The sequence below is a fragment of the Paraburkholderia sp. SIMBA_027 genome (assembly GCF_046535315.1).
Taxonomy (GTDB): domain Bacteria; phylum Pseudomonadota; class Gammaproteobacteria; order Burkholderiales; family Burkholderiaceae; genus Paraburkholderia; species Paraburkholderia tropica.
Genome location: NZ_JAWRWY010000014.1, coordinates 170580 through 266304, shown reverse-complemented (window position 1 = coordinate 266304; position 95725 = coordinate 170580). Strand labels below are relative to the sequence as shown.

90 protein-coding genes, 1 tRNA gene, 1 pseudogene and 1 riboswitch (1 of these 93 running past the window's edge) are annotated in these 95725 nt (G+C 62.5%); of the genes and pseudogenes, 52 read left to right on the top strand and 40 right to left on the bottom strand.

Translation table 11 applies throughout. The features are described 5' to 3' along the window. Positions 1–109, top strand: a pseudogene (locus SB764_RS26515) (electron transfer flavoprotein subunit alpha/FixB family protein); the annotation flags it as partial. 64 nt (positions 110–173) lie between these two features. On the opposite strand, the gene SB764_RS26510 reads toward SB764_RS26515, so the two are convergent. After that, positions 174–965: an SDR family NAD(P)-dependent oxidoreductase gene (locus SB764_RS26510; RefSeq protein ID WP_074985542.1), complete on the bottom strand. Its 792-nt coding sequence runs from the start codon at positions 963–965 to the stop codon at positions 174–176. 310 nt (positions 966–1275) lie between these two features. Between SB764_RS26510 and SB764_RS26505 the strand changes: the two genes are divergently transcribed. The 9 genes from SB764_RS26505 (at position 1276) to SB764_RS26465 (ending at position 13724) form a co-directional block, all read left to right on the top strand. Continuing rightward, positions 1276–2238 (top strand): substrate-binding domain-containing protein, encoded by a 963-nt coding sequence (locus SB764_RS26505; protein ID WP_065059828.1) that lies wholly within the window; start codon positions 1276–1278, stop codon positions 2236–2238. 55 nt (positions 2239–2293) lie between these two features. Further along, positions 2294–3097 carry an aldo/keto reductase gene (locus SB764_RS26500; protein WP_234775390.1) on the top strand — a complete coding sequence of 268 codons (804 nt, stop codon included), beginning with the start codon at positions 2294–2296 and terminating at the stop codon, positions 3095–3097. A gap of 232 nt (positions 3098–3329) precedes the next feature. Beyond that, entirely contained in the window at positions 3330–4382 is a 1053-nt protein-coding gene (locus SB764_RS26495; RefSeq protein WP_065059826.1) for a sugar ABC transporter substrate-binding protein, read from the top strand. A gap of 90 nt (positions 4383–4472) precedes the next feature. Further along, positions 4473–5504: an ABC transporter permease gene (locus SB764_RS26490; RefSeq protein WP_410865556.1), complete on the top strand. Its 1032-nt coding sequence runs from the start codon at positions 4473–4475 to the stop codon at positions 5502–5504. A 9-nt stretch (positions 5505–5513) separates the two neighbouring features. Then, on the top strand, positions 5514–7052 hold the full coding sequence (locus SB764_RS26485; RefSeq protein WP_410865554.1) for a sugar ABC transporter ATP-binding protein: 1539 nt from the start codon (positions 5514–5516) through the stop codon (positions 7050–7052). A gap of 27 nt (positions 7053–7079) precedes the next feature. Further along, positions 7080–8075: an ABC transporter permease gene (locus SB764_RS26480; RefSeq protein WP_074985536.1), complete on the top strand. Its 996-nt coding sequence runs from the start codon at positions 7080–7082 to the stop codon at positions 8073–8075. Positions 8076–8116: 41 nt separating this feature from the next. Next, a complete protein-coding gene (locus SB764_RS26475) occupies positions 8117–9145 on the top strand; it encodes an aldo/keto reductase (RefSeq protein WP_322005590.1) in 1029 nt (342 codons plus the stop codon). A gap of 372 nt (positions 9146–9517) precedes the next feature. Then, positions 9518–11062 carry a methyl-accepting chemotaxis protein gene (locus tag SB764_RS26470; RefSeq protein WP_161495590.1) on the top strand — a complete coding sequence of 515 codons (1545 nt, stop codon included), beginning with the start codon at positions 9518–9520 and terminating at the stop codon, positions 11060–11062. A gap of 259 nt (positions 11063–11321) precedes the next feature. Then, positions 11322–13724 carry a TonB-dependent siderophore receptor gene (locus tag SB764_RS26465; RefSeq protein ID WP_410865551.1) on the top strand — a complete coding sequence of 801 codons (2403 nt, stop codon included), beginning with the start codon at positions 11322–11324 and terminating at the stop codon, positions 13722–13724. 140 nt (positions 13725–13864) lie between these two features. Here the strand turns inward: SB764_RS26465 and SB764_RS26460 are convergent, their stop codons facing one another. From SB764_RS26460 to SB764_RS26440, 5 genes are all read right to left on the bottom strand, one after another. After that, positions 13865–14866, bottom strand: coding sequence for a proline dehydrogenase family protein (locus SB764_RS26460; protein ID WP_311732605.1), 1002 nt, complete (start codon positions 14864–14866; stop codon positions 13865–13867). Positions 14867–15124: 258 nt separating this feature from the next. Next, a complete protein-coding gene (locus SB764_RS26455; protein WP_410865548.1) occupies positions 15125–15673 on the bottom strand; it encodes an NADPH-dependent FMN reductase in 549 nt (182 codons plus the stop codon). Between the two features lie 103 nt (positions 15674–15776). Beyond that, positions 15777–16550, bottom strand: coding sequence for an ABC transporter ATP-binding protein (locus SB764_RS26450; protein WP_156773735.1), 774 nt, complete (start codon positions 16548–16550; stop codon positions 15777–15779). Positions 16551–16594: 44 nt separating this feature from the next. Continuing rightward, complete coding sequence (locus tag SB764_RS26445; protein WP_375790432.1) at positions 16595–17449, bottom strand: ABC transporter permease; 855 nt, start codon at positions 17447–17449, stop codon at positions 16595–16597. A gap of 59 nt (positions 17450–17508) precedes the next feature. Further along, positions 17509–18936 carry an ABC transporter substrate-binding protein gene (locus SB764_RS26440; RefSeq protein ID WP_410865546.1) on the bottom strand — a complete coding sequence of 476 codons (1428 nt, stop codon included), beginning with the start codon at positions 18934–18936 and terminating at the stop codon, positions 17509–17511. Positions 18937–19443: 507 nt separating this feature from the next. Here SB764_RS26440 and SB764_RS26435 point away from each other — a divergent pair. The 3 genes from SB764_RS26435 to SB764_RS26425 all read left to right on the top strand — a co-directional run bounded on the left by SB764_RS26435 (position 19444) and on the right by SB764_RS26425 (position 22124). After that, positions 19444–20652, top strand: coding sequence for an alpha/beta hydrolase family protein (locus tag SB764_RS26435; RefSeq protein WP_065059817.1), 1209 nt, complete (start codon positions 19444–19446; stop codon positions 20650–20652). 146 nt (positions 20653–20798) lie between these two features. Continuing rightward, complete coding sequence (locus SB764_RS26430) at positions 20799–21170, top strand: translation initiation factor Sui1 (protein WP_074985577.1); 372 nt, start codon at positions 20799–20801, stop codon at positions 21168–21170. A gap of 309 nt (positions 21171–21479) precedes the next feature. Further along, a complete protein-coding gene (locus SB764_RS26425) occupies positions 21480–22124 on the top strand; it encodes a hypothetical protein (RefSeq protein WP_074985524.1) in 645 nt (214 codons plus the stop codon). Positions 22125–22170: 46 nt separating this feature from the next. Here the strand turns inward: SB764_RS26425 and SB764_RS26420 are convergent, their stop codons facing one another. The 3 genes from SB764_RS26420 to SB764_RS26410 all read right to left on the bottom strand — a co-directional run bounded on the left by SB764_RS26420 (position 22171) and on the right by SB764_RS26410 (position 24758). Next, the gene (locus SB764_RS26420; protein WP_065059814.1) at positions 22171–22485 is read right to left on the bottom strand and encodes a helicase; all 315 of its coding nucleotides are present in this window, start codon (positions 22483–22485) and stop codon (positions 22171–22173) included. 350 nt (positions 22486–22835) lie between these two features. Continuing rightward, a complete protein-coding gene (locus tag SB764_RS26415; RefSeq protein ID WP_065059813.1) occupies positions 22836–23612 on the bottom strand; it encodes an IclR family transcriptional regulator in 777 nt (258 codons plus the stop codon). 24 nt (positions 23613–23636) lie between these two features. After that, positions 23637–24758 (bottom strand): FAD-dependent monooxygenase, encoded by a 1122-nt coding sequence (locus SB764_RS26410; RefSeq protein WP_065059812.1) that lies wholly within the window; start codon positions 24756–24758, stop codon positions 23637–23639. A gap of 293 nt (positions 24759–25051) precedes the next feature. Between SB764_RS26410 and SB764_RS26405 the strand changes: the two genes are divergently transcribed. The 3 genes from SB764_RS26405 to SB764_RS26395 all read left to right on the top strand — a co-directional run bounded on the left by SB764_RS26405 (position 25052) and on the right by SB764_RS26395 (position 28923). Continuing rightward, positions 25052–26377: an aromatic ring-hydroxylating dioxygenase subunit alpha gene (locus SB764_RS26405; protein WP_321867303.1), complete on the top strand. Its 1326-nt coding sequence runs from the start codon at positions 25052–25054 to the stop codon at positions 26375–26377. 34 nt (positions 26378–26411) lie between these two features. Beyond that, positions 26412–27416: a PDR/VanB family oxidoreductase gene (locus SB764_RS26400; protein ID WP_408592025.1), complete on the top strand. Its 1005-nt coding sequence runs from the start codon at positions 26412–26414 to the stop codon at positions 27414–27416. A 94-nt stretch (positions 27417–27510) separates the two neighbouring features. After that, positions 27511–28923 carry an MFS transporter gene (locus SB764_RS26395; RefSeq protein WP_176081028.1) on the top strand — a complete coding sequence of 471 codons (1413 nt, stop codon included), beginning with the start codon at positions 27511–27513 and terminating at the stop codon, positions 28921–28923. 107 nt (positions 28924–29030) lie between these two features. Here the strand turns inward: SB764_RS26395 and SB764_RS26390 are convergent, their stop codons facing one another. The 7 genes from SB764_RS26390 to SB764_RS26360 form a co-directional block, all read right to left on the bottom strand. After that, positions 29031–29246 (bottom strand): hypothetical protein, encoded by a 216-nt coding sequence (locus tag SB764_RS26390; RefSeq protein ID WP_231957541.1) that lies wholly within the window; start codon positions 29244–29246, stop codon positions 29031–29033. Between the two features lie 129 nt (positions 29247–29375). Continuing rightward, on the bottom strand, positions 29376–29648 hold the full coding sequence (locus SB764_RS26385; RefSeq protein ID WP_410865542.1) for a hypothetical protein: 273 nt from the start codon (positions 29646–29648) through the stop codon (positions 29376–29378). A gap of 153 nt (positions 29649–29801) precedes the next feature. Further along, positions 29802–30560: an amino acid ABC transporter ATP-binding protein gene (locus tag SB764_RS26380; RefSeq protein WP_074985508.1), complete on the bottom strand. Its 759-nt coding sequence runs from the start codon at positions 30558–30560 to the stop codon at positions 29802–29804. Next, entirely contained in the window at positions 30560–31237 is a 678-nt protein-coding gene (locus tag SB764_RS26375; RefSeq protein WP_065059807.1) for an amino acid ABC transporter permease, read from the bottom strand. The genes SB764_RS26380 and SB764_RS26375 overlap by 1 nt, the downstream gene beginning before the upstream one ends. Before the next feature lie 13 nt (positions 31238–31250). Continuing rightward, on the bottom strand, positions 31251–32030 hold the full coding sequence (locus tag SB764_RS26370) for an amino acid ABC transporter substrate-binding protein (RefSeq protein ID WP_065059806.1): 780 nt from the start codon (positions 32028–32030) through the stop codon (positions 31251–31253). A 212-nt stretch (positions 32031–32242) separates the two neighbouring features. Next, positions 32243–35062 carry a Tat pathway signal sequence domain protein gene (locus SB764_RS26365; RefSeq protein ID WP_410865539.1) on the bottom strand — a complete coding sequence of 940 codons (2820 nt, stop codon included), beginning with the start codon at positions 35060–35062 and terminating at the stop codon, positions 32243–32245. Between the two features lie 7 nt (positions 35063–35069). Beyond that, the gene (locus SB764_RS26360) at positions 35070–37691 is read right to left on the bottom strand and encodes a TonB-dependent receptor domain-containing protein (protein WP_183039854.1); all 2622 of its coding nucleotides are present in this window, start codon (positions 37689–37691) and stop codon (positions 35070–35072) included. Positions 37692–37990: 299 nt separating this feature from the next. Here SB764_RS26360 and SB764_RS26355 point away from each other — a divergent pair, with 299 nt between their 5' ends. The 4 genes from SB764_RS26355 to SB764_RS26340 all read left to right on the top strand — a co-directional run bounded on the left by SB764_RS26355 (position 37991) and on the right by SB764_RS26340 (position 42461). Next, a complete protein-coding gene (locus SB764_RS26355) occupies positions 37991–38542 on the top strand; it encodes a sigma-70 family RNA polymerase sigma factor (protein ID WP_410865537.1) in 552 nt (183 codons plus the stop codon). Positions 38543–38556: 14 nt separating this feature from the next. Beyond that, positions 38557–39513, top strand: a complete 957-nt coding sequence (locus SB764_RS26350; RefSeq protein WP_410865535.1) for a FecR family protein — start codon at positions 38557–38559, stop codon at positions 39511–39513. A 108-nt stretch (positions 39514–39621) separates the two neighbouring features. Continuing rightward, positions 39622–40368 (top strand): DUF6250 domain-containing protein, encoded by a 747-nt coding sequence (locus tag SB764_RS26345; RefSeq protein WP_176081033.1) that lies wholly within the window; start codon positions 39622–39624, stop codon positions 40366–40368. 32 nt (positions 40369–40400) lie between these two features. Next, positions 40401–42461 (top strand): polysaccharide lyase family protein, encoded by a 2061-nt coding sequence (locus SB764_RS26340; RefSeq protein ID WP_410865533.1) that lies wholly within the window; start codon positions 40401–40403, stop codon positions 42459–42461. Here SB764_RS26340 and SB764_RS26335 read toward each other — a convergent pair. Beyond that, a complete protein-coding gene (locus SB764_RS26335; RefSeq protein ID WP_410865531.1) occupies positions 42458–43357 on the bottom strand; it encodes a LysR substrate-binding domain-containing protein in 900 nt (299 codons plus the stop codon). The genes SB764_RS26340 and SB764_RS26335 overlap by 4 nt on opposite strands. 215 nt (positions 43358–43572) lie before the next feature. Between SB764_RS26335 and SB764_RS26330 the strand changes: the two genes are divergently transcribed. The 4 genes from SB764_RS26330 (at position 43573) to SB764_RS26315 (ending at position 48104) form a co-directional block, all read left to right on the top strand. Further along, positions 43573–44778 carry a branched-chain amino acid ABC transporter substrate-binding protein gene (locus SB764_RS26330; RefSeq protein ID WP_110327784.1) on the top strand — a complete coding sequence of 402 codons (1206 nt, stop codon included), beginning with the start codon at positions 43573–43575 and terminating at the stop codon, positions 44776–44778. 21 nt (positions 44779–44799) lie between these two features. Next, complete coding sequence (locus tag SB764_RS26325; RefSeq protein WP_080180738.1) at positions 44800–45348, top strand: L-2-amino-thiazoline-4-carboxylic acid hydrolase; 549 nt, start codon at positions 44800–44802, stop codon at positions 45346–45348. Beyond that, positions 45341–46597, top strand: coding sequence for a Zn-dependent hydrolase (locus SB764_RS26320; protein WP_065059799.1), 1257 nt, complete (start codon positions 45341–45343; stop codon positions 46595–46597). The genes SB764_RS26325 and SB764_RS26320 overlap by 8 nt, the downstream gene beginning before the upstream one ends. A gap of 169 nt (positions 46598–46766) precedes the next feature. Then, complete coding sequence (locus tag SB764_RS26315) at positions 46767–48104, top strand: LLM class flavin-dependent oxidoreductase (protein WP_065059798.1); 1338 nt, start codon at positions 46767–46769, stop codon at positions 48102–48104. A gap of 40 nt (positions 48105–48144) precedes the next feature. On the opposite strand, the gene SB764_RS26310 is transcribed toward SB764_RS26315, so the two are convergent. From SB764_RS26310 to SB764_RS26290, 5 genes are all read right to left on the bottom strand, one after another. Then, on the bottom strand, positions 48145–49386 hold the full coding sequence (locus SB764_RS26310; protein WP_410865528.1) for an acyl-CoA dehydrogenase family protein: 1242 nt from the start codon (positions 49384–49386) through the stop codon (positions 48145–48147). Positions 49387–49430: 44 nt separating this feature from the next. Next, entirely contained in the window at positions 49431–50456 is a 1026-nt protein-coding gene (locus SB764_RS26305) for an NrtA/SsuA/CpmA family ABC transporter substrate-binding protein (protein WP_321867290.1), read from the bottom strand. A gap of 46 nt (positions 50457–50502) precedes the next feature. Then, entirely contained in the window at positions 50503–51270 is a 768-nt protein-coding gene (locus SB764_RS26300; protein WP_410865526.1) for an ABC transporter ATP-binding protein, read from the bottom strand. Then, positions 51267–52106, bottom strand: a complete 840-nt coding sequence (locus tag SB764_RS26295) for an ABC transporter permease subunit (RefSeq protein ID WP_065059856.1) — start codon at positions 52104–52106, stop codon at positions 51267–51269. Before SB764_RS26295 ends, SB764_RS26300 begins: the two co-directional genes overlap by 4 nt. 392 nt (positions 52107–52498) lie before the next feature. Continuing rightward, a complete protein-coding gene (locus SB764_RS26290) occupies positions 52499–53338 on the bottom strand; it encodes a MetQ/NlpA family ABC transporter substrate-binding protein (protein ID WP_074985487.1) in 840 nt (279 codons plus the stop codon). Between the two features lie 258 nt (positions 53339–53596). Here SB764_RS26290 and SB764_RS26285 point away from each other — a divergent pair, with 258 nt between their 5' ends. Together SB764_RS26285 and SB764_RS26280 are read left to right on the top strand one after the other, a co-directional pair. Next, on the top strand, positions 53597–54940 hold the full coding sequence (locus SB764_RS26285) for an LLM class flavin-dependent oxidoreductase (RefSeq protein WP_410865524.1): 1344 nt from the start codon (positions 53597–53599) through the stop codon (positions 54938–54940). Between the two features lie 117 nt (positions 54941–55057). Beyond that, positions 55058–55261, top strand: a complete 204-nt coding sequence (locus SB764_RS26280; RefSeq protein WP_065059792.1) for a hypothetical protein — start codon at positions 55058–55060, stop codon at positions 55259–55261. A gap of 66 nt (positions 55262–55327) precedes the next feature. Here the strand turns inward: SB764_RS26280 and SB764_RS26275 are convergent, their stop codons facing one another. Continuing rightward, positions 55328–56200, bottom strand: a complete 873-nt coding sequence (locus SB764_RS26275; RefSeq protein ID WP_321942988.1) for a CmcJ/NvfI family oxidoreductase — start codon at positions 56198–56200, stop codon at positions 55328–55330. 108 nt (positions 56201–56308) lie between these two features. Further along, on the bottom strand, positions 56309–57076 hold the full coding sequence (locus SB764_RS26270; RefSeq protein WP_074985481.1) for a DeoR/GlpR family DNA-binding transcription regulator: 768 nt from the start codon (positions 57074–57076) through the stop codon (positions 56309–56311). Between the two features lie 182 nt (positions 57077–57258). On the opposite strand from SB764_RS26270, the gene SB764_RS26265 reads away from it, so the two are divergent. From SB764_RS26265 to SB764_RS26225, 9 genes are all read left to right on the top strand, one after another. Further along, positions 57259–58113, top strand: a complete 855-nt coding sequence (locus SB764_RS26265; protein ID WP_074985479.1) for a transketolase — start codon at positions 57259–57261, stop codon at positions 58111–58113. Then, complete coding sequence (locus tag SB764_RS26260; RefSeq protein ID WP_065059788.1) at positions 58106–59047, top strand: transketolase family protein; 942 nt, start codon at positions 58106–58108, stop codon at positions 59045–59047. Before SB764_RS26265 ends, SB764_RS26260 begins: the two co-directional genes overlap by 8 nt. A 70-nt stretch (positions 59048–59117) precedes the next feature. Next, complete coding sequence (locus SB764_RS26255; RefSeq protein WP_322007565.1) at positions 59118–59915, top strand: GolD/DthD family dehydrogenase; 798 nt, start codon at positions 59118–59120, stop codon at positions 59913–59915. Between the two features lie 76 nt (positions 59916–59991). Next, positions 59992–60939: a D-ribose ABC transporter substrate-binding protein gene (locus SB764_RS26250; protein WP_080180739.1), complete on the top strand. Its 948-nt coding sequence runs from the start codon at positions 59992–59994 to the stop codon at positions 60937–60939. A gap of 66 nt (positions 60940–61005) precedes the next feature. Beyond that, on the top strand, positions 61006–61677 hold the full coding sequence (locus tag SB764_RS26245; protein WP_410865520.1) for a DUF2291 family protein: 672 nt from the start codon (positions 61006–61008) through the stop codon (positions 61675–61677). Next, complete coding sequence (locus tag SB764_RS26240; protein ID WP_343666196.1) at positions 61674–63230, top strand: sugar ABC transporter ATP-binding protein; 1557 nt, start codon at positions 61674–61676, stop codon at positions 63228–63230. Before SB764_RS26245 ends, SB764_RS26240 begins: the two co-directional genes overlap by 4 nt. A 19-nt stretch (positions 63231–63249) precedes the next feature. Beyond that, positions 63250–64332, top strand: coding sequence for an ABC transporter permease (locus SB764_RS26235; protein ID WP_110327772.1), 1083 nt, complete (start codon positions 63250–63252; stop codon positions 64330–64332). Positions 64333–64351: 19 nt separating this feature from the next. Beyond that, positions 64352–65821, top strand: coding sequence for an FGGY family carbohydrate kinase (locus tag SB764_RS26230; RefSeq protein WP_110327771.1), 1470 nt, complete (start codon positions 64352–64354; stop codon positions 65819–65821). 25 nt (positions 65822–65846) lie between these two features. After that, on the top strand, positions 65847–66641 hold the full coding sequence (locus SB764_RS26225) for a glucose 1-dehydrogenase (protein WP_065059783.1): 795 nt from the start codon (positions 65847–65849) through the stop codon (positions 66639–66641). A gap of 61 nt (positions 66642–66702) precedes the next feature. Here the strand turns inward: SB764_RS26225 and SB764_RS26220 are convergent, their stop codons facing one another. Further along, the gene (locus SB764_RS26220; RefSeq protein WP_065059782.1) at positions 66703–67200 is read right to left on the bottom strand and encodes a 6,7-dimethyl-8-ribityllumazine synthase; all 498 of its coding nucleotides are present in this window, start codon (positions 67198–67200) and stop codon (positions 66703–66705) included. A gap of 75 nt (positions 67201–67275) precedes the next feature. Beyond that, positions 67276–67424, bottom strand: a riboswitch (FMN riboswitch). 269 nt (positions 67425–67693) lie between these two features. On the opposite strand from SB764_RS26220, the gene SB764_RS26215 reads away from it, so the two are divergent. Next, entirely contained in the window at positions 67694–68179 is a 486-nt protein-coding gene (locus SB764_RS26215) for a hypothetical protein (protein ID WP_110327769.1), read from the top strand. Between the two features lie 138 nt (positions 68180–68317). Here the strand turns inward: SB764_RS26215 and SB764_RS26210 are convergent, their stop codons facing one another. Both SB764_RS26210 and SB764_RS26205 read right to left on the bottom strand, forming a co-directional pair. Further along, positions 68318–68479, bottom strand: a complete 162-nt coding sequence (locus tag SB764_RS26210) for a hypothetical protein (protein ID WP_181441005.1) — start codon at positions 68477–68479, stop codon at positions 68318–68320. Between the two features lie 15 nt (positions 68480–68494). Further along, positions 68495–68773, bottom strand: a complete 279-nt coding sequence (locus tag SB764_RS26205; protein ID WP_410865517.1) for a hypothetical protein — start codon at positions 68771–68773, stop codon at positions 68495–68497. 104 nt (positions 68774–68877) lie between these two features. Between SB764_RS26205 and SB764_RS26200 the strand changes: the two genes are divergently transcribed. Continuing rightward, a complete protein-coding gene (locus tag SB764_RS26200) occupies positions 68878–69153 on the top strand; it encodes a hypothetical protein (protein WP_234775393.1) in 276 nt (91 codons plus the stop codon). A gap of 165 nt (positions 69154–69318) precedes the next feature. Here the strand turns inward: SB764_RS26200 and SB764_RS26195 are convergent, their stop codons facing one another. The 4 genes from SB764_RS26195 to SB764_RS26180 are packed head-to-tail and all read right to left on the bottom strand — an operon-like array spanning position 69319 to position 73262. Further along, positions 69319–70032: an energy transducer TonB gene (locus SB764_RS26195; RefSeq protein ID WP_410865515.1), complete on the bottom strand. Its 714-nt coding sequence runs from the start codon at positions 70030–70032 to the stop codon at positions 69319–69321. Continuing rightward, entirely contained in the window at positions 70019–70423 is a 405-nt protein-coding gene (locus SB764_RS26190) for an ExbD/TolR family protein (RefSeq protein WP_065059777.1), read from the bottom strand. Before SB764_RS26190 ends, SB764_RS26195 begins: the two co-directional genes overlap by 14 nt. Beyond that, the gene (locus tag SB764_RS26185) at positions 70420–71082 is read right to left on the bottom strand and encodes a MotA/TolQ/ExbB proton channel family protein (protein ID WP_410865513.1); all 663 of its coding nucleotides are present in this window, start codon (positions 71080–71082) and stop codon (positions 70420–70422) included. The genes SB764_RS26190 and SB764_RS26185 overlap by 4 nt, the downstream gene beginning before the upstream one ends. A 23-nt stretch (positions 71083–71105) precedes the next feature. Continuing rightward, complete coding sequence (locus SB764_RS26180; RefSeq protein ID WP_410865511.1) at positions 71106–73262, bottom strand: TonB-dependent receptor; 2157 nt, start codon at positions 73260–73262, stop codon at positions 71106–71108. Positions 73263–73651: 389 nt separating this feature from the next. Here SB764_RS26180 and SB764_RS26175 point away from each other — a divergent pair, with 389 nt between their 5' ends. Beyond that, a complete protein-coding gene (locus SB764_RS26175; RefSeq protein ID WP_183039841.1) occupies positions 73652–73951 on the top strand; it encodes a hypothetical protein in 300 nt (99 codons plus the stop codon). Positions 73952–74158: 207 nt separating this feature from the next. Then, the gene (locus SB764_RS26170; RefSeq protein ID WP_065059773.1) at positions 74159–74968 is read left to right on the top strand and encodes a transporter substrate-binding domain-containing protein; all 810 of its coding nucleotides are present in this window, start codon (positions 74159–74161) and stop codon (positions 74966–74968) included. A gap of 31 nt (positions 74969–74999) precedes the next feature. Here SB764_RS26170 and SB764_RS26165 read toward each other — a convergent pair whose 3' ends face one another. Both SB764_RS26165 and SB764_RS26160 read right to left on the bottom strand, forming a co-directional pair. Continuing rightward, complete coding sequence (locus SB764_RS26165; protein WP_065059772.1) at positions 75000–75317, bottom strand: DUF4148 domain-containing protein; 318 nt, start codon at positions 75315–75317, stop codon at positions 75000–75002. Between the two features lie 163 nt (positions 75318–75480). Next, entirely contained in the window at positions 75481–76869 is a 1389-nt protein-coding gene (locus SB764_RS26160; protein WP_410865508.1) for a uracil-xanthine permease family protein, read from the bottom strand. Positions 76870–76986: 117 nt separating this feature from the next. On the opposite strand from SB764_RS26160, the gene SB764_RS26155 reads away from it, so the two are divergent. From SB764_RS26155 to SB764_RS26110, 10 genes are all read left to right on the top strand, one after another. Further along, positions 76987–77622 carry a DUF4232 domain-containing protein gene (locus tag SB764_RS26155; RefSeq protein ID WP_146229994.1) on the top strand — a complete coding sequence of 212 codons (636 nt, stop codon included), beginning with the start codon at positions 76987–76989 and terminating at the stop codon, positions 77620–77622. Positions 77623–77741: 119 nt separating this feature from the next. Beyond that, a tRNA-Leu gene (locus SB764_RS26150) sits at positions 77742–77826 on the top strand. 27 nt (positions 77827–77853) lie between these two features. After that, positions 77854–78189, top strand: coding sequence for a hypothetical protein (locus SB764_RS26145; protein WP_410865506.1), 336 nt, complete (start codon positions 77854–77856; stop codon positions 78187–78189). Positions 78190–78249: 60 nt separating this feature from the next. Next, positions 78250–78618, top strand: a complete 369-nt coding sequence (locus tag SB764_RS26140) for a DUF2946 domain-containing protein (RefSeq protein WP_183039836.1) — start codon at positions 78250–78252, stop codon at positions 78616–78618. Between the two features lie 145 nt (positions 78619–78763). Then, the gene (locus SB764_RS26135; protein WP_410865504.1) at positions 78764–80818 is read left to right on the top strand and encodes a TonB-dependent copper receptor; all 2055 of its coding nucleotides are present in this window, start codon (positions 78764–78766) and stop codon (positions 80816–80818) included. A 431-nt stretch (positions 80819–81249) separates the two neighbouring features. Next, the gene (locus tag SB764_RS26130; RefSeq protein WP_410865502.1) at positions 81250–82500 is read left to right on the top strand and encodes an MFS transporter; all 1251 of its coding nucleotides are present in this window, start codon (positions 81250–81252) and stop codon (positions 82498–82500) included. Between the two features lie 244 nt (positions 82501–82744). Then, on the top strand, positions 82745–83404 hold the full coding sequence (locus SB764_RS26125) for a glutathione S-transferase family protein (RefSeq protein ID WP_065059766.1): 660 nt from the start codon (positions 82745–82747) through the stop codon (positions 83402–83404). Between the two features lie 193 nt (positions 83405–83597). Next, entirely contained in the window at positions 83598–83930 is a 333-nt protein-coding gene (locus SB764_RS26120; RefSeq protein ID WP_065059853.1) for a helix-turn-helix transcriptional regulator, read from the top strand. Then, the gene (locus tag SB764_RS26115) at positions 83927–85159 is read left to right on the top strand and encodes a type II toxin-antitoxin system HipA family toxin (protein ID WP_176081051.1); all 1233 of its coding nucleotides are present in this window, start codon (positions 83927–83929) and stop codon (positions 85157–85159) included. The genes SB764_RS26120 and SB764_RS26115 overlap by 4 nt, the downstream gene beginning before the upstream one ends. 82 nt (positions 85160–85241) lie before the next feature. Beyond that, a complete protein-coding gene (locus SB764_RS26110; RefSeq protein WP_065059764.1) occupies positions 85242–86747 on the top strand; it encodes an MFS transporter in 1506 nt (501 codons plus the stop codon). Positions 86748–86773: 26 nt separating this feature from the next. On the opposite strand, the gene SB764_RS26105 is transcribed toward SB764_RS26110, so the two are convergent. The 6 genes from SB764_RS26105 to SB764_RS26080 all read right to left on the bottom strand — a co-directional run bounded on the left by SB764_RS26105 (position 86774) and on the right by SB764_RS26080 (position 91485). Then, positions 86774–87784 carry a D-cysteine desulfhydrase family protein gene (locus SB764_RS26105; protein ID WP_410865499.1) on the bottom strand — a complete coding sequence of 337 codons (1011 nt, stop codon included), beginning with the start codon at positions 87782–87784 and terminating at the stop codon, positions 86774–86776. Between the two features lie 37 nt (positions 87785–87821). Next, the gene (locus SB764_RS26100) at positions 87822–88271 is read right to left on the bottom strand and encodes a hypothetical protein (RefSeq protein ID WP_065059852.1); all 450 of its coding nucleotides are present in this window, start codon (positions 88269–88271) and stop codon (positions 87822–87824) included. 124 nt (positions 88272–88395) lie between these two features. After that, positions 88396–89067: a hypothetical protein gene (locus SB764_RS26095; protein ID WP_410865496.1), complete on the bottom strand. Its 672-nt coding sequence runs from the start codon at positions 89065–89067 to the stop codon at positions 88396–88398. Between the two features lie 43 nt (positions 89068–89110). Then, a complete protein-coding gene (locus SB764_RS26090; protein WP_183715953.1) occupies positions 89111–90421 on the bottom strand; it encodes a chloride channel protein in 1311 nt (436 codons plus the stop codon). A 299-nt stretch (positions 90422–90720) separates the two neighbouring features. After that, positions 90721–91140, bottom strand: coding sequence for a MarR family winged helix-turn-helix transcriptional regulator (locus tag SB764_RS26085; protein ID WP_065059760.1), 420 nt, complete (start codon positions 91138–91140; stop codon positions 90721–90723). An 18-nt stretch (positions 91141–91158) separates the two neighbouring features. Next, positions 91159–91485, bottom strand: a complete 327-nt coding sequence (locus SB764_RS26080; protein ID WP_065059851.1) for a hypothetical protein — start codon at positions 91483–91485, stop codon at positions 91159–91161. A gap of 316 nt (positions 91486–91801) precedes the next feature. On the opposite strand from SB764_RS26080, the gene SB764_RS26075 reads away from it, so the two are divergent. The 3 genes from SB764_RS26075 (at position 91802) to SB764_RS26065 (ending at position 94474) form a co-directional block, all read left to right on the top strand. Beyond that, positions 91802–92158, top strand: a complete 357-nt coding sequence (locus tag SB764_RS26075) for a DUF4148 domain-containing protein (RefSeq protein WP_082991882.1) — start codon at positions 91802–91804, stop codon at positions 92156–92158. A 163-nt stretch (positions 92159–92321) separates the two neighbouring features. Then, positions 92322–92999, top strand: a complete 678-nt coding sequence (locus SB764_RS26070) for a heavy metal response regulator transcription factor (RefSeq protein ID WP_110327715.1) — start codon at positions 92322–92324, stop codon at positions 92997–92999. Continuing rightward, on the top strand, positions 92999–94474 hold the full coding sequence (locus tag SB764_RS26065; RefSeq protein ID WP_410865493.1) for a heavy metal sensor histidine kinase: 1476 nt from the start codon (positions 92999–93001) through the stop codon (positions 94472–94474). The genes SB764_RS26070 and SB764_RS26065 overlap by 1 nt, the downstream gene beginning before the upstream one ends. Positions 94475–94490: 16 nt before the next feature. On the opposite strand, the gene SB764_RS26060 is transcribed toward SB764_RS26065, so the two are convergent. Then, positions 94491–95725, bottom strand: partial view of an efflux transporter outer membrane subunit gene (locus tag SB764_RS26060; RefSeq protein WP_410865491.1) — the 3' portion only. It continues 205 nt past the right edge of the window; 1235 of the gene's 1440 nt are visible here — the last part of the coding sequence; the start codon falls outside the window, past its right edge — the gene reads right to left on this strand; the stop codon is at positions 94491–94493.

The following is a 95725-nucleotide window of genomic DNA, read 5'->3' as shown; positions in this document are numbered from 1 at the left end:
GATCGTCGCGATCAACAAGGACGAGGAAGCGCCGATTTTCACCGTAGCCGACTACGGTCTCGTCGGCGATCTGTTCAGCGTGGTGCCGGAACTCGTTGCGTTGACCTGAGCGCCATCACGCGTAATCTTCAGCGGCCCTGCTTCTCGACAGCAGGGCCGCACCGCTTGCGCACCTACACGGTTCGCAACATTCCCCCGTCCACGAAATACGTGGACCCCACGCTGTAACTCGCGCGCTCCGAGCACAGAAACACGACGAAATCGGCCAGTTCCTCGGGCGAAGCAAAGCGCTGAATGGGCGCGTGCTCGTTCGCGACCTGCTGCAGATAGCCTTCCCAGTCGCCGCCCGTTTCGCTGCTCAGTTGTTTGGCCGTCTTGATCCAGTCCGGCGTGAGCACGAGCCCTGGATTGATGGTGTTGACGCGAATATTGTCGCTCACCACTTCGTTCGCGAGCGTCTTCGAAAACATCATCAGCGCGGCTTTCGTGACGTTGTAAATGGGCTCGTAGCCCAAAGGCTGCGTGGCGCAGATCGAAGCGTTGTGCAGGATCGCGCCGCCGCCGCGCTGCTTCATCAGCGGCACAAGCCCGCGCGCGAGGCGCACGGCGGCCATCACGTGCAGTTCCCAGTACGCTTGCCATTTGTCGTCGGGCGCGGTCATGATCGTTTCGTTGCTGCCCGTGCCCGCGTTGTTGAACAGAATGTCCGCACCGCCGAAGGCGTCAGTCGTGGCGTCGACGAGTTGCGTCACGCCTTCGACCGTCGCGATATCGCACGCAACCGGTACGGCCTGAATGCCGTGCCGTTCGGCGAGCGATTGCGCCGCGGTTTCCAGACGTTCGCGCTGACGCGCGGCGAGCACGAGATGTGTCCCCTCGGCCGCGAAACGGTCCGCGACCGCAAGACCAATGCCGACACTCGCGCCGGTAATGACCGCGACCTTTCCACGCAGTTTCAAATCCATCGCTCGCTCCTGAATGCTGTGAATGGGTGTGATTGGCGTGCTTCGCCATGCCCGCATTTTGCTATCGCTCTATGCAGAACAGCGCACTATTGCGACGCTTATTAAACATTATCATTTGTAATGATGTTTGAGTTCGGTAGCGTTTGATTTCACGTATACACCTATGTAACGATAGCAATACTATCGTTATTCTGCGCTTGCACAGTCGTCGAAAATTCGCGCCAGCGTGCGTGCGGAAGGCGTTAAATGTTGTCGTGACGATGTGAATCGCAATCCAGCCAAGCAAAACAAATAAACAGGAAAGTGCGTCATGAGACTACGAAATGTGTTGATGGCCGCGCTCGTTTGCGCAGTGTGCGCCGGTCATGCTTTTGCTGCCGACAAACTCAAGGTCGGCATTTCCATGAAGGTGTTGAACGCGCCGTATTTCTCGGCGGCCATGCAAGCCGCGAAAGCGCGTGTGGTGGAACTCGGCGGCGAGCCGATCGTTACCGATGCGCAGGGCACGATGCAGAAGCAGATCGCCGATGTCGAAGACCTCGTGACGCGCGGCGTGAAAGTGCTGATCATCGATCCGGCCGATCCCGAAGGGCTGGTGAGCGCCGTGAACGCAGCGACGGCAGCAGGTGTGAAAGTGATCGTGATGGATGCCGATCTCGATCCGAAGGCGAATTACCTCACGCTCGTGCAATCGTCGAATCGGCAAAACGGTGCGCTGGTCGGCCGCTGGGTTGTCGATACGTTCGGCGACAAGCCGCTGAAGATCGCGCTCGTGTCGGGCGACAAGGGCAATCCGGTGGGCAAGGCGCGCCGCGATGGCGTACTCGAAGGCATTGTCGAAGCGCAGCTCGAAAAACTCGGCAAGGCGAATCTGCAGATCGTGGGGCAAGGCTGGGGCAACTGGACCGACGAAGGCGGCCTGAAGGCGATGGAAGATCTGCTGGTCGCGAACAAGGACATCAACCTCGTGCTCGGCGAAAACGACAGCATGGTGCTGGGCGCGCGTCGTGCGATCGAGAGCGCGAATCGTCAGGGCATCACGCTCGTGGCGGCCGCCGATGGTCAGAAGGAAGCGCTCGCGCTCATCAAGCAGGGCAAGTATGGCGCGACCGCGCTCAACGATCCGGCGCTGATCGCGCGCACGGCCGTCGACCTCGGATTCAAGGCCGCGAATGGCCAGGCGCGTGATCTGCCGAAGATGACTTATACGCCGCCTGCGGTGATCGATCGCGGCAATATCGACAAGTTCTACAACCCGAAGGCCGTGTTTTAAAGCGGTGCTTCGATTCAACTGCAACGCAGTTTCCATCGAACTGGAGTCAAGCTTGATGTCAGTTATTCCCGCGCTGGGTCTCGGCACATTCCGCGTCGCCCCGGACATCACCACGCAATCGGTGCGCACCGCGCTCGAACTGGGCTATCGCCATATCGACACGGCGGTCCACTACGAGAATGAAGCGGCTGTGGGCGCCGGCATTCGCGAGAGCGGTGTGAATCGCGACGAGATTTGCGTGACGACCAAGGTGTGGTTCGACAGCCTGCGCCATCGCGCGGTACTCGACAGCCTGGAAGCGAGCCGCGAGCGGCTCGGTGTCGGTGTGATCGATGTGGCGCTGGTGCATTGGCCGTCGGTCGACGGCGTGCCGGTCGCTGAGACGATCGGTGCGATGCGCGAAGCCGTGGACGCAGGTTTGATCCGCCATTACGGCGTGTCGAATTTCACCGGGCCGCTGCTCGACGAAGCCGTTGGGGTGCCAGGCGGCGATGCAATCGTGACGAATCAGATCGAGGTGAATCCGTTCTTCGCGAATCGCGCTGACGTGGACGCGACGCATCGGCACGGCCTCAAGGTGACGGCATATATGCCGCTGGGCGAGGGCCGCGTGCAGCGCGATCCTGTGATCGCCGCGATTGCCGAACGTCATGGCGTGGATGCGCCGCAAATCGCCTGTGCGTGGCTGCTCGCGCGCGGCATGCTGGTGATTACCGCGTCGCGCAGCGTCGAGCATCAGCGTGCGAATCTGCGTGCGCTGGACGTGCGTTTGAGCGATGACGAACTCGCCAGCATCGACGCGCTCGATTGCGGCGCGCGCAACGCGAATCCGCCGTTTGCGCCGTGGAATCGTACATGAGTTGCGTATGAGTCGCACACATCGCCATGCGCGCCAAAAAATTTTCGTTTTTTAACTGGCATCTTAGATACGCGAAAAGCATGGCGTGAAGCAAGCCGAACCGGATAGAGACGGTTCGGTTGTCGAATCAAGAGTGAGATTCATGCAGAACACAATGTTAGGTATCCGTATCAGTTGAAGCGGGCCAGGAATAATGAGGCATCCGCTTCTCAATCCAGAGAGGAGACAGCAATTGAACAGCACGACTCGTCTGCTTGCCGCGTCGCTGGTGGCGTCGGCCATTGGCGTTGGCATTTCGTCGCCGGTATGGGCGGCTTCCGACAAGACCACGCTCGTTGTCATGATTCGCGGGCTCGACAATCCGTATCACGCCGACTATGCGGCGGGCGCGAAGGCGCTCGGCAAGAAGCTGGGTTTGCCCGTCGATGTGCTGAGCAGCGAGGGCAACAGCCAGAAGCAGTTTTCCGATCTGAAGGCGGAGATTGCGAAGACCGGCGGCAACATGGTTGTCAACGTCGATCCGAACGAGGCGCCCGACGTGGTGCCGATCGCGAAGATGCTGGAAAGTGCGGGCGTTTACTGGGTGAGCTGGTGGAACAAGCCGGACGACATCAAGGTGCAGGACTATCCGCACTGGGTCGCGCATATCAGTTTCGACGCTGTGGGGCAGGGTTATTTCAATGCGAAAACCCTGTTCAAAAACATGCCGACGCCGAACAAAGGTTCGATCATCGCGATTCAGGGCATGTTGTCGAATAACGCGGCCATTGGGCGCTTCCAGGGCCTGCAAAAGGCGCTCAAAGAAACGCCTGGCGTGAAGCTCGTGCAGTGGGAAGCCGCCGATTGGGACACCAACAAGGCCTACGAAATCACCAAGCAATTGCTGGCGGCGCATCCCGATACCGCGGGCGTGTGGTCCGCCAACGACAACATGGCGCTCGGCGCGGTGGCCGCGCTCAAGGAGGCGGGCCTCGCAGGCAAGGTCAAGGTGAGCGGCACGGACGGCGTGCCCGATGCGTTCGATGCGATCAAGGACGGCACGATGTCCTCGACCGAATACGACGACGCGCGTTATCAGGCGCAACTTGGTTTGTCGATGGCGCTTGCGGCCAAACAGGGCGCGCTCGATGTGAAGGCCACACCCGCCAAATACCGCGCGTTTCTGATTCCGGGTATCGAAGTCGATCGCTCGAACGTGGAGAAAGTCGTGAAGGACACGGTCAGCAAGATGCCGGATTACGACCTGAAGAACTTCTACGCACGCTGGGTCGCGCCGATCAAATAACACCGCGTAGCAGGTATTCAAGCAAGCTTCGGCGCGGGCGTGCGAAACCGGCGCGCTCGCGGCCGGAACCATCAGGAGGGACGGCAGTTCATGGAACCTGTGGAAAGCATGGGCGACGCGAATTTCTCGCGCCAGCCCGCACACACCGCGTGGATGCAGGGCGCGCCCCGCTGGCTGCGTCGCAGTGGCGTCGGCGCGCAACTGCTCTCGCTTGCGCTGATCGTGGCCGTGTTCGCCATCGGCACGCGCGGCGCGAGTCTCTCGTGGGACAACGTGCAGGTCGTGCTGAGTCTCGCGGCGATTCCCGCGATTCTCGCCGTGGGTCTGCATCTGACCATCGTGATTGGCGGGATTGATCTTTCGCTGCAAGGCACGGTTGCGTTGTGCGCCGTTTTCGTCGGCGTGCTCAGCAAGAATCGCTACAACGATCACGATGTCGGGCTCTGGATTCTGCCGATCTGTCTCGCCATCGGCGGCGCGGCGGGCATGCTGACCGGCGTGCTGCACACGAAACTCAGAATCCCTTCGTTCATTACGACATTGGGCGTGAGCTGGGTGCTCTATGGCGTAGCCGTCTACGTGAACAAGGCGATGCTGATTACGCTGCTCGATAACCGCATTCAAAACTTTATCAACGACAAGCCGCTCGGCGTTGCGAATGTCGTGCTGGTGGCGCTGACAATTGTGATCGCCGTGCAGTTTTTCGAGGATCGCACGCGCACCGGGCGCTATCTCTACGCCATCGGCGGCGACGAAGCGCTCGCGCGTCAGGCGGGCGTGAACGTGCCGCGTATGAAAGTGGTCGCGTTCGCGATCGCCGGGTGTCTCTACGGCCTGGGCGCGCTGCTGCTCGTGAGCCGGATGGGCAGCGCGACCGCGCGCACGGGTCTCAATCTGCTGTTTCCGGTGATCACGGCGGTGGCGGTGGGCGGCGTGTCGCTCACGGGCGGCCTTGGGGGGGCGAAGAATGCGCTGCTCGGCACGCTCGTGCTTGCCGTGCTCAATAACGGCATGGTGCTGATGGCCGTGAATCCGTATGCGCAAACGGCCGTCAACGGCATCGTGTTGATCATTGCCGTGGCGCTCACGCTCGACCGCCGCAAGCTCGGCTTCATTAAATAAGGCCGCACTATGGAAACGCTTATCGAACAGGATACCGGCGTGGTGCTCTCGCTCGAAGGTATCACGCGCCGATTTCCCGGCGTGATTGCGCTCGACGATGTTGCGCTGACCGTGCGCAAGAACGAGATTCTGGGCCTCGTCGGCGAAAACGGCGCGGGCAAGTCGGTGCTCACGAAGATCATGACCGGCATTTATCAGCCCGACGAAGGCCGCTTGATGCTGGACGGCAAAAAGGTCGTCATGAAGGGCACCGCGGATGCGATCCGAAAAGGCATTGGCGTGGTGTTTCAGGAAGGCTCGCTGATTCCGAATCTCTCGGTCACGGAGAATCTGTTTCTATGCCACGAAGCGCGCTTTCGCCGCTTTGGCGTGCTGTCGCGGCGCGAGATGGCCGCCGAGGCGCGGCGCGTGCTGGAACCGATGAACCTCGATATCGACGTGGATCTCCCGGTTGCCTCGATCTCACCCGCGGCGCGGCAGATGGTGGAAATCGCGCGCATGGTCTGGCTCTGCGAGCAATATGGCGCCTCGAATCCGATTGTGATTCTCGACGAACCGACCACCGTGCTCAACGACGGCGAGCGCGACACGCTATTCGAGATTCTCAATCGCCTGAAAAGCCGCGCGTCGATGATACTCATCTCGCACCGGCTTCAGGAAGTGCTGGAAAACTGCGATCGCATTGTCGTGCTCAAGGACGGCCGCAACGTGACGGAGATGCCCACGTCCGGCCTCGATATCGCCAATGTCGAAAAGCTGCTCGTGGGTCACGATTTCGCCGGCGACCGCTTTCGCGAAAGCGAGCAGCGCGCGCCGGGCGAGAAGGTGACGTTCCGCGTCGATCAACTCGCGAAACAGGGGGAGTTCGCGCCGCTGAGTTTCGAGGTGCGCGAAGGCGAGATCGTCAGTCTCGTCGGTCTGGTCGGTTCGGGGAAAGAGGCGCTGTGCCGCTGTATTGCCGGATTGGAGCGCTACGACGCGGGCACGCTCGCGATCGAAGGCAAGACGCCTGTGAACGGTTCGTCGCGCTCGGCCGTGCTGCATGGCGTGGGACACGTGCCCATCGAACGGCGAGAGGAAGGGCTCGCGCTGAATATGAGCGTGGCCGACAACATCAACTATCTCGTGCTCGACAAGCTCAAGGTCGGCGGAATGATCAGCACGCGCAGAGAGCACGAGCACGCGAAGCAATGGGTCGCGGAATGCCTCGTCAAGACGCCTTCGATTCATGCAGCCTGTGCGGGATTGAGCGGCGGCAATCAGCAGAAAATCATTCTGTCGAAATGGCTGAGTTCGGATGTGCGTCTGCTGATTCTCGATCACCCGACGCGCGGTATCGACATCAAGGCCAAGGACGAGGTCTATCGGCTCATTCGCAAGTTCGCGAATGCGGGCATTGCCATGATCATCATGTGCGACACGCTGGAGGAGGATATCGGGCTGGCCAACCGTCTGCTGATCATGCGCGAGCGGCGTTTGATCGGCGAACTGGAGGCGTCGGCGCATGCCAAGCCGACGCCGCAGGATCTGATCAAACTGATCGTCTGAACGAAGCTCTCGACAAGGAACCGCAAATTGGACGCACCTTCTTTTGACGGCGCCCGGCGCGCCGCTTCGCGTACCGGCATCAAGCATTTGACGAGCCGGTTGAAGCCGATCCATCTGACGCTCGCGTTGATCGTGGTCGTGGGCGCATTCATGGCAATCGGCAACGACCAGTTTCTCTCGCTGTACAACATCAATACGATTCTGGATTTTGGCGCCATTCTGCTGATTGCCGCGCTCGGGCAAATGTTCGTGATTCTGATTGGCGGAATTGATCTCTCGGTGGGCGGGACGATTTCGCTGGTTTCGGTGGTGTTTATTACGCTCGTGCATCGCATCGGTTATTGGGCGTATCCGTGCTGTCTCGCGCTCGGTCTGGCGCTCGGGTATATCAACGGCGTGATTCTCACGCGCGTGAAAATTCCGTCGTTCATCGCCACGCTCGGCACGGGCGGCATCATCACGAGTCTCGCATATCTGGTGTCGCCACGGCCCGTTAGCGCCGCGCCCGGTGATTATTCGATGCTCGATATTGTCAACGGCAACGTGTTTTCGATCAGCAACGTGTTCATCATCGGCGCGCTGGTTTTTTGCGCCGTTGCTGTGTTTCTGCGCTTCACGCGCACGGGCCGCAATATCTATTTCGTGGGCAGCAATATCCGCATGGCGTGGATGTCCGGCACCGATATCGCACAGTCGCGTAACGTGCCGTTCATGATTTCCGGCGTGTGCGCGGCGCTCGTCGGCATCATTATTTCCTCGGTGCGATTCGGTGGCGATCCGGTCGTGGGCACCTCGTACGTACTCAACTCGATCGCGGCCGTGGTGGTGGGCGGCACGGCGCTCACGGGCGGCGCGGGCGGCGTGCTCAACGTGCTGTTCGGCACGCTGTTTCTCAGCATGCTCGACAACGGCATGAACGTGATTGGCGTCGACCAGTATTTTCAGCAGGCGATTTACGGCGCCATGATTATTTTCGGCGTGGCGGTCACGTTCGACCGCAAGAAAACGCCGATCATCAAATGACGTTTGCCTTTCCTTCAGCGAGACACACCCCTATGAATGCAATGGCAACGAGAACCGTGTCGGCCAATGGGCTGGCCGTGACCACCCTGGGCCTCGGCGGCACCGGGCTGGGCAATATGTATCGCGCGACCGATCCCGAAGTGGCGACCGCGACCGTTCATGCCGCTTTCGCACGCGGCATGCGTTATTTCGACACCGCGCCGGTCTACGGTTACGGTCTCGCCGAAACGCGTCTAGGCGAAGCGATTAAAACGCTGCCGCGCAACGAGATCGTGATTTCGTCGAAAGTCGGTTATAGCCTCGTGCCGATTTCCGAGCGCGAGAAGTCGCCCGCTTTATGGGCGGACGCACCGGCACTCAGGCCGGAATTCGATTATTCGCGCGACGCGGTGCTGCGCTCGATCGAGCAGAGTTTGCAGCGGCTGGGTGTGGATCGCATCGATATGATCGCGATTCACGATCCCGACGAATCGATCGTATTCGGTCCCGGTGAAGATCCTTATGCGCGCAGTCATTTTCGCGAGGCCATGGACGGCGCGTATGTCGTGCTCGACGAATTGCGCTCGCAAGGTGTGATTGGCGCGGTGGGCGTCGGCATCAATCAATGGCAGATGCTTTCGGATTTCGTGGTGGCGGGGCACTTCGATTATTTTCTGCTCGCCGGGCGCTATACGCTGCTCGAGCAGGAGCCGTTGCGCACGCTGCTGCCGCTGTGCGAGCAGCGCAATACGAAGCTCATCATTGGCGGACCGTATAACTCAGGCATTCTCGCATCGGGGCCGGTGCAGAGCGCCACGTTCAATACGCGGCCCGCGCCGCCGTTCGTGATCGATCGCGTGCGCCGGCTCCAGCAGGTGTGTCAGCGTCATGGCGTGCCGCTGGCCGCGGCGGCGCTGCAATTCCCGCTCGGCCATCCGCTTGTGTCGAGCGTGATTCCCGGCGCGCGCAGCGTGGCCGAACTCGAAGAAAACGTTGCGTTCATGCAGCATCCGATTCCCGCTGCATTGTGGGCCGATCTCAAGGAAGAAGGGCTGATGGAGGCGAAAGCGCCGGTGCCCGCGAGCACGTAGCCGTGGCGTGACGCACGTCTTGATTCCACATTGAATGATTCTGTCGTCAGCGCCGTTTTGCACCGCAATGGGCACGGCGCTGTTGTAAACCTGAATGCGTCGATCGGCGTAATCGTCGGTTCGCATGCTCTGAAAGTGACGCACGCGAAAGTGTTCAATCGGGCGAACGATCGTTTCTCCCGCGTTTCCTTCCATCCCCCATTTCCCCGCAACGCCGTCTAAACCGCCGCTGCCGCCTCTTTAACACCGCCGCAACAGCTTCTTAAAACCGCTTGTCGGCGAATTATTGTTGGTATACCGTATTACGAATTTTGACCGTGCCGATGAGCCGACGCTCGCGGCCGGGTTTCGATTCCCCACCTGAACACGAAGATGCAGAACCTTTCGATCGGCAAGAAGTTGACCTCGGCGTTCTGCGTCGTCATTGCGTTTTTCCTCGTCAGCTCGGCCGTGTGCTGGTACGGCCTCGACGCCATCGACCAGAAGCAGCAGCAAAACGCCGTCTCCGTGCAGGCGCAGCGGCTCGTGAAAGACGCGAGCGCCGATTACCTGAACATCATCTGGGCGCTGCTCGCCTATAACCTCGACGGTCAGCCTGGCCACATGAAGTGGAAGGTCGATCACATCGGCGATTTCCGTACGCGCATGGCCGCGATCAAGGCGCTCGATCCCGCCGATACGGCGCGCAATCAGCTCATCGATACCGCCGTCGCGCAGTACGACGCGTGGGAAGCGAAGGTCGTCGATCCGATGCTCGCGATGCGCACGCAGGTGAACGAGGGCAGCGCCACGCTCGCGCAACTGAGCGCGCTGACCGAGAGCTTCGGCAGCTATCTGGGCACGGGCGACATGATTGCCGCCGTCGATGCGCTCGACAAGGCCGAGAGCCAGCGCATCGAGGCGCGTACCGCGGAACTCGCGTCGCTGCGCCACACGATCTATCTGAGCGTGGCGCTGGCCGCCGCGTTCGCGGTGGTGTGCGCGGGGCTGGCCGGGCGCTGGCTCGTGACGGCGATCCGCGATCCGCTGTCGCGCGCCGTCGATACCGCGCAGGCGATTGCCGCCGGACGTCTCGACAGCCGCATCGAACGCAATCGCACCGACGAGACCGGGCGCCTGCTCGCGGCGATGGATGCGATGCAGACGTCGTTGCAGACCATCGTCGGGTCGGTCACGCAGGGCGTGGAAGCCGTGAAGGTCGGCGCCGCGCAGATCGCGGCGGGCAACACGGACCTGTCGTCGCGCACCGAGCAGCAGGCGGCGGCGCTCGAACAAACGTCGGCGACCACGCATGAACTGACCGAAGCCGTGCGTCAGAACGCCGACAATGCGCGTCACGCGTGCGATGTCATCGTGCGTGCGATGAACGCGGTGAATGCGGGCAATACGCTGTCGAGCGATCTGATCGAGACGATGAACGAGGCGTCGGGCAGCGCGGAAAAGATCGCGACGATTACGGCGATCATCGAAGGCATCGCGTTTCAGACCAACATTCTCGCGCTCAACGCGGCGGTCGAAGCGGCGCGCGCTGGCACGGAAGGGCGCGGCTTTGCGGTGGTCGCCTCGGAAGTGCGCTCGCTCGCGCAGCGTTCGTCGACGGCGGCGAGAGAGATCAAGGAATTGATCGAACAATCGACGATGTCGATCTCGGGCAGCGTGACGCGCGCGCACGACGTCGGCGCAACGATGACGCGTTTGCGCGCCGATATCGCCACCGCGAAGGACGTGTTCGAGACGATCGCGCAGGCTTCGAACGAGCAGAGCCGTGGGCTCGAACAGGTCAATCAGGCCATCGCGCAGATGGACCAGGTCACGCAGCAGAACGCCGCGCTGGTGGAAGAGGCGGCGGCCGCCGCGCATGCGCTCGATGAGCAGGCCGTGCGTTTGCAAGGCGCGGTGGCGGTGTTTGCGGTGTAAGGCGCAGTTTGCCTTGATGGCGGCGAACGTGCGGCGGCCGAATCGAAAGCGCACGCCGCCGATTCATTGAGCACGCGTCATCGGCGCTCCATCGATTGCCCGTCCGGCCCGCCGGGCGGGCGTCGTGCGCTATCGAGCCTGGCATCGGGCAACCTCGCCGGACGTTAAAAAATTTTCAGAATCGATGTCAGGGTTTGGTGAAGTCGTGCGTCTTCTTCGGTAATGGTTCTTATTTCGTTACCCGTTGGAGATGTCTTTCATGATGTGCCCCCGTTTTCCGCTCGCCACGCTGGCGGCCGCCGTCATCCTGGCCGTCGCCGTGCTCGAGGCACCTGCCGCGCGCGCCCAAACCCCCACCGCCGCGGCGCCCGAGGCGCTTGCCGACTTCTCGATTCCGGCTCAGCCGCTGGGCGACGCGCTCAAGGAAGTGGCACGTCAGGCCAACGTGCAGGTGCTGGTCAAATCCTCGCTGGTGGCGGGCAAAACCTCGCCCGCCGTGAAGGGGCGCATGACGGCGAACCAGGCGCTCGGGAGCGTGCTCAAGGGCAGCGGTCTGTCCGCCGACGTTCGCGACGGCACGGCGACCGTCGCCCCCGCGCCGGCCGCGCCGGTCAGCGAAACGGACAACACGCTGCCGGCGGTGGTGGTCTCGGCGGGCCCCGACGAGCAGCGGCCGACCGAGCAGACCCACTCGTACACGATCAAGACGACGACGGCGGGCAGCAAGATCGCGTTATCGCCTAAAGAAACGCCGCAATCGGTGTCCGTGCTCACGCGCCAGGAAATGAACGATTTCCAGATCAATAGCGTGAACGACGCGCTGCGCCACATCACGGGTGTGACCGTCGAGCCGTACGATTCGTACGCGACCGATTTCACGTCGCGCGGTTTTCAGATCACCAATCTGCAATTCGACGGCATTGGCATTCCGCTCGTCTATACGTCACAATATGGCGATATCGACATGGCGTTTTACGACCGCGTCGAAGTGCTGCGCGGCGCCGACGGCCTGAACGCTGAAACCGGCAACCCTTCCGCGACGGTGAATTTCATCCGCAAGCGCCCGACTTATGATTTCCAGGCATCGGCGGGTATTTCATATGGATCGTGGGACAAGAAGCGCGTTGACGTCGATATTTCCGGGCCGCTGAACAAGGCGGGCACGGTGGCGGGCCGACTGGTCGCGTTTCACGAGGACGGCAATTCGTACACCGACCGTCTTAAGCCGAGCAAGGATGGCATTTACGGCGTGGTCGAAGCGAACCTGACGCCGAGCACGCTCGCAACCGCGGGCTTCAGCTATGAGTACAACCGCCTGGGCGGCGCAAGCTGGGGCGGCTTGCCGCTGCTCGATGCATCGGGAAACGCGCTCAATTACGACGTGCACGCGAGCATGGCGCCGAAATGGGCGTTCTTCAATACGCAGGAGCAGCGCGCTTTTGCGGAGTTGAAGCAACAGATCGGCTCGCGATGGACGTGGAAAACATCGGCCAACTGGAGCGACATTTATAACAACGCGCGATTCTTTTATCCCTACGGTTCGCTCGAATCGGATGGATCGGGCGTCAATTCGTATACGTCGAATTACGAGTCGTCGAATCGGCAGATCGTGCTCGATTCGAGCCTGAGCGGCAAATTCGATCTGTTCGGACGCACGCATGAACTGACTTTCGGCGCCAACTTCTCGCGCTCGGAATTTACGAATCCGTCTTCCGAAGGCGAGGGCGATGGCGTGCCGGTCAGCTATGCCGATCTGCTCGCGGGATCGTATCCGGAACCGACATCGTGGGGCGAAAACGCGACGCGCGTGCATTATCTCGACGTGCGCCGCTCGCTTTATGCATCGTCGCGATGGAGCCTGACCGATCGCGCGCATCTGCTGCTCGGCATCAACTATACGCAGGCGGCCAGCAGCGGCGATTCCGCCGGCACCAGCTATAACCAGCAGTCGTCCGGATCGGCGCCGTATATCGGCCTGACTTACGATCTGACGCGCGACATTACCGCGTACGCCAGCTTCACCAAGATTTTCAATCCGCAGTATCAGCTCAACGCGAATAATCAATTGCTCGGGCCGGCGCGCGGCCGCAGCGCGGAAGCCGGGATCAAAGGCGCATTCTTCGACAACCGTCTGAATACCTCGTTGACGGTGTATCGCATTCATCAGTCGAATATCGCCACGGAAGCGGGATTCAACGCGGACACGGGGCAATACTATTACTCGGGCGGCGACGCAACGTCCGAAGGTATCGAAGCGGAAGTTTCCGGGCAAATCACGAACGACTGGAACGTCAGCGCGGGTGCAACAATCCTGCGTGTCACCGACGACAACGGCCAGGCGACACAACTGTTCGTGCCGCGCAAATCCGCGCATTTGTCGACGACTTATCGTCTCCCGTACTTCGATCACAAGCTGACGGTGGGCACGAGCGTGCGTTGGCAGAGCGCCACGAGCTATGTCGACGAAGGTGTGGGCATGGCGCGTCAGGGCGCTTACACGGTGCTGGATTTCACGGCCCGTTACGACGTGAACAAGCACTTCACGATTACCGGCACGCTGAATAACGCGCTCGACAAGAAATACTGGTCGACGATGGAATACAGCTATAGCACCTACGCTGCGCCGCTTAATGGCAGCGTCAATCTTACCTGGCGCTATTGAGTGCTGAATGGCTGGCGGGCGGCGTACGTTGGTTGACGTGCGCCGCTGTTTTGGTAATACGCGCCAGTTGCGCGAAAGCCGTCAATCGAATCGGGACCGACTATTGAGTCGGTCCTTGTCGATAACGGCTTCCGTCACCCTTAGCGAGCCCGCTCGCCCGATATCATCGCGGCGAGAATATAACCTGCGATACGCGGATTCTCCTTGATTCGCCTTGTGCTATAGCCGTACCAGTCGCGGCCGTAGGGTACATAAACCCGCACGTTGAATCCCTGCGCGAGCAACGCGTCGCGCTGCGATTCACATACGCCCAGCAACATCTGAAACTCGAATCGCGAGCGGGCGATCTGTTCGCGTTGCAACCAGCCGGTTAGCGCATCGATCAAATGCGCATCGTGTGTTGCAATGCCCACGAACGATCCGGCCTGAATGGCATTCGAGACGTGCCGAACAAAATGCGGATTGATCGCGGCGCGGTCGCTCGATGCGCCATCAACGAGATGCGCGGCCGCCTCTGCATAAATGCCCTTGCAAATACGCATGCGGCTTTTGCGCGCCTGAAGCGCAATGATGTCGTCGCTCGTGCGTTTTAAATACGCCTGCAACGCGATTCCGACTGGAAAGCCGCTCGCTTCGAGCGTCGCGAAAGCGTCGAGCGTTCTCTGCGTGCAATGGATGTCCTCCATATCGATGCACGCACGAATGCCTTTCGACGCTGCTGCGCGCAATATGCGGGAAACGCGCGACATGCACGCGGCGTCGTCGAGCAACAATCCGAGTGCGGTGAGCTTGATGGATAGCTCGGTGGTTTCATTACCGGTGCCGAGCGCCTCGATGAGCTGGAGATAGCTGCGGGCCATCGACTCTGCTTCATCGGCCGTGGAGGCCGTTTCGCCCAGCACGTCGATGGTGGTGAGAAAGCCTGCCGTGTGGAGCGCGTGAATACGCGTGTGAGCTTCGTCGAGCGTTTCGCCGGCAATATAGCGGCGGGAAATCCTGCGGATGAGCGAACGCGGAACGAGCGGGATGGCGTGCGCCGCCATCGTATTGAGAATACGCATGTTGTGGTCTCGTGAAAACGCAACCGCATGAATCGCGATCCGGAAGATCGGTTCATGCGATATCGCCGGACTGTCTTTCACGACAGGTCCGGGGCGAATGCCCAAGCCGATGCAGTGACTGCATCGATAGGGGCTTTCAGTGCGCTTTCGCGGGAGGCCAGGCAGCTGCGTACATTTTCGCGTTTCGCGTGGAGTGTAGGTGTTTCCGGTTTGCTGGGCGTGGGTTTAACGCCCGTCTGGTTACGTCTTTGTAGCAGCGCGAATCGTAGCACGAACGGGTAATTTCTATGGGCCGATGTGTGAATCTCTGCCGCTTGTTCTATGAATGGCAATCGCGTTTCACACCGCCTCCGCAGCCTGCCTCGAACGAACAAACGCAACGACATCGGCGAGAAATGCAGCGATTGCCGTTTCATTTTCGGGCAAGCGCAGCACGGTCAACATTTCCGACGGCGACTTGCCAACCAGCGGAACGCGCAGAAAAGCCGAGTCGATAAAACCATCGCTGACCGTAGAGAGAACGAGCCGTAGCGACGCCAGCATGTCATTGCCGCGGTGCGACGCATGAGCAAGCGCGATCGGCTTCCCGATCACTTCGAATCGGGACACCATCCAGTCGATTGCGTTCTTGAGTCCGCCGGGAATCGCCCTGACGTATTCGGGGCTTGAAATAATGATTGCGTCGGCGTCCGCTACGAGGTCAATGAATCGGGCTACTGGCGCGGGCAATTCCGCGCGCTCCGAGTCGGGAGAAAAAACGGGTAGCGTGTCGAGCGATGCGAAGACCGATAACGTTATGCCTGCCGGCAAATGGTCCTGCATCGCTACAAGGAGCGCGGTATTCGTGGACTCGCGGCGCGCGCTCCCCGAGATGGCCAACAATTTCATGTCGATTTCCTGTCTGGACACATATTGTCCCATTGCGGAAATCTTAACGGAAAGTCGACGGTCTGGATGCGGATGCAGGCCGCCACCCGAACGCGCGCGCAGCCTAGTTCGTTGCTTCGCGCAGCAAGGCGAGCAAACGGCGTTTGGTATCGACGAAACCCGCTTCCGTTGTGCTTTCGTCGTTACGCGGCCTCGCGAGCGGCACGGCGATATCGGCGACGAGGCGCGCGGGGCGTTGAGACAGCATCAGGATGCGGTCGCCGAGAAATAGCGCTTCGTCGATATCGTGCGTGACGAACACGACGGTCGTGCGAATCTTCGCCCAGATGTCGAGCAGCAACGTTTGCATCATGCGGCGCGTTTGCGCATCGAGCGCGCCGAACGGCTCGTCCATCAGCAGAATGCGTGGGCGGTTGATTAACACGCGCGCAATCTCCACGCGCTGCTGCATGCCGCCCGACAACTGCGCGGGATAGTGCGACTCAAAGCCGGAAAGGCCGACCAGGGCGAGCAGTTCGGCGGCTTCGCGTCGCCGCTCGCGCGCGCCGACGCCCTTCATTTTCAGCCCAAAAGCCACATTGTCGATCACGCGTTTCCACGGAAACAGCGTGTGCTGCTGGAACACAAGGCCGCGATCCGGATGTGGACGGTCGACCGCGAGATGATCGACCGCGACTTCGCCGCGCGTGGCCGCAATGTGCCCCGCAATCGCACCGAGCAGCGTGGATTTTCCGCAACCGGAGGGGCCGAGTATGCAAACGAATTCGCCGGGTGCGATGTCGACATCGAGTGAATCGAGCGCGGCAATACGCGCATGCGGCGCCCCGACTTCTACGGTCAATGCGCGCACCTCGATACGCCCGGCTGCGTGTGCCACTGACGTCCTGACGAGAGTTTCAGGTTGAATGGCGGATACGGTGCTCACCGGCGTGCTCCATTGCGTCGATACCACGGTGTCAACGCCGCGCCCATGCGCTTGATGAGCATGCTGCTGCCCATCCCGAGCACGCCGATCAGCGCCATGCCGACGACGATATCGGCGTAATTTTGCAATGTATAGGATTCCCAGGTGTAGTAACCGATTCCATATTGACCCGCGATCATCTCCGCAGTCACGAGGCAGAACCAGGCGGTGCCCATACCAATAGAAAGACCGGTGAAAATCGAAGGCGCAGCGCCCGGCAATATGACTTCGGTATAGAGCGACAGCGAGTTCGTACCCAAACCGCGTGCCGTAGCGATAAGCCGCTGATCCACGGCTTCCACGCCATGAATGGTGTTCAGCAGAATCGGAAACAGCGCGCCGATGAACGTCACGAACATCATGCTGATTTCCGAAGACGGAAACATCAGAATGGCGAGGGGAATCCACGCGACGGCAGGAATGGGACGCAGCATTTCGAGCGGCGGCATCAGAAGATCTTCAAGCAGCGCATACCGGCCAATCGCGAGTCCGAGTCCGACACCCACCACGGCCGCCGCGCAGAAACCGGCCAGCACGCGCGTGATGCTCGCGGCCAGATGCATGGGCAATTTCGGCGAGTGGAGCAAGGTCCACAGCGCGGGAATGGCGTCGGCGGGTGAGGGCACATTCGCGAAGGTGACGAAGCCCAGCGAAAGATGGATGTGCACGGCCGCTTGCCAGAGCGCGACGAATAGCAGGATCGCGGCCACGCGTCGCGTATAGCGGCGCGTCGGCACGCCGCGTACCGTAGCGGGGTCCTTCTGCGCGGAGTCGGTGGCGACCGGGCGTTGTCGGCCCGTGAGGTCGAGCATGGCGGACATGCGGATTCCTCGTAAATGAAAATGTTCGACGGGGACGGAAACCGAAGCGATCAGCGGGAAGCAATGGCTTGCTGCGCGCCGGAGACGGCCGCGGTGTAATCGACGACCGCGCCCGACGTTTGCTGCGCGTAGGTATCGGCGCCCGACTTCTGCAGAAAGGCGGTAACTCCGCCGCGCGCATCGCGCACATACCACGCATCGGACGCAAAGAGCTTTTGTCCGCTGTCGTGATCCTGTACGTAGACCGCGCGGGGCTTGCTGCCGGATTGTTCGAGCTTGGCAAGCGCGGCGAACGCTTCCGCGGCGCTGGCGTAATTGCGCACGTGCGCTTCATTGCCGAGCCAGATTTGCGCGACTGCGTGGAAGTCGCGAATGGGTTTGCCGGTAATCGCGTCGTTTGCAACCAGCGGCTGACGCGCGTAGTTCTTCAACGCGGCGTCATAGTCGAGTCCCGAATCCTTGAACGCCTGGCGAATGTAGCGGTCGTCGATAAACGTGTTGGCGTCGAGATTGACGTCCGTTTTCTTGAGCAGCCTCAGCGTGTCGATCGCCGTGGCCACGGCCTGGCGATATTCGGGCTTCCATGTCAGATCGCGAGTCTGCAGGCCGAGCGGACCGTGATAGAGATAATCGACCGGCGCATCGATGCCCGTCTTTTTTTCGATCAAGACGCTGTATTTCTCGGGGTCTTCTCCGATCAGGCGATTTGCCTCAATGGTGGCGCGCAGATACGCGACCACGACCTCGGGGTATTTCTGCGCGTAGGCGGCGTCGACGAGCGCGCCGTGAAAAGTCGGCGTATGGCTTTGTGCGCCATCGTAGATTTTGCGCGCGATGCCGCGATACGGGAACAGGTCGGCGAACGGCACGAAGTCGGCATGGGCGTCGATCTTGCCGGCCTTCAGCGCGCTGCCGGCCACTTCCGGCGCTTGCGTGATGATGTTCACGTCAGTATCGGGATTCCAGCCTTGCGCCTTGATTGCGCGAAGGAGCATGCCGTGCGCGGTCGATGCAAACGGCACGGAGATTGTCTTGCCTTTCAGGTCGGCGAGCGAGTGCACCGGAGAATTGACGGGCACGACGATGCCGTTGCCGCTGCCATCCGTGCTGCCTTCGAGCACGGTGATGAAAATGCTTTTACGGCCTGCCTTTTCGAACGCCGCGCCGTTGAGCGAGCCCGGAAAATCCGCCATCGCGCCGAAGTCGAGCTTGCCTGCCACCATTTCATTTGTGAGCGGCGCGCCGGAGGTGAAGTCTTTCCATTCCACGTCGTATTTCACGCTCGCGTATTTACCGGTGTGCGGCAGATATTTGTCGAGCAGATGCAATTCACGGATCAGCAGACCGCCGGTCGCGCAATTAATGGTGGTGTCCTGCGTGCCGATTGCAACGCGAATGGTCTCGGCGTGGGCTGTCACGGCAGTGGAGAGCAGCAGCGGCGCGGCGAGAAGACGAATGAGCCGTTGGCGTGTTTTCATGGCTGATCGGGCAAGTAGTGTGGGTGGTGGCGTGTGGAAATATTCTTGGCTCCTCGTCGGGAGCGCAGGTGGGCGTCCGTGAGACGATCACCGGTCGGCTGGCGCGCGGCATCCGATTCGTCGGCAACATGCATCGCTTGTCATAACAAGATGTGAGGCAGACTACTTTGACTTTTATCCGCGACAAACCAACTAATTCAGATATCTATTTCGCGCGATATCGGTGAATGATGTTGTGTTGTGAAATGCGATGTTGTGGCGGCAGTGGGGCGGCAATGCGGAAAGGCTGGCGCGGGCAGTGCAGATTGGTGTGTGCGGGAGAGGCTGAGGCGTTGGACGTGCGTGGCGTCGTTTAAGGGTTTGCTAACCTTGGCTTTTTGGGTGGCGATTCGTGTCGGCGGAGAGTGCTGTGCGGGAGGGGGAGTCGACCAAACGCTGTCAGTCGACACCTCGTGCCAAACCGTTGACAATCACCCCATCGGCGATGCCAACCCACGGGAGTGAAACATGTCTGCGATCTTCAAAGACGAACTTCACGAACAACTCGGAACCTGGCCGCTCGCCTACATTCCTTACGGCGGCGCTGACTATGGCGAGGTCGAGGCAATCGCCCGGACGATTGGAGACGGAGACGACGCCCTCTTTTATGACGCCTGGAGCGCAGCCGCTGATCGCATGATGGTCGACGGTCGACAAGCTGAAACCCAAGGCCATCGGGCTAGTGCGAGAGAGTGTTTTCTAAGGGCCGCGTGCTTTTATGGCAAATCTTTTCATCCCTTGTTCGGACAACCAGTCGATCCCCGTGTGAGGTTGGGTTCTCAAAAGCAAATCGCGGCATTCGAGCGCGCGCTCGCATTAAGCGAGCCGGCCATTGTGCGCCAGCATATTCCCTTTGAAGGGACCTCGCTGCTCGCTTATGTCATCCCCGCGCAGGGATGCGCCAACGAAGTTCGACCGCTCCTGATCTTCAACAACGGATACGACGGCACGATTACCGACCTTTTCTTTGCATCTGCGGTCGCCGCATCCCGGCGCGGCTACCATTCATTGATCTTCGATGGTCCCGGGCAAGGTACGACCTTGATCGATCACGGCATCACGCTCAGGCCGGATTGGGAGAACGTGATCAGTTCGGTGATGGACTTCGCATTAACGCTGTCGAATGTCGATCCGCTCAAGATCGTGTTGTGCGGTTGGAGTCTGGGCGGCTACCTTGCGCCGCGTGCGGCGTCTGGCGAGCGTCGTCTTGCGGCCTGTGTCGCGGACCCCGCGCTAGCTTCCGTGGCGGATGGATTCCGCACGTATGTGATGAAGTTGGGCGCGACACCTGACGAGGCAGCAAACCTCGGCGATTTGCCGGAGGCGCTCATGGAACGCCTCACCCACATCGTGGCAAACGACAGGAAATTGACCTGGAGTATCGCGAAGCGCGGTTACTGGGTGAATGGCGCCGGGGCACTGCGCGACTATCTCGCATCGGTTGAACACTACACGATGGATGGGCGTATCGGAGACATTCACTGTCCGACTCTGTTCACCATGGCCGAACACGATACCCTCGCCGCTGGAACGCAAAATTTTTTCGATGCACTACGCTGCCCCAAAACCCTGATTCGATTTAGCAGCAATCAGGGAGCTGGCGAGCATTGCGAGATGCGCAATCGTTCACTCGTCAATCGGCGTGTACTGGATTGGATAGACGAAGTGCTGGCTTAGCGCGATGGTGTCGCGGGTGACCGCTTTCGCGTCACTGCAATGTCTCCTTTGTGTCGAACTCCGACATCAAACGAATCAGAACGCACCCAGGAGCAACAACCGCAACCTGCTAAACTAGCTGATTGCTGGCCTTTATGTCTTTGTGCATGTCTATCGTCAAGAGCAGTTCGAAGGGTGGCCTCGTTTACTCAACAGACGGCGGACGCATGTGTCCCGAGTGCCGCCACGCGGTCACGGAGTGTATATGCAAGGCGATTGCCCGGACACAACCACCAGGGGACGGCGTCGCGCGGGTCGTTCGCGAGACCAAAGGCCGGGGCGGGAAGAGCGTGACGGTCGTGAGAGGATTGGCGCTCGACCCCGTTGCCCTTGCCTCGCTGGGCAAACAATTGCGCACCGTCTGCGGTTCGGGTGGAACGGTCAAAGATGGCGTGATTGAAGTACAGGGCGATCACTGTGACCGTATTATCGAAGAGCTCAAAAAGTCCGGTCATCGGGTGAAGCGCGCCGGTGGCTAATTCCGTCGATTGACGCAGGCGAAAAGCGTAATCGACCAAGCTCGGCGCTAACTCGCCAACCGCGTCGATTCACGAACGTCATCGCGTAATCGAGCGCTACCCGTCACTTTCATCCGATCCACCATGGATCGATCACACCACGCTTTGGGTGCATCGATGACGACCCGAGCCGCGCCAGACACTTCGAACTAGCGAACTAGCGCACCAGCGAATCGCCCCAGACACGATCACCCGACCGCTCAAACAGGTGCGAATTCGGTCGTCAGGGGCGGCCATTCGCGAGACATCAATCATGCAGGAGAGAGGCAAATGAAGAAAGGAAAGACGAAACTCACGCGTCTTGATGCTGAACGACTTTTCGAGGGACTTCCCGCCTCGAGCGCACGCGTGTCGAGCCGGCCCGAGAACCCATTCGATACAGCGGTGTTCACCAAGAGCAAACGCGTCGACGACGAAGCCAGACTCTGGAAAGACAACCTCATCACGTTCCCACTGGCGATCACATTGCCTGCGGGATATGCCTCGGTATCCGCCTTGCGCGAGGCGATGGTACGCGCATGGCGCGTGAGGTGGGTGCGGGAGGAGGGAAAGCTCGTGGTCGCCGAATTTCCCGAGGGTTGGACTGCCGTTCGTCCGCAGACTGGCCCCATTGAGTTGCGCGACTCGGCCGGCGTAGTCCGCGCCCTTTTTGGATGGGCCGAAGACGCCGAACTCCGGATTCTGCCGAGGTATCAGGTCGAGTCGCAGACGAACAGTTCGAGTGGACTGGGCAGCCTGCTTGTCAGAGATAGAGAAAACGGCCAGATTCTCGAGAGATCGTCAATCTGGTCCGCTAAAACGGGCACCCATCATCCGGATTGGGGCAAGCTGTCACTGTGGCTCGGTTCACGTTACCCGCAACATGGCGATCCGCTGCGCTACTGGAGCGATTGCGAGGCAAACATCAAAAATTAGCCGATTTTGCGGATTGCGTCACGGCCAGATTCGCTCGTGTCGTTTTCTATGCGTCTTTCAGCCAGGGCATTTCCACAGGTGACACCACCAATTGCCGGGACTCACGCTCCAGCTCAAAAATGAACCCGACCAGGATCATGGAGTCGGCATAGGGAATCGGAAATACGTGAGGATTTTCTGCGGCGCGTAGCGGGCGCGTGGGCGTGTCCGCCGTTGTTGCGGCGTTTTCGCGGACGCTTTCCAGTTCGTCGGCCATCGATTGCCCACTGAGTTTCATAACGCGGCTACGCAGGTCGATGAAGGGTTCGATGCGCGCCCCGTCTTCATTGTATTCGGGCACTTCATAGATAAACCAGGACACTTTTCTCTCCCAGAAAAAGGCAGCTATTTTAACAGCGGGCGTGCCAGGCGACTCGACGCTGCTGCCTCGATCACTCGCAGCAAGTGATGGCAATGAAAACGGCCAACTGCGAGTAACGGCGTCGTCGGCGGAGTACGGCCATGGACACGCGGTCGTAGCTGGCGCGCTTATTCTTGAGCCGTTATGACGAGATCACGACGGCATGCCGACATTTCAATTTTCCGTCCAGGCCTCGGGTTTCGCAGCAAACATTCATTTCTACGGCGATCGGGAAACGATCTCAGCCATTCAGCGCCGTTACTAGCTCGCACGTCCCCCGAAATCACCAATCTCACCGATCGCTTTCACCCTCAAAACACCGACCCCGCAAGCGCATTCGCCGCCGCCTTCACGCTGTTCTCAACCTTCGCCCGCAAGCCCGTATCGGCCAAAAACGCCGTATTCGGCCCGGCAACGCTCAGCGCCGCGAGCACGTCGCCGCGCGTGTCGCGCACGGCGACCGCGCAGGAATCGATACCCGCCTCCAGCCCGGAAAAACTCCACGCATAGCCTTTCTCGCGCACGGTATCGAGCGTGCGCTCGAGCGCGTTCCAATCGGGCGGCGCGTCGATCCCCGGCTGATTCGCGTAACGCGCGCGCAGCGCTTCACCGTCGGCTGATGCAAGCATGGCCAGCCCCGGCGTCGCGCGATGCGCGGGCAGACGGCTACCCACGCGAATGCGCGTCACGAGCGGCGTATCAGGCGTTTCGCAAATCAGATAGACGATCTCCGCACCTTCGAGCACGGCGAGAAACGCCGACAGCCCGGTCTGTTCGACGAGCCCTGGCAGAATCTGGCGCGCGCGCGCCGTGAGATCGGACGCGCCGAGCGCGCTTGCGGCGAGCGTCAGAAACGGCAGGCCGAGCCGATGCGAGCCGCCCGCCGGCCGCTCCTGAATCAGCTCCGCCGCCTTGAGCGACTCGATGAGCCGCATCACCGTGACCCGGTTCACGCCGATCTGCCGCGCGACGTCGCTGAGGTTGGCCGTCGAGCCGCCTTCCGCGATGTAGCGCAGCAGGCGAAACGCCCGCTCGACGGGAGAACTGGCCGCCTCGGCGGATGAGGGGGAAGACGTATCCGTACGCATCTGATCCTGTTGAAAAGCGTGCCGTTATTGCAGCGGCACCGTCCACGCATCGTAGCCATAGACCCAGTCGGCGTTGCCGCCGCTCTTGAGCCAGTTGTTGCCGCGCGAGCCAATCTGCACGCGCGCCGTGCGCTCCTGGCGCGCACGTGCATAGCGTGCGAGCGCGTCGTCGAGTCCGGCGGGCGCGACGTCGGTCAGCGCGCGCGAAAGCACCACGGCATCCTCGATCGCCATGCCCGCACCTTGCGCCATGAACGGCATCATCGGATGGCAGGCGTCGCCGAGCAGCGTCATGCGCGCGCCGCTCCATTGCGGCAACGGATCGCGAATATACAACGCCGACGCGAGCACCGTGTCGCAAGCGTCGAGCAGCGCGCGCGCTTCCGGGTGAAACGCGGCATAGGCGCGGCGCAGCGCGTCGGGGTCGCCGGGCAGCGTCCACGATTCGTTGGTCCAGTCGCTTTGCGACGTGGTCGCGAAAATGAACACATCGCGGCCACGGTTGAGCGGGAACGTGACGATCTGCAGGTCGTCGCTCGGTCCCCACCATTTCACGAACGCGCCCGTGTCGATGCCGCTCAGGCGCTCGACGGGCACGACCGCGCGGTACGAGACGATGCCCGTGAACTGCGGATGCTCCGCGCCGAACAGATGGCGGCGCACGCCCGAGTGAATGCCGTCCGCGCCGATCACGAGGTCGAACGCGTGCGTCGTGCCGTCCGCGAGCGTGATCGTGGCCGCATCGGTCTCCTGCGCGAACGAGACCGTGCGCTGGCCGAGGTGCAGCACGCCCGGCGCGAGCGCGGCTTCGAGTGCGCTCATCACGTCGGCGCGATGCATCGTCAGCTGCGGCGCGCCGTACTGGCGTTCCGCTTCGTCCGACATGGCGAGGCGCGAGGTTTCCTCGCCGGTGTCCCACATGCGGCTGATGCGGGCGTTGGGCCGCGCGGCCGTCTCGCGCAGTTGTTCGCCGACGCCCAGCCCGTCGAGCGCGCGGACCGCGTTCGGCGTGAGATTGATGTCCGCACCCACGCGCCCGAAGCGCTCCGCCTGCTCGAACACCGTCACGCGATGTCCCGCGCGGTGCAGCGCGATCGCCGCGGCCAGTCCGCCAATTCCGCCGCCCACCACTCCAATTTTCAGCATGTCTGTCTCGTCCGTCCGGTTGCTCGATAGGTCTTCACATGTTCAAAAATGAACACATAGAACATAAATGAACCGACATTCTGCGGCGGAAGATTTTTGACATCAAGCAAAAAATGCAGCGATCGACGCGATGGGATGGGGTCAGGGCACGCGATCACGTTTGAGACGATCGGCGACTTTTTTGGATTTTGAGGAAGTTGTAAGCGCGCATGCCGTCGCCAAAAATGCACTCATCGACGGCCATGCACCGCAGGCGCATGACGCCGCGTTTCCAACGAGTGAGGACACAAGACATGTTGAGCGCTGAAAAAAACCGGTTGCTGACCGAGGTGGGCCCGGGCACCCCGATGGGAGACTATCTGCGCCGTTACTGGCATCCGGTGGCGGGCGTCGCGGAATTCGACGACAAGGCGGTGCGTCCCATTCGCCTGTTCGGCGAGGACCTCGTGCTGTTCAAGGATCTGAGCGGCACGTTCGGGCTGGTGCAGCGTCGCTGTCCGCATCGCAACGCCGACCTCGCGTTCGGTTTCGTCGAGCAGTGCGGGCTGCGCTGCGCGTATCACGGCTGGGAGTTCGATGCGAGTGGGCAATGCACGCATCAGCCTTTCGAGGAGATCGTCGACGTCGATGCGCGCCTGCGCCAGAAGACGAAAATCACGGCGTACGAAGTGCGCGCGAAGGCGGGCATGATCTGGGCGTACATGGGCGCCGCGCCCGCGCCCGAACTGCCCGACTGGGAGCCGTTCAACTACGCGAACGGTTTCGCCCAGGTCGTGATGGCCGAGATTCCGTGCAACTGGTTTCAGTGCCAGGAAAACTCGATCGATCCGATCCATTTCGAGTGGACGCACAACAACTGGACCTCGCGTCAGCAGGACAGTCACGCCGAACACGTGCCCACGCATCTGCGCACGCAGTACGAGGAGTTCGAGCATGGCTTCATCTACAAGCGTCTGCGCGCGCATGAAAACGAAGCGAACCCGATGTGGACCACGGGCCGCGTGACGCTCTGGCCGAACGGTTTCTATCTCGGGCATCACTTCGAATGGCGCGTGCCGATCGACGACCAGAACACGCTCAGCATTCTCTGGGTGCTCAACAAGGTGCCGAAGGAGCGCGAGCCCTACGTGCAGGAGCACATTCCCGCGTGGTACGGGCCGCTGCGCGACGAGCAGGGCGAGTGGATCACCTCGCACGTCGCGAATCAGGACTTCGCCGCGTGGGTCGGGCAGGGCGCGATTACCGACCGCACGAAGGAAACGCTCGGGGCGAGCGATCGCGGCATCGTGATGCTGCGCCGGCGCTTCTTCGAGGAACTCGAAGCGGTGGCGGCGGGCAACGCGCCGAAGGGGCTCATCACCGATCCGCAGGCGAACCACAACGTGTTCCTGCCTTCGGCGTGCCGCGACGAGATGATGAACGGGCTGCCGCGCGAGGCGCTGGCGGCGCATCCGCTGCTGGGTGCGTATCTGCGCGATTTCATCGGCCAGTATGGTCAGCCGGAAGCCGTGCGCGAGGCGTATGAAGCCGCGATCGGGCAGAAGGTCGAGCGCGCGCAATTTTTCTCTGTGCATGGCGTGCGTGCTGAAGCGAACGAGAACGACGAAGCCGCCGCTTGACGCCAACCGAAGGATTTTCCGGAAGCCTCGTCACATGATGAACGACTCCACTCACGGCCCGAATGTCGGCTCGCAGGCCCGTTTGCAAGCCCGCTTGCAGGCGCGCGTGCGCACGCTGCGCCACGAGGCGCAGCGCATTGCGAGCATCGAACTGGTGCCCGTGGAAGGCGACGTGTTTCCGCCTTTCACGCCCGGCGCGCATCTCGATGTGCATCTGCCCAACGGCCTCACGCGCAGCTATTCGCTCGTCAACGCGCCTGAAGAACGCGGCCGCTATGTGATCGGCGTGCTGCACGACGCAAAGAGCCGCGGCGGTTCGCGCTGGCTGCACGAGGAGCTGCGCTGCGGCGCGACGTTGTCGATCGGCGCGCCGCGCAACCACTTCGCGCTCGACGAAGCGGCGTCGTCGACGCTGCTGGTCGCGGGCGGCATCGGCGTGACACCGATGCTGTGCATGTATCGCAAGCTGCGCGAGCGCGGGCAGACGGTGCAGTTCGTCTATTGCGCGCGCAGCCGCGGCCAGGCCGCGTTTCTCGACGAACTGGCCGCGCTGGGCGGCGACGTGCTGCTGCATTTCGACGACGAACACGACGGCCTGCCGTTCGATCTGGCCGCGTGTCTCGCGCGTCAGCCGAAGGACGTGCATGCGTACTGCTGCGGCCCGGGTGTGATGCTCGATGCGTTCCAGGCAGCGTGTGCCGACGCGGGCATCGCGAACGTGCATATCGAACGCTTCGCGGCGAGCGCGCCGGTCGAGAGCACGCAGCGCACCGGCTACACGGTGGAACTCGCGCGCAGCGGCCGGACGCTGTTCGTGCCCGCGGGCAAGCCCTTGCTCGACGTTCTGCTCGACGCCGCCGTCGATGTCGAATACAGCTGCCGCGAAGGGCTGTGCGGCGCGTGTCAGACGCGCGTGCTCGGCGGCTGCGTCGATCATCGTGACAGCGTGCTGACGCAATCCGAACGCGCCGCGAACGACGCCATGATGATCTGCGTGTCCGGTGCGCAAAGCGGCACGCTGGTGCTCGATCTTGCCTGACGTCGTCTGACTGTTCATCTATCGCGCGCTGACCCGCGCGATTTTCCCGCTGTTTTCCGATGTTTTCCCCACAAACGTTTCCTTCGAGGACACGATGGAACTGACACGTCTTGCGAACGAGTACGAGACGATCGACGACGCGCGCGTCGCCGGTCGGCATGAAGCCGCGCTGATCTCCGCGCGCATCGAGCGTCTGCCGTTCACGCGCTGGCATACGCGCGTGCTCGGCATGATCGGGCTCGTGCATATGACCGATGCCTTCGACGCGCTGACCATCGCGTTCGTGATGCCGGTGCTGATGGGCCTCTGGCATCTCACGCCGACCGAGGCGGGTTTGCTGGTGTCGAGCGGCTATGTCGGGCAGACGATCGGCGCGCTGCTGTTCAGCGCCGCCGCCGAGCGTTTCGGGCGTCTGCGCGTGTTGCGCTGGCTGCTCGTGCTGCTGGCGCTCGGCAGCGTGGCGTCGGCTTATGCGCCGGGTTACGCGGTGTTTATCGCGCTGCGTCTGTTTCAGGGCATCGGGCTCGGCGGCGAATCGCCGGTGTCGGCCACGTATATGAACGAAGTGTGCCCCGCGCGCATTCGCGGCCGCGTGATCTTCGTGCTGCAATCCACGTTCGCACTCGGCAATCTGGTGGCGGCCATCGCGGCGCTCTGGCTGATTCCGGCTTACGGCTGGCAGATCATGTTTCTCGTCGGCGGCTTGCCGATCGTGCTGGCGGCGATTCTGCCGCGCGTCGCGCCCGAGTCGCCGCGCTGGCTCGCGATCAACGGACGCGCCGACGCCGCGCGCCGCATCGTAGACGAGATGGAGCGCACGGCGCCCGCCGCGCGGCTCGCCGACGCAAGCACGCCCGAAGTCGTCGCGCACGGCACGCAGGAACAGAAGGAATCGTTCCGTGCGTTGTTCGCGCGCGGCTTCGCGCGGCGCACGCTGGTGGTCTGGCTGATGGCGGGTTGCGGTAGCCTGACGACTTATGGGATTCTGGTCTGGCTACCGTCGCTCTATCGCACCGTCTATCACCTGCCGCTGGAAGTGGCGCTGCGCTACGGGATGGTGAGCATGATCGCGACGCTGTTGGGCACGTTCATGGGCACCTTTGCGATCGACTGGCTCGGCCGCAGAAAGACGTTCGCGATTGCGTTTCTCGGCGCGGCGTTGCCGATGTGCTGGCTCGCGCTGAGCGGCACGCGGGTGCCCGCCGGCCAGGTGCTCGTGCTGGCCTCGATGAGCGTGGCGATGATCGCGATCGTGCAATGCGGCATCTACGTCTATGCGCCCGAGGTGTATCCCACGCGTATTCGCGCGACCGGCGCGGGCGCGGCTTCGGCGATTACGCGGATTGCGTCGGTGATTGGTCCGCTCGTGATCGGCACGTTGCTGACGTATCTGCGTGTCGAAGCGGTGTTCGGTTATTTCGCGCTCGTTTCGCTGCTTGGCGCGATCGTGATCGGCGCATTCGCGATTGAGACGCGCGGGCGCAAGCTCGACGAGATCGCAGCGTGAAATGAGGCGCGCTGAATGCGCGTGTGATGCATTCGCTTTCAGCGCGCCTTTATCGCCAAGGTCAGTTTGAATGACCGCGGCGACGGCGATAAACCGCCGCAGGCAGATTACTGATCCTTCGCGTCCTTCACGCGCGCATCGGCTTTTTCCTTGTCGGCGTCGGCTTGCGCGTCGGTCTTTTTCTTGTCGGCCTTGGCCTGGGCGACAGCGGCCTTCTTGTCGGCCTTCGCCTGCTCCTTCTCGGCCTTCTTGTCGGCGTGCGTGGGCGGCGCGGCGTTCGGATCGTTGTTCGTCTGCGCGGCTGCGCCGGTGGCGATCGTCATGGCGCCGGCCGCCGAAAGAGCGAGTAGGGCGGCAGCGAGGCCGCGTGCGGGTTTGCAGATCGTCGGCATAGGTTTCTCCGTTTAGTGTTGAATGTCAACGGAGAGCCAGCAAATGCCGTGCCGCGCGTGTTAGAGACTGGAAGGTGCGCCGGGCGTCTGTTCCGAAGCGTGCTGATATGCCTGCAACGTATGGAGCGTCGTGCGCCTGGACAGGTGATACATCTCGCGCAACGAGACCTGTTGATAGCGGGCCGCATCCTGAATGCCATTGGCCGACGACGCGCGCGTATCGCGATAGCCGCCCGAAATTTCGAATGGCGCGCTGATGCGATAACTCGCCAGCGCCATAGGTATTGAACACGGCGGTATCGGTGAAAAGCGAATGTCCGCCTGGTCGATCAAGGGCATTCGGATAATTCATGCCGGGCAGCCGCTTTTCAGGCTGCCCGCCACGCGCCAAAGCCGTATTGCACGCTGCCGCGTAAGCCCGAAATCGTCGGCGAGGTTGCGGTCGCGGTCGCGTAGAAAGCGCGATTTAGTGCCTAAAAAAGGCACTCAAACGATAGGCGCGGCTTGCGTAAGCGTAGAAATGAATCGCGCGGTGCGCGCGTCGCGCGGGCGCGAGAACAGTTCGCTCGATGGACCGGCTTCCACCACCGTGCCGTCCTTGAGAAAGATCGCATCGTGCGCGACCGACGCGGCGAGCCGCAAATCGTGTGTCGCCATCAACATGGTCGTGCCTTCGTTCGCGAGCTGGCGGAGCACGTCCACGACTTCGGCGGACAGTTCGGGATCGAGCGCGGAAGTCGGTTCATCGCAGAGCAGCACTTGCGGCGACGGCGCGAGCGCGCGTGCAATCGCCACGCGCTGTTGCTGGCCGCCCGAGAGCGTGCTGGGCCATGCTTCGGCTTTGGCGGCGAGGCCCACTTTGTCGAGCAGCGCGGCGGCCCGTTCGCGCGCACGTACGCGATCCCATTGCGGCAGAATCACGAGCCCCGCCATCACGTTCTCGATTACGCTCAGATGCGGGAACAACTGGAAGTTCTGGAACACCATGCCGGTATGGCGGCGCACTTTCGCAATCTCCGCCTGCGCAATGCGCCGTCCTGGCGAGAACGTGATCTGCGCATCGCCAACACGCAGCGTGCCGCTGTCCGGCACTTCGAGCAGATTCACGCAGCGTAGCAGGGTGCTTTTGCCGCTGCCGGACGGGCCGATCAGCGCAGTCACGCTGCCCGCCTTGAGTGTCAGTGCAATATCGATCAGCACGCGATGCTCGCCGAACGATTTGCCGATGCTGTCGAATTCGATCATCAGCGGCCCGGCGAAAAGAGCGCGTGGCGACCGAAGCGCGCTTCGAGCCGGAACTGCGCGCGCGACAGCACGGAACTGAACGCCAGATAAATCAACGCGGCCTCGCTATACAGAATGAGCGGTTCGTAGGTCACGGCCGCAATGCGCTGCGCGGCCTGAAAAATCTCGGGCACCGTGAGCACGGCGGCCAGCGATGTGTCTTTCACGAGCGCGATAAAAGCGTTCGACAACGCGGGCAACGCCACGCGAATCGCTTGCGGCAGAATCACGCGACGCAGCGCCTGCGCGCGCGTCATGTTCAGCGAATACGCGGCTTCCCATTGTCCACGCGGAATCGATTCGATCACGCCGCGAATCACTTCGGCGTTATACGCGCCCACGTTCAGCGAAAAGCCGATGATCGCCGCCGTCAACGGATCGAGCACGATGCCCACGTTGGGCAGGCCGTAAAAGATCACGAATAGCTGCACGAGCAGCGGCGAGCCGCGAAACAGCCAGATATAAAAGCGCGCGGCGGCGCTGGCCCAGCGCGGACCGAACAGTCGCACGAGCGCTACCCAGAACGCGAGCGCGACGCCGATCGCGAACGATGCGAGCGTGAGCGGCACAGTGAACACGAGCCCCGCGTAAAGCAGCGGCCAGAGCGATTGCGCCATTAAATGCAGCCATGCCGGCATCGTTCAGCCCGCCTTATTGCGAGACGTCTTTGCCGAAATACTTCTGCGAAATCTTCGCGTAGGTGCCGTCGGCCTTGATGTCGGCGAGCGCCTTGTCGATGGCCGCGACCAGCGCCGGATTACCCTTGCGCAGCAGCACGGCCGACTGATCGCCGGCGCTCGACGTGTCGGTGGCCACGATCTTCAGCTTGGCGTCGGGCTTGTGCTTGCGGAAATCGAGGTACGACAGCGAGTCGTTGACCGTGGCGTCCACGCGGCCCGAGGTCAGCAGATCGATCGACTCGTTGAAGCCTTGCACCGGCACGACATCGGCGCCGTGCGACGCGGCGAGCTTGCCGAAATTGCTGGTGAGCGTATTCGCCGACTTCTTGCCTTTCAGATCGTCGAAGGAATGAATCGTGGTGTTGTCGTCGCGCACGATCAGCACCGCATGCGTGGCGATATACGGCGTCGAAAAGTCGTATTTCACCTTGCGCGCGTCGGTGATCGACACCTCGTTGATGACGGCGTCGTACCGATTCACGTCGAGACCGGCGATCAGTCCGTCCCACTTTCCTTCGACGAATTCCGGCTTGACGCCCAGACGTTGCGCGATGGCGCTGGCGATGTCGACATCGAAACCCGTGAGCTTGCCCGTTTCGTCGTGATACGTGAACGGCGCGTAAGTGCCTTCGGTGCCGACGCGGAACACGCCGGACGACTTCACCTGGGCCAGTTCGTCGGCGGCGAACGCGGGCGCGGCGGCGACCGCCGAAAGGAGTGTGGCGAGCAAGACGGAGCGGATAGCTTTCATGGTGGTAACTCGCGTGTGAATGCTGCTGAATAGTGGGCTCGATGCGTGAGCCGCACGATTCTACTGACCGCGCGTTCGACCACAAAAGCGATGATGCGCTATTCATATGCCCGGGCGGAATATCACGCTACGGGGCGTTTTCGCGCGCTCGCAATCGTTAGAAGGAAAAACGAATTCCTTATTCGATTGCGATGCGCGCGCCTTCGATGGGCTTACACGTCGTCGGGGACGAGCGCGAGCAGGCCGATCGCACCGAGTCCCCATTGCGCGGTGGAGTTGGTCGAAACGCGCGGCGCTTCGTCCACGTCGTAGAGCACGGTCGGCACGCGCACGCGCTCGATCACGAAGTCCTCGAACGTGCTGCCCGCGTGACCGGCGAGGAACTGTGTCCACGCGCGATGCGCCAGTGCGCGGTCGCCGGTTTCGCTCGCCGCGTAGGCGAGCAGTCGCGCATGGCCCTGATTCAGATTCAGCTTGCCGAGCGGTTGCCCGAGCGCCGCGCGCTGAGCGTCGGCGCTCGCGGAATAAAGCGTGCAGTATTGCAGCCAGGCCGTGCGGAACGCTGGCACATCGAGCACGCGCAACAGCTCGCCGCAGATTTCGGGCAGACCGAACACGGCGCTCAGATGCGAGACCGACAACGCGCCGCTCGCGTCGCGCGCGAACGCGCCCGTGCGCAGATCCATCACGCCGTAGCCCGTGAAGAATCCATGCGGCTGCGCGGCGATGGTCGTCATGCTGGCGACGAGTTTGTCGCGCCAGGCAGGATCACCCGTGCGTTCCCATTCGGTGAGCCAGGCTGCCGCCACCGCGCCCCAATCCGTGCCGAACGAAACGGTGGCGTGATGCGCGCGATCGTCGGGCGGAAACGGCTCGCCGATCTTGCGGCCCGGCAGCACGTCGCGCAGCCGCTCGACCGCGTTGATCTGCGCGCGCATGAGGTCGCCGATGCGCTCGTCCGCGCTCACGTAATAGTAGAAGCGGTGATTCGCAACCGTGGACACGCGCAGTTGCTTCGCGCTGTCGCCCCAATGCTGGACGTCGTGACGCGAGCCGAGCGGACTGAACGGCCCGATGTGATGAACGTCGACTTCGCTGCCGTGGCGCGTCATGGCTTCGGCGGTGCGGAAGGCGTCGGCGCGGCCCGAGTGCAGCCAGTAGTGCCAGAGCCAGATGCCGCTGCTCAGCTCGCCGTTGTCCCACGCGAAGCCGCCGACGTCGTAGCGCCAGACGTGACGCGTGGCGTCGTAGGTGTGCATCACGTCGCCGAAATCCCAGAAGCCGTACCACTTGCGCTGCTCGATCTGGCCGCGATAGAAGTCGTAGTTCCAGTCGAGCGCGCGTTGCGTGCGCGCGATCACGGGCGCAGCGGCGACGCGCGACGCGCGTGGACGCCAGTACGGATCGAACGCTTCGGCGCGATGCATCCACGCACGCGAAGGTAGCAGACGCGGCGGCGTTTCGATGCGCCGCGCGATGTCGATCAGTTCGGCATTGGTCGGCGTGCGCGGCAGCAACTGCAGTTCGATTTCGCTCGTGCGCGCCACGCCATACGGCGTCATGAAACCCGGCTCGTAATCCTCGTAGGTGATGTCGAGAGCGTCGCGTTGCAGCGCGTAACTCGTTTCGCCCATGCCGTCGTGATACGGGCGCAGATCCATGCCGGGCGCGTCGGGCGCCCATAGCCAGAGCGTGACGGTGGCGCGTTCGCTGTGCGCGCCGCGAATGTCGAGTTGCGCCGGATAGCTCTGCCAGAAGTGGCGGATGCCGAACGCCACGCTGCCTGAAAGCGCGCCGAGGCAAGCCGTGCCCGCCGCGCGCGTGCCGCTCGCTGCGCGAATCCAGCCGCAGCCGCTTTGTGTGCGTTTGTCAATCGTGAAGCCGTCGGCGTTCGGCTGGAGCAGCGTGTAGTCGCCCCAGGCGGGCACGAAGCGCAAATCCCTCGCGGATACAGGGCCGAGCGCGGAAGCGGGCGGCGTGACCTCGCCCGCGAATTGTGCGGCTTCCACGCTCGCGCCGGGGCTGCGGCGCAGGCCGGTGAGCGTGCGCACGGCCTCGGCGAAGACGCCGCCGTTGTCGCCCGTGAAGCGCACAAAGCGTTCGTGTGGCTCGCCGTCGAGCGGCATATCGAAACGCAGGCCCACGCCGCGAATGAAGCTTCGCTGTGGATCGGCGTCGTAGACGAGGCTGTGCACGATGCGCACGGCGTCCGAGCCGCGATAGAAGTAAAGCCGCAGCACGAAGGGCAGCAACGTGGCGTTGCTGCCTTCCTGCGCGTGCGTGCCGGTGAGCTTGACGACGGCGCGCGCCGGGCCGTTTTGTTCGAGCGTGGCATGCTCGATGCGGCCCGTGTAGCGTTCGCGTGCGGTCGCTTGAGCTTCGTCGTCGTGCTGTGCGGTAGGCGCTTCGTCGGTGAGCACAAGGAGGCGGCCGTCGCGCAGCGTCGCCTGGCCGTTGCGGCTCAACGTGTCGAACACGCGCGCGCCATTGAGTGGCAGCGTGGCCTGCAATACGCCCGTATCGATGCGGATGAGGTCGCCGTCGAGATGCGCGATGGCGGGCGCATTGTTCGTTTCGTCGGCGCGCGCCGCACGAGGTTCGACGATGAAGTCTCGAGGCGTTTCGCCGCCATTTTGCAGCGCTGCGAGCGCTTGTGGTGCGAGCGTATGCGCCGACCATTTCAGCGAGCCATCGGGCCAGTAAGCCAGCGGCCACGATTGCAGCGCGACGCGCCCGGACGCAGACGTTGGCGTCGCTGCCGCGTGCGCGAGGCGCAAGTCGAACGCACTGTGCGCATCGACCGCGCCGCGCGGCCACGGCACGCCCCACGTCGCGCCGATGAACGATTCGGGCGTGGCGCGCAGCGAGCCGTCGAGCCAATGCACGCGCGCTTCGTTCGCGTTGGCATCGTCGATGCTGTCGGCGTAGGAAGCAGAATGCGCGCGCGCCGCCGTGGACGCATCGGCGAGCGTTCCGCCTACGGCCAGCGAAGCGAGTTTGAAGAAGGTTCGGCGATCGAATCCGTTGCTCATCGCGGCCTCAGAACTGATAGGTCAGCGTGCCGCCGATCGTGCGCGGTTCGCCGATCCAGCCGAGCACCGACCCGTAATCGCTTTCCACGAGCCGCTGATAGTAGGTTTTGTTGAACAGATTGTTGACCCAGAGCGAGGCGGTCCAGCTGCCGCGACTGAATTTGCCGCCCGTGCCCGCCGAAAGCGAGACGAGGCCATAGCCCGGAATGCGCGTGAACGCCGAGTCGTCGACGGTGCCGTACATCCACGTGCGATACGAATAGCGCGCGCTCACGAACGAAGTGAGGCCGTTGAGTGTGTGCCACGTGTAGCGCGCCGTCGCATTGAACGTGAGCTTCGGCGCGTTGAAGACCTGATTGCCCGTGAGGTCGCAGATCGCGGTGGAACCGGACGGTCCGAGCGTGACTTCGGGCGGGCAGATCGCGTGGTGATAGTTGAGGTAGCGCGCGTCGTTATAGACCGCGGATGTCTGCAGCAGCAGATGATCGTCGGGCGTGTATTGCAGTGAGAATTCCGCGCCGCGCGAGCGGAACGTCCCCGCGTTCACGAGGTAGGTCGATTGCGTGCTGGGGTCGTAGCTCTGCGTCTGGAACGCGTTCACGTAGGTCAGGAACACGTCGGCTTTCGCGCTCAGCGAGCCGTCGAGCAACGTGCCCTTGATGCCCAGTTCCGCGCTCTTGGTGCGTTCGGGTGCGATCACAAGTGAGCTGTCGCCGGCCTTCGATGCCGCGCCCGCCGAGACGTTCAGGCCGCCCGCTTTCTCGCCGTACGAGAGCGCGAGATAGCTGCTCAGATCGCGTGTGAGCAGATACTTGAACGCGAGCGTGGCCGAGGGCAGCGTGTTGTATTGAACAAGGTAACCGGAGTTGAACGGCGCCTTGTTATAGCGGATGAACTGGCCGCCTTTCTTGTCGTAGGTGAGGCGCACGCCCGCCGTGATGTCGAAGCGCGGCGTCACGTGGAAGGTGCCCTGACCGAAGCCCGACCACACTTCGTCGTGCAGCGTGCCGTAGCGAATGATGTCGAGCCCGTCGTAAGCCGTGCTGCCGTAATAGAGGCCCGGCAGCTTGCTGTCGGCGTAACGCGTGAAGGCTTGCGTCGCTTCGTTCTCGCCCATGTAGGTCGCGCCCACGGCCCAGTCGAAGTATTGTCCGTGCGGCGAATCGAGGCGGAAATCCTGCGACCACGAACGGTCGAGAAACTGCGTGCCGCTGTTCGCGTAGACGGGCACGCTCAGGCTGTCGGCCACCGAAGGCACGTAATTGAAGTAGCGATACGAACTCACGGACCGCAGGTTGTAGCCGTTGTCGAAGCGATAGTTCGCCTCGGCCGAACCGCCGCCCTGCACGAGATGCATGCTGTTTTCGTCGTCGAGCGCGACGTTGTGATCGTCGCCGCCATACACCACGCGATTGCCGATCAACGACGAATGCGTGAGAAAGCTGTTCACGCCATTCACCGAATTCGACGAATACGTCACCGGCGTGGGCGAGTCGTTCTCGTTGCTGTAATCGGCGCTCAGACGCAGGCTGAACTGATTGTTGGGCTTGAAAAGCAGCTGGCCGCGCACGCTGTTGCTCGAATTGCCGTTGAGCGTGTGGCCGTTCGTGATGTTGTTGACGTCGCCGTTGGTGCTGTTGTGCACGAAGTCGATGCGGCCCGAGAGCATGTCAGCGATTGGCCCCGAGAGCATGGTGTGATTGAGCACCGTGCCGCGCGAGGCGAACGAGAGGCTTTCGGAGCCGGTCAGCGTGGAACTCGGCAGCGGCGTGTGGATGTCGATCACGCCGCCCGTCGAGTTCGCGCCGAACAGCGTGCCTTGCGCGCCGCTTAGCACGTCGACGTAATCGACGTCGGCGAGTGCGCCCGCGAGCATGCCGGGACGCGGCAGGTACACGTTGTCGAGATACACGGCCACGCTGCTCGGCATGCCGATGTTCTGCTCGCCGCTCGTCTGGCCGCCGCCGTCGCCCACGCCGCGGATCGTGATCTGCGTGTCGGACGGATCGGTGGTCTGCACGTTCAGGCCGGGCACGAGCTGCTGAAGATCCGCGAGCGAGGTGATGTGCTGCTGTTGCAGTTCGCGGCCGGTCACGCGGTAGCTCGACGTCGGCGTGCGCTGCGGGTCGTCGCGTCGCGCGCGCGTGGCGCTCACGGTCACGGTGCCCAGTTGCGTGGTGGTGGTCGTGTCGGCGGTGGCGGGCGGGGGAACCGGCCGCTGCGGCCGGTCAGCTTTTGGGCGCGCGTCCTCCGTCGCGGTGGCGGCCGGCGCGGCGCGGCGCACGGCGAGCGCGTGGCTGTCCGTGGTCACGACTTCGAGACCGGTGCCCTTGAGCGCCTGTGCGATCGCGCCTTGCGCTGTGAGCGCGCCGCTCACGGGCGCGGCCTGCACGTGTTCGACGAGATGCGGGTCGTAGCTGAGCGGCACGCCGCTTTGCGCCGCGATGGACAGCAGCGTGCGGTTGAGCGGTTGCGCCGCGAGATGGAAAGTGTGCGTCGAGGCGTCCTGTGCGAGCGCGGCGCCGGCTGCAAGAAAGAGCGCGGCCGAAAGCGCGATTGAGAGCGTGTTGCGGGCGCTGGCCGGACGGCGCGCGCTGCGGCGCGATGCCGGGGTACGGGGTCGTTTCACGTTAAGCCTGTCGTTATGTCGATGATCGAAGCGTTCGGGATGCGCGGCATGCCGATGCGCGGGTGAACGATGGCCATGTGCAACGAGCATCGAAAAGCGTCAGCGAAACAGTGCAGTCGGGCAGGATTTTTTTGTGTGGCGCTCCGAATCATTTATGCAATGCGCAGCACCGTGCGCGTCATATCGATTCGAGAATCCGTGCTTTGGACGGCTGCGCCCGCAACTTTAGAATCGCCGCTCCAGCCTCAGCCCAACTTGCCTGCTCACGCGTTGCGCGCAATGCGTTCAGTCCGACCGTCATGGCGATCCGATCCCAAAGCCTGTCCGCCGGCCGCGCCGCCGACGCCGAGGCGCTCACCAATCCGGCGCGCGAGCGTTTCCTGTCCGACGAATTCCGCCGCAGCTACGGCTGGCTCACGGGCTGTATGCACCGTCTCGTCGGATCGAGCAGCGACGCCGAGGATCTCGCCGCGAGCGCGTTCACCGAGCTGGCCGCGCATCCGGACGTCAGCGCGATCCGGCAGCCGCGCGCCTTGCTCACGACAATCGCGCGCCGGCTGACGTTCGAGCATTGGCGTCGACGCGATATCGAACGCGCCTATCTCGCGCGGCTCGCGCTCGCACCCGAACCGGTTGCGCCCGCGCCCGAGGTCGCGCTCGAAGCCGTGCAGGAGATCCTGCTGATCGACGCGGCCTTGCAGCAGCTTTCCGCACGCGCGCGAGAGGCGTTCATCCTGAGTCAGTTCGAAGACATGAAATACGCCGATATCGCGGTGCGGCTCGGCGTGTCCGCGAGCATGGTGCGCAAATACGTCGCGCAGGCGCTCGTGCTGTGTTGCGAGGCGGCATGAGCACGGCGCGCGTCATGAGGGGCACCGAGGCGGCCAGCGCGCGGGGCGCTGTCGAATGGGAAGTGCGCCTGCGTGAAGGCGAACTCGATGCGCGTGAACTCGCCGCATTCGAAGCGTGGCAGCGCGACGAAGCGAACGGCCGCGCGTGGGCCGCGCTGCAGACGCGGCTCGCGCGCATGCGGCCCGGCGGCGCGGCTGAACGCGCGGCGGCGGCCGAGGCGTTGCGGGTGCCGTCGGCGCAGCGCCGCAAGCTGCTGCGCGCGGGATTTGGCGGCGTGGCGCTGGCGCTTGCGGGCGTGGCGCTGCGCGAGGGCGTGCATCGGCTCGGTCTCGACGCGGACTGGCAGAGCGCGATCGGCGAACGGCGCACCGTGAGTCTCGCCGACGGCTCGCAAATGACGATCGACGCGGGCAGCCGGGTTTATCGCGTCGATCGTAGCGATCGCAGCGTGGGGTCTGGCGACCGCGTGCTGCGCGTCTCGGCGGGGCAGGTGCTCGTGCATATGCGGGCGTCGCATGCGGGACTTCTGCGCAGCATCGAAACCGAACATGGCGTCGTGCAGACCGAAGGCGGCACGATCAACGTGGGGCGCATCTATCGGCATAGCGTGGTCGCGGTGGGCAAGGGCGAGGCCGTGGTCCTGCAGCCGGGACGCCCGGCGCTGCGCGTGGCGGCGGGTGAGAGCGTCGCGTTCTCGTCCGATGGCGCGCGACGTCTCGCGCAGTCGTTCGATCTGGTGAGCGCTTGGACGCGCGGCATCTTCGTCGCCGACAACGTCTCGCTCGACGCACTCGTGGATGTCTTCAACCGCTACGAGCCGGGCGTGATCCGCGTGACGGGCGAAGCCGGCGAGGCGCGCGTGAGCGGCGTGTTCCTGCTCGGCGACATTCCGCGCGCGCTTACGCAGGTCGCGGAAAGCGCGCCGGTCCAGCTCACGCGCGTCGGTCCGTATCTGAGCGTGTTCAGCTAGATTTTTTCGCGTACGCGCTGACGCTTTGCGCGTCTCGTTGCACAAGGTGGGCAGAAGCCGCTCGCGCGGCTGTTCCCCTAACCGATGCAACGTGACGGAGTCCCCGCCGTGCGCAGACCTTCTTTCGCCGTGCGCGTGCTGCCAGCCTTGCTGGCGCTGCTCGCCGCGTTTCCGTTGCACGCCGCGCCGCGCGCGATCCTGCGCGAAGACTTTGCGTCGTTCGACGCGCGTCGCTGGATTGTGGAGGCCGAGCCTGATTCCAAGACTGTGCCATCGACGAAAGCGAGTATTGACTCGCATTCGTCACGCAAATCGTCGCCGGTTTACACCGATCACCACGCGCTGGTGCTCGACAGCGCGCGCGGCCTGACCGTCTGGCTCGACCGGCGGCTCACGGGCCACTACGAAATCACCTATACGCGCACCGTGCTCGATGCGGGCGGGCCGCATGACCGCGTCTCCGATCTGAACCAGTTCTGGCTGGCCAGCGCGCGCGGCTCGAACGGTCGCGTCGCGCCGTTCGGCGGTTCGGGTCGCTTCGAGGATTACGACGCGCTCGATCTGTTCTACGCGGGCATCGGCGGCAACGGCAATACCACGACGCGCTTTCGCCGCTACGACGGCACAAGCGCGCGTCCGCTGCTCGCGCAATACACGACGCCGCCCTGGCTGCTGCGCGCGAATCATCCGTACCGCGTGCGCATCGTCGTCGACAGGCGCGGCACGCGTTTCTATCTCGACGGCAAGCCGTATTTCGCGGCCTCGCCGCCGCTGCCCGACGCGGGCTGGTTCGGTTTTCGCTCGACGGCCTCGCGCCAGACCATCCGCGACTTCTCCATTCGCGCGCTGCCTTGAAGGCGTCGCGCGTTGCCACTGCATTTCACTGTATGACGCCGATGATGACCTTCCCGCATTCCCTCCGCCCGCGCCGTGCGGGCCTTTCCTCTTTGCTGTTCGCCGCGCTCGCGCTGTTCGCCGCAACGGCGCATGCCGACGACGCCCCCGTAACGGTTAGCGAAGACGCCGGCACGATCACGCTCGACAACGGCATCGTGGAGATCCGCGTCGAGCGCGACGACGGCTATCTCGCCGCGATCCGTCAACACGACGCCACGGGCTGGCACGACCTCGGCGTGACCGCGCAGCGCGCGGCCTACGAAGCGCATGGCGACGACTTCGAAAACGACCCGGAAAAAGCCATGTACTGGGATGCGAACGCCGACGTTGCGGTCGTGCCGCCGGGCTACAAGGAAGACAAGAAAGGCTATTTCCGCATGCGGCCCGGCGAGGCGCAGGTGAGCGTGGTGGCGAACACGCCCGAGCGCGCCGAAGTCAGCGTGCGTTCGCGCCCGACGCCCGTGTTTCCGTTCGATATCGACGTGCGTTACACGCTATTGCGCGGCCATAGCGGTTTCTACGCGCAGGCCGAGGTGCATCACGGCGCGGATCAACCTGCGGCGACCTTCTATCAAAACCGCTTCGTCGTGAAGACGGTGATGGACGGCACTTTCGATCACTGGGCCGTGGGCGACAGCAAATTCGTGCCGATTCCGCAAGGCGCGATCAGCCGCGAACTGAGCGACGCGACCTTCCAGCTCGACGACGGCACGATCAAGACCAAGTACATGAACTCGGTGTTCTGGTCGCAGGTGCCGGTGTACGGTTACGTAGGCGCGCAGCGCGGCCTCTGGATGATCGAGGCGAGCCCCGAGTACCACAACGGCGGCCCGGTCAAGCAGGGCCAGACACTGCACGACAACGTGCTGCTGCGGGTGCTGCAGTCGGTGCACTTCGGTGCGTCGGCGGTCGTGCTCAATGACGGCGAGGACTGGCGCAAGGTCTACGGTCCGTTCCTCGTCTATGCCAATCGCGCCGACGGTCCCGCAGCGCTCTGGGCCGACGCCGAACGCCAACACGCGCGCGAAGTCGCCGCGTGGCCGTACACGTGGGTCGATACGCCGGCGTATCGGCAGACGCGCGGCGAAGTGAGTGGTAGCGTGAGTCTGGCGAATGACGCATCGAAGCTCGCATCCAGGCCCGCATCAAAGCCCGTGACGCACGCGTGGGCGATCCTGTCCGACCCCGGCGTGCCCTGGAGCGCGCAGAACAAAGGCTACGCGTTCTGGAGCGCACTCGACGACGCGGGTCATTTCGATCTGCACAACGCGATTCCCGGCGTCTACGACCTGCATGTGAGCGGCGCGGATCAACCCGAAGACCTCGTCGTGCACAACGTGCGCGTGGGCGCGGACCAGCATCTCGATCTCGGTGCGATAACGTGGCCCGTGGAGGAGCCGGGCGTGCGCCTCTGGCAGATCGGCCGCTTCGATCGCTCGGCCGCGGAGTTCCGCAACGGCGACGACGCGCGCAACTATCAGATGTTCCGCCGCTATCCGAAGCAGTTTCCGCACGATGTCGATTTCGTGATCGGCAAGAGCGATCCCGCGCGCGACTGGAATTACGCGCAGTGGACCGTCTACGCGGAACGTCCGGACTGGCGCATTCATTTCGATCTCGACCGCGCGCAATCGGGCAAGGCCACGTTGACGATCGGCTTTGCATCCGCGCAGCCCGAGCAGGGCAAGACGCTGACCGATCTGCGCGTGGCCGTGAACGGCACCGAGGTCGCGCAGATCCGTCTGCCCAAGACGGGCACGGCGGGTTATCGCGGCAGTGCGCAGGATTCGCCGTACAACGTGCGCGCGATCGTGTTCGACGCGGCGTTGCTGAAGGCGGGCGAGAACACGGTGAGCCTCTATCATGCCGACGGCGTGCCCTATGCGCGCTTCACGCTCGCGGGCACCGACCAGCGCGTGCCGGCCAACACCACGCCGGGCCAGGTGATGTACGACGCGCTGCGGCTCGACGTGGACACGTATGCGGACAAAAACGCGGACAAGAACGCGGACAAGAACGCGGACAAAAACGCCGCCGCATCCAACCCCTAAGCGCTCTGCCGCGACGCCAGCAGCCAGTTCGCGAGCCGTTGCGCGCCGTCGGGCAATTCGGCGTCGGCGCGCCAGCAGAGATAGTAATGGCGGCCGTCGTCGAGTCCGTGGTCGAACAGCTTGCGCAGCGCGCCCGATGCCAGTTCGCGCGAGATCAGCGGCGCGCGCAGCAAGGCCGCGCCGAGGTCGGCGAGCGCGGCGCTCAAGGTGAGCTGGCCGTCTTCGAACAGCGGGCCTTCGACGCGCGTCATGTGGCGCGCGCCCGCGCTTTGCAGCCAGTTGACCCAGGTGCTGCGGTCTTCGTCGTGCACGAGCGGCACGCCGGCGAGATCGGCGGGCTTGCGCAGCGGCCCGTAACGCTGCAGGAAGCGCGGCGTGCAGACCGGCACCACCGCGCCCGACATGAGCGGCGTGCTCGTATAACCGACCCAGTCGCCCGTGCCGAAGCGAATCGAAAGATCGGCCGCGTCGCTGCGGTAATTGCGGTGATTCGCGTAGAGCACGGTCACATCCACGTCTTCATTCGCCGACAGGAAGTCGTGCAGGCGCGGAATGAACCAGCCCATGCCGAACAGCGGAATCAGACTGATCGTGATCTGCCGGCGCGACGACCGTTCGCGCACGAAGCCCGTCGCGCTGCGCAGCACCGAAAACGCCGCGCTGATCGAGCGGTAATAATCGCGGCCTTCGTCGGTGAGCACGAGCGAGCGGCCGCTGCGCACGGTGAGCGGCGTCTGCACGAACGATTCGAGCAACTGAAGCTGATGGCTCACGGCCGAGGGCGTGATGTCGAGCTCCTGCGCCGCCGTGCTCACCGAGCCGTGGCGCGCGAAAGCCTCGAAGGCGCGCACCGCGCGCAGCGGCGGATCGTCGGAGAGTTGCTGAATTTTTTTCATGTGTCGAATTATATCGAACGCACGATGCGTCGGGCATTCCTTATTTTGTATCGATAAATCAGTGATTTAAGTGCAAACTGAGCAGGCTGACATAACGATAGAACGAAAGGTCATTTAAGCGTGTGTGGGCCAAACCTTAATCTTTTTCAACTTTCGGAGCTCGCGTAACAGACGCCGGCTTCCTGACTCAACGTATAAGACCCGCCCACACGCTCATGAAAAAGAACGCTTTGTTGTTGCCGCTCGCCGCGCTCGCGGTCTCCGCTTTCGCGCCCGGCGCGCACGCCCAGGACGAACAGGTCGTGCTGATCGGCCTGGCTGCGCCGCTCACCGGCGCATCGGCGCGGATCGGCAAGGATCTGGAAAACGGCGCACAGCTCGCCATCGACGATGCCAACGCGAAGCATCCCACGCTCGGCGGCAAGCCCGTGGTCTACAAGCTCGTGAGCGCCGACGATCAGTCCGATCCGCGTACGGCCGTGACGGTCGCGCAGCAACTCGTCGAGCGTCATGTGGTGGGCGTGGTCGGCCACTGGAACACCGGTTGCAGCGTGCCGGCCGCGCGCGTCTATCACGACGCCGGCATCGCGCAGATCGCGCCGGCTTCCACGGGCCATCAGTACACGCTGCAAGGCTTCGACACCTCGTTCCGCATCATGGGCCACGACGACGACAGCGGCGCCTACACCGGCGCTTACGCCGTGAAGACGCTCAAGGCGCAGCGCATCGCCGTGATCGACGATCAGACCGCGTTTGGCGCTGGCCTCGCGAATCAGTTCATCAAGGGCGTGCAGGCCAACGGCGGCACCGTGGTCGATCATCAATATGTGACCGACAAGACCATCGACTTCAGCGGCGTGCTCACGGAAATCAAGGGCAAGCGCGCGGATCTGGTGTTCCTCGGCGGCATCGACGTGGAAGCCGCGCCGCTCGTGCGCCGCATGCGTCAGCTGCATATTCAGGCGCCGCTGCTGGGCGCGGGCGGGTTCGTCAGCCAGACCTTCCTGAAGCTCGCCGGTCCGGCGGGCGAGGGCGTGACCGCGCTGGAGCCGGGCCGTCCGCTCGACCGCATGCCGGGCGGTCCCGCCTTCGACGCGCAGTACCGCGCGCGCTGGCATGCGCCGATCGAACTGCACGCGCCGTTCGCCTATGACGCGGCCGCGACGTTGATCGCAGCCACGCAGCAGGTGAATTCCGCCGATCCGAAGCAGATCGTCGCCGCGCTGCATTCGATTCGCCGCGAAGGCGTGACCGGCACGATCGCCTTCGACGCGCAAGGCAATCTCAAGGATCCGGCGTACACGATCTATCAGGTGCGCGACGGTAAGTGGGTTGTGGTCGATGTGCTGGGCGGCGGGTCGTCGGCGCAGGCTGCGAAGCCCGCAGTTGCGAAGACCGCCGCAAAGACCGCGGCGCGCTGAGCGGAGCGAGGAGAACACAGCATGACGCAAACTCATCACGAAGGCCGCGCGGAAGAAGTTAGCTCGCAGGAAGTCAACGTCAACGGCGTGACGCTCGGCATTCTCGAGCGCCGCCGTATCGAAGCGGAAATCATCAAGCCGATCTACGAGATCATGAAGCGCGAGTTCGGCGTGGAGCGCGCGCAGGCCGTGATCGGCGAAGCGGTGCGCGGCGCGGCGGTGAACGCAGGTCGCGAATTCGCGGCGCGCGAGCCGAATGGTGCGAGCATCGCGTCGTTCGTGGCCTTGCAGGTGCTCTGGGAAAAGGACGATGCGCTCGATGTCGAAACGCTGCGCGCCGACGACGAAGCCTACGACTACGACGTGAAGCGTTGCAGCTACGCGGAGATGTATCACGCGATGGGGCTCGGCGAAATCGGCCATCTGCTCAGTTGCGCGCGCGACAGCGAGTTCATCGCGGGCTACGAGCCGGGCGTCGAGCTCACGCGCACGAGCACCATCATGCAGGGCGGCAAGCGCTGCGATTTCCGTTATCGCGTGCGCGATGCGCAAGGTGGTACGCATGGCTGAGATCGGCACGCTTGAAACGCGCGCCGCGTTGCGCGTGAACGGCCCGCGTTTGTGGGACTCGCTCGAACGCATGGCGCGGATCGGCGCAACGCCTAAAGGCGGCGTCTGCCGTCTCGCGCTGACCGAACTCGACCGCGAAAGCCGCGATCTGTTCGTGCAGTGGGCGCGCGAAGCGGGGTGCGAAATTCGCATCGACCGCATCGGCAATATCTTCGCGCGGCGCGCGGGCCGCGATGCGAACGCCTCGCCCGTGCTGACCGGTTCGCACGCCGATACCCAGCCGACCGGTGGCCGTTACGACGGCATCTACGGCGTGCTCGGCGGGCTCGAAGTGCTGCGCGCGCTCAACGACGCGAACGTGCAAACGGAACGGCCCATCGAAGTGGTCGTGTGGACCAACGAGGAAGGTTCGCGCTTCGCGCCCGCGATGATCGCGTCGGGCGTCTACGCGGGCGTATATCCGCTCGATTACGGGCTTTCGCGCAGCGATGCGTCGGGCACGACGATCGGCGAGGCGCTTGCGCATATCGGTTATGCGGGCGACGCGCCCGTGGGCGGCACGCCGGTGCACGCGGCGTACGAACTGCACATCGAGCAGGGCGCGATTCTCGAACGCAGCGGCAAGACCATCGGCGTCGTCACGGCGGGGCAAGGACAGCGCTGGTACGAGATCGAACTCGACGGCGTGGATGCGCATGCAGGCACCACGCCGATGGATCTGCGCCGCGATGCGCTCGTGGGCGCGGCGCGCATCATCACCTTCGTGTCGGCGCTCGGACGCAGCTATGCGCCGTTCGGACGCGCCACGGTCGGCATGATCGAGGCGAAGCCGAACTCGCGCAACACGGTGCCGGGACGCTGCTTTTTCACGGTGGAATTTCGTCATCCCGAATCGGCGACGCTCGCTGAAATGGACGCGAAGCTGCGCGAGGAACTTGCGCGCGTCGCGCACGAGGAGCAGCTTGGGCATCGCATCGAGCAGATCTTCGATTACGCGCCCGTGCCGTTCGCGCCGGAATGCGTGGAGACGGTGCGTCGTGCGGCACAAGCGCTCGATCTTTCGCATGCGGATATCGTCTCCGGCGCGGGCCACGATGCGTGCTATCTCGCGCGCGTTGCGCCCACGGGCATGATCTTCGTGCCCTGTATCGACGGCCTGAGCCACAACGAAGCCGAAGCGATCACGCCCGAATGGGCTGAAGCAGGCGCGAATGTGTTGCTGCATTCGATACTCGCGAGCGCGGGTTAATCTTCTTCGTCATTCGATCTGCTTTTGCAGACGAAAACACGCGGGGCAATTTACGCCGGATGGATTGCTTATTCCACTGCGTAATTCAAGGGGTTTCCAGGCGAATCGGCGCTCAGCGCGTTGCGCCGATTCGCGCTAAGGTGTGCCTTTTCGTTTCCGCGAGAACGTCATGGCCCACAGTCGTCAATTGCGTCAATTGCATCTGGGCGCCTTCATGCGCCCCGTCAGCCTGCATACCGGCGCGTGGCGTTTTCCGGGCGCATGGCCCGATGCGAATTTCAATTTCGCACATCTGAAACGTCTTGCGCAAACGCTCGAAACCGCGCGCTTCGACGCGTTTTTCATGGCCGATCATCTCGCCGTGCTGAACATGCCGGTGAGCGCGCTCAAGCGCGGCCACACCGCGACCTCGTTCGAACCGTTCACGCTGCTTTCCGCGCTGGCGGCTGTAACGTCGAAGATCGGCCTCGTCGCCACCGCATCGACGACCTTCGACGCGCCTTACCACGTCGCGCGCCGTTTCGCCTCGCTCGATCATCTGAGCGGCGGACGCGCGGGCTGGAATCTCGTCACCACTTCGAATCCCGATGCCGCCTTGAATTTCGGCCTCGACGAACATGTGGAGCACGACGAGCGCTATCGTCGCGCGCGCGAGTTCTTCGACATCGTGACCGGCCTTTGGGATAGCTGGGACGACGACGCTTTCATACGCGACGTCGCGAGCGGCGAGTATTTCGATCCCGAGAAAATGCACGTGCTCGATCACAAAGGCGAGCACTACTCGGTGCGCGGGCCGCTCAATATCGCGCGGCCGCCGCAAGGTTGGCCCGTGATCGTGCAGGCGGGATCGTCCGAAGCCGGTCGCGAACTCGCGGCGCAAACCGCCGAGGCTGTGTTCACGGCGCAGCCGGATCTGGAGACGGGCAAGCGGTTTTATGCGGACGTGAAAGGGCGTCTCGCGCGCTACGGCCGCGAGCGCGATCATCTGAAGATCCTGCCGGGCGCGTTCGTGGTGGTCGGCGAAACGCTCGACGAGGCGCGCGAGAAGCGCGCGCTGCTCGATACGTTCGTGCATGCGGAAAGCGGGATTGCGTCCTTGTCGATCGCGCTGGGTCACGATGTCTCGCGCTTCGATCTCGATGGCCCGCTGCCGGACATTCCCGAAAGCAATGCGAGCCGCTCGGCGCGTCAGCGCGTGGTGGACTGGGCGCGGGAGGAGAACCTGACCGTGCGTCAGCTGGCGCAGCGCGTGGGCGGCTATTCGGGACTGGAGATGGTCGGCACGCCCGAGTCGATCGCCGACGAGATGGAGCAATGGCTCGTGCAGGAAGGCAGTGACGGCTTCAACGTGATGTTTCCGTTCCTGCCTGCGGGCGTGGACGATTTCGCGTTGAAGGTCGTTCCCGAATTGCAGCGTCGCGGTATTTTCCGGCGCGAATACACGGGGAAAACGTTGCGCGATCACCTCGGTCTGCCGCGCCCCGCAAACCGTTTTTTCTCGCGTTGAATGACTGCGGAGCGGGGCGCGCGGTTTCGTCAGAACTTCGTCAGAAAAACGCGCCCGTTGGCGGTAGTTGACCGTTCAGCAGATTCTGGCCGAGCAGCCGCTCCTTGTAGAGACGCGGATTGTGCGAAGCGATCACCTTGATATTGCGCCAGTGCCGGTCGAGCGCGGCGACGCTCGACACGGCCGAGCCTGAACCGAGATCGATGAGCCAACTCGCCACTTGCGGCGCGAGATCGTCGATCACGACCTTCGCTTCGGACGCGGCGAGCGTCGCGGCCAGCGTGCTCGCATACTCGTCGGGCGTGCCGTGGTGCGTGAGGGCGTCCTGCAACGTCTGCACCGCGCGGTCCGCCGTGGCTTCGATACTCGCTGCGTAGGCGCGGATGCGGCCGAGCAAGGCCTGCAACGCGGGCTCGTCGGCGGGCTGCGCGGCCTCGCCGTGGTAGAAGTTGCGCTGCCGCGTGCGCAGCACGTCGACGGCATCCTGCACCACGCGCCGCACGATCCCCGCGATGCAGTTGGTCAGATACACCTGGTGGAACGTGAAGCCCCATGGCGCGGCGTCGGGCGCTTTGGGCGGGTCGGGCGGATAAACGTGCTCGGGCCGCACCACGACATCGCGAAACCGTGCCGTGCCCGAGCCGGTGAGGCGCTGGCCGAAGCCTCGCCAGTCGTCTTCGCTGGCCACGCCCGGGCCGCGTTCGAGCACGTATTGCACGGTCGCGTTCGCGCGGCTTTCGATCGCCTGGCCGACAAAGGCGTCGTTGTAGAGGTTGCCCGTGGCGTAGACCTTGTCGCCCGACCCCAGATAGACCTGCTTGCCCGCATCCCATTCGAGCCGGCTGAGCACGCGGCTTGAGCGTGCGCCCGCGGCCGTCGCGTCGCTCTCGACGAAACTGAGCCCGACGGTCTTGCGCTGTCGCGCGAGATCGAGCACGTGCGCATGGAACGGATGCTCGCGGCGCTGCAACGCCGCTTCGACTTGCCAAAGATGATTGCGAAACGCGTGGGCGATGTTCGAGTCGGCAGCGGCGAGATCGCGCGCGACCGTGAACAGTCCGCTCAGCGACACGCCGTGGCCGCCGTCTTCGACGGGCAGACGCAGCGCGCCGAAGCCGAGCGCTTTCAGCGCGGCGATGGCTTCATGCGGCAGACGTTGCTCGCGTTCGCGTTGTGCCGCCGTCGCGGCGATCTCGTCGATCGTCGCCGCGAGTCCGAGCGAGGCGGACAACGCGGAGACCTGCGCGTTCGGGTTCGCGGCCTGCGTGGAAGTTTCAGCCATACATTTTCCTGTTCATGGCGCAGCGGGCTGCGCCGGGTCGTGCCTCAGACTTTGACGCTGTAATCGGCGACCTTGATCGGCGCGCTGATGATCTTGCGTTGCGCGAGCCAGTCGGCCGCGCGCTGGAACTGGGCCATGAAGGCTGCGTCGTCGGGTTCGTGAAACTGATTCACGCGTTTGAGACTCGCGAGATAGTCGCGGACCTGATCCGGATATTTCGCTTCGCGCTGCACGAGCCGCTCCGATTCCTCGGGATGCTGCGATTGCCACGCGCCTTCGACGTAATACGCATCGAGCACGGCGCGCACCAGTTCGGAGTTTTCTTCCGTGAACTTGCGGCGCGACACCAGCGAACTGTAGTCGATCAGGAAGTCGAGATCGCGACCTTCGTTGAAGATGTCTTTCGCGTCGTTCGCATAACGCGCGATATCGACGGCGGGCGACCACATCGACCAGGCGTCGACGCGGCCTTGCGCGAAAGCGGGCGCCGCATCGGGCGGATTCAGATAGACGAACTCGACCTTGCTGCGATCGACATGATTTTTTTCGAGCGCGGCGATCAGCAGAAACTCGCCGAGTCCGGAACGGTTCACCGCCACCTTGCGGCCCGCGAGATCGGCGACCGAATTGATCTTGCTGCTCTTCTTCACGATGATCGCGGTGGAGCGCGGCGAGTACACGTCGAAACCGGTGAAGACGATGGGCGAACCGGCCAGCATCGCGGCGAGCGCGGGCGTAGTCGATCCCCAGAAGCCGAAGTCGGCGCTACCGCCCACCACGGCCTGGATCGAGGGCGCGTGGTTCGGGAAGGGGCCGACCCATTCGACCTTGATGTTCTTCGCGGCCAGCGTTTTCTCGAACACGCCACGTTGTTTCGCGATATCGGGCAGCGCGCCATAGCCCCAGCCGATGCGCACGGTGTCGGTGTTGCGGGTGAGTTTGGCTGGCGGCGTGGCTTGGGCCGCCTGGGCGGCTTGAGCGGCGGGAAGCAGGCGCGCGGCGGCCGCGCCGGCCAGCAGTCCACCCGCCGCGCGCAACAGGCGGCGGCGAGTCAGTAAAGCATCATTCATTCGGTATCCTTGTTAATTATGTAGCGTGTTTCGGTGCGTCAAAGCCTCAATGCTCCTGCACGCCGAGTTCCGCGAGGAGCGTCTGCCGCAACGCTTGCGGCGTGTGATCGTCAGGTTGAAACGCGGCTGCGATCCGGCCCGCGCGCATGACGAGAATGCGGTCCGCGAGCACGAGAGCTTCATCCACGTCGTGCGTCACGATGAGCACGCCCGGCGCATGGCGCGCCACCAGTTCCTTGACGAGCCCGTGCATCTTGCGGCGCGTGAGCGCGTCGAGCGCGGCGAACGGCTCGTCGAGCAGCAACAGCGCGGGATCGCGCACGAGAGCGCGCGCGAGCGCGACACGTTGCGCCTGACCGCCGGAGAGATGGCGCGGCCAGTCGAGTTCGCGACCTGCGAGGCCGACTTCGGCCAGCGCGCGCGATGCGCCGCTGCGTCCGATGGTCGATTCGTGGCCGAGCGCGACGTTCTCCCACAACGTCGCCCACGGCAGCAGACGATGCTCCTGAAACACCACGGAAGGACGCGCGGGCGCGCGAATCTGTCCCGCATCCGGTGTGTCGAGACCCGCGAGCGCGCGCAGCAGCGTGGTCTTGCCGCAACCGCTTTCGCCCAGCAACGCGACGAATTCGCCCTTGCGAATCTCGAGGTCGAGTGCGTCGATCACGACGCGCGAGCCATACCGTCGCTGAAGTCCGCGCACGGATACGGCCAGCGTCGAGTCGGCGGATGCGGTTTCGCTGTCGTTGGCGATGTTGTTACCGAGCTGAACCGAGGCGTTCGCGCGCGGCGACAAAGTGGCGGAGGCGCTCATGCTTTTTCTCCCTTCGTGTAGTTCGCGTGCCACGACAGGAAGCGCGTTTCGAGCGCGCGAACCAGCGCGTCGGCGACCACGCCGATGATCGCGTAAATAATCATGGTCAGCACAATGACGTTGGTTTGCAGGAATTCGCGCGCGTCCATCGCGAGAAAGCCGATGCCTTTGGTGGTCGCGAGCGTTTCGGCAATTACGAGCGCGAGCCATGCGTGGGCGAGTGCATAACGCACGCCGGTGAGGATGGCGGGCATCGCGCCCGGCAGAATGATGCGTCGCACGACGGCCGGCCATTTCATGCCGATGACCTTGGCCAGTTCCATCAGCTTCGGATCGATCTGGCGAATGCCGAGCATCGTGTTGATATAGACGGGAAAGAGCACGGCGAGCGCGACGAGAAAAATCTTCGCGCCTTCGCCCACGCCGAACCACACGATGACCAGCGGCAGCATCGCGAGAAACGGAATGGCGCGCACCATCTGGATCGAGCGGTCGAAAAGCGCCTGCGCGAGCCGCGAAAAGCCGACGAGCACGCCCAGCGCCAGACCGATCGTGCCGCCAATCAGAAAGCCGGTCAGCGCGCGCAGCAGCGAAACGCCGAGGTGCACGAAGAGGTCGCCGCTGCGGGCGAGATTCCATGCGGTTTCGGCGACGCTGCTGGGCGACGGGAGCACTTGCGGTTCGATCCAGCCCACGCGCGCGGCGAACTCCCAGATCGCGAGAATCAGAATGGGGATGGCCCACGAGAGCCGGTTATAGAAGCGATCGCCGCTGAACAGCGAGGCGGCCCGCGACGGTGAGAAGTCGCGGTGCGAGGAAGAGGTGACGTCAGCCATGTCGGTTCCGTGATGGAGATGAACGGAGATAACCGTGGGTAAAAAGCCTTCCATGCGGTTGGCTGCGTGGCCTGCCTGGCGCGATGTATTGCAGGCTTGCTTGCACGACTTCGCGAGGCAGGGTTCGCCCGACATTCGGGGGAGCGGCGGTCGTCCGCACGCTGTATTGCAAAAATCCACGTTTGTGCGCCATGAAGCTGGCTATTAAAAACGCATAGGCATGGCGCTGACAAACGGTTTTTTATGCTTTGCTTTTCGGAAATGCTGCGCTGGAATTCACACTTGCCTCATGCGCATGTTGCATGATTAAATGTGAAAAATATGTGCATGCAGAATGGTGGTCGAGTGCTGGTCAGGTGCTGTCGAACGCCCTGGCTCGACAGCCTTCGCCGCTATCTGGCGGTTTGCGGCGGAAAGTAATCGGGCAGGCGATAGCCCTGATAAGTGGCGTTGTGAAGGATGGCGGTGCGAAAGGCGTCGGCGCGATAAGCGGCCACGATATCGGCGGTGGCCTGTGAATTTCGGTTCGATGCTTTCACGACCACCTGGTTCACATACGGCGACTGCATGTTTTCGAGCGCCAGCGCTTCAGTCAGCTTGTGGCCGCTGGAAATGGCGAAGTTGCCCTGAATCGCCGCGAAATCCACGTCTTCGAGCGCACGCGGCGCCTGCGCCGTATCGAGCGGCACGATGCGAATCCCGGCGGGATTGGCGATCACATCATGTTCGGACACATCCACGGGATTGGGATTCTCGCGGATGCGGACCCATCCCACCGCCTGCAATATCTTCAGCGCGCGTTCGAGATTGACGGGGTCGTTCGGCACCGCCACCGTGGCGCCGCGCTTCACATCCGATAGCGCGTGATGGCGCGTCGAATAGAGGCCCATTGGCGGCGTCGGCACCTGCACCACGCCCACGAGATCCGTGCCATTGCGATCGTTATAGGCTTTCAGATAGACGCTGTGCTGCATCACGTCGGCGGCGATTTCGTCGTGCCACACGGCCTGATTTGCTTCGAGCCCAGTGCTGAAATTCACGTACTGCACGGTGTAGCCCTTGCGTTTGAGTTGCGGCTCCACGCCTTCGCGGAATTCATCGGCATACGGACCGGGAACGAAGCCCACGCGCAATACGCGCGGCGCGGTGTCGGCTGCGTGCGTGACAGGCGATTGCAGCGCGAACAGGGCAATCGTGGCGAGTAACGTTCGTGTGAATAATCGATGCCGCATGATGGCTCCTTCCACTTGGGCTGAATGAAGTCATCGATTATTCGTAAGCGCCGGGCGCGCGGTCAAACAACGAAAAGTGCAATGCGTTCGTGCGCGCGTGGTTTGCTTCGACGCCATGGTTACGCAGCGCGCGCCATGACATGCGAGTCCAACGCAGGCGCCGGCATAACCACATGCCAATTCGGTGGTTAGATGCATGCCGCCGTCTCCCTATACTTTTTCTCCTGGTGAATTTCGCGTTTCGGGAGTGCGAGCGAGATGAGTAGAACTTCGGCGGCCAATACACCGCGCCAGTTGCATCTGAACGTCAATATTCTGCATTCGGGTTTCGTGCCGTCGGCATGGCGTCTCGACGATGCCGATCCGCGCGCGTTCGTCGATGTCGCGCATTATGTGCGCGTCGCGCAACTCGCCGAACGAGCGAAGTTCGACGCGGTCTTTCTCGCCGACAATGCGGCTATCGTCGACCAGATCGACTTTCGTCCGATCACCGCGCTCGAACCGACGATTCTGCTCGCGAGCATTGCGGCGGCGACCACGCATATTGGCGTGATTGGCACGGCGTCGACGAGTTATAACGAGCCGTACAACATCGCGCGCCGCTTTGCCACGCTCGATCACGTGAGCGGCGGCCGCGCCGGCTGGAACGTCGTGACGACGGCCGATCTGCCGTCGGCGCGCAATTTCGGCCACGATACGGTGCCGGACCACGCGCAGCGCTACGCGCGCGCGGCTGAGTTCACCGAGGTGGTCAAGGCGCTCTGGGATAGCTGGGACGATGACGCTTTCGTTGGCGACAAACCGGGCGGCCGCTTTATCGACGTGACGAAAGTGCGGCCCGTGGCGCACGAAGGGCGCTTTTTCAAGGTGCAGGGGCCGCTGAATCTGCCGCGCTCGCCGCAAGGGCATCCGGTGCTGGTGCAGGCCGGTGCGTCGGGCGATGGCCGCGATCTCGCCGCGCGGCATGCGGAGGCGGTGTTCTCGGCGTCGCAATCGTTCGAGGAGTCGGTGGCGTACCGGCGCGATCTTCACGCTCGCGCCGCGGCTTACGGGCGTGCGCAAGGCGTGCAGGTGCTGGCGGGGCTCACGACCATCATCGGCGCGACCGAAGTCGAAGCGTTAAAGCGTCGCGATGAACTCGTCGATCTGATTCCGTGGCGCTACAGTCTCGCGCGGCTGGCCGGCACGCTGGGCATCACGCCGGACCAACTCGATCTCGACGCGCGCCTGCCCGAGAATCTCGCGCTGCCGAACGGCGGCAACGGCAATCACACGTTCTTTCACGCGACGCTGGCTCAGGCTCGGCGCGGCGGTTATACGGTGCGCGAGCTGATTCGCGCGCTTGCGGGCGGCGGCGGTCATCGCGTGATCGTCGGGACACCCGAGCAGATCGCCGACGATATCGAGCACTGGTTCAAGGGCGAAGCCGTCGACGGTTTCAATCTGATGCCGGACGCGTTGCCGGACGGTCTCGCTGCATTCGTCGACGGCGTGGTGCCGATTCTGCAGCGGCGCGGACTCTTTCGAACCGAATACGCGGGTCGCACCTTGCGCTCGCATCTCGGTCTTGAGCGGCCGACGCGGGTCGACGTAACGACGTGACGACGTCAATGCCTGTGATCCGACTGCGTGTTGCATAAGTATTCCTGAAATGCTTGGTTGTCCGATGAAATATCGGGGAATAGATTGGACCTTATGCAATGCCACGGAGGCGTCGTTATGTCGATTCCGATTTCAGCCCTGTTTTTCAAGGTATTCCGCAGCGAGCCTGCGCGTTCACGCGACATCGTTGAAGCGAAAAATGCGCGCGAGGAAACGCACGAGCGCGTGGAGCGCGCCGCGCTCTATGCGCGGCACGGATACTTTCACCTGAGCTATACGCCGCTGCTTTATCCCTTCGTTCCGGAAATCCCGCTCGAATAAGCGCGATCATCCTCCCTACGCTTGCCTGCGCGTTTAATCTCGTGCGTCGGCAAGCGTCACGTCTTTTCAGTCCCAGAAAACGAGTGCGCGCAATTCAATACTGCGACGCGGCGCGGCGTCATCCGGCGTGTGCGGATCGTCGAAAGCCGTGTGCGCGGTGAATCGCGCCGTCCCTTCCTCGCGCGAATCGTAGATCTTGAGCAACAGCACTTCGTCGGCGCGCAGTCGGGGAAAATAAAACCAGCGATGTCGCGCGTTCGCGAGAAACGAATACGTTTCCCCGGTTTTGTCACGGTAGACGAGATCGGTGGGTACGAGATCGTCGGGCGCAATGGAGCGTGCGTCGCAGAGTGCGAGCGGCAATTGCTCGACTTCGTTCAAAGGCCGCCACAGATTGATGATCGCGAAGCGCCGCTGAAGACGCTGCGCGGCTTCGTCCGCGTCCAGATGATCGCGAACGCGCCTCGGCCCCGAAACGAAAGTCTGATCGTTATGCACGCGGCGTACTGGTTCGCGCAGCGCGGCGTTGGCGCGTGAACCGCGTGCGCTGTCGCGCAGCGTGTGATCGAAGAACACGACTTTCGCGGCGCCCGTAATCGTGCGCAGCAGCGCTTCGGCTTCGGGCAGGTAGACGTCGCGGATTTGCGCCTCGTCGCTGAAATCGTGCAGCGCGCTTGCGTGCGCGACGTGCTGGAATCCTTGCTTGTCGAGCGAAATGCCGCCGTTTTGCGCGAGCGGGCGCGCATTATGAATCGTTACGCGGCGTGGATCGAGCGTGCCCGAACTCCACGGTATGCCCGCAGGCGGTTCGAATGTGTAATTGACGGGCCGGACCGTGCCCGGCGCGAGATAGTTGAGTTCCGCTTCGACGGACGGGGCGGCGAACGGCAGCGCCTGCGCGTCCGGGTGGGCTGGCGGGGCGGCTAACACGGTGCTCATGAGTGCTCCGATGATCAGAACATACGTTCAAGATCATTCAAAGCTAGTCGCCGGCCGAGGTTTTTAGAACGAACGAAACCTCATATGTTTATGAGGCGGCGTTTGCCACTACGCGTACAGAATCTTGATGCCGAGACCGGTGATCCAGTCCGCGAATTCGGCATCGAGCCCTTCATCGGTAATCAAATAGTCGATCTGGTCCATCGCGCCGAAAGTCGCGAACTCGCGCTTGCCGAACTTCTTCGAATCGGCGAGCAGATACACGGTTTTCGCCGCGTCGATCATCGCGCGCTTCACGTGCAGGTCGATGAAGTCGGGATAGGAAATACCCGATTCCATGGCGACGCCGCCCGCCGCGAGAAAGAGTTTGTCGACGAACATGCCCTCGAAAAAAGTCGACGCCTTTTCGCCCGACACGGCGATCGTTTCCGCCTTGAAGATGCCGCCTGTGAGCATCACGCGGTTGGTCGGCTCCGCGCCGAGCAGGATGGCAATGTTCAGCGCATTGGTGACGATGCGCAGATTCTGGCGGTCCAGCAGATTCTTCGCGAGTTCGGTCGTGGTCGCACCGCAGTCGAGAATGACGGCGTCCCCGTTCGCGATGAGCGTCGCCGCCTTGCGGCCGATCTGCGCCTTTTCCTCGCTCGTCGGCAGAATGCTGGCGCTCGGCACTTTGGGGGCGGGCTCGGCTTGCGCGGTCTTGAGGCGCACGTTGCCATGAACGCGCTCGACGTGTCCGAGGCGCTGCAACTCGTCAATGTCTTTTCGAATGGTGGGCATCGAAACGCCGAATTCGCTGGAAAGCTCCGAGAGCTTGACCAGCTTGGCCGCCTGCACCTTTTCGAAAATCTTCTCTGTTCTGGTCCTTTGGTCCATGTTTTTTCCCTGCAAGCCGCCCGCGCCCGCAACCCCGGACGTTATGGCCTGTATTTTGCCCGATTCGCGGCCGTATCGCGACCGACCTGGTGTTTTCCCTCTTTGCTTTGATTTCTCTTTGACTTTCGAAAGAAAGTAACAGAAACTGCATTCCACGCAAACAGGAAGTTCGGGAGCAGGGAATGGAAAACCCCTACAAGCAGTCTGGCGAGCCGCTGCACAGGCGGGCGCAGGAGATCCGCAAGAAGATCTGCGTGATGAATTCGGCGGCGAAGAGCGGCCATACGGGCGGCGACATGTCGGAAGCGGACATCCTCGCGGCGCTGTATTTCCATGTGCTCCGCTACGAGGTGCAGGGCGATCGCACCGTGAAGTGGCAGGACGAATTCATTCTCAGCAAGGGCCACGGCGTGGGCGGTCTCTATTCCTGTTTCGCGGAACTCGGCTGGCTCGAAGGCAGCGAACTGCCTACCTATCTGCAGGACCATTCACGGCTGCCGGGCCACCCGGTGCGGCAAAAGCTGCCGACGCTCGTGACGGTCAACACCGGCGGCCTGGGTCACGGCATGCCGATCGCGGCGGGTCTCGCGATGGCCAAACAGCGCCATGCTCAAGCGTCGGAAGGTCCGGTCGGGCGCGTGTTCGTGCTGACCGGCGACGGCGAACTCGAGGAAGGATCGAACTGGGAGGCCGCGATGGCGGCGGCGCATTTCGAGCTGTCGAACCTCGTCGTGATCGTCGACCGCAACCGCCTGCAACTCGCCGACTTCACCCACAACATCATGGATCTCGACCCGCTGGACGAGAAATTCCGCGCGTTCGGATTCGAGGTGCACGACGTCAATGGAAATGATTCGGACGCAATTTGGAAACTAATCGAAAGTCTCGACACCGGAAATAGAAAGCCGAAAGTGTTGATCGCGCACACCATCAAGGGCCGTGGCGTGTCGTTCATGGAGAACGTGCCGGCCTGGCATCACAAATTCCCTGACGAGCAACAACTCAAGCAGGCACTGGAGGAGCTGGACCATGCGTAATTCCGCCGATTTGCGCGACGGTGCGGTCAGCGCGCTGAGCCGCCTGACGGCTGCGGGCGAGGACATCATCGTGATGGTGGCCGACTCCACCTCGACCTCGAAGATCGGCCCGTTTCTCGAAACCTATCCCGAGCGCGTGATTAACGTGGGCATTGCCGAGCAGAACATGGTCGGCATGGCGGCGGGCCTCGCGCTGGGCGGACATATTGTGTTCACGGCCAATGCCGCGCCGTTCCTCGTGGGCCGCGCGAACGAGCAGGTCAAGAACGACATCTGCTATAGCGCCACCAACGTGAAGATGCTGGGCCTGAACGCGGGCGTGGCCTACGGTCCGCTGGCGTCCACGCACCATGCGATCGACGATATCTCGATCATGAGCGGCTTCGGCAACGTGCAGATTTTCGCGCCGTGCGACGAAGCCGAAGTCGTGCAGATGATCGACTATGCGGCCGCCGTCGACGGCCCGGTCTACATCCGTCTCGACAACGCGAAATTTCCCGTCGTTCACGACGCGTCGTACCGCTTCCAGCCGGGCCGTCCCGACGTACTGATCGAAGGCCGCGGTGTGGCCGTGATCGCGCTGGGTTCCGTGGTCGGTGAAGCGCTCGAAGCGTGCGAGCGTCTGCAGCAGCAAGGCGTGCATCCGACGCTCGTGAATCTCTCCTCGCTGCGTCCGCTCGATCAGGACGCGCTTGCGACGATCATCGAACGCCACGACGCGATCGTCACGGTCGAAGAACATTCGCTGCATGGCGGAATCGGCGCGATGGTCGCGATGCTGATGGCGCGCCGCCAGATTCCGCGCCGCCTGACCACGCTCGGCGTGACCGAAGGCGAATTCGCGCAATACGGCACGCGCAAGGGCATTCGCCGCCATTACGGTATCGACGCCGATGGCATTGCCGAAGCCATACAGGCACAATCCGCGCGCTGACGCTGAGTGTCGCGACACATCGTCGAGCATCTAATCGCCGCCCCCAGAGGCACAAGAAGGAGACAGAAAAGTGAGCATTCAATATGACATGTCGCTGCGCCACGGCGTCGATTTCGACTTTCGTCTGGACGGCAAAGTCGCGGTCGTGACCGGCGGCCTCGGCGGCATCGCCATGGCGACCAACGCGGCGCTGATCGCGAAAGGCGCGCGCGTCGCGATCCTTTATCCGGCGTTCGAGGCGCCGCGCGTGCAGGCCGCCGTCGAAAAACTCGGCGCAGCCAACGCGAAAGCCTTCGCCTGCGACGTCGCCAACGAAGCCGACGTCGAGCGCGCCATGAAAGCCGCGGTCCAGCATTTCGGCGATATTCATCTGCTCGTGAACGCCGCGGGCTGCATCACGCTCACGCCCGCCGAAGACATCGGTTTCGACGAATGGCAGAAGCAGATCGCCGTGAATCTCACCGGTCCTTTCCTCTGTTCAAAGCACTTCGCGCGTCACGTATTGGCGCGCGGGCATCGCGGCAAGATCGTCAACATCGCCTCGCAGGCGGCGACCGTCGCCATCGACCAGCACTGCGCCTACACGTCGGCGAAGGCGGGTTTGATCGGCATGACCAAGGTGCTTGCGAAAGAGTGGGCCGCACGCGGCATTACCGTGAATACGGTGTCGCCGACCGTGGTGCTGACGCCGATGGGCGCGGCGGCCTGGGACGGTGAAAAAGGCGAGAACATGAAGAAGCTGATTCCGGTGGGCCGTTTCGCCTATACCGACGAAATTGCCGCCGCCATTCTGTTTCTGCTCTCGAACGGCGCGGACATGATTACCGGCGCGGACATCATGATCGACGGCGGCTACACCATTTGCTGACCTGGCAGTGCGGGTGCGGCATCGCGCAACGCGAGCCGCTTCTTGAAGAAAAAGAAGTTCAATCCGGAGACAAAACATGTGGAAGAAGCTTGCACTCACGGCCGCGGTCGCTGCCACCTGCGTAGCGGCACTGCAACCGGTCGACGCGCTCGCGGCGAGTAAAGGCACGATCGCGATTCTCGTGAACGCGCTCGACAATCCGTATTACGCGGCCGAAGCGAAAGGCGCGGAAAAGGAAGCGAAGAAACTCGGTTACGACACGATCGTGCTTTCGCATGGCGAGGACGTCAACAAGCAAAACGAACTGGTGAATCTCGTCATCGGCAAGGGCGTGAAGGGCATCATTCTCGATAATGCCGATTCGAATGCGAGCGTGGCGACGGTGCGCACGGCGAAAGAAAAACATGTGCCGGTGGTGCTGATCAATCGCGAGATTCCGAAAGACGGTATCGCCATCGCGCAGCTCAGCCATAACAATCTGGAAGCCGGCTCGGAAGTCGCGCAACGCTTTGTCGAAGCGATTGGCGAAAAAGGCGACTATGTGGAGCTGACCTGCAATCTCGCGGATAAAAACTGCGTGACGCGCTCGCAGGCGTTTCATCAGGTGCTCGACCAGTATCCGGATCTGAAGATGGTCGCGCGTCAGGACGTGAAGGGCGCGCTGCTGCCGGCCAAGCAGGCGATGGACTCGATTCTCCAGGAACATCAGAACATCAAGGGCGTGATTGCGGGTAACGGCCCGGCGGCGCTCGGCGCAATTGCTTCGCTCGATTCGGCGAACCGCAAGGACGTGATCGTCATGGGTATCGACGGCAGCAACGACGAACGCGATTCGATCCGCGCGGGCAAGCTGAAAGCCACCGTCATGCTGCAGGCGCAAGGGATTGCGCAGCACGGCGTCGATCTGCTCGACAAATACATTCGCACCGGCTCGACGGGCGAACCCGAACGTCAGCTCACGCGCGGCATCCTGATCACAAAGGACAACGCCTCGAAAGTGAACGATTTCTACTACACCAAGTAACGGATTGCCGGTGTCAAACGGGCACGGCGTGCGCCGTGCCCGTGGAAGTCTTCAAGTGAGGTCGTCATGGTGGATTCGATTGGCGCAGTGGTTCGACGCACATTCGGCGGCGCTGCGAAAAGCTTGCGGGTTGTGCTGGGCGTGGGCGTCGTTGTCGCCGTGGGCGGCTGTCATGTCGTGACCGATCAGGAGCTGGCGGCGATTCGCGCGCAAGGCCAGCATCACGGTCCCGATCCGGTCAAGATGTTCAACGACCAGATGATTCCGTATGCCGACAAGAACGCTAAGCCCGCGGCGCAGGTGATCGGCGCGCTCAGCCAGAATTTCGACGATGCGTGCAAGCAGTACGGGTTCCGCCAAAGCTCGGCGTTTCCCTGCAATTTCTGGATTCGCGTGGCGGGCAAGGTCACGCGTATCGACACGACTTCGCGCGTGGGCCGCGCTTACGTGGACGTGACGCCGCCGGGCGGTGGCGAAGCGGTTCATGTGGCGCTGGAAACCGGTCCCGTTGTGATCGGCACCGGCGTACGCGACGGTTTTCCCGGCGTGAAATATGGCGACTTTGACGATCAATCGAAGTTCGCGGTGTTCGGCCAGGAAATCAACAAGCTCGTCGTCGCGCATGCGCAGGAATCGCTCAAGCTCAAGATCGGTCAGATCGTGGATGTGGCCGCGGTTTATAGCAGCTGGAGCGAACCGGCAGGCGAAATTCGGGCGATACCGGTGGCATGGAAATGAGCGAAGCGATCGAAGCGAATGAGGCACGGCTCGCAAACGCCGTGAATGTCATCGAAACGCGCGGTCTGTCGAAAATCTATCCCGGCACGGCTGCGCTCGTAGAGGTCGATTACAAGGTTCGCCGCGGCAAGGTGAACGTGTTGATCGGCGAGAATGGCGCGGGTAAATCGACGCTGATGAAACTGCTCGCGGGCGCGGAAACGGCCACGTCAGGCGAGATTCGCATCGACGGAAAAGTCGCCGCGATTACCGATGTGCGCAGCGCCGAAGCGCACGGCGTGGGCATTATCTTTCAGGAGCTGAATCTCTTTCCCGACCTGAGCGTTGCCGAGAATATATTTACCGGCAACGAGTTGACGAGCGGCGGCGTGATCCGCTCGAAAGACGAAGTGCATCAGGCGAAGATTCTGCTGGAGCGTTTGCAGATTCCGATTAATCCGCGTACGCGTCTGGGCGATCTTTACGTCGGTCAGCAGCAGCTCGTGGAAATCGCCAAAGCGCTCTCCAAGCACATCAAGGTGCTGATCATGGACGAGCCGACTTCCGCGCTCTCGCGCCACGAAGTGGAGATTCTCTTCAAGATCATCGGTCAGCTCAAGGAAGAGGGCGTGACGGTGATTTATATCTCGCATCGCCTCGAAGAAATCATGGCGATCGGCGACTGCATCACGGTGCTGCGCAACGGGCGGCTTGTGGCCGAAGACGACATCGCGAACATCGATATTCCGTGGATCATCGAAGCGATGGTCGGTTCGTCGAAGAAGCGCTTCGCGTTCGAACAGCACGCGATCGGCGAAGAAATCCTGAAGGTCAACGATCTGGCTTTAAAGCGCTCGAATGGCATTTACGCCGTCGATCATGTGTCGTTCTCGGTGCGTGCCGGTGAAGTGATCGGCATTTACGGACTGATGGGCGCGGGCCGCACCGAACTCCTCGAAACGCTGCTGGGCGCGCAGCCACACGCGCTGGGCGAAATCGAACTGGCGGGCAAGGCGATCGAAGATCTGCCGATTCCGAAGCGTATCGAAGCGGGCATCGCACTGGTGCCCGAGGATCGCCAGAAGCAGGGCATGATTCAACTGATGTCGATTCTCGAGAACATGACCTTGTCGAGTCTCGGCAAGTTCGTCAACCGGCTGAAATTCGGCGCGCTCAAGCGCGAGAAGCAGGTTGAAGCGGCCGAGGACATTGTCAAGCGGCTAGCTATCAAGGCCGCCTCGGTGGACGCGCCGATCACATCGCTCTCCGGCGGCAACATGCAGAAAGTGGTGATCGGCAAGGCGCTGCTGACGTCGCCGAAAGTGCTGCTGATGGACGAACCGACGCGCGGTATCGACGTGGGCGCCAAGGAAGACGTCTACAAGACGATTAGCCTGCTCGCGAAGTCCGGCATCGCGGTCATTTACGCGACCTCCGAACTCGACGAGGCCGTAGCGGTTTCCAATCGGGTCTTCGTGATGGCGAGCGGCAAGCTCACGGCCATCATGGAGCGGTCACAGTTTGACAGCGAACGCATCGTGCGCGCATCGACACCGGCCACGGCAGTGGTCTGAGGCAACCGAGGTAGACACCATGAATACTCCCAATAGCAGCAATCCTTCGCTGCATCCGGTGCATACGAAGCACAACCGGCAGAGCGCCTATATGGTGGCGCGCTTCACGGTCAATCTGCTGAAGCTGCGCATTTTCATCGCGCTGTTCGTGATTTTCATTGTCTTCTCGCTCACGGCGGATAACTTCCTCTCGGCCAGCAACATGCTGATCATGGCCAAGCACGTGACCGTCGTGGCGATTCTGTCGATCGGCATGACGCTCGTGATCCTGACCGGCGGTATCGATCTTTCGGTCGGCTCGATTGTCGGCATCAGCGGCATGGCGGCGGGTTATCTGCTGCTTCAGGGCGTACACATCGGTCATTACGTGGTGTTTTTCAATCCGCTTGGCGTGGCGTTGCTCGCGTGCGTGCTCGGGGCGTTGATTGGCGCCGTGAATGGTTATTTGATTACCGCGCTCAACGTCGCGCCGTTCATCGCGACGCTGGGCATGTTGTATGTGGTGCGCGGCGCCGCGCTGCTGGTGAACAACGGCAGCACGTATGCCGACCTCGAAGGCAATCCGGCTCTCGGTAATACCGGCTTTGAATTCATCGGTAATGGCACGATCATGGGTCTTTCCGTGCCCGTGTGGATCATGCTGTTGCTGGCGGCCGTCACCATCTTCATCGCGCGTAAAACGCCGCTGGGTCGGCGCATTTATGCCATCGGCGGCAATGAACAGGCCGCGCGTTTCTCGGGCATCCGCACCAATCGCGTGAAGCTGTTCGTCTACACATTCTCCGGTTTTTGCGCGGCAATCGTGGGGCTGGTGATTACGGCGCAGTTGCAGACCGCGCATCCGCTCACGGGCGAAACCTACGAACTGAACGCGATCGCTGCCGTGGTGCTGGGCGGCACGGCGTTGATGGGCGGACGCGGGACGGTGTTCGGCTCGGTGGTGGGCGCGTGCGTGATCAGCATTCTCGGCGACGGCATGGTGATGTGCGGCATCAGCGACTTCTGGCAGATGGTGATCAAGGGGCTCGTGATTATCTTCGCCGTCGTGGTGGACCAGTTGCAGCAGCGTCTCCAGTCGCGCATGGTTGCGATGACCGCCTGATCGATAGCGGGATAAAAACATGCAATACGTACTGGCCATCGATCAAGGCACCAGTGGCACGAAGGCGCTCGTTTTCGATGCCGAGGGGCAAGTTCATGCGCGCGGCTTCGTCGCGGTTTCGTGCATGCATCCGCAGGCGGGTTTCGTCGAGCAGGACGCCGACGCACTTTACGATTCCGTCCTGCAGGCGGTTGCGTCGTGTCTCGCCGCATTCAAGGGCGAGCAGCGCGATATCGTCGGCGTGGGGATTTCGAATCAGCGCGAAACAGTGGTGTTGTGGGACGAGCAGGGCAGACCGATCGTGCCTGCCGTGTCGTGGCAATGCCAGCGCTCGCTGCCAATCTGCGAGCGCCTCAAGCGCGACGGCCTCGCGCCACGCATCGCCGCGAAAACCGGTTTGCTGATCGACCCGTATTTTTCAGGCACCAAACTCATCTGGCTCAATGAAAACGATGCGCGTGTGCGAGAACATATTCAGCGCGGCAGCGCGTATTTCGGCACGGTGGATAGCTGGCTGCTGTATCGGTTGACGAAGGGCGCCGCGTATTGTGCCGACTATACGAATGCGTCGCGCACGATGTTGTTCAATCTCACGTCGCTCGAATGGGATCGGGAACTGGTCGAGGAATTCGGCTTGCGCGGGTTGCGTTTGCCGGAACTGAAACCGTCGGCCTCGCATTTTGGCGAAACGGATTTCAACGGCTTGCTGGCGCACGCGGTGCCGATCGTGTCGATGATCGGCGATTCGCACGCGGCGGCCGTGGGCGAGGGCTGTTTGATGCCGGGCGTCGCGAAGGCCACGATGGGCACGGGCTCGTCGATCATGATGAACGTGGGGCGCGAACCGCAAGCGCCCGCGCATGGCCTCGTCTCGACCTTGTGCTTCGCCACGGGTTCGCGCGTGGACTACGCGATGGAAGGCATCATCATCAGCGCGGGTTCGACGCCGGCTTTTCTCAAGGAGAAGCTCAATCTATTCGGCGATTTTGCCGAGGCCGAGCGCGCATTCACGGAATACGACAACGGCGGCGTGTTTCTGATTCCGGCGTTTTCCGGCATTGGCTGCCCGCACTGGAAATATCCGGGCGGCGCTCAGATCGTCGGGCTGCAATTTTCGACGGCCTGGCAGCACGTTGCGCGCGCGGCGTACGAATCGATCGTCTATCAGATCAAGGACGTCATTACGGTGATGGAGCAGTCGGCCAACGTGCGCCTGAGCGAACTGCATCTCGATGGCGGCCTCGTGCAGCGGCCTTTCCTGCTGCAATACCTGGCCGACACCTTGAACCGGCCGGTCAGCACGCTGGCGCTCAGCGAAATATCGGCGGCCGGCGCAGCCGCGTTGGCGCTGCTTGAAACAGGGCTGATTCCGTCGCTCGACGCGCATCGCGCGAACCGCGTGATCGCGCGCCGCGTGGAACCGGGCGCGGGCGTGGAGGCCGCCGCGCGCAATCACGAACAATGGCTGAAGTGGATCGGCCGTCTTTAAACGCAGGGTTTCCGGAGAATACACCGTGAGTAACGAAGCAAAGCGGTTCGCAGGCAAGGTGGTGGTCGTGACGGGCGGAAGCCGCGGTATTGGATTGGGCATCGCGGAACGCTTCGCGCAGGAAGGCGCGAAGGTGTGCGTGTCGGCGAACGAGAAGAGTGTGCATGATGCAGCGGCCGGTTTGCGCGACGCCGGTTACGAAGCGATAGCCGTCGAGGTCGACGTGACGAGCAAGGCGCAAGTCGTGGCGCTCTACGACGAAGTGGCCGCGAAACTCGGTGAAGTCGATATTTCGGTGCAGAACGCGGGCGTGATTACGATCGCGAAGCTACCCGATCTGAGCGAAGCCGAGTGGGACAAGGTGATGGCCGTGAACACCAAAGGCGTGTTTCTGTGCTGCCAGGAAGCGGCCACGCGCATGCTTCGTGCGGGCAAGGGCGGCCGACTGATCAATACGGCATCGGGCCAGGCGCGTCAGGGTTTCGTCTATACGCCGCATTACGCGGCGAGCAAATTCGGCGTGCTCGGCATTACGCAGAGTCTCGCGAAAGAACTCGCGCCCACGGGCATCACGGTCAACGCGTTTTGTCCGGGCATTATCACCACGGATATGTGGGCGTACAACGACGAGGCGTGGGGCAAACTGCTCGGCGATTACAAGCCGGGCGAGCTCATGAAGGAGTGGGTCGACAACATTCCGATGAAACGCGCGGGCAGCGGCAAGGACGTGGCCGGTCTCGTGGCGTTTCTCGCTTCGGACGACGCGTCCTATATCACCGGCCAGACGATCAACGTGGACGGCGGTATGTTCATGTCGTAAAGCACAGCGCGGGCGTGAACAGGCGACGCCGTGCGAGGCACGGGCGTCGCCACGGCGCGTGTTAGCGCACCGGCAGGGCGGCGAGCTTGCTGACCGTATCGGCGCAAGCGTGCGCGGCTTCCGCGCCCTTGACGACGAAATGCTCGCGGAAATACTTCACGTGTTCTTCGCCGTGGAAATGATGCGGCGTGAGCACGACCGAAAACACCGGCGTGCCGGTTTCCAACTGGACTTGCATCAGGCCGTCGATGACGGCCGTCGCGACGAAATCGTGGCGATAGATGCCGCCATCGACCACGAGGCCCGCCGCCACGATGCCGGCATAGCGGCCCGTTTGCGCGAGGCGTTTGGCGTGCAGCGGAATTTCGAAGGCGCCCGGCACTTCGTACAGATCGACGTCGTCGGCGCTGTAGCCGTACTTCTGGATCGATTGCACGAAGGAATGCTTGGCCTGATCGACGATGTCGCGATGCCAGCAAGCCTGAATGAAAGCGAGACGCGGACGTTGGTCGGCGGATGCAGCGACAGCCTGGGATTCGATGGTGCTAGTGGTGTTCATGGACTTCAGCCTGTTTTGTGTGAACAGGGCGTAGAACGGCTGCGCCTTTCACGAAACGCGAAAAGACGGAGGCCATTCTGTTCTCTTTCATCCGGACTATGACCGTCGGCCCCGGAATCCAACCGGGTCTGCTGACCTCTGCAATCGCAGAGCGCTCGCGGGCTACGTCGTGTTTAACGCCGATTACCGCCGGTGGGGAATTGCACCCCGCCCCGAGAACGTGTTCGTTAGCGTGTTGATTAACGAACGGGTTGTACGGTAGCACGAAACACGGTTTTGTGCACAGCCGCAATCAGCCTGAGTTTCCACTCTAAATCTGGCACTCAATTCGTTGCGTCGTCATGTTGGCGTTTGTGGCGCTCGAACGTATCGGAATCGAATAAGGAGCGCATGTCATGAAGCGCAAGCGGGTATCGGGCAACTGGAAAATGAAGGGGTTGGCGACGGCGAAGCGGACGATGGAAAGGACTCGCACGGCCGCCGAGGCGTCGTCATGACCGCCTTGAATCGCCGCCGTGTACCGCCGCGCGGGTCGAAGCAGTGGCTGCTGCCGATGCCGCACGAGTCGGTCCGCAGCCTGTCGTTGAATGCGCATCTCGCGCTGGAAGCGTGCCGCGAGGGACGCGACAATCAACGTGACAAGCAACGCGGCAATCAAGCGATGCTCAACGAACTCACGCGCCTCACGTATCTCTCGTATTTTCTGTGGCAGACCGGTCTGGGACACGCAAACGATGATACTTATGCCGGCGCGGAAGATGCATTGAATGCCGCCGTCGAGCGTGCGCAGCTCAGCGGAGAGTGGATGATCGGTTCTAGCGAGGTTGCTGCGATTGAGGCTTTGCTCAAGGTGTACGACGAACAATTGGCTTCAGTGACGGCGCGTGACTATTGCGGCGCCATTCAGCGTTTGAACAAACTGCTCGAAACGCCGCGAACGGTTTCTCCGGTGATCCGGCATGCTTCGCACGCGGTGTGACGCGTTTGATCTCAGCGTGAAGCGGCTGGGAAACGTTTGCGCGCGCAGCAATGCGGTCTCGTCAACGCGCTTGGAATAAGGGGCTACCTTGTCGCGAACACTCGATGCTCACCGCACTGCCTCTCAGCAACGAATCGGCTAGCAACCGCGATCTTCGGCAAGCCAGTGAGCAAAGAATTCGCCGATAAAGCGGTATTCGGTTTCTACGCCGGGCGAAACATGATTGGCTGCGCGGACGTCAGGTTTCGCTGAGATTCGGCGCGCGAGCAATGCGAAATTCACCGGCGAACTAATCGTCATGCAACGAGCGATTCCTTAATCACCTCGCGCAAAAACCGGGGAAATGACCGACACCCGTCGGCATCGCGATCTTAAAAGCAGGCTTAAATCCCCCTCGGCAAATCGAAACCGACAAAGACGATCGGCGTCGTAATAACCGATATACGGCCGGTCGATAACACGATTCGCTTGACGAGATTGCTGCGCTTGCTCACCATGCGTTTCCGTATCGACTTTCGCGTCGCCGTGCGGCGTGAGCGAACCGATGGGATGGAAACGTTTACGCGTGCGGAGGCATTGCACATCTTGCGCCATGGATGTGTGTCTTCCGGAAAGCGAGTTGCATCCCGGAGATCGCCACATATTCACTGGAACCGTTCAAGCCGCTTCCTGCGTTCTGCATACGGTCTCGATACGGTGTGGAAGTCAGATACATACGATCTCGCGATATCGAAGTAAAAAAACTTAGGAAAGCTTTGATGCGTTTTTTGAGGAAAGGCTTGGCAGTCGATGCCGAGCGCTGGTTCGGTCCAGGCGGGCATACGCGCGTCGAGGCGCGTGAGGATGGCTGGGCGATCGCTACGCCCGATGGCTGGTGGGCAGTCGAACCCGGCGACTGGATTCTTACGGACGAAACCGGCAATGCGCGGGCATTGAGCGATTCGCAGTTCACAGCGCTTTATGCGGCCGCTTGAGTGCGTGCAATTTAGCGCTTGCTTCGTGCACTGAACCTGGCGATTCTTCGAGGCGCTGCCACGGCATAGCTATCGATTGCGGGTTGGCCGCGCGGCGCGCGCGAGGTGGCCTTTTGATTCTGCATGGTATTGAGATCGACTGACGTTTCGCCCATTGCGCAAACGTTAGCCGATATTGAAATGCACGCGTATGTCCTGCTCGGATTCGATCGCGCGGCCGTCTTTCAATGCGGGCGAGAATCGCCAGCTTTTCAAGCTTTCCATTAGCAATTGATTCAATCGCGGATTAGGCGTTGGCTTAATCAGCGCGACGTCGACCGAGCCATCGACGTGAATCGCGAAGCGTGCCAGCGCGATAGCGCGATAGGCGTAGGCGCGCAGATCGTCGGGAATCTCGGGCAGCGGTTGCACGAGCGGATGCGCGGCGACATCGCCAGAAGGGCTGGAGGCGATGGCGGATGTGGCATGAGTTGATGGTGTCGTTTCGTCCGTTGCGGGAGAGGCCGACGGCGTAGTTGCACCGTCTGGCTGGGTTGGCGCAGCGGCGACCCGCGGCGCAACAGGCTCCCAGCGTGCGGGCGGCGTACGCGGCGTAACGGGGTGCCTCGCTACGTGCGCGGGAGGGTTCGGCGCGACAGGGCGTGTCGCGTGCGTCACGGGCGTGGAAGGTGAGGGCGCAGGCGGCGGTGGCGCGATTTCCACGAGGCGCGCATCGAGCGTTGGCGGCGGCGCAGCGCCTTGTGCGCCTGGTTTGAAATTGTCCATCAGGCAATCGATCGACAGCGCACACAACACGGCGGCGAGCACGCAGCACACCAGCGTTCGCGGGCCTTGTGCATCGAGCAGCGTGACGAGGCGCACAGAGTTATTCGTGCTCACGTCGAACCGCAATGAGAAAGTGAGCGGCGCCGCCTTCGCGTGCCCGCAACATGGCCTGCACCACGAGTCCATTCGGCGCGCCGGCATCCGCAGCGATTACCACGTTGCCATCGGCGCCGAGCAGACGTTTGACTGACGCAGAAATGTTCTGCAACTGCACGGTTCGGCGATTCAGCGCGATCAGTCCGTTACGGTCGATACTCAGCGTGAGCGGTTGCTGCGAGGCAAGTGGCTGTGCATTACCCTGAGGCAATTCGAGTTTCACCGCATCGAGCCGTTGCATCGTCAGCGACGCCAGCATGAAGGTGGCAAGCAGAAAAAACATCACATCGATCATGGGGATGATTTCGATGCGGCCGCGTTTCGATGCGCGGGAGCGGCGCAATTTCATAGCGTATTCGCCTCGCTTTCATTCGCGACTTTATTGGCGACCTCGTTGGCAAGACGCATGTCGCTGAGCCACGCATTCGCCTGCATTTCGAGCTCATCCACGAGCCGGTCGATGCGCCGCGAAAAATAGTTGAACGCGAACAGCGAGACGAGCGCGATGACGATGCCGATGGCGGTGGCCACCAGCGCCTGCGCAACGTCGCCGGTCACGCCGCCCGGGTTGACGAGGCCCGTATGCCCGATCAGCCTGAACGCCTGCATCATGCCGACGAGCGTGCCGAGCAGGCCTAGCAGCGGCGCGGCCGTGACGATCGTTTCGAGCAGCCAGAGTCCGCGTGACATGTCGCGCTGGACTTCGAGTGCGAGGCCTTCGGCGCGAGCTTCGATCCACCAAGCGGGTTTCGTGGCGTTGCGCAGTAACGGTTCTAGCAGTCTGCGCAGCGCGTGACGCGCGGGCAGATGACGCAACGTCTCGTCGCGCAACGCGGTGGGGGAGGTCTCGTCTTGCATGACGGCGCGTCCGGGCATGGACGCGAAGCGCCAGAATACCCAGGCGCGATCGAGAATAATGACGAGCGCGAACGCGGCTAGCAGCGTGAGCGGATAAACCACCCAGCCGCCCACGCGCGCCGCTTCCATGATGCCTTGCCAGTTTTGCATGAGTGTGTACGCGAAGATATGCGTCAGAAGTATTTCGTGAGACCGGCGTAGAACGCGCGATACGGGCCGTATTGCGGCGCGAATACGCCGATGCCGGAACCGTCGCGCAATTCATAGGTTCGACCGAATGCGTTTTCCACCACGAAGCGTCCATCCACCTTGCCGATCATCGGCAAATTGAAGTGCTGAATCACGGCCAGATTGAACTGTGCATAGAGCGGCAGCTTGCCGGTATTGGCGAAGCCGTTGCGCAGGCCGCTGCCCACGGTGCCATCCATCGTGAACGTAGTGCGGTGCCAGTTGTATGCACCGCCGAACGAGGCGGTTATGCGCTGGTCGTGATCGAGAAAGACCCAGTGATTACTGATGAACGCGAGTTCATCCGCGCCGAAATTGAATTGCGCGGAATCCACGTTTTTGCCTTGCGCACGGCTGAACGCCAGATTCAGATAGGCAGAAACGTTGTCGTGCTTGTAGTTGGCCGTGAATTCCACGCCATATACGCGCCCGTATTGGTAATTGAACGGCGTATAAATGAGCGCGGTGCCGAACTGGCCGAGATCAAGCAGGTTGTGCGCTTTCTTGTAGTAAGCATCGAGCCCGAGCGTAAGATCCGAGCCCAGTTGTTGCGTGACGCCAAGATCGAAGTAATCGTCGCGCTCGGGCTGCACGGGGTCGTTTTGCATGACCTCGCTCTGATTTGTCGTGCCGCTATAGCGGCTGATGGTTGAATTCGACACCAGTTCGAATGACGGCGGAGTGAAATAGCGCGCGTAACCGGCGTGAAACGAAGTCGTGGGCGTGAGCTTGAAAATCGCGCCGATACGCGGACTCAACTGGCTTGCCTGCACGTATTCGTCCATGCCGTCGTAACGCAATCCATAGTTGAGCGTCAGGCGATCGGTGATCTTCCATTCGTCCTGCACATAGGCGCTATATAGATAGCCAGTCTTGCTGCTGGAGTCGGAGAGCGTGTAGGGCACGTCCGAAGTTTGATTGCCGTCGGCGTCGGCCGGAAACACCGAGACGTTGTCCCAGAAGTTCGCATGCTCCTGCTGGAACAACACGCCCGCGCGCAACGTGTGATGTTCGTTGATCCGGTAGGTGGTATCCGCTTGCAGACCGTTGGCTGTATCGCTGTGAAAGTCCTGTGAGGCTACGCCGTTGAAGATCAGATCGCCAACCGGATCCGGGTTGAATTGCGTGCGCGTGTAGCGCGTGAACAGCGCGACCTGATAGTCGAGCGCGCCGCCATTGGTGCCTTGCAGCGCCACCACCGCAAAGTTATTCAATTCCGACTGCGTTTCATTCAGATTCGCGGAATTGAATGTCGGCGTACCGGCCAGCATGAAATTCGGCGTGAGACCCGGCGTATTCGGAATTTCAAACTGATTGGCCGCGGTGCCGAACATCACACTCACGCGCGTGAGCGGATTGATGATGTACGACATATAGCCGAACGCGTTACCTTGGCGCGTATGGTCGTGAATCGGATTCGGCGACGCAGTGGGCGCTTCGATGCCCAGATTGTTTTCTCCCAGCGAACCGCTAATGAAATAACTGAAATCGCCCTTGCTGCCGTATACGTCGGCGCTCGTCTGCAAGGTCTGGTGACTGCCGCCGTAGACGTCGACCGACCCGCCATTGCCGAAATCGCCCGACTTCGTGCGGATATCGACAATGCCAGCGGTGCGATAGCCGTATTCGGCGGGCAGCGCGCCCGTGAGCAGATTGACCTGATCGATGATGCGCGTATCGAGAGACTGGCCAAAACCGCTAATGGGCTCGGGAATCATGATGCCGTTGATACGGTATTGCAGATCGGCGTGATCGCCGCGCACGTGCAATTGCCCATAGGAGTCGTTCGCGACGCCGGGCGCTTGCAAAAGCACCTGATTCAGCGGTGTATTAGCACCTTGCGGCATCGACTGAATATCGCTTTGGGTAATGCGATAAATGCTGCTGCCCGTTTCCGGAAGCAGACCGTTGCGCGCTTCGTCGAGGCGTTTTGCATTGACTTCCACGTCGAGCGTGTTTGAGTTCGCCGGGCTGGCTGTGGCGGCGTTGTTCGTTGTGCCGTCGGTCGCGGTGTCGGTCTCTGCGCTACGGGCCGGATTGGCCGCGACGATGGCGAACGCGACGAGTGCCGCGCGAGCAAGGAGTGTGCGGTGGTGGTTCATGGTGCCGTTGGGCGTAGGTTATTTTTGGCTGGCAGCGTTGTGCGACGACATGGAACTCGCGTCGGAGATCAAGAAAATTGTGTGGAATGATATAACGTAACATTCAAGAAATTCCAGAAAATTCTACGGAAATAAAAACGTCAGCAAACGAATTTAATTTGTAATATTTGAGTTGGATGTTTTGAAAGATAACGGCTCGATTTCTGGCGCCTTTTTTCTTTCAGATGTAATTCATGCAGTTGATGGGCTCCCGGGCGACGTGCAGTTGATGGTGGTTCGGCTGGTGCGCGGGCGGGCATGGTGTATGCACGCTTTCAAGCATCAGCTGCGCATGGAGGCGTCGAAGCGACCGGCATGCAGGCGCAGCCGATGCAAGGAGGAAGTGAATCATGAACGCCCAATCCACACGCCCGCATTACCAGGTGAACATTTGCCGCGGCGATTTTCGTCACGTCTGCGAATGCTTTGCCACCTGGAAAAGCGAACCGCTTGTTTATCGCCTGAATCAGAAAATGTTCGAAGGGCGCAGCGAGGTTCGTCCCTTGTCCGGCCAGTGCTACGACGACACGGAAAAAGCCCGCAAGGCGCTCCAGCGCGCGTGCCGCCCAGAAGACGCCTATGCGCTGGCCGCCGAAGTCTGTAATGACGACCGCGCCATGTGGATCGTGATGGCCGCATACGGCGAATGACGGCGAAGGACGCGTGATTTAACACGCGCTTACCTGACGATTAGCGCTTCGCCTGATATCGCCAGCGTGCATTCTTGTTCATAGTATGCTTGCGCGAAACGGTGCCGCATCGCCCCTGCGTGCGTCGACGTAATCGCGTGGCCGTTGTGAATCATTGCGCCGTGCGTTTTTCAATTAGCGAATCATCCGCTCTGGAGGAGACGTCGAATGAATCTTGCGAAGCTGCTGTTCACTGGGGTGCTTGCCGCCTCGGCATGGGGTGCAATTCCGTTTGCCGCGCATGCGGAAGATCTGCTCGACAGCGTGAAGCAGTCTGGCGTGCTCAAGGTCGGTCTGGAGGGCACATATCCCCCGTTCGATTCGCGCAACAGCGCGGGGCAGCTCGAAGGTTTCGACGTTGACGTGGCGAAAGCCGTGGCGGCGAAGCTCGGCGTCAAACCCGAGTTCGTTCCCACGGAATGGAGCGGCATTATCGCCGCGCTGCAGGCAGGTAAATTCGACGTGATCGTCAATCAGGTGACCATCACGCCGCAACGTCAGCAGGCCGTGGATTTTAGTCAGCCTTATACGTATTCGGCGGCGCAATTGATTCAGCGCGCCGACGATAAACGCGAATTCAAAGCGCTCGACGAATTCAAGGGCGACAAGAAACTCGGCGTGACGCTCGGCACGAATTACGATCAGATGGCGCGTGCGGTGCCCGGTATCAACGTGCAGACTTATCCGGGCGCGCCGGAGAAATTGCGCGATCTTGCGGCTAAACGAATCGATGCCACCATCGACGACCGGCTTATGCTGCCCTACATGATCAAGACTTCGCATTTGCCGCTGCGCCCCGGTGCGGTCCTCCAGGGCGCAAACCAGGAAATGGGCATTCCGTTCCGCAAGAACAATCCCAAGTTCGAGAAGGCGATCAATGACGCGCTGACGCAATTGAAGCAGGACGGCACGCTCAAGAAAATCTCGATGCACTGGTTCGGCAGCGACGTGACCGTGCCGATCGCGCAGTCGCAGTAAAAGCCCAAGCGCGCGCCGCCCTGACCGTGGACTAACCGCCCGTATAGAGATTGCAGAAACTCACCGGCCCGACGCAGACGGTCTGCGGCGAGCCGGTTTCGCTCGTGCCTTGCATCGGCGCGCCCATGCCGCTGGCGTGCGCGGGCTGGCTGTGCTCGACCTGTTGAGCGAAGACGGGGCTGACGTCGGGATACGATGCATCGGTGACGAAGCGTGAGCCGTTGGCCTGCGCTTCAATCAGTTGTTCGCGAACCTGTTCGCGCGTGAGACCTTGGGCTGATGCGGCGATCGATGCGCCCATAGAGGCGCATACGGACAGCGAAAGGACGAGTGTGCGGGGGAATTTCATTTCGAACTCCTCAGGACGGGGAAGAATTCGGCGGGAAGAGAATGTCCGGCCGGTGCGAAAGAGACTGCACCGGTTATACCGTCATGGGACGCACGCTATTCCCGTGCATTTGTAACGATGCGCAGGATGGCGACGCAAGCGGGTGCGCCGCCATTCGCAACGTTTATTTTCGTTCAGGCAGGAACCAGTTCATCACGAGCGCGCAAATACCACCCGTCGCGACGCCCGATTCCAGCACGTTCTTGAGCGCATGCGGCAGGCTAGTGAGAATCTCCGGCACCTGCGAAACGCCAAGGCCCAGCGCCAGCGAAACGGCGATGATCAGCAGCGCGCGGCGATCGAGCGTAATGCCCGAGAGAATGTTGATACCGGACGCGGCCACCGCGCCGAACATCACCATCGCCGCGCCGCCAAGCACCGGCTCCGGCACGGCTTGCAGCACGCCCGCGACCGGCGGGAACAAACCGAGCAGCACGAGCATGCCTGCGATCCAGAGGCCGACGTGGCGGCTCGCAATGCCCGTGAGTTGAATCACGCCGTTGTTCTGCGCGAACACCGAACTCGGGAACGTATTGAACACGCCGGCCAGCAGCGAATTGAAACCATTGACGAGCACGCCGCCTTTAATGCGCTGCATCCACAGCGGACCTTCGACAGGCTGCTTCGAAATCTTGCTGGTCGCCGTGACGTCGCCGATCGCTTCGAGCGAAGTAACGAGGTAAATGATCAGCATCGGCACAAATAGCGACCACGAGAAACCGATGCCGAAATGCAGCGGGGTCGGAAGCTGAAACACGGCGGCTTCCCGCGCGCCGGTAAAGTCGAGGCGACCGAGCGCGCCTGCCACGAGATAGCCAATGGCGAGTGCGATCACAAGCGCCGTGCTGCGAACCCACACCACGGGCACGCGATTGAGCAGAATGATCGTGCCCAGCACGGTGCATGAAAGCGCGAGATTCTGCGGACTTGCGAAATTGCCCTTTGCAATGGCGCTATAGCCGCCGCCCATGCTGATGAGACCGACCTTGATCAGCGTGAGACCGATGAGCAGCACCACGATGCCCGTAACGAGCGGCGTGATCAGGCGCTTGACGAAGGGCAGGATGCGCGAGACGCCCATTTCCACGAACGAGCCTGCAATGACGACGCCGAAAATAGCCGACATCACCGCTTCGACCGGCGTGCCTTGCTTGACCATCAGACTGCCGCCCGCGATCAGCGGACCGACGAAATTGAAGCTGGTGCCCTGAACGATGAGCAGGCCCGCGCCCAGCGGGCCGAAACGCTTGCACTGCAGGAAGGTGGCGATGCCCGAGATTACGAGCGACATCGAAACGATCAGCGTGGTGTCTCGGCTCGAAACGTTGAGCGCCTGGCAGATCAGCAGACCGGGCGTGACGATCGGCACGAGAATGGCCAGCAGATGCTGTAGCGCGGCGACGAAAGCAATGGTCGGGGCGGGGCGGTCGTCGGGGCCGTAGACGAGGTCGTGCGTCGGGTCGGTGTCGTCGCTGCTCTGGGTGGCGCGTGGGGCGGGGGAAGCGGGTTGCATCGGCGAGGCGGTGAAGGCGGGTGGAAAGGAAAAGGCGGGATTTTACCGGGTTGGTGGGGATCATGGCCGACGTCGGCGGTTTGCCGGCTTTCGCGCACTCAGGAAGCTGGAACCACGTTGGAACTTTTCGGGCGGTTGGCCCCCTTATTTACTGGGGCCAATTCCACAGAGGCGCACAGTAAAACGATGACAATCCGCATTCAATTACGCGCGGCCACGGCATGCGGCTTCGCATTGCTGCTCGCGAGCGGCGTTGCCGATGCAGCCGATGCAGCGCAAACCGTTCAGACAACGCAGTCAACCGGCAATCGAGCCGCTGTGCTTTGCCGGGCAGATCAGCTCGCCTTGCGTCTGGACGACGGTGGCGGTGATTTCAACGGCATGTCGCACAGCGGCACGTATATCGTGCTGCGCAATCGCGGCAACGTAGCGTGCGTGTTGCCCGGACGCGTTCCGGTTTCGTTTCTCGATGCACACAGGCGCGTGCTGCGCGCATCGGTGCAACCGATGCCCGGCATGCATCCCGGGCCCGTGGTGCGCCCCGTCACGGTGGCGGCGAAGGGCGAGGCGAGAGGGAGTTTGCGCTGGGTGTCCGGCGAAGTGTTCGACAACACCCAGTGTATCGATCCCGCTTATGTGCGGCTGCGTGTGGGGCAAGGCGCATTGACGGCGCGTTTTAGAGGCCATCTGTGCGGGACGGCGGACGACGGTCCGCGTTATCAGGTCGTGCCGTTCAAGTCCTGGCCGGAATGATCGAACTCGTTGTACGCGCCTGAAATGGAGCGTTTGCGAAGCCTTCAATCGGCTCGTGAAAAATTGATGAAAAAAGACTTCGCAAATCGAAAGTTTGTCGATACAATGGCGACCCTCTTGCTCAGGTGGCGAAATTGGTAGACGCACTATCTTGAGGGGGTAGCGCCGCGAGGCATGCGGGTTCGAGTCCCGCCCTGAGCACCAGAGAGTATCCTTTTCTCGAGGATACTAATGATCGAAGAAGGTAAAAGACCCACGGGTCTTTTGCACTTCTTGTTCGATCAGCCAGCATTTACGCCGTTGTTTTCGGCGCAAACAATGCTTCGGCTTTTCCATTTCCGCTCTGTTGGTTTCAAAATCCGCACAGGCCTTATTGCGTTTTCCGCGCTTGCTGCTTTCGCGCGTGAAGGCCAGTACCAACGCGGACAACACGTCGCAGCGCCGACCATCACATTGCGCGCCGCCGTGACGCATATCAATTCTCGCAGAGCCTTCGGTTTCCTTTCGCGCGCTATGACAACAAAATGGCCGCGCCCGTCGCGCGAAACTCCGCACGCATTTCGTTGATTGATCGCGCTTAAGGCTCCGACCCGAATCCGCCCGCACCACGAAGCCTGCATTCGCCCGATGTTCCGCCGATCGAACCGCCTTACCGCCTGGCTTGGGATCCTTGCGATCCTGCTGGCCGTATTCGCGCCGCTCGTCACGCAACTGATCGAACGCGGGCAGGTGCCTGCCGATGTGCTTTGCAGCGCCGCCGCTCACGATGGCGCGAACGGCGCGAGCACGCAAACCGGAAAATCTTTAGCCGCGCATCTCGACGCGTGCGGCTATTGCAGTCTGCTCGCGCACTCGCCTGCATTAAACACCGCTTCTCACGAGATCATTCGCTTCATTCCCGGCGCGCGTTTATCCGTGTCCGCGATGGTTCATGTCGATCTCCCACGTGTGCGCTATCTGCGCCGCCCACTGCGCGCGCCGCCATTCGACGCCTGATCGCGTTTCATCGCTTTCCTGCTGCCAGTCATTGCCTCACCGTGCGATTGCTCTGCATCGCGCGGGTGGCCCTATTGGTTTGTCGAATGGGTTGGGTCGAATGTTCATTTCAAAAGCTTCTTCCGCGATTCACATCGCGGCACGTATGGCGTTTATTTTCGGATCGGTGTTGTGCCGGTCGTTTGATGCACAAGCTGCTTCTCAGGACGATGTATCGAGCGGCGGCGTCCCTGAGGCGGAATTCGTGCTTCCCCGCGTCGAAGTCGTCGCGCGTCCGCTCAAGAATTCCTTTATCTCCGAGACCGATCCAAAGACGCCGCGTCAGCCGTTGCCCGCGAGTGACGGCGCCGACTATCTGAAAACCGTGCCGGGTTTCACGGCTATTCGCAGTGGCGGTACTAACGGCGATCCCGTTTTGCGCGGCATGTTCGGCTCGCGTCTGAATCTGCTTGCGAACGGCGCGCCGACACAAGGCGCGTGCCCGGCGCGCATGGACTCGCCATCGTCGTACGTCGCGCCGGAGAGCTACGACAAGGTCACGGTCATCAAAGGGCCGCAAACGGTGTTGTACGGTCCTGGCGCATCGGCGGGCACGGTGTTGTTCGAGCGCGAAGCGCCGCGTTTCGACACAGCCGGCGCGCACGTGGATGCAAGCGTAATGGGCGGCACGAACGGCCGCAACGACGAGAATCTCGAGCTCACGGCAGGCAATCCCGATGTCTACGCACGCGTGAACGCGAACAAATCGCACGCGCAGGATTATCGTGACGGCAACGGTCAATCGGTGCCTTCCGCCTGGGATAAATGGAACACTGATATTGCGCTCGGCGTGACGCCCGATGCGGATACACGCATCGAACTCGATGCGGGGACGGGAAACGGTCACGCGCGTTACGCCGGCCGCGGCATGGATGGCGTGCGTTTCAAGCGTGACAGCGTTGCGTTGCGATTCGAGAAACAGCATCTCGGTAGCGTGATCCGGAAGATCGAAGCGCAGGTTTACTACAACGCTTTCGAACATCGTATGGATAACTATACGTTGCGCGCGACGCCGTCCGGCAGCATGGCGATGGCCTCGGATGTGCGTCGTCGAACGGCGGGCGGCCGCGTAGCGGCGACGCTCGATACTGGCGACAATCTGCAATGGATCGTGGGTTTCGACGCGCAGACGAACTGGCTGGATTCGCGTTCTGCGATGGGGCTGCAAAGTCCGTCGGCTTTGTCGTGGACGCCTTCTGCGCAAATGACGAATTACGGACTGTTTTCCGAGGTCACGTGGGACGCGAGCGAAACGCAGCGCGTAGTGGCGGGCCTTCGTCTCGATCGCGCGGCCGCCACCGACGAGCGCGCTACCGTTAGCGCTTCCATGATGTCGATGGCGCAGCCCAATCCCACCGCGAATGCCACCCGCACGCGCACGTTGCCCGGCGGATTTATTCGCTACGAACAAACCGCACGCACGATGCCGCTGACGTGGTACGCCGGCATCGGTCATACCGAACGCTTTCCGGATTACTGGGAATTGTTTTCGCCCACACGCGGCCCCGCGAATTCCGCCAACGCATTCGCGGGTATCGAGCCGGAAAAAACGACGCAATTCGATGTCGGCGCGCATTATCGTAACGACGCGATCGATGCATGGATTTCGGCTTATGCGGGCTATGTCGAAGATTTCATTCTGTTCACTTACGGCACAGGGACGCAATCGAATATCTCGAAGGTCAGCAACGTGAATGCGCAAATCATGGGCGGCGAATTGGGCGGGACATGGCGCGCGGGCGCGGGATGGAAACTGGGCATGTCGGCGGCCTATGCGTGGGGACGCAACGCCAACAGCGGCGAACCGCTGCCGCAAATTCCGCCGCTCGACGTGCGTCTGAATGCCGACTATACGTGGCGCGCGTGGTCGGTCGGCGCGCTCTGGCGTATCGTCGCGCCGCAACGGCGTTATACGCTGCACGAAGGCAATGTAGTCGGGCAGGACTTCGGGCCGAGCGCGGGTTTCGGCGTGGTGTCGCTGCATGCGCAATACGATCTGGATAAGCGCACGCAATTCTCGATCGGTGTCGACAACCTGTTTAACAAGGCCTATAGCGAGCATCTGAATCTCGCGGGCAACGCGGGATTCGGCTATCCCGGCGGCGTCGCCATCATGGAGCCGGGACGCACGATCTGGGGCCGATTGCGCTTCAGAATGTGAAGCGCAGAGGGCGCGAATGATGTCGTGTGCGCATGCGCGCTAAAACGTGAAACCCACAACGTCGAGACTTTTTTTGCGGGCGTGGGCGACCGTTGGTAAAATACGCACACGCCGCATCCGGCTGAAGCATCCCTTCTGATCCGCTACGCCCGCGTCACTATTTTTTCGCCGTTTCTTTTTTACCGATGACTGCGATTCGCGCCTGATGTTTGCGTCCATTTGACGCAGATTTCGGGCGCTGCATGCGTTTGGAATTCGTTTCAAGACCCTACTGACGTATTCGGTTTTTTAAAACACTCAAACAATTTTCTTTCTGCGATGTTAAGTTAGAAAGAACCCCGCAGCGAATGCGGTTATCCGTATTTTCTCCGCTATTTAGCGCGGATTGACCGAACAATCGCTTTTATTATTCGCCTCTCTAAAACAGTTCCATGCACATCAACGAACAACCCGTCGATGCGGCGTCGCTACGCCCCGGCGCCGAAACGACATTGCGTCAATGGCTCGCGGTTTTTGCCGTCGCCATTAGCGCATTCGCTTTCGTCACGTCCGAATTTCTTCCGGTTGGGCTCCTGCCCCAGATTGCGCGCGATCTCGGCGTGACGCCGGGCACGGCGGGTCTGATGGTGACGACGCCCGGCGTACTGGCCGCGATTTTCGCGCCCGGCATGCTGATTCTCGCGGGCCGTATGGATCGTCGACGCGTGTTTCTGCTGCTCACCGCCATGCTGCTCGCGTCCAATATCGTATCGGCCATGTCGACGAATTTCGCCGTCATGCTGATCGGCCGCGCGATGCTCGGCGCAGCGCTCGGCGGTTTCTGGACGCTCGCGACGGCCGCGGCCGGGCGTCTCGTGCAAGTCAGCGACGCCGCGCGCGCCACCGCCATCATTCTCACGGGTGTGACCTGTGCCACGGTGATCGGTGTGCCGCTTGGCACCTTTATCGCAGGTCTGGCGTCGTGGCGCGCGTCGTTCCTCACGACGGGCGGGCTCGTCGCGGTCGCATTGATTGCGCAGGCGCTGCTTGTGCCGTCACTGCCGTCCGCAACCGCGCTGCGTATCGCGAATTTCGTCGAATTGATGCGCCGTCCGCACACGCGTCTGAGCATGCTGATGGTCGCACTGGTTTTCGGCGCGCATTTTTCGACGTATACGTTTATTGCGCCGTTGCTGCAGCAGGATTTTTCGCTGGGCGCGATTACGCTGCTGTTGCTCGCATTCGGCGTGATTGGCTTTTTTTCGAATGCGCTACTGTCGATGGTAGTGGCGAATCGTTTGAAAACATCGGTTGTGGCCATGACGGCGCTGCTGCTGTGCGCGCTTTCGTCGATGCTCTTGCTCGATCACGTGCGCATCGGCGAAATCGCGGCGATGCTGATGTGGGGCGTCGCGTTCGGCGCGCTGCCGCTGTGCTTCAGCGTGTGGATTCAGCGCGGCACGGCCGATCGGCCCGAAGCCGGTTCGGCGATGTTCGTCAGCGTGATTCAGGTCGCGATCGCGCTCGGCTCGTCGGTGGGCGGCACGATCGTCGATCATGCGGGCGTGCGCGCCGACTTCGTGCTCGGCTGCGGGCTGGCCGTGCTGGGGCTCATCACGTTGCAGCGCCTCGCGGCGATGGAGCGTCCGCGTCCGGCGGCGGCCTCGTCGCTCGACTGTAATTGCGGCGCGTCGCTCGACTGATTTTCCTGTGTGCTGGCGGGGCGGGCCGGGTTCTTGCCCGAACGTCAGCGCCAGCCAACTACAAAAGATAAAAAGACTCGACCGCGCGCTCCTCGCCGCGCTCGTGTCCTGGCTGCGCTCTCCGTCGCTTCTCAGCCGTCGCGCGCGCTTGCCATGCGCGCGCGTCTGGCGCATCGTGCATCCTTCGTTCAACGCATTGTGATTGTGTCATTGCGCGGTTTGCTTCGAACCGGGAGGTCTCACGATGTCGCTCGCGCTTTATGGTCATCCATTTTCTTCCTATACGCAGAAGGTGCTCGTTGCGCTCTACGAGAACGACACGCCGTTCGCGTTTCGCACGATCGGGCCCGAAACGCCGCAGCACACACAGGCGTGGCTGACGCTCTGGCCGCTGCGCAAGTTTCCCGTGCTGGTGGACGGCGAGCGCAGCGTGGCGGAGACCAGCATCATCATCGAATATCTGCAGCTCGCGCATGGCGGGGCGCAGCGGTTCTTGCCGTCCGAGCCGATGGCCGCGCTGGACGTGCGCTTTCTCGACCGCTTCTTCGACCTGCACGTGATGACGCCGGTGCAGTGCGCGGTGGAAGGCGCGTTGACGGGCGACGCGGCGCGGCGCGAAGCGGCGCACGCGTACGCGGCGGGCAAGCTCGATCTGGCCTACGCGTGGCTCGACGATCGGCTCGCGGACCGAACCTGGGCAGCGGGCGAGGACTTCACGCTCGCGGACTGCGCGGCCGCGCCTTCGCTCTTTTACGCCGACTGGACGCATCGTATTCCGGAGCGCTTCGGCGCGCTGCGGGCGTATCGCGCGCGGTTGCTCGCACGCCCTTCGTTTGCGCGCGCGGTGGAGGAAGCGCGACCGTATCGGCACCTGCTTCCGCTGGGCGCGCCTGATCGCGATTGAGCATTTCGCCGCTTTGATTTAATCGGCGTAAATGTACCTTTTAACGGCAGAAATTTCTTATAAAAGGCATATTTATGCCGGTTAACGAAGATGCGGCGCGTATTTCCATATAACCGGTAATTTTCCGCCGTTTATAGATCTATTTGCGTAATAAGCGGTATAATTATGCCTGTTACAGACCGTGGAGCAGGCGATGCTGTTCGATCTCGCGACAGTCGAGGAAATCGCGGGCGCACTGGCTCAGAAGCTGCGCGCCCTGAGGCTTCAGCAGTCCCTCACGCAAGCCGAGCTGGCGGCGCGTGCGGGCGTGTCCGAGCGCGCGCTGCGTAATTTCGAGCGTAGCGGGCAGGCGACGCTGGAGACCTTCCTGCGCGTGACGCAGGCGCTCGGGCGGGCATCCGATCTGGAGGCGCTGTTCGAGCTCAAGCTGCGCTCGATTCGCGCGATGGAGCAGGCGAGCGCGAACCGGCAGCGTGCACCGCGCCGCGCGTCCGCCAAAACGTCCTCCGGGAGAACCGGCCAATGAAACGCCTGCGCGTGATCTACGAAGGCTGGGGCGAGCGGTTCGACCTGGGCGTGCTCGCGGACGACGGCCAGCACCTCCTCTTCGAATACACGCAGGCGGCGCGCGAGCGCGGCCTCGAACTCTCGCGCTTCAAACTCCCGCTGCAAACCGCGGCGTTTGGCGACTTCCCGCAGCATCAGCAACGCTTGCCCGGCCTTGTCGCCGACAGCCTGCCCGACGGCTGGGGCATGCTGCTGATGGACCGTCTGTTTCGCGTGCGCGGCATCGACCCGTATTCGGTTTCGCCACTCGATCGCCTCGCCGTGGTGGGGCATCGCGGCATGGGCGCGCTGAGCTACGCGCCCGAGAGCGAAGCGCCGATTGTGGTCGCCGACGTGAATCTCCACACCATCGCCGACGAAGTGCAGCAGGCGATGGCCGGCGCGAGCGAATCCGTGCTGCGCGAACTGGTGTTGATGGGCGGCTCGCCGCATGGCGCGCGTCCGAAAGTGCTGGTCAACGTGGACCACGCGGCCAATCGCATGTGGAATTCGGAGGACGCGCCCGGCACGCCGTGGCTCGTGAAGTTTCCCGCGCAAAACGAAGCGCCCGAAGTGTGCGCGATCGAAATGCTTTATTCGGATCTCGTGCGCGCGTGCGGAATCGAGATGCCGCCCACTGCGTATTTCGATCTCGGCGCACAGGGCGCTGCGTTCGGCATCGCGCGCTTCGATCGCGAGGAGGGGCAGCGCGTGCCCGTGCATACGGCGGCGGGCGTGGCGCATGTGGACTTTCGGCTGCCGTCGCTCGACTATACGAATCTGCTGCGCCTCGCGGGCTTCGTGACGCGCGATGTGCGCGAAGTCGAGGCGTTGTACGCGCGCTGCGTATTCAACGTGCTCTTTAATAATCGCGACGATCACGCGAAGAACTTCTCGTTCCGGCTCGATCGCAACGATCACTGGCGCATCGCGCCCGCGTACGACATCACGTTCAATCGCGGCCCGGCGGGGCAGCATCAGATGGATATCGGCGGCGAGGCGAGAGCGCCCGCGCGCGCCCATTTGCTGAAACTCGCGAAAGAGAGCGGCGTGAAGGAGGCGAGCGCCGCGCGCATCATCGATCGCACGGCGCATGCGGCGGGCGAACTGGCGGCGCGGGCTGCCGATTATCCGATTTCGGCGGCCACGACTGCGGAAATCGTCGATGCCGTGGAGGCGAACCGCTCGCGCCTGCTCGCCGCGAACTAGACGCGCACACAGCGCGGCCGGGTACGCAACCTGCTGCCGATGTCACGATTGCGCACGCTTTCGTGCGATGCGAGCCGCGGCCATGCCCAGCGAGACAGAAACCCGCCAATCCACTCAGTCTTCCGAATCCACGATCGGCGCCGACATAAACGAGCGAGCCGCGATCGTGGAAACCGATCTTCCGGCGCGTCTCGACCGCCTGCCGTGGGGCCGTTTTCACGTGCTGATCGTGGTCGCGCTCGGCGTGACGTGGTTGCTCGACGGACTCGAAGTGACGCTCGCGGGCGCGGTAGCGAGCGCGCTGAAGACGAGTCCGGTGCTGCACGTCGACAACGCGCAAGTCGGGCTTGCGGGCAGTGCGTATATCGCGGGCGCAGTGCTGGGCGCGCTCGGCTTCGGCTGGCTCACCGACCGGCTCGGACGACGCAAGCTGTTCTTCATCACGCTCGCGGTCTATCTGCTCGCGACGGCCGCCACGGCGTGCTCGTGGAGCTTCGCGAGCTTCATGGTGTTTCGCGCGCTGACCGGCGCGGGCATCGGCGGCGAATATGCGGCCATCAATTCGACGATTCAGGAATTCACGCCCGCACGCGTGCGCGGCTGGACCGATCTGAGCATCAACGGCACCTTCTGGGTGGGCGCGGGCATCGGCGCGCTGGGCTCTTACGCGCTGCTCGATCCGCGTTGGCTACCGCCGGATTGGGGCTGGCGCGCGTGCTTCCTCATCGGCGCGGTACTTGCGCTGATCATTTTGCCGATGCGCCGCTGGATTCCCGAAAGCCCGCGCTGGCTGCTTACGCATGGCGAGCACGACGAAGCACGCTCGATCGTCGAACGCATCGAAACGCGCTTTCGCGAAGCCGGTCACACGCTCAATGACAATGCGACGTCGTCACTGCGTCTGCGCGCGCGCCGTCACACGCCGTTGAGCGAAGTGATGCACGCGATCTTCGTGCGTCATCGCCGTCGCGCCTTCGTGGGTTTATCGTTGATGACGGCGCAGGCCTTCTTCTACAACGCGATCTTCTTCACCTACGCGCTCGTGCTCACCGAGTTCTATCGCGTGCCTGGCGGCGACGTGGGCCTGTATCTGCTGCCGTTCGCGCTCGGCAATTTTCTCGGGCCGCTCGTGCTCGGCAGACTGTTCGACGTGCTGGGCCGCCGCAAGATGATCGCGGCTACTTACGCGCTGTCGGGTGTGCTGTTGAGCGCGAGCGGCTATCTGTTCGCGCACGGTTGGCTCACCGTCGTGCAGCAAACGGTGGCGTGGATGGTGATTTTCTTCTTCGCTTCGGCGGCGGCGAGTTCGGCGTATCTGACCGTGAGCGAATCGTTTCCGCTCGAAATCCGCGCGCTGGCGATCGCCGTTTTCTATGCCTTCGGCACGGGACTCGGCGGGATGATCGGACCAGCATTCTTCGGACGACTGATCGATACGCATCAGCGTAGCGAAGTGTTCACGGGTTATCTCGTCGGCTCCGCGCTGATGTTGGGCGCGGCGCTGATCGCCGCGATCTGGGGCGTGGACGCCGAACGAAAATCGCTCGAACATGTGGCCACGCCGCTTTCCGCTATCGACGACGCGTGACGTTGCGTTTAAAGCGGCACCTGAAACTAAAACGCACTGCGATACGCATACAAACCGGGCAGGCCGCCCGTCATCACGAACAGTACGTTCTCGTGCGCACCATAGCGGCCGCTCCGCACGTTCTCCAGCAGACCCGCAAACGCCTTGCCGCCATACACGGGATCGATCAGCAGACCTTCCGTCGAAGCGAGCAGGCGCACGGCGGCGCGCATGGCATCGGTGGGGAGGCCGTAGCCGTCACCGAGCTGTGATTCGTCGATCACGATATCACCGGCTTCGACACGCAAACTGGCGTCGATGAGGCACGCGGTGTGATTCGCCTTGTCGAGCGTCGCGGCGTGCGCTTTCTCCGCGCCGGCGTAAACCGCGAACGCCGTCACGCTGGGCGGATTCAGTCCGAGTGCCTTCATGCCCGCCACGAAGCCCGCGTGCATGCCGCCGCTGCCGTTGGGCATGACGATGTGATCGAACGCGATCCCGCTCGCGCGCGATTGCGCGGCGATTTCCGCTGCACCCTCCGCATAGCCGAGGCAACCGACCGGGCTCGATCCTCCGAGCGGACACACATAGACGTTGCGGCCCTGCGAGCGCAGCGTATCGGCGCGCGCCTCGGCGAATGGCAGCGCGTCGGTGCCCGCAGGCAGATCGTGCACGTGCGCCGCGAGCAGATCGTCGAGCAGAATATTGCCGTTTTCAAGGTACTCCGCGTCGAATCGTGGCACCGCGCGCGTGAGCACCAGTTCGCATTGCAGTCCCGCACGCGCGGCGGCGGCCGCCGTCAAGCGCGCATGATTCGACTGCCGCGCGCCGACGGTGATGATCGTATCCGCGCCACGCGCGAGCGCTTCGCCCATCAGGAATTCGAGTTTGCGCAGCTTGTTTCCGCCGCCGCCGAGCCCGTTCAGATCGTCGCGCTTCACATAGATAGTCGCGCCGTCAAGCTGCGTGCTGAGCCGCGATAAATGTTGAATGGGCGTCGGGCCTTCGAGCAGCGCGTAACGGGGGAACATCGAAAGATCGAGTGAGGTCGGATTCATGGAAGGGCGAGGGACGTTGCGTGTCGATGAGCCGACGTTAATGGCCGTTGCGCGCGCGGGCCTGTTCGGCGAGCGCCTTGTAATCGTAGGTCGGATAGAACTCGGTGCGATAGCCGCCCCAGGCGGTTTCTTCGATGGCGCGATTCACTTCGCGCAGCCGCGCGGCAGGCACGCGCAACGTGACGACCTGGCCCAGCCCCATCATCACGTACCACGACACCACTTCGATGCCCGGCGGCGGAAAGGCCTTGTAAAAGCCTTGTTCGGCGAGTTGCTGATTGATCTTCGGCAGCGGTTTGGATTCGTCGTGTTTGAGGACGACGGTCAGCAGGAACGTGCCGTCGCCGGCGGGCGTGACGGGCATGCCCGGCGGTACGGCGTTGGTGTTTTCCGCCGTGTTCGTGGATTGAGCGGCGGTGAAGGGCGCGAAAGCGCTCAGCGCGGCGGCGAGCGCAACGGCCGCCGTCCAGTTGTATACGCGATGCATCGGCATGCTCCAGATCGAGGTTGGAGTACGGACACGCATGACTTGCGCCGTGGCCTTGCAGCGGCGCAGCGTGCAGGATACACGCTTCGTGCCGATCTCGCGTGACCCGCCGAAGACGCCGCGTTCAGCCGTTTTGCGGCGTGCGCAACGCGCGCGTATTGCGCTCGATGGCGAGCAGCAGCAGGAGCACGGTGAGGAAGCCCGCCAACGCGAGCAGCGTGCCCAGCGACGAGCGGAATTGCGCGCTGCGTGCCTGGGCCGCCTCGATCAGCGATTGCGCCGAGGCGATGCGCTCGATCTTGAAGCGCGCGTATTGATTCATCGCCGTCGCCACGTAGCGGTCGCGATCGTCCCATTCCCAGGCCGACGCATGGTGTGTCGCGTGCGCGATGACCTGGCCGAGTTCATCGACGAATTGCTGGCGGTCGGCGAGCGGCACGTTGTCGAGCCACGCGTCGAGCATCGGCTGACTTGCATTGTGCTGATCGAGCACGGCGCGCAACGGCGCGGGCAACGCCAGCCCGGCGGCGGCGGGAAGCTCGAGCATGGCCTCGTCGTCGTTCGCGCTGTTGACGTTGTTGTTCGAAATGGCGTCGTTGGCCGCCTCCGTGCCCGGAATCGAGGCGAGCACCGCGCTCGCGCTCACGGGCGGATCGGCGCTCACGTTCGCGTTGCCGGAGGCGGATAGGGCGGCGATCACCGCCATCATCGCCAGCACCGCGCCGACGAGCGCCACGATGCACAACACGCGCGCCGTACCCAGCAGGCGCCGTTCCAGATTGTCCGCGAGCCTCATTTCAACCCCGTAAATAGCGTGCGATTGTGCGCGAGCGCCTGTGTCAGGGCTCGCGCAAATAACGTTCCGAAAGCGCTTCGTAAAGCGGCGGCGCGAAAAAACGCGAGACGCGGCTCGCGATCAGTGCTGTCGCCATGAGCGACAGCACGAGCGCATGCCCGTTAATCATTTCGATGACGATCACGAACGCCGTGATCGGACTTTGCGTGACCGCCGCGAGATAACCGACCATGCCGAGCGCAATCAGCATCGACAGTTGCATCTGCGAAAACACCATATGCAGCGTATTGCCGATGCCCGCGCCAATCGCGAGCGACGGCGCGAACAGGCCGCCCGGCGCGCCCGGCAGATACGATCCCACCATCGATACGATCTTGAACAGCGGATACGCCGCGCTTACGTGCGCGTTGCCTTCCAGCATGCTGCGCGCTTCGGCATAGCCGCTGCCGAACGCGTGACCGTGCGAGATCACGCCGACAATCGCGATGATCAGCCCGCACAGCGCGCCGAAGCGCACCGGCTGTTTCGCGCGCATGTCGAGCAGTCGGGCGGGCATCCAGCGCCGCGTGTTGAGCAGCAGCCAGCAGAAGCAGCCGCCGAGAACGCCCGCGATTATGCCGATCAGCATGACGGCCAGCGTGAGCCACTTCGGCAAACCCGAACCGATGTCGATGGTGCCGAAATACACGTAATTGCCTTGAAGGCCGAGCGAAACGATACCCGCGAAGATAATCGCCGTGATCAGCACGCCGCTGGTGCGTTCCGAGAAACTGCGCATCAGTTCCTCGATGGCGAACACCACGCCCGCGAGCGGCGCATTGAACGCCGCCGACAAGCCCGCCGCGGCGCCCGCGAGTGCGAGCCGGCGTTCGAGCGCGCCGTGGCTGATCGCGCGAAAACGCTGCGGATAGAAACGCCGCAGACTGAACATGAGCGCCGCGCCCACGTGAATGGTCGGGCCTTCGCGGCCAATGGTGAAGCCGCCGAGAATGGCGAGAAACGACACGAAAATTTTGCCGACGAGAATGCGCAACGTGAGCAGCCGGGGCCCGAGCGCGTCGGGGCCATGCAGCATGGCGATCACCTGCGGGATGCCGCTGCCTTCCGCGCCGTCGAAAAAGCGCCGCGTGATCCAGACCGTCAACGCGCCCATCGCGGGCGCAATCAGCAGCGGCAACCAGAAGTGCTCGGCGGCGTAGCGCAGAAAGAGCGCGTAGCCGAAGTCGATGAGCTTGGCGTAAAGCACGGCGACGAGGCCCACGGCCACCGCGCCCAGCCAGAACACGCCGTAGTGCAGCCACAGCCGGTTGGCGCGCTGCATCGCGCGCCGGTCGATCAGCCCGAAAATGCGCACGGTGCCGTCTCTCCTGTTGTTGATTGCTGTTGTGTGGATAGCGCCGTCGCGCGCGTCGTTTCCGATGATCGAAAAAAAACCCAGCGATCACGCTGGGTCAGGGGAAGCCACCACCAGTTGGCGCCGGTGGCAACTGGACGTACAGTCCGGCAAGCTGAGGACACCACCATGTCACGCGACCCGGCGGCGCACCCATTACCGGTGCGCTGCGATGAACGATCACGATGTGACATATCGATCAATTTAAGCCGGGATACTTAAAGGAAACTTAAAAGAACGCTTAAACGGCGCGGCGGACATCAGGCCTGCTCGTCGCGGAACGCCCAGCCGAATGCCTGGACTTCCGACTTGTGCAGGGCGGCCAGCTTCATCAGACAGCGCTCGCCTTCCGCCGTGAGATGCACCTGAACCTGCCGCCGGTCGTGCGCGCTCGGCACGCGTTCGACCAGACCGGCCGCCTCGCAACGCGTGACCAGCGCCACGGTGCCATGCGAGGACGCCTGCAGCCGTTCGGCGAGTTCGCCCACGGTGGCCCAGTCGCGGTCTGGAAAGGCGCGGGTGTGCAGCATCAGCATGTATTGCAGCGGCGTCACGCCTTCGGCGTGCACGATCTCTTCGGAATAGCGCAGAAAGCGGCGCAGACGATAGCGGAACTCGGAAAGCTCCTCCAGATCGGCGCGCGATATCGGCGCCGTGGCCTTGCGGCGTGGCGATGTCATGAAGCGTTGCCGTACCGGTCAGCTCAGCGGCTTGACGTAATCTTCCGAAAGCCAGTAGCTCATCTGACCGTGCGGGCCGTTGATGAGCACCGCGCGCGGATCGTCGACGCCGTCGTCCGCGATGGTGCACGCAATGGTGCCGTCCGGAATCATCGTGACCTGCTGCGCGTTCGCGAGCCGCGCGAGCTTCTGCGCGCTGAGCGGGTAGAGATGGCTATAGATGTCGTAACTGATCGCGCCCGGCGCGTCGCCCTCGATCCGCACTTGCGGACCCTCGGTGCAGGTATGCGCGAACGCGCTCGCCGTCCAGACGCCGGCCAACGCGGCAAGGAAAAGTCGCTTCATGGGTTTCCTCTGCTGAATCAAGACTGCGTTCGACACGGCGCGCGCAAGCTCGTGCATGCCACGCCGAACGCCCGCATCGGCGGGCTCTCAACCTGCATTATACGTTTCTTACGATCTGAAGGTATTTCACATCGTGACATTTCGCGCGATCCGGCCGCGATTGCGGCGTTTTTTCGCGAGCCCGATCGGGCGTTGGGTTTACGCGCTCGCGATCGAATGAGCGACATTGGCGTGACATTGCACGCACATAACCCCCGGATTACCAATTCGTTATCTGCATTCCGTTTCATGTTCGCTTAAGCCAGCGAGACACAAAATGGATTCGCCTTCACCCGTAGTCAATCCGATTTACTTATTCGAGGATGAATCCATGAAAGCCAAATTGTTTGTTTCGATGATCGTTGCCGCCGCCATGTTGCCGAGTGTGGTTTTTGCGCAATCGTCATTCCCGTCGCACGATCCGGTCTCGCGTGCCGAGGTCAAGGCGCAAATCGTTCAGGCCGAACACGACGGCACCTTGCATCCGTCCAATACGCGTTACCCCGACCCCGCAATCCACGCCCGGATGCATACGCAGAACGACAGCGCATACGGCATGACGCCCGCGAGCTATTCGCAGTCTGGCGGCGCCGTCGCGCCGCAATCCGTCAAAGCGATTTACGAACACCATTGAAGCGCGCCATTCATTGCTATTCACCGCCATTCGACGTTTTCGCCCCGGGCCGTGGCGAAGATGTCGAAAATGTAATGGGGCGGTTATCCGCTTGACCGCTACGCGTGCGCGAACCCGGTAGAATCGCGCCATCAGGGAGGCGGGATACAGCCGGAGAAAACACATGCGAGTCCTCGTTATCGAAGACGAGCCCAAAACGGGCGCCTACGTGAAAAAAGGCCTGGAGGAATCGGGCTGCAGCGTGGACCTCGCGACCGACGGCGCTCAGGGGCTGCTGCTCGCGCAGGAAGAGGAGTACGACGTGATCGTGCTCGACGTGATGCTGCCGGTGCTCGACGGCTGGGCCGTGCTCAAGCGCCTGCGCGCCAGCAAGCCCACCCCGGTGCTGTTCCTGACCGCGCGCGACGACGTGGCCGATCGCGTGCAAGGGCTCGAACTCGGCGGCGACGATTACCTCGTCAAGCCGTTCGCCTTCGTCGAACTGCTCGCGCGCGTGCGTACACTGGCGCGACGCGGCCCGCCGCGCGAAGCGGAAAGCATGCGCATCGCCGATCTGGAAATCGACGTGATTCGCCGACGCGTGAAGCGCGGCACCACACGTATCGATCTCACGCCGCGCGAATTTTCCCTGCTGCAATTGCTCGCACGCCGCCAGGGCGAAGTGCTGAGCCGTACGCAGATTGCCTCGTTTGTCTGGGACATGAATTTCGACAGCGACACCAATGTGGTCGAAGTCGCCATTCGCCGTCTGCGCGCGAAGGTCGACGAAGGCTACCTGGTCAAGCTGATCCACACGGTGCGCGGCGTGGGCTACGTGATGGAAGAAAAGGACGCCGACTGATGCCGCGCCGCTCGCTCGCGGTCACGCTCGCAGTGGCGTTCAGCGCCACGACGCTCGCGGTGTTCGTCTGCGTGGGCTGGTATCTGTATCTCGCGCTCGCGCAGCAGGTGCGCAAGCACGACGATCAGGACGTCGTGCTCGCCGCGCGCCATGTGCGCCGTCTCGCCACCGAACTCGGCTCCCCGCAGGATGCGCTCGCGCACGCGCAGCGCCTTTCGAGCGCCGTGCTTGGCAATCCCGCGCTCGCTTTGCAGATTGTCGATGCGCAGGGCCGCCAACTCGCCGCGCACGACGAGGGCGAAACGTTCGACGAACCGCCCACGCCGCTCTCCAACGCCATCGCGTCGGCCGACGTCGATCTCTCGCCCGCACATGCGGGCGCGCTCGTGCTCGCGCCCGACGCGCGCATTACCGATAGCGCGATTCGCGAATGGCGCAGCGCGCATGGCGTACCCGTGCGCAGCATCGCCTTCGACGTGGCGCTGCGCGATGGCGCGACCGTGCGCGTGGCCATCGCGCGCGACATGCGCGGGCCGCTGAGCCTGCTCGATTCGTATCGCGACACGCTCGCGTTCGCGGGCAGCGTGGGCACGCTCGTCGTGCTGCTCGGCAGTTACGCGTGGATTCGTCTCGCGCTGCGGCCCTTGCGCCAGATTGCCGAGCAGGCGCGCGAAGTCACCGCGTATCGGCTCGATCAACCTATTCGCGTGAAGCACGTGCCGGGCGAACTGGCGACGCTGGTGGCCTCGCTGAACGCGATGCTCGAACGTTTGCACGCGGGTTTTCAGCGGCTTTCGCAATTCACCGCCGATCTCGCGCACGACATGCGCACGCCGTTGAGCAATATTCGCGGCGCGACGGAAATCGCGCTCGCGCGTCCGCGTCCCGAAGAGGAGTATCAAACGGTGCTCGCGTCGAATCTCGAGGAATGCGAGCGACTGTCGCGCATGATCGAGAACGTCATTTTTCTGGCGCGCGCGGAGCATCCTCGCTTTGAAACGCGTCGTCGCGCCGTGAACGTGCACGACGAACTCGAACGCATCGCAGGTTATTTCGAAGGGCTCGCGGAAGAGGCGGGGCTGGCGATTCGCGTCGATGGCGGCGGCACCGTGAATGTCGACGTCGAATTGTTTCGTCGTGCGCTGAGCAATCTGATTGCGAATGCGCTGCGCTATACGCCGGCGGGCGGCACGATCGTGTTGACAGCGACGCCGTCTGCGCATGCGCTCGATGTCGTCGTCGACAATCCCGGCACGCCAATTCCCCCCGAACATCTCGAACGTATTTTCGAGCGTTTCTATCGCGCCGATCCGTCGCGCACCAGCGCGCCCGATGCGATGGGCGCGGGCGCATCGGCGGGTCTCGGGCTCGCGATTGTGCGCACCGTGATGGAACTGCACGGCGGCAGCGTGCGCGCGGAAAGCGACGCACACAGCACCCGTTTCATTCTCCGCTTTGTGGACGATGCGGCGTGAAATGCGTCCGCGCGTTTCAATGCATGTCGCTCCACGTGCCGCCTAGCGCCTGAATCAATCGCACGCTGGCATCCATTCTTCGTCCTTCGATCACCACGGCATCGCGCTCGTTCGTGAGCGCAATGGTCTGCGAGGTGACCACGTCGAGATAACTGACCGCGCCCGCATTGAAGCGATTCGTCGTGAGTTGCAGCGCCTGCTGCGCGGCTTGGGCGGCGCGCTGCTGCGTAACCGATTCGTCGGCGAGTGCCTGCAGTGCGGAAAGATTGTTCTCCACCTGTTCGAACGCCACGAGCACCGTTTGCCGATAATCGGCCACCGTGCCGTCGTATTGCGCGGTCGCGCCGTGCAAGGTGGCCGTACGCTTGCCGCCGTCGAACAACGTGCCGACGAGTTGCGGGCCGATCGACCAGAACAGGCTCGGCGCGCTGAGCCAGGGCGCGAAGAACGAGCTTTCGAGTCCCGCCGTCGCGCTCAGCACGAGGTTCGGAAAGAACGCCGCGTGCGCCGCGCCGATCTGCGCATTGGCGGCCGCAACGCGACGTTCGGCGGCGGCGATATCGGGACGTCGCTCGATCAATTGCGCAGGCAGCCCCGGCGGAATTGTCGGCAACGTGAATGACGTGTGTGCGGCAGGCAGCGAAAATATCGACGCCGGCTCGCCAATCAACGTGGCGATCGCGTGTTCGAGTTGCGTGCGATTGACGTCGATATCGCGGACCTGCGTGCGCGTGCTGTCGAGCTGCGTTTGCGCCTGCGCTACTGCCGAAGCGTCGATCGCACCATTGCGCTGCTGGTTCTGCACGATACGCAGCGCGTCGGCATAAGCCTGTACGCTCGCATCGAGCAATTGCTTTTGCGCGTCGAGCGTACGCAAATCGAAATAGTCGACGGCGAGTTGCGCGCTCATCGCCAGCCGTACGGATTCAAGATCGGCGGCGCTCGCCTGTGCATTCGCGCTGGCGTTAGTGACCTCGTCGCGAATGCGGCCGAATACGTCGGGCTCCCACGTCGCGGAAACGCCCACGGCGTAATCGGGAATCGTCTTGCCCGCAAGCGATGAACCTTCTTTATTCGCCGACGTGCGATAGCGGTCCTGCGCGACGCCCGCGGTAATGGTCGGCAGAAAACCCGCGCGTTGATAATCGGTTAGCGCGCGTGCCTGATTCAGATTCGCGAGCGCCTTGCGCACACTTTGATTCGACACGTCGATGCGCGCTTCAAGCGTATTCAATTCCGAATCGTTGAAGA

Bases quoted from the DNA above. Each gene is read 5' to 3' on its own strand.
- SB764_RS26510 (WP_074985542.1), bottom strand. From the start codon at position 965: ATGGATTTGAAACTGCGTGGAAAGGTCGCGGTCATTACCGGCGCGAGT.
- SB764_RS26505 (WP_065059828.1), top strand. From the start codon at position 1,276: ATGAGACTACGAAATGTGTTGATGGCCGCGCTCGTTTGCGCAGTGTGC.
- SB764_RS26500 (WP_234775390.1), top strand. From the start codon at position 2,294: ATGTCAGTTATTCCCGCGCTGGGTCTCGGCACATTCCGCGTCGCCCCG.
- SB764_RS26490 (WP_410865556.1), top strand. From the start codon at position 4,473: ATGGAACCTGTGGAAAGCATGGGCGACGCGAATTTCTCGCGCCAGCCC.
- SB764_RS26485 (WP_410865554.1), top strand. From the start codon at position 5,514: ATGGAAACGCTTATCGAACAGGATACCGGCGTGGTGCTCTCGCTCGAA.
- SB764_RS26475 (WP_322005590.1), top strand. From the start codon at position 8,117: ATGGCAACGAGAACCGTGTCGGCCAATGGGCTGGCCGTGACCACCCTG.
- SB764_RS26470 (WP_161495590.1), top strand. From the start codon at position 9,518: ATGCAGAACCTTTCGATCGGCAAGAAGTTGACCTCGGCGTTCTGCGTC.
- SB764_RS26465 (WP_410865551.1), top strand. From the start codon at position 11,322: ATGATGTGCCCCCGTTTTCCGCTCGCCACGCTGGCGGCCGCCGTCATC.
- SB764_RS26455 (WP_410865548.1), bottom strand. From the start codon at position 15,673: ATGAAATTGTTGGCCATCTCGGGGAGCGCGCGCCGCGAGTCCACGAAT.
- SB764_RS26445 (WP_375790432.1), bottom strand. From the start codon at position 17,449: ATGCTCGACCTCACGGGCCGACAACGCCCGGTCGCCACCGACTCCGCG.
- SB764_RS26440 (WP_410865546.1), bottom strand. From the start codon at position 18,936: ATGAAAACACGCCAACGGCTCATTCGTCTTCTCGCCGCGCCGCTGCTG.
- SB764_RS26435 (WP_065059817.1), top strand. From the start codon at position 19,444: ATGTCTGCGATCTTCAAAGACGAACTTCACGAACAACTCGGAACCTGG.
- SB764_RS26430 (WP_074985577.1), top strand. From the start codon at position 20,799: ATGTCTATCGTCAAGAGCAGTTCGAAGGGTGGCCTCGTTTACTCAACA.
- SB764_RS26425 (WP_074985524.1), top strand. From the start codon at position 21,480: ATGAAGAAAGGAAAGACGAAACTCACGCGTCTTGATGCTGAACGACTT.
- SB764_RS26415 (WP_065059813.1), bottom strand. From the start codon at position 23,612: ATGCGTACGGATACGTCTTCCCCCTCATCCGCCGAGGCGGCCAGTTCT.
- SB764_RS26410 (WP_065059812.1), bottom strand. From the start codon at position 24,758: ATGCTGAAAATTGGAGTGGTGGGCGGCGGAATTGGCGGACTGGCCGCG.
- SB764_RS26405 (WP_321867303.1), top strand. From the start codon at position 25,052: ATGTTGAGCGCTGAAAAAAACCGGTTGCTGACCGAGGTGGGCCCGGGC.
- SB764_RS26400 (WP_408592025.1), top strand. From the start codon at position 26,412: ATGATGAACGACTCCACTCACGGCCCGAATGTCGGCTCGCAGGCCCGT.
- SB764_RS26395 (WP_176081028.1), top strand. From the start codon at position 27,511: ATGGAACTGACACGTCTTGCGAACGAGTACGAGACGATCGACGACGCG.
- SB764_RS26390 (WP_231957541.1), bottom strand. From the start codon at position 29,246: ATGACGATCGCCACCGGCGCAGCCGCGCAGACGAACAACGATCCGAAC.
- SB764_RS26380 (WP_074985508.1), bottom strand. From the start codon at position 30,560: ATGATCGAATTCGACAGCATCGGCAAATCGTTCGGCGAGCATCGCGTG.
- SB764_RS26375 (WP_065059807.1), bottom strand. From the start codon at position 31,237: ATGCCGGCATGGCTGCATTTAATGGCGCAATCGCTCTGGCCGCTGCTT.
- SB764_RS26370 (WP_065059806.1), bottom strand. From the start codon at position 32,030: ATGAAAGCTATCCGCTCCGTCTTGCTCGCCACACTCCTTTCGGCGGTC.
- SB764_RS26365 (WP_410865539.1), bottom strand. From the start codon at position 35,062: ATGAGCAACGGATTCGATCGCCGAACCTTCTTCAAACTCGCTTCGCTG.
- SB764_RS26355 (WP_410865537.1), top strand. From the start codon at position 37,991: ATGGCGATCCGATCCCAAAGCCTGTCCGCCGGCCGCGCCGCCGACGCC.
- SB764_RS26350 (WP_410865535.1), top strand. From the start codon at position 38,557: ATGAGGGGCACCGAGGCGGCCAGCGCGCGGGGCGCTGTCGAATGGGAA.
- SB764_RS26340 (WP_410865533.1), top strand. From the start codon at position 40,401: ATGACGCCGATGATGACCTTCCCGCATTCCCTCCGCCCGCGCCGTGCG.
- SB764_RS26335 (WP_410865531.1), bottom strand. From the start codon at position 43,357: ATGAAAAAAATTCAGCAACTCTCCGACGATCCGCCGCTGCGCGCGGTG.
- SB764_RS26330 (WP_110327784.1), top strand. From the start codon at position 43,573: ATGAAAAAGAACGCTTTGTTGTTGCCGCTCGCCGCGCTCGCGGTCTCC.
- SB764_RS26325 (WP_080180738.1), top strand. From the start codon at position 44,800: ATGACGCAAACTCATCACGAAGGCCGCGCGGAAGAAGTTAGCTCGCAG.
- SB764_RS26320 (WP_065059799.1), top strand. From the start codon at position 45,341: ATGGCTGAGATCGGCACGCTTGAAACGCGCGCCGCGTTGCGCGTGAAC.
- SB764_RS26315 (WP_065059798.1), top strand. From the start codon at position 46,767: ATGGCCCACAGTCGTCAATTGCGTCAATTGCATCTGGGCGCCTTCATG.
- SB764_RS26310 (WP_410865528.1), bottom strand. From the start codon at position 49,386: ATGGCTGAAACTTCCACGCAGGCCGCGAACCCGAACGCGCAGGTCTCC.
- SB764_RS26305 (WP_321867290.1), bottom strand. From the start codon at position 50,456: ATGAATGATGCTTTACTGACTCGCCGCCGCCTGTTGCGCGCGGCGGGT.
- SB764_RS26300 (WP_410865526.1), bottom strand. From the start codon at position 51,270: ATGAGCGCCTCCGCCACTTTGTCGCCGCGCGCGAACGCCTCGGTTCAG.
- SB764_RS26295 (WP_065059856.1), bottom strand. From the start codon at position 52,106: ATGGCTGACGTCACCTCTTCCTCGCACCGCGACTTCTCACCGTCGCGG.
- SB764_RS26290 (WP_074985487.1), bottom strand. From the start codon at position 53,338: ATGCGGCATCGATTATTCACACGAACGTTACTCGCCACGATTGCCCTG.
- SB764_RS26285 (WP_410865524.1), top strand. From the start codon at position 53,597: ATGAGTAGAACTTCGGCGGCCAATACACCGCGCCAGTTGCATCTGAAC.
- SB764_RS26280 (WP_065059792.1), top strand. From the start codon at position 55,058: ATGTCGATTCCGATTTCAGCCCTGTTTTTCAAGGTATTCCGCAGCGAG.
- SB764_RS26275 (WP_321942988.1), bottom strand. From the start codon at position 56,200: ATGAGCACCGTGTTAGCCGCCCCGCCAGCCCACCCGGACGCGCAGGCG.
- SB764_RS26270 (WP_074985481.1), bottom strand. From the start codon at position 57,076: ATGGACCAAAGGACCAGAACAGAGAAGATTTTCGAAAAGGTGCAGGCG.
- SB764_RS26265 (WP_074985479.1), top strand. From the start codon at position 57,259: ATGGAAAACCCCTACAAGCAGTCTGGCGAGCCGCTGCACAGGCGGGCG.
- SB764_RS26260 (WP_065059788.1), top strand. From the start codon at position 58,106: ATGCGTAATTCCGCCGATTTGCGCGACGGTGCGGTCAGCGCGCTGAGC.
- SB764_RS26250 (WP_080180739.1), top strand. From the start codon at position 59,992: ATGTGGAAGAAGCTTGCACTCACGGCCGCGGTCGCTGCCACCTGCGTA.
- SB764_RS26245 (WP_410865520.1), top strand. From the start codon at position 61,006: ATGGTGGATTCGATTGGCGCAGTGGTTCGACGCACATTCGGCGGCGCT.
- SB764_RS26240 (WP_343666196.1), top strand. From the start codon at position 61,674: ATGAGCGAAGCGATCGAAGCGAATGAGGCACGGCTCGCAAACGCCGTG.
- SB764_RS26235 (WP_110327772.1), top strand. From the start codon at position 63,250: ATGAATACTCCCAATAGCAGCAATCCTTCGCTGCATCCGGTGCATACG.
- SB764_RS26230 (WP_110327771.1), top strand. From the start codon at position 64,352: ATGCAATACGTACTGGCCATCGATCAAGGCACCAGTGGCACGAAGGCG.
- SB764_RS26220 (WP_065059782.1), bottom strand. From the start codon at position 67,200: ATGAACACCACTAGCACCATCGAATCCCAGGCTGTCGCTGCATCCGCC.
- SB764_RS26215 (WP_110327769.1), top strand. From the start codon at position 67,694: ATGACCGCCTTGAATCGCCGCCGTGTACCGCCGCGCGGGTCGAAGCAG.
- SB764_RS26210 (WP_181441005.1), bottom strand. From the start codon at position 68,479: ATGACGATTAGTTCGCCGGTGAATTTCGCATTGCTCGCGCGCCGAATC.
- SB764_RS26205 (WP_410865517.1), bottom strand. From the start codon at position 68,773: ATGGCGCAAGATGTGCAATGCCTCCGCACGCGTAAACGTTTCCATCCC.
- SB764_RS26190 (WP_065059777.1), bottom strand. From the start codon at position 70,423: ATGAAATTGCGCCGCTCCCGCGCATCGAAACGCGGCCGCATCGAAATC.
- SB764_RS26185 (WP_410865513.1), bottom strand. From the start codon at position 71,082: ATGCAAAACTGGCAAGGCATCATGGAAGCGGCGCGCGTGGGCGGCTGG.
- SB764_RS26180 (WP_410865511.1), bottom strand. From the start codon at position 73,262: ATGAACCACCACCGCACACTCCTTGCTCGCGCGGCACTCGTCGCGTTC.
- SB764_RS26175 (WP_183039841.1), top strand. From the start codon at position 73,652: ATGAACGCCCAATCCACACGCCCGCATTACCAGGTGAACATTTGCCGC.
- SB764_RS26170 (WP_065059773.1), top strand. From the start codon at position 74,159: ATGAATCTTGCGAAGCTGCTGTTCACTGGGGTGCTTGCCGCCTCGGCA.
- SB764_RS26165 (WP_065059772.1), bottom strand. From the start codon at position 75,317: ATGAAATTCCCCCGCACACTCGTCCTTTCGCTGTCCGTATGCGCCTCT.
- SB764_RS26160 (WP_410865508.1), bottom strand. From the start codon at position 76,869: ATGCAACCCGCTTCCCCCGCCCCACGCGCCACCCAGAGCAGCGACGAC.
- SB764_RS26145 (WP_410865506.1), top strand. From the start codon at position 77,854: ATGATCGAAGAAGGTAAAAGACCCACGGGTCTTTTGCACTTCTTGTTC.
- SB764_RS26140 (WP_183039836.1), top strand. From the start codon at position 78,250: ATGTTCCGCCGATCGAACCGCCTTACCGCCTGGCTTGGGATCCTTGCG.
- SB764_RS26135 (WP_410865504.1), top strand. From the start codon at position 78,764: ATGGCGTTTATTTTCGGATCGGTGTTGTGCCGGTCGTTTGATGCACAA.
- SB764_RS26130 (WP_410865502.1), top strand. From the start codon at position 81,250: ATGCACATCAACGAACAACCCGTCGATGCGGCGTCGCTACGCCCCGGC.
- SB764_RS26125 (WP_065059766.1), top strand. From the start codon at position 82,745: ATGTCGCTCGCGCTTTATGGTCATCCATTTTCTTCCTATACGCAGAAG.
- SB764_RS26120 (WP_065059853.1), top strand. From the start codon at position 83,598: ATGCTGTTCGATCTCGCGACAGTCGAGGAAATCGCGGGCGCACTGGCT.
- SB764_RS26115 (WP_176081051.1), top strand. From the start codon at position 83,927: ATGAAACGCCTGCGCGTGATCTACGAAGGCTGGGGCGAGCGGTTCGAC.
- SB764_RS26110 (WP_065059764.1), top strand. From the start codon at position 85,242: ATGCCCAGCGAGACAGAAACCCGCCAATCCACTCAGTCTTCCGAATCC.
- SB764_RS26105 (WP_410865499.1), bottom strand. From the start codon at position 87,784: ATGAATCCGACCTCACTCGATCTTTCGATGTTCCCCCGTTACGCGCTG.
- SB764_RS26100 (WP_065059852.1), bottom strand. From the start codon at position 88,271: ATGCATCGCGTATACAACTGGACGGCGGCCGTTGCGCTCGCCGCCGCG.
- SB764_RS26095 (WP_410865496.1), bottom strand. From the start codon at position 89,067: ATGAGGCTCGCGGACAATCTGGAACGGCGCCTGCTGGGTACGGCGCGC.
- SB764_RS26085 (WP_065059760.1), bottom strand. From the start codon at position 91,140: ATGACATCGCCACGCCGCAAGGCCACGGCGCCGATATCGCGCGCCGAT.
- SB764_RS26080 (WP_065059851.1), bottom strand. From the start codon at position 91,485: ATGAAGCGACTTTTCCTTGCCGCGTTGGCCGGCGTCTGGACGGCGAGC.
- SB764_RS26075 (WP_082991882.1), top strand. From the start codon at position 91,802: ATGGATTCGCCTTCACCCGTAGTCAATCCGATTTACTTATTCGAGGAT.
- SB764_RS26070 (WP_110327715.1), top strand. From the start codon at position 92,322: ATGCGAGTCCTCGTTATCGAAGACGAGCCCAAAACGGGCGCCTACGTG.
- SB764_RS26065 (WP_410865493.1), top strand. From the start codon at position 92,999: ATGCCGCGCCGCTCGCTCGCGGTCACGCTCGCAGTGGCGTTCAGCGCC.